This window comes from Calditrichota bacterium, from assembly GCA_013112635.1.
GTDB lineage: Bacteria > Calditrichota > Calditrichia > Calditrichales > J004 > JABFGF01.
Genome location: JABFGF010000006.1, coordinates 230,686 through 314,154, shown reverse-complemented (window position 1 = coordinate 314,154; position 83,469 = coordinate 230,686). Strand labels below are relative to the sequence as shown.

81 protein-coding genes and 1 pseudogene (1 of these 82 only partly in view) are annotated in these 83,469 nt (G+C 36.5%); 40 read left to right on the top strand and 42 right to left on the bottom strand.

Annotation, left to right across the window (positions count from 1 at the left end):
- Window positions 1-139, bottom strand: a 139-nt coding sequence (locus tag HND50_16675; protein NOG46879.1) for a hypothetical protein, incomplete at its 3' end; no start/stop codon positions are given.
- Between the two features lie 150 nt (window positions 140-289).
- Between HND50_16675 and HND50_16670 the strand changes: the two genes are divergently transcribed.
- The 6 genes from HND50_16670 (at window position 290) to HND50_16645 (ending at window position 8,167) form a co-directional block, all read left to right on the top strand.
- Entirely contained in the window at window positions 290-862 is a 573-nt protein-coding gene (locus HND50_16670; GenBank protein ID NOG46878.1) for a hypothetical protein, read from the top strand.
- A gap of 114 nt (window positions 863-976) precedes the next feature.
- Entirely contained in the window at window positions 977-1,870 is an 894-nt protein-coding gene (locus tag HND50_16665) for a T9SS type A sorting domain-containing protein (GenBank protein ID NOG46877.1), read from the top strand.
- A 155-nt stretch (window positions 1,871-2,025) separates the two neighbouring features.
- Window positions 2,026-2,376, top strand: coding sequence for a hypothetical protein (locus HND50_16660; protein ID NOG46876.1), 351 nt, complete (start codon window positions 2,026-2,028; stop codon window positions 2,374-2,376).
- A gap of 26 nt (window positions 2,377-2,402) precedes the next feature.
- Window positions 2,403-2,801, top strand: a complete 399-nt coding sequence (locus tag HND50_16655) for a hypothetical protein (GenBank protein ID NOG46875.1) — start codon at window positions 2,403-2,405, stop codon at window positions 2,799-2,801.
- 768 nt (window positions 2,802-3,569) lie between these two features.
- Window positions 3,570-5,855 (top strand): T9SS type A sorting domain-containing protein, encoded by a 2,286-nt coding sequence (locus HND50_16650; protein NOG46874.1) that lies wholly within the window; start codon window positions 3,570-3,572, stop codon window positions 5,853-5,855.
- 134 nt (window positions 5,856-5,989) lie between these two features.
- Window positions 5,990-8,167: a glycoside hydrolase family 3 protein gene (locus HND50_16645; GenBank protein ID NOG46873.1), complete on the top strand. Its 2,178-nt coding sequence runs from the start codon at window positions 5,990-5,992 to the stop codon at window positions 8,165-8,167.
- A gap of 52 nt (window positions 8,168-8,219) precedes the next feature.
- Here the strand turns inward: HND50_16645 and HND50_16640 are convergent, their stop codons facing one another.
- Window positions 8,220-8,828, bottom strand: coding sequence for a T9SS type A sorting domain-containing protein (locus tag HND50_16640; protein ID NOG46872.1), 609 nt, complete (start codon window positions 8,826-8,828; stop codon window positions 8,220-8,222).
- A gap of 17 nt (window positions 8,829-8,845) precedes the next feature.
- Window positions 8,846-9,763 (bottom strand): tail fiber domain-containing protein, encoded by a 918-nt coding sequence (locus HND50_16635; protein NOG46871.1) that lies wholly within the window; start codon window positions 9,761-9,763, stop codon window positions 8,846-8,848.
- Between the two features lie 444 nt (window positions 9,764-10,207).
- On the opposite strand from HND50_16635, the gene HND50_16630 reads away from it, so the two are divergent.
- Window positions 10,208-10,846: an N-acetyltransferase gene (locus tag HND50_16630; protein NOG46870.1), complete on the top strand. Its 639-nt coding sequence runs from the start codon at window positions 10,208-10,210 to the stop codon at window positions 10,844-10,846.
- 193 nt (window positions 10,847-11,039) lie between these two features.
- Here HND50_16630 and HND50_16625 read toward each other — a convergent pair whose 3' ends face one another.
- Both HND50_16625 and HND50_16620 read right to left on the bottom strand, forming a co-directional pair.
- On the bottom strand, window positions 11,040-11,912 hold the full coding sequence (locus HND50_16625; GenBank protein NOG46869.1) for an alpha/beta hydrolase: 873 nt from the start codon (window positions 11,910-11,912) through the stop codon (window positions 11,040-11,042).
- Between the two features lie 50 nt (window positions 11,913-11,962).
- A complete protein-coding gene (locus HND50_16620) occupies window positions 11,963-12,856 on the bottom strand; it encodes a helix-turn-helix transcriptional regulator (protein ID NOG46868.1) in 894 nt (297 codons plus the stop codon).
- 579 nt (window positions 12,857-13,435) lie between these two features.
- Here HND50_16620 and HND50_16615 point away from each other — a divergent pair.
- From HND50_16615 to HND50_16605, 3 genes are all read left to right on the top strand, one after another.
- Window positions 13,436-14,332, top strand: coding sequence for an AraC family transcriptional regulator (locus HND50_16615; protein ID NOG46867.1), 897 nt, complete (start codon window positions 13,436-13,438; stop codon window positions 14,330-14,332).
- 64 nt (window positions 14,333-14,396) lie between these two features.
- Complete coding sequence (locus tag HND50_16610) at window positions 14,397-16,238, top strand: serine hydrolase (protein NOG46866.1); 1,842 nt, start codon at window positions 14,397-14,399, stop codon at window positions 16,236-16,238.
- Between the two features lie 8 nt (window positions 16,239-16,246).
- Complete coding sequence (locus HND50_16605; protein ID NOG46865.1) at window positions 16,247-17,176, top strand: hypothetical protein; 930 nt, start codon at window positions 16,247-16,249, stop codon at window positions 17,174-17,176.
- Between the two features lie 80 nt (window positions 17,177-17,256).
- On the opposite strand, the gene HND50_16600 is transcribed toward HND50_16605, so the two are convergent.
- From HND50_16600 to HND50_16540, 13 genes are all read right to left on the bottom strand, one after another.
- Window positions 17,257-17,415 carry a hypothetical protein gene (locus HND50_16600; GenBank protein ID NOG46864.1) on the bottom strand — a complete coding sequence of 53 codons (159 nt, stop codon included), beginning with the start codon at window positions 17,413-17,415 and terminating at the stop codon, window positions 17,257-17,259.
- Between the two features lie 211 nt (window positions 17,416-17,626).
- Window positions 17,627-20,518: a T9SS type A sorting domain-containing protein gene (locus tag HND50_16595; GenBank protein NOG46863.1), complete on the bottom strand. Its 2,892-nt coding sequence runs from the start codon at window positions 20,516-20,518 to the stop codon at window positions 17,627-17,629.
- Window positions 20,519-20,735: 217 nt separating this feature from the next.
- A complete protein-coding gene (locus HND50_16590; protein NOG46862.1) occupies window positions 20,736-22,118 on the bottom strand; it encodes a CotH kinase family protein in 1,383 nt (460 codons plus the stop codon).
- A 176-nt stretch (window positions 22,119-22,294) separates the two neighbouring features.
- Window positions 22,295-22,969, bottom strand: coding sequence for a DUF4956 domain-containing protein (locus tag HND50_16585; GenBank protein NOG46861.1), 675 nt, complete (start codon window positions 22,967-22,969; stop codon window positions 22,295-22,297).
- The gene (locus HND50_16580; protein ID NOG46860.1) at window positions 22,962-23,741 is read right to left on the bottom strand and encodes a polyphosphate polymerase domain-containing protein; all 780 of its coding nucleotides are present in this window, start codon (window positions 23,739-23,741) and stop codon (window positions 22,962-22,964) included. The genes HND50_16585 and HND50_16580 overlap by 8 nt, the downstream gene beginning before the upstream one ends.
- An 8-nt stretch (window positions 23,742-23,749) precedes the next feature.
- Entirely contained in the window at window positions 23,750-24,811 is a 1,062-nt protein-coding gene (locus HND50_16575; protein NOG46859.1) for a hypothetical protein, read from the bottom strand.
- Window positions 24,812-25,003: 192 nt separating this feature from the next.
- Window positions 25,004-27,310: a T9SS type A sorting domain-containing protein gene (locus HND50_16570; GenBank protein NOG46858.1), complete on the bottom strand. Its 2,307-nt coding sequence runs from the start codon at window positions 27,308-27,310 to the stop codon at window positions 25,004-25,006.
- A gap of 94 nt (window positions 27,311-27,404) precedes the next feature.
- Window positions 27,405-28,625, bottom strand: a complete 1,221-nt coding sequence (locus HND50_16565; protein NOG46857.1) for an FtsX-like permease family protein — start codon at window positions 28,623-28,625, stop codon at window positions 27,405-27,407.
- A 20-nt stretch (window positions 28,626-28,645) separates the two neighbouring features.
- The gene (locus HND50_16560) at window positions 28,646-29,404 is read right to left on the bottom strand and encodes an ABC transporter ATP-binding protein (GenBank protein NOG46856.1); all 759 of its coding nucleotides are present in this window, start codon (window positions 29,402-29,404) and stop codon (window positions 28,646-28,648) included.
- Window positions 29,405-29,479: 75 nt separating this feature from the next.
- Entirely contained in the window at window positions 29,480-30,751 is a 1,272-nt protein-coding gene (locus HND50_16555) for an efflux RND transporter periplasmic adaptor subunit (GenBank protein ID NOG46855.1), read from the bottom strand.
- Between the two features lie 147 nt (window positions 30,752-30,898).
- A complete protein-coding gene (locus HND50_16550) occupies window positions 30,899-31,426 on the bottom strand; it encodes a periplasmic heavy metal sensor (GenBank protein ID NOG46854.1) in 528 nt (175 codons plus the stop codon).
- A 9-nt stretch (window positions 31,427-31,435) separates the two neighbouring features.
- The gene (locus HND50_16545; protein ID NOG46853.1) at window positions 31,436-31,762 is read right to left on the bottom strand and encodes a hypothetical protein; all 327 of its coding nucleotides are present in this window, start codon (window positions 31,760-31,762) and stop codon (window positions 31,436-31,438) included.
- A 49-nt stretch (window positions 31,763-31,811) separates the two neighbouring features.
- Window positions 31,812-32,357, bottom strand: coding sequence for an RNA polymerase sigma factor (locus tag HND50_16540; protein ID NOG46852.1), 546 nt, complete (start codon window positions 32,355-32,357; stop codon window positions 31,812-31,814).
- Window positions 32,358-32,549: 192 nt separating this feature from the next.
- On the opposite strand from HND50_16540, the gene HND50_16535 reads away from it, so the two are divergent.
- Window positions 32,550-33,227: a phosphoadenylyl-sulfate reductase gene (locus HND50_16535; protein ID NOG46851.1), complete on the top strand. Its 678-nt coding sequence runs from the start codon at window positions 32,550-32,552 to the stop codon at window positions 33,225-33,227.
- A 23-nt stretch (window positions 33,228-33,250) separates the two neighbouring features.
- On the opposite strand, the gene HND50_16530 is transcribed toward HND50_16535, so the two are convergent.
- The 7 genes from HND50_16530 to HND50_16500 form a co-directional block, all read right to left on the bottom strand.
- Window positions 33,251-33,430, bottom strand: a complete 180-nt coding sequence (locus tag HND50_16530) for a hypothetical protein (protein ID NOG46850.1) — start codon at window positions 33,428-33,430, stop codon at window positions 33,251-33,253.
- A gap of 71 nt (window positions 33,431-33,501) precedes the next feature.
- On the bottom strand, window positions 33,502-33,852 hold the full coding sequence (locus HND50_16525; protein NOG46849.1) for a hypothetical protein: 351 nt from the start codon (window positions 33,850-33,852) through the stop codon (window positions 33,502-33,504).
- A 3-nt stretch (window positions 33,853-33,855) separates the two neighbouring features.
- Entirely contained in the window at window positions 33,856-34,716 is an 861-nt protein-coding gene (locus HND50_16520; GenBank protein ID NOG46848.1) for a phosphotransferase, read from the bottom strand.
- A gap of 51 nt (window positions 34,717-34,767) precedes the next feature.
- Window positions 34,768-35,223: a low molecular weight phosphotyrosine protein phosphatase gene (locus HND50_16515; protein NOG46847.1), complete on the bottom strand. Its 456-nt coding sequence runs from the start codon at window positions 35,221-35,223 to the stop codon at window positions 34,768-34,770.
- Between the two features lie 39 nt (window positions 35,224-35,262).
- Window positions 35,263-35,595 carry a hypothetical protein gene (locus tag HND50_16510; GenBank protein ID NOG46846.1) on the bottom strand — a complete coding sequence of 111 codons (333 nt, stop codon included), beginning with the start codon at window positions 35,593-35,595 and terminating at the stop codon, window positions 35,263-35,265.
- Window positions 35,596-35,624: 29 nt separating this feature from the next.
- The gene (locus HND50_16505) at window positions 35,625-35,957 is read right to left on the bottom strand and encodes a hypothetical protein (GenBank protein ID NOG46845.1); all 333 of its coding nucleotides are present in this window, start codon (window positions 35,955-35,957) and stop codon (window positions 35,625-35,627) included.
- A gap of 94 nt (window positions 35,958-36,051) precedes the next feature.
- The gene (locus HND50_16500; GenBank protein ID NOG46844.1) at window positions 36,052-36,699 is read right to left on the bottom strand and encodes a metal-dependent transcriptional regulator; all 648 of its coding nucleotides are present in this window, start codon (window positions 36,697-36,699) and stop codon (window positions 36,052-36,054) included.
- A gap of 237 nt (window positions 36,700-36,936) precedes the next feature.
- On the opposite strand from HND50_16500, the gene HND50_16495 reads away from it, so the two are divergent.
- The 9 genes from HND50_16495 (at window position 36,937) to HND50_16455 (ending at window position 45,138) form a co-directional block, all read left to right on the top strand.
- Window positions 36,937-38,133 carry an HD domain-containing protein gene (locus tag HND50_16495; protein ID NOG46843.1) on the top strand — a complete coding sequence of 399 codons (1,197 nt, stop codon included), beginning with the start codon at window positions 36,937-36,939 and terminating at the stop codon, window positions 38,131-38,133.
- A gap of 153 nt (window positions 38,134-38,286) precedes the next feature.
- Complete coding sequence (locus HND50_16490) at window positions 38,287-38,886, top strand: hypothetical protein (GenBank protein ID NOG46842.1); 600 nt, start codon at window positions 38,287-38,289, stop codon at window positions 38,884-38,886.
- 35 nt (window positions 38,887-38,921) lie between these two features.
- Window positions 38,922-39,221 carry a hypothetical protein gene (locus HND50_16485; GenBank protein ID NOG46841.1) on the top strand — a complete coding sequence of 100 codons (300 nt, stop codon included), beginning with the start codon at window positions 38,922-38,924 and terminating at the stop codon, window positions 39,219-39,221.
- A 35-nt stretch (window positions 39,222-39,256) separates the two neighbouring features.
- Window positions 39,257-39,787: a DUF4287 domain-containing protein gene (locus tag HND50_16480; protein ID NOG46840.1), complete on the top strand. Its 531-nt coding sequence runs from the start codon at window positions 39,257-39,259 to the stop codon at window positions 39,785-39,787.
- Between the two features lies 1 nt (window position 39,788).
- Window positions 39,789-40,310: a hypothetical protein gene (locus HND50_16475; GenBank protein ID NOG46839.1), complete on the top strand. Its 522-nt coding sequence runs from the start codon at window positions 39,789-39,791 to the stop codon at window positions 40,308-40,310.
- Between the two features lies 1 nt (window position 40,311).
- A complete protein-coding gene (locus HND50_16470; protein NOG46838.1) occupies window positions 40,312-41,325 on the top strand; it encodes a pirin family protein in 1,014 nt (337 codons plus the stop codon).
- A gap of 84 nt (window positions 41,326-41,409) precedes the next feature.
- Complete coding sequence (locus HND50_16465; protein NOG46837.1) at window positions 41,410-43,020, top strand: Rieske 2Fe-2S domain-containing protein; 1,611 nt, start codon at window positions 41,410-41,412, stop codon at window positions 43,018-43,020.
- Between the two features lie 313 nt (window positions 43,021-43,333).
- Window positions 43,334-43,768 carry a hypothetical protein gene (locus tag HND50_16460; GenBank protein ID NOG46836.1) on the top strand — a complete coding sequence of 145 codons (435 nt, stop codon included), beginning with the start codon at window positions 43,334-43,336 and terminating at the stop codon, window positions 43,766-43,768.
- The gene (locus HND50_16455; GenBank protein ID NOG46835.1) at window positions 43,765-45,138 is read left to right on the top strand and encodes a hypothetical protein; all 1,374 of its coding nucleotides are present in this window, start codon (window positions 43,765-43,767) and stop codon (window positions 45,136-45,138) included. The genes HND50_16460 and HND50_16455 overlap by 4 nt, the downstream gene beginning before the upstream one ends.
- 10 nt (window positions 45,139-45,148) lie before the next feature.
- Here the strand turns inward: HND50_16455 and HND50_16450 are convergent, their stop codons facing one another.
- Entirely contained in the window at window positions 45,149-45,460 is a 312-nt protein-coding gene (locus HND50_16450; GenBank protein NOG46834.1) for a GYD domain-containing protein, read from the bottom strand.
- A gap of 437 nt (window positions 45,461-45,897) precedes the next feature.
- Here HND50_16450 and HND50_16445 point away from each other — a divergent pair, with 437 nt between their 5' ends.
- The 14 genes and pseudogenes from HND50_16445 (at window position 45,898) to HND50_16380 (ending at window position 56,629) form a co-directional block, all read left to right on the top strand.
- Window positions 45,898-46,719: a hypothetical protein gene (locus HND50_16445; protein NOG46833.1), complete on the top strand. Its 822-nt coding sequence runs from the start codon at window positions 45,898-45,900 to the stop codon at window positions 46,717-46,719.
- 22 nt (window positions 46,720-46,741) lie between these two features.
- Window positions 46,742-48,286 carry a hypothetical protein gene (locus HND50_16440; GenBank protein NOG46832.1) on the top strand — a complete coding sequence of 515 codons (1,545 nt, stop codon included), beginning with the start codon at window positions 46,742-46,744 and terminating at the stop codon, window positions 48,284-48,286.
- Between the two features lie 212 nt (window positions 48,287-48,498).
- Complete coding sequence (locus HND50_16435) at window positions 48,499-48,927, top strand: glyoxalase (GenBank protein NOG46831.1); 429 nt, start codon at window positions 48,499-48,501, stop codon at window positions 48,925-48,927.
- Between the two features lie 147 nt (window positions 48,928-49,074).
- Complete coding sequence (locus HND50_16430; protein ID NOG46830.1) at window positions 49,075-49,356, top strand: type II toxin-antitoxin system Phd/YefM family antitoxin; 282 nt, start codon at window positions 49,075-49,077, stop codon at window positions 49,354-49,356.
- A gap of 286 nt (window positions 49,357-49,642) precedes the next feature.
- On the top strand, window positions 49,643-50,101 hold the full coding sequence (locus tag HND50_16425) for a DUF4442 domain-containing protein (protein NOG46829.1): 459 nt from the start codon (window positions 49,643-49,645) through the stop codon (window positions 50,099-50,101).
- 185 nt (window positions 50,102-50,286) lie between these two features.
- Window positions 50,287-50,535: a hypothetical protein gene (locus tag HND50_16420; protein ID NOG46828.1), complete on the top strand. Its 249-nt coding sequence runs from the start codon at window positions 50,287-50,289 to the stop codon at window positions 50,533-50,535.
- A gap of 69 nt (window positions 50,536-50,604) precedes the next feature.
- Window positions 50,605-51,465 carry a hypothetical protein gene (locus HND50_16415; GenBank protein NOG46827.1) on the top strand — a complete coding sequence of 287 codons (861 nt, stop codon included), beginning with the start codon at window positions 50,605-50,607 and terminating at the stop codon, window positions 51,463-51,465.
- A 35-nt stretch (window positions 51,466-51,500) separates the two neighbouring features.
- Window positions 51,501-52,988, top strand: coding sequence for a D-alanyl-D-alanine carboxypeptidase/D-alanyl-D-alanine-endopeptidase (dacB, locus tag HND50_16410; GenBank protein ID NOG46826.1), 1,488 nt, complete (start codon window positions 51,501-51,503; stop codon window positions 52,986-52,988).
- A 147-nt stretch (window positions 52,989-53,135) separates the two neighbouring features.
- Window positions 53,136-53,339: a helix-turn-helix transcriptional regulator gene (locus tag HND50_16405; protein ID NOG46825.1), complete on the top strand. Its 204-nt coding sequence runs from the start codon at window positions 53,136-53,138 to the stop codon at window positions 53,337-53,339.
- A gap of 34 nt (window positions 53,340-53,373) precedes the next feature.
- A complete protein-coding gene (locus HND50_16400) occupies window positions 53,374-53,703 on the top strand; it encodes a hypothetical protein (GenBank protein ID NOG46824.1) in 330 nt (109 codons plus the stop codon).
- 131 nt (window positions 53,704-53,834) lie between these two features.
- The gene (locus HND50_16395) at window positions 53,835-54,530 is read left to right on the top strand and encodes an NAD(P)H-binding protein (GenBank protein ID NOG46823.1); all 696 of its coding nucleotides are present in this window, start codon (window positions 53,835-53,837) and stop codon (window positions 54,528-54,530) included.
- Between the two features lie 172 nt (window positions 54,531-54,702).
- Entirely contained in the window at window positions 54,703-55,398 is a 696-nt protein-coding gene (locus tag HND50_16390; GenBank protein ID NOG46822.1) for a hypothetical protein, read from the top strand.
- 186 nt (window positions 55,399-55,584) lie between these two features.
- Window positions 55,585-55,956: pseudogene (locus HND50_16385) on the top strand (ADP-ribosylglycohydrolase family protein).
- A 370-nt stretch (window positions 55,957-56,326) separates the two neighbouring features.
- Window positions 56,327-56,629: a SemiSWEET transporter gene (locus HND50_16380; protein NOG46821.1), complete on the top strand. Its 303-nt coding sequence runs from the start codon at window positions 56,327-56,329 to the stop codon at window positions 56,627-56,629.
- Window positions 56,630-56,637: 8 nt separating this feature from the next.
- Here HND50_16380 and HND50_16375 read toward each other — a convergent pair whose 3' ends face one another.
- The 6 genes from HND50_16375 to HND50_16350 form a co-directional block, all read right to left on the bottom strand.
- The gene (locus HND50_16375; protein NOG46820.1) at window positions 56,638-59,271 is read right to left on the bottom strand and encodes a BamA/TamA family outer membrane protein; all 2,634 of its coding nucleotides are present in this window, start codon (window positions 59,269-59,271) and stop codon (window positions 56,638-56,640) included.
- Window positions 59,272-59,419: 148 nt separating this feature from the next.
- Window positions 59,420-60,466: a signal peptidase I gene (gene lepB / locus HND50_16370; GenBank protein ID NOG46819.1), complete on the bottom strand. Its 1,047-nt coding sequence runs from the start codon at window positions 60,464-60,466 to the stop codon at window positions 59,420-59,422.
- A gap of 36 nt (window positions 60,467-60,502) precedes the next feature.
- A complete protein-coding gene (locus HND50_16365) occupies window positions 60,503-61,342 on the bottom strand; it encodes a hypothetical protein (GenBank protein ID NOG46818.1) in 840 nt (279 codons plus the stop codon).
- A gap of 97 nt (window positions 61,343-61,439) precedes the next feature.
- Window positions 61,440-62,972, bottom strand: a complete 1,533-nt coding sequence (locus tag HND50_16360; GenBank protein NOG46817.1) for an aldehyde dehydrogenase family protein — start codon at window positions 62,970-62,972, stop codon at window positions 61,440-61,442.
- 41 nt (window positions 62,973-63,013) lie between these two features.
- Window positions 63,014-63,430 (bottom strand): Rrf2 family transcriptional regulator, encoded by a 417-nt coding sequence (locus HND50_16355; GenBank protein NOG46816.1) that lies wholly within the window; start codon window positions 63,428-63,430, stop codon window positions 63,014-63,016.
- Window positions 63,431-63,533: 103 nt separating this feature from the next.
- Entirely contained in the window at window positions 63,534-65,741 is a 2,208-nt protein-coding gene (locus tag HND50_16350; GenBank protein ID NOG46815.1) for a carbohydrate binding family 9 domain-containing protein, read from the bottom strand.
- Window positions 65,742-65,920: 179 nt separating this feature from the next.
- On the opposite strand from HND50_16350, the gene HND50_16345 reads away from it, so the two are divergent.
- From HND50_16345 to HND50_16335, 3 genes are read left to right on the top strand one after another with little or no spacing between them, the layout of a single operon-like run.
- Window positions 65,921-67,105: a hypothetical protein gene (locus HND50_16345; GenBank protein NOG46814.1), complete on the top strand. Its 1,185-nt coding sequence runs from the start codon at window positions 65,921-65,923 to the stop codon at window positions 67,103-67,105.
- Window positions 67,098-67,868 carry a hypothetical protein gene (locus HND50_16340; protein NOG46813.1) on the top strand — a complete coding sequence of 257 codons (771 nt, stop codon included), beginning with the start codon at window positions 67,098-67,100 and terminating at the stop codon, window positions 67,866-67,868. Before HND50_16345 ends, HND50_16340 begins: the two co-directional genes overlap by 8 nt.
- The gene (locus HND50_16335; protein NOG46812.1) at window positions 67,865-68,620 is read left to right on the top strand and encodes a class I SAM-dependent methyltransferase; all 756 of its coding nucleotides are present in this window, start codon (window positions 67,865-67,867) and stop codon (window positions 68,618-68,620) included. The genes HND50_16340 and HND50_16335 overlap by 4 nt, the downstream gene beginning before the upstream one ends.
- Window positions 68,621-68,639: 19 nt before the next feature.
- Here the strand turns inward: HND50_16335 and HND50_16330 are convergent, their stop codons facing one another.
- Complete coding sequence (locus tag HND50_16330; protein ID NOG46811.1) at window positions 68,640-70,976, bottom strand: HEAT repeat domain-containing protein; 2,337 nt, start codon at window positions 70,974-70,976, stop codon at window positions 68,640-68,642.
- Between the two features lie 215 nt (window positions 70,977-71,191).
- A complete protein-coding gene (gene pruA, locus HND50_16325) occupies window positions 71,192-72,823 on the bottom strand; it encodes an L-glutamate gamma-semialdehyde dehydrogenase (protein NOG46810.1) in 1,632 nt (543 codons plus the stop codon).
- 460 nt (window positions 72,824-73,283) lie between these two features.
- On the opposite strand from pruA, the gene HND50_16320 reads away from it, so the two are divergent.
- Together HND50_16320 and HND50_16315 are read left to right on the top strand one after the other, a co-directional pair.
- The gene (locus tag HND50_16320) at window positions 73,284-73,709 is read left to right on the top strand and encodes a hypothetical protein (GenBank protein ID NOG46809.1); all 426 of its coding nucleotides are present in this window, start codon (window positions 73,284-73,286) and stop codon (window positions 73,707-73,709) included.
- A gap of 337 nt (window positions 73,710-74,046) precedes the next feature.
- The gene (locus HND50_16315) at window positions 74,047-74,289 is read left to right on the top strand and encodes a hypothetical protein (protein ID NOG46808.1); all 243 of its coding nucleotides are present in this window, start codon (window positions 74,047-74,049) and stop codon (window positions 74,287-74,289) included.
- 61 nt (window positions 74,290-74,350) lie between these two features.
- Here HND50_16315 and HND50_16310 read toward each other — a convergent pair whose 3' ends face one another.
- Window positions 74,351-74,563 carry a hypothetical protein gene (locus HND50_16310; GenBank protein NOG46807.1) on the bottom strand — a complete coding sequence of 71 codons (213 nt, stop codon included), beginning with the start codon at window positions 74,561-74,563 and terminating at the stop codon, window positions 74,351-74,353.
- Window positions 74,564-74,712: 149 nt separating this feature from the next.
- Between HND50_16310 and HND50_16305 the strand changes: the two genes are divergently transcribed.
- The gene (locus tag HND50_16305) at window positions 74,713-75,087 is read left to right on the top strand and encodes a hypothetical protein (protein NOG46806.1); all 375 of its coding nucleotides are present in this window, start codon (window positions 74,713-74,715) and stop codon (window positions 75,085-75,087) included.
- A 477-nt stretch (window positions 75,088-75,564) separates the two neighbouring features.
- Here the strand turns inward: HND50_16305 and HND50_16300 are convergent, their stop codons facing one another.
- From HND50_16300 to HND50_16270, 7 genes are all read right to left on the bottom strand, one after another.
- The gene (locus tag HND50_16300) at window positions 75,565-77,286 is read right to left on the bottom strand and encodes a hypothetical protein (GenBank protein ID NOG46805.1); all 1,722 of its coding nucleotides are present in this window, start codon (window positions 77,284-77,286) and stop codon (window positions 75,565-75,567) included.
- A 114-nt stretch (window positions 77,287-77,400) separates the two neighbouring features.
- Window positions 77,401-78,033, bottom strand: a complete 633-nt coding sequence (locus HND50_16295) for a chloramphenicol acetyltransferase (GenBank protein ID NOG46804.1) — start codon at window positions 78,031-78,033, stop codon at window positions 77,401-77,403.
- Window positions 78,034-78,061: 28 nt separating this feature from the next.
- The gene (locus HND50_16290; GenBank protein ID NOG46803.1) at window positions 78,062-78,757 is read right to left on the bottom strand and encodes a CPBP family intramembrane metalloprotease; all 696 of its coding nucleotides are present in this window, start codon (window positions 78,755-78,757) and stop codon (window positions 78,062-78,064) included.
- 13 nt (window positions 78,758-78,770) lie between these two features.
- The gene (locus tag HND50_16285; protein NOG46802.1) at window positions 78,771-79,313 is read right to left on the bottom strand and encodes a GNAT family N-acetyltransferase; all 543 of its coding nucleotides are present in this window, start codon (window positions 79,311-79,313) and stop codon (window positions 78,771-78,773) included.
- A 97-nt stretch (window positions 79,314-79,410) separates the two neighbouring features.
- Complete coding sequence (locus tag HND50_16280) at window positions 79,411-80,172, bottom strand: NYN domain-containing protein (GenBank protein NOG46801.1); 762 nt, start codon at window positions 80,170-80,172, stop codon at window positions 79,411-79,413.
- A gap of 156 nt (window positions 80,173-80,328) precedes the next feature.
- Window positions 80,329-81,363: a glycoside hydrolase family 5 protein gene (locus tag HND50_16275; protein ID NOG46800.1), complete on the bottom strand. Its 1,035-nt coding sequence runs from the start codon at window positions 81,361-81,363 to the stop codon at window positions 80,329-80,331.
- A 40-nt stretch (window positions 81,364-81,403) separates the two neighbouring features.
- Window positions 81,404-83,469 carry the 3' portion of a T9SS type A sorting domain-containing protein gene (locus tag HND50_16270; protein NOG46799.1) on the bottom strand. It continues 130 nt past the right edge of the window, so 2,066 of the gene's 2,196 nt are visible here — the last part of the coding sequence; the start codon falls outside the window, past its right edge; the stop codon is at window positions 81,404-81,406.

Sequence of the window (83,469 nt, the reverse complement as noted above, 5' to 3'; positions counted from 1 at the left end):
TAAAGGGCTTGCCTAAAACGATCCCCTTGCTATTTGTAACAGCTGCCTGGTGCCGGGCTTTGGCAGGGTCAATACCGACCACATATTTATCGGCAATATACTGCCTTTTTATCTGCAGGGCTTTGAACTTAGTATTCATAGCTTTTCCTTTCTCTTAAATTTTGGTTTTAAGAAAAGTGCAATAAAAAGGCAGGTTTCTCAACCTGGTTAGTCAGTTTTAATCAATATAGAAATCGTTATGCTTTTACAATGCACCAAGTTAATTATTTACATTAAATAGGAAGTACCAATGAAATTTATTAGTAAATTGAATTTTATTTTATGTACTAGTCTTGTCATATTAATACCAATTACTCTTAAAGCTCAAGTAGAATTTATTCCTAATCCTACTATGAATATTTTCACTCAAATAATGGATCAATCAAGTCTTCATAACCATTTCCATTTACAAGAAAGCTTTTTTGACAAATCCGAGCATTTTTCAAATAGAACCTCCTTAATTGTCAATAAATTAAAATTATCAGAAGATGTAGTGGACAGCGTTATTTACATTCAATATGGAAATAAATATAAAAATTCTCTCCACTATGATAACAAAATTAATATTCTTATTTCATTATTAGAAAATTGGGATAATAACAAAGGTATATGGATAAATAATCAACGCTCAACAAATACTTATGATGACAACAAAAATGTCTTAATTTCAGTAAGTGAGAGTTGGGATACAACTTCTACAATTTGGGTAAACAATTCACGCAGAACAAATTCATATGATGTAAATGGAAATAGCAAAGGCTTTTTAACAGAAATCTGGGATAACAATTCTGGAATCTGGACAAATAATCAACGCTCGGCATAAACAAATGATGCTAATGGAAATAGACTAAACATATTATCAGAAAACTGGGATAGTAATACTAAGACATGGATAAATTCTATTCATATAAATAACTCTTACAATGAGAACGGAAATATGATTACTTCTATATTTGCAATATGGGATTCAAATTTTGAGACATGGGTAAATTATGCCCGTAATATTAATTCATTTGATGAAAACGAAAATAAACTTATCGAGCTATATGAGAACTGGAATATTGATGATAATACTTGGATATATGATTACCGTTATACATTTACCTATTTCCAAGATGGGAATAGAAAAAACTATTTATTAGAATTCTGGGACAATAATTCCGGAATTTGGGTAAACAATTCACGGTGGTCTTACACCTATGACGGTTTTGCAAACAGATTAACTGCATTCAATGAAGACTGGGATAGCAATAATGGAATATGGGTAAATGATTTCCGTCAAACTTACACTTATGACAGTTTCGGAAATGTGTTAATTACATTGTCTGAAGTTTGGGATAATAATGTTGAGACTTGGTTAAATGAATGGCATAGAAACTATACTTACGATGAGAATAATAATTTAGTTCTTTTTGAAAATGAATTTTGGTCCGGGGATAATTGGTATGCATATATTGGACAATGTTACTTTATCAATAATGATAATGAATTTATATATTTAACCGAAGAGCTTTCAGCATATTATAGTACAGTTACATCTATTGATGTTCCTGTAAATGATTTAACATATAATTTTTCATTATCGCAAAACTATCCCAACCCATTTAATCCATCAACAACTATAAATTATCAGTTAAAAACTAAAAGTTATGTCCAGCTCACAGTTTATGATATTTCAGGTCGTCAGATAAAAAAGATTGTCGACCAACATCAAAACATAGGACATTACTCAGTCACTTTTGATGCTTCCAATTTGACAAGCGGAATTTATGTGTACAGGCTTAAATCAGGGTTATATGAACAAAGTCGGAAAATGATATTAATACATTAAGAGGATATCGCATTAAACAAAGCATAACCATGCGTTGTAGCGGACGCTATTAGTGCGAGCATGATTCGGGAATTGGATTGGTTTTTCGTAAATTGCCGTGCGCCGCTAAGCACCATCCGTTATTTTTCAAAGTACTAATTTAAAGGGAGTAAGAAATGTCAGAAATGAATTATGAGCTATTTATTAGAAAAGCGTTTGCCTTTAACCTTGGTGAAAATGTTTCAAGAAGTGGCGATCCAGCTTCTTTAGCGGACGCTGACCACGTGAGACATAATAATATAACCGGTTTTAAGGTTGGCACCGCTTATTCAATGGAAATATTCATTGATCATTTAATAAATGATAAAGCGTTTGATGGCGATGAAAATGATAGGATTGAGGCCTTTCCAACAAGAGTTCTTGCTGTAAATACAATGGACGAAATAATCAACCTAATTGATGAATTTGAATCAACTATTTTGCCAGTATATTTCGAAACTCAAGATGGTGAGTATAAACTCAAATAAAATTTCAAACTATATATGGAGATTTTATGCAATATTCGAATATAAATTTCAGTCCTGACAAGTTTAAGTGTTTTGTTAGATACCTAATTCAAGCAGCAAAAGATAAACGATGCGTTACATATAAAGAACTCGAAAACCTATTTGGACTTAGCCATAAACAAGCAGGACATTATGCAGGTAAATTAGGTGATTATTGCTTAGAAAGTGATTTACCAGCATTAAATGGATTAATAATCAGTAGCACACAATGTGTTCCAAGCGAAGGATTTAATTGGTATCAAGAACAATTTGGAATGTCTTGGGGAGAATTAGTTAGTAAATGTTGGAAGTATTTTCATGTTACTTCAACAAGAGAAAAACAAGTTCAAGATTTTTCTGGTTTAGATTCTGATATAAGTAATTTTCTCGGCAACGGTAAAAAATAACAAAGTGTAGTACAAGGAATTTTACACACGGAGCATGATTTCGATTTGGGAAATCGTGCAGTGTAAAACCCTGTAAATAAATGGCGTTAAAAGGGCGGTTGGTTTTCAGGCCGCTTTGTCCGCCGGATTCAAAACTGTCAAAAACTGTTTTATCACAAAAGATGTTCTTTCCCGCCAGTGGGCGGACAGGCTAAATTTTGTAGTTCTGCCCTGCTCCAAAATTTTTTAGTGCGTGGGTTTTCCAAGGTGGCAAAACGCAAATTGTTTTATGTTCGCTAAGAGTTTTATTAAATATCTCGGTTTGAGCGCGAGGTTCGTTTCCGGCCTTAGCTCACCCCACATTTCAACTAAGCAACTTACCTTCCAGCTAAATAATCCTGCATCGCATAGAGGTCGAGAATCAAACCGGCGTTATAACCGTTCCAGCTTTCGTATATAGTAAGTAACCTGGTTGTGGCAGTATTTCAGTTTCAAGGAGCTCAATGCATGTAGTTTACCCTAAAATAAATTTGAAATAGTAGGTCAGATTGTTAGCTTTATGAAAAGAAAGAACTTAACCGCTCAGTACGATAAGTTCAAAAAAACCATACTGAATTTGAGCTTATTTAAGAGCTGTGAATAATGCTTTTCCTTTTTGTTTGGTGTTCGAACTTAACTTAAAGAAATAAGCCTTGGATTTAACAATAATTCAAAATAATTTTCGCTAGCATAAAAAAAAATATAGATATCTTTTAATTGTTATTTTTAAATAAGTATTGAAGGAAAGAAATGAAATTCTCTATTCAAATATTCATATTAGTACTATTTGCAACAAGTGTTAGCTTTGCATCTGATCCTCCGAAAGTTATTTGGACAAAAAAATACACTATTGGCCATGAAGAATGGGCAGAGAAAATTATTAGAACGAGTGACAACAATCTTATTATAGCTGGAAGAACAGATTCACCAAAAATTGGGAGCAGTAGCTGGAGGCAAGATTTACTCCTGATGAAAATAAACTATGAAGGCGATACTCTTTGGACAAATGCTTATGGTGATTTTAATCTTTATGAATATGGGCATGATGTTATTGAGACAGATGACAGGGGATTTATTATTGTTGGCGGCGGTGTTTTCAATACTTTGCTAATTGTTAAAACTGATAGTATAGGCAATAAAGAATGGAGCATCTCAAATAACGAAATTGGAAATCATTTTTATGCCGGGAAATCAATCTTTGAAATAGATACAAATCAATACATGGTCGTTGCAACAGATTATCTGATAAAAATTAATGGTCAAGGCGATACATTGTGGACAAAAGACATCCATTTAAAATCAGAAAGATCTGAACTGACCAATGACGGGGCATTAATTATTGCAGGAAGCTATTCGGCCAATGCGCAATCAAGTAATGCGGGATTAATTAAAATTAAGTTTAATGGAGATTATTTCTGGAGCCGGTCTTGGCACACAAATGTTGATTATGGCCTTTCAGTTACAGAAACACAAAACTCAAATTATTTATTTAGTGCATCCACAGTTAGCCACGGAAAAGAAGAACCTACAATCATTATGATCAATTCTAATGGAGAAACAGTATGGGAAAAGGTATATAGTATCCCACCACAAAAATCAGGATATGGTCATTTTTACAAATTGTTCGAACTGGAAAACTCAAGATTTATCCTTGCTGGAAATGACTACCGGCATAAAGGATGGATAAAAAAAATTAATGAGACAGGAATTACAATCTGGGACTATTATTACGATAAAAAGTCTGTCTTTTATGATCTTATTTCATTGGAAGACGGTGGGTATATTGTGGTTGGTTACTATGATGATGATGACCATAATTCGGATGCGGATGTTTTAATCATGCGCATAGCACCAGAGACAATTGCTGCAGATTATATTGCCGATAAAACTTATGGTTCAGCGCCATTAACCGTTAAGTTTAATGACTTAACACATAATAGTTTGGAAGAACAAATAACATCATGGGAGTGGGATTTTGAGAATGATGGTGTTATTGATTCATATGTCCAAAATCCAGAATACACTTACTTCAAAGCTGATAGTTATTCAGTTAAACTGATTGTTTCAAATGGTGTTTCGGCTGATACTTTAATAAAAGAAAATTATATTATTACTTTTCAGGATACATTCCCAAAAATCTATTCAATACAAGATATTCCAAATGACCAAGGTGGCTGGCTAAAAGTACAGTTTGCCCGAAGTGTTTTTGATACTGACTCCTTAATTTTTCCCAAAACAAACTCAACAGAATTATATACAGTCGAACTTGATGACGGCTCCGGTTGGACTGCTGCTGCTTCGACAGCCGCCTATGGCCAGTCTCTTTATTCTGTTTTGATTCCCACAACAAAAGATTCAACCTCTGAATCTGATGGATTTATATATTTTAGGGTTATCGCCGGAATGGAAGAAGGGAATTATGTAAGTAATATTGATTCGGGATATTCCGTTGATAATTTGAAACCTGCTGTCCCGAAGGGGTTATTAGCTTCATTATTAACTGGTTCTAAAGTTAAGTTAAAATGGCTACCTAATACTGAAAACGATTTTAAATACTACACAATTTATAAGAACAATAATTCCAAATTTGAAAGCATCCACCAAACTATAGATACTGTTTTTACTGACTTGACGGTACAAGTTGAGCAAAGTTATTCTTATGCTATTACCGCCACGGATCACAATGGAAATGAAAGTAGCTTATCAGAAGCCGTTGAGATAGTTGTTACAAGTTTAAATGAAGAATCTGTAATTCCGAGTAAATATTACTTAGCTCAAAACTACCCCAACCCTTTTAATCCAGAAACCACCATCATGTATGGACTTAAAAATGGTGGGTATGTCGAGATTGTTATTTATGATGTACTTGGAAACAAGATCAAGGATTTAGTAAGTGGTTACAAAACAGCTGGGCATCACCAAATTACATGGGTAGGTGAAAACGATTTAAATGAAAAAGTGAGTTCTGGAGTTTTCTTTTATCAAATCATTACAAATGATTTCAAACAACACAAAAAAATGTTGCTCCTCAAATAGACCCAGCTATCAACCAATTAAGGTGAATTCGCCACAGGGAGTGTCATTCAGGTTTGTGAGGTTTTACAGTGGCAAATCGTTTTAACCTCTGTCGTCAGGCACAATTTTAAAATAATTTAGAAATAAGGTAAGTTATGAATAAACAATTGGTAATTTTGATTTTCACTATTTTTGGAGTATCAATTTTGAATGCACAATCCAAATATCTTGATCCTGATGTTGACCTGGAAATTAGAGTAAATGATTTGATCAACAGGCTTACCCTTGAGGAGAAGGTTGATCAGATGCTAATGAATACATCCGGTATTCCTCGCCTTAATATCCCTCCTTATGATTATTGGAATGAAGCTCTACATGGTGTTGGGCGTTCTGGAAAAGCGACTATTTTCCCGCAAGCAATAGGTTTAGCAGCTACTTTCGACAAATATCTAATATTTAGGGTTTCATCTGCGATCTCTGATGAAGCGCGCGCTATTTATAATGCTGCTCAGGCTGCTGGAAATTATAAGAGATATGCCGGATTAACCTTCTGGACTCCTAATGTTAACATATTTAGGGACCCTCGTTGGGGACGTGGACAGGAAACCTACGGAGAGGATCCTTATTTAACAGGTTTATTAGGAGTCGCTTTTGTAAATGGTTTACAAGGGAGTAATCCTAATTATCTTAAAACAGCTGCATGTGCAAAACATTTTGCTGTTCACAGTGGTCCCGAAAAATTAAGACATGAATTTAATGCTGTGGTAAGCCAAAAAGATATGAATGAAACTTATCTGCCTGCATTTGAAGCTCTTGTTAATGCAGGAGTGGAATCCATTATGTGTGCTTATAACAGAACAAATGGTGAACCTTGTTGCGCAAGTAATTTTCTTCTTACAAAGGTGCTTTTTGATAAATGGGGGTTTAAAGGACATGTTGTAAGTGATTGTTGGGCTTTAGTTGATTTCTATTCAGATATTGGTCATGGTACAGTTTCTAATGTAGTTGATGCTGCTGTATTGGCTTTGGAAAGTGGGGTAAATGTTAACTGTGGAAATACCTATAAAGCATTAGTGGAAGCGGTACAGAAAGGTTTAGTAGATGAATCACTTATAGATGAAAGACTGAAACCTCTGTTAAAAACAAGATTTAAGCTTGGTATGTTTGATCCACAAAATCTTAATCCATATAACTCAATTTCATATGATGTTGTTGATGGCGATGAAAACAGAGCTCTTGCACGTGAAGTGGCAGCCAGGTCCGTTGTTTTGCTTAAAAACAACGGGGTACTTCCTCTGAAAAATGATCTTAACAGATATTATGTAGTGGGACCTAATGCAGCCTCTATTGATGCTCTTTTGGGAAACTATTTTGGCGTTAATTCAAATATTGTCACTTTTTTGGAAGGAATTACAGCTGGAGTTGCTCCAGGTAGTCAGGTTCAATATAGTCCTGGAACTACTCTGGATAGAAAGAATGCTAATCCAGTGGATTGGTCAACAGGAGAAGCTGCTGAATCAGATGTTACCATTGTTGGGATGGGATTAACCAGACATCTTGAGGGGGAAGAAGGAGAATCTATTTCATCTCCCTATTTTGGAGATCGTTTAGACTATAATATTCCGGAAAATCAATTAGATTATCTTAAAAAAATTAAAAGTCATGGCAAACCCGTAATTGCAATTATTACAGGCGGCTGCCCTATGAACCTTTCAGAAGTTCATGAGATAGCTGATGCCGTATTGTTAGCATGGTATCCGGGAGAAGAGGGAGGGAATGCAATAGCTGATATATTATTCGGAAAGGTTTCTCCATCAGGAAGGCTGCCCATTACATTCCCAAAATCACTTGATCAACTTCCTCCATACGAAGATTACACTATGAAAGGCAGAACCTATCGTTATATGATAAAGGAACCTATGTATCCATTTGGATTTGGATTAAGTTATAGTTCATTCTCATATAGTGATCTAAAACAATCGGCTTCAATAATTAAAGAAGGAGAAGTTGTTGAGATAAGTTGCAATATTACCAATGTTGGTGAGTATCCATCAATTGAAACAGTGCAACTTTATATAACTGATGATGAAGCTAGTTTTGAGGTACCATTGTTTTCTTTAAAAGGAATTACATCTATCAGTTTAAAACCAGGTGAAAGTCAAACCGTAGCTTTCAACATTACATCAGATATGCTCAAGTTGATAAACAATCAAGGTGATGCGATTCTGGAAAAGGGTGAATTTACGCTTGCCCTATCTGGTAGTTTACCAACCGAAAGATCAATTGAACTAGGTGCATCTAAACCGCTAAGAACAAAGTTAAAATTGAATTGAATTGTCAGCTTAGACCATTTTAAACTTTAGAAAAATCATCAGGCAACTCATGTTATTTTATTAAATTCATTTTCCCTACATGCGTATGTGAGTCTGTTCGTAAATAATAAACATATTCTCCAGAAGCCAACAGCGTTGCATCAAAATTAAATTTATGCGTCCCGGCCTCATAAGTGCCTTTAGCCAGAACAGCCACTTTTTGTCCCAAAATATTATAAACCCCTAATTCAATAATAGATATTTTAGGTATATCAAATTTTATGGTTGTATTGGGATTAAAAGGGTTGGGGAAATTTTGATACAATACAAACTTGTCTGGTACGTGTGGACCTTCCTTGACAATACTCACCGGTTGAGCGCCGGATATGACCTGAAGTTTGCCACCCTGGATTACGAATAAACTTGGGACCAAGGCAACATTTTCAGCATTTAAAATTACATCACCAGTACTGGCAATTGTAAAATTAGGACCCGCAACAATCGAATCCTCTAAGAAGGTGGCATTATCAATAATTGTTGTATCCTGCAAAACCAATTCCTGGGCGTTAACCAACTGTAATTGAACAACCATGCAGAAAATTATTATCCAAAACAGGCGTTGCAGTCCAGTTTTTAAGAACGTATTCCGGAAGTTTATCCGATGAAAGATTTCTGTAAACATATTCTATCTCCAATTTATCATTGACCTGCATTTAGCCGTGCTTCTAGTTCTTCAATTTTCTGCTGTTGTTGTTGGACGACTTTGGTTAAAACGGCAACGATATCCATTGGGCTCAGGCTTTTTCTGTCTTGCGTGGCAACAAGATTAGGAACATCTTCGGCGATAAATCCAATATACTCTTCATCATTTTGGGTCTTATAATTATACTTAACCGGGTTCAAATCAGCCAAAGCTGAAAGTGCCTCTTCACTTGATAAGTTTGAAATATTCTCTTTATACTCTCTTGAGCTGGCGTTTGTCCACACGCCACCCGATGTTACATGGGCGCCACTTGCCATTTCCAGAGGAAAGTCAGGTGAAACAGTTCCAACACCGATATTCCCATTTTCGCGAATGTACATACGTGTTCCAAAATTTGTTACAAACGATAAATGCCCACCTGATTGAAGTGTCATTACTTTATCTTCTCTATTAATAAATTTTACATCACCGCCTGATTCTAAAGTTATTTCAAAACCATCAGCAAAAGGTTCTGTACCGGTAGCCAGATTATCAAATCTTAAGGTAACATCGCTCTGTGTTGGCGAATGCAGGTGTAGTTTTTTCGATGGATTTATTGTGCCTATACCAATATTTCCTGAATTTCTGATCACCATTTCACCAAACCCGCCACCATCTAAATCCAGAAAAAAATAATCATCAACATCATTTGTAAAACGGCCCAAATTAGCGAAACCACCGTTGGCGTTTTGTAAAGAAAAAAAGCTGTTACCGCTTGCATCAATAGTCTCAAAACGGGCGATCTCCTTTTGAACGGCCTTCACGTGCAGCGCTTTTTGTGGTGAGGTAATACCAATTCCTACCATACCATCTGGTGTGATTGTAAAGGTAGTATCTTGTGCAAAACCCAAACTGTTGGTTAATAATATTATCATAATTGCTTTACATATGAGTTGAATATGTTTCATCCTTTATTTTCTCCTTGATTATGTGCATGAATTATTCAAACGTAGTCTAACGTTTCTGCATGGTTTGTCCACTGTAACCAAACTAATGGGATTAAATTCCCGAACCAAATTAAAAATTCTATACAAATACCTTGCAGAGTTGTAATCAAAAACAATTAACGACCATCTATTGGAAAATTGATTTCAAAGACAGTAAATCTTTTGTATGTTTGTAGTAATTTATTGGCAATTTATTAATTATGAGTTATTGCCTCGGTTGTCTGGTTATCGCGGTTTGGTTCACAATAACAAAATGTTAAACGCGGAATTCCTTGCCCCGATAAATCTGGATTTGCAACCGGTAGGTTTTTGTGAGTTGCACATTTTATCAATATAGAAATCGTTATGTGCTTTTCTTAAGGGAGACAAATTGTGAACATAGTGATTAGGCCTGAAGAAGAGGCTGATTTTTTCAAAGTAGAAGAGTTAACCAGAGAAGCCTTCTGGAATTTATATAAACCCGGATGTGATGAACATTATACAGCCCACAAACTCAGGAACAGTTCCGATTTCTTAAAACACCTTGATTTTGTTGCAGAAATAAATGGGAATATTGTAGGCAATATTATGTATACAAAATCATATGTGGAAAATGAAAAAGCCGAAAGGATAGAAACAGCAACATTTGGACCTTTATGTGTTCATCCAAATTACCAAAGGCTTGGAATAGGACGCAGGCTAATTGAAGAAACAAAAAAAATTGCTATTAATGATGGGTATCCTGCGATTATCATATTAGGTGATCCACATAATTATTATAAGCATGGATTTAAAACAGGAAAAGATTTTAACATAAGTACAATGGATGGGAAATATCCCTCGGGTTTGCTTGTTTTAGAGTTGCAAAAAGGAGTGTTTAACAATCATAACTGGAAATTTAAGGAAAGCGACTCATTTGAAGTCGATATGGAAGAAGTGGACTTATTTGACAAGAAGTTCCCAATAAAGAAAAAAGAACATAAATCCAGTCAAGATTTGTTTTCAATAATGATAAGATCCTACATTGAATAACCAATTTGTTTTTTGTTGCAGACTATTGAAAAAAAAAATAAACTCATAACATGTGTTGGAGGGGACACGATACATCGCCCATTCTCCAACACTTTTTTGGTACAAGCTGTAATAACAATTACAAGTCGAACTATTCTCAAAACTTATACCTTTTGAAAACAAAGTATTGCATAATTGAGTTTTAGAATTGCTATTATTTGTATTCTTTCAATAGATAATCCGATATAATCTGGTTTGTTTTATAAGGTATTTCCAGCATAAAAAAATGACTCACATTTTTTACTTCATGGTATTCAACTTTTGGAAATGAATTTCTAAAACTAACTTCATAATCCGGTGGTAATTGGTAAGCCGGAGAATATATTGCCAGGCATGGAATATCCATAATTCGTTTTGTCCAGTATTTTTGATCAGTTTCTGCCGCTTCAATCATCGACCTTCCAATACTCAATGGTACTTCTCTACTGATTTCAAAAATTTCATCTTTTAATAGCTGTGGAGTATCAGGCAAAAAAAGTGCATTCATAAAATTTTCCCGGCCTTTTTCATTTTCCAAACTTTTAACAAACATTCGGTTATATTGAATCCATTCTTCTTTTGCTTTTGGATCTTCCGGTAGCTCAAAATGGGCTCCATCCACACTGATAATGCCTTTGCAAGTTTCAGGATATTTTACTGCAACTATTTCAGCGATAGCAAATCCCATGCTATGTCCAATAAAAAACGCCTCATTAATATTCTCTTTTTTTATTATTGCATTAATAGCATCTGCAAATAATTCCATAGTGTAATTTGTAGTGTCATTTTTACTGCTTTTTCCATTACCGGGTAGATCGATTGCAATAATTTTGTAACCAGGAAAGTTGTCCAGTTGGTACTTCCAAGCTTTTGTACTACCTGTCCATCCGTGTATAAAAAATAGTGCTTTTGATGCATTACCGCGTACTTCATAATAAACACTATGATCTTTGAACTGTAAATATCGTTCAATATCATCCTGTTTAGTGCATGATATTATTGTTAAAAATATAGTCAGAACTATCACCTTGAATTTAATCTGTATCATTTAATCACCTTTTTAATTTTCTCATTTATAATTATTTAAACTATCATGCATTATCTTTTCCCGGCAACTGTTACTGGCCTACCCTCGATGTATCCACGATAACCCTGCGGCTCCATTTGAAAACGTGGGGCATCCTGGTCCGCCCATTTAAATCCATATATTTCAGGATTATAAGTTTTCATTACTTCCCATAAATCAGAAATTGCATCTTCAAAATCCTCATCTTTAAAAGGTTGCCCTTGAAAGATCATTATTTTACATGGCTTTAGATCAAAACTATCAAATCCGTCTGGTATTTGTCCCGAATAATCAATCGGAACTTCTATCCCTTGCGCATATTGAGATGTATTCTCGGTTATCAGATTAGGCGGAAGCCATAATCCAACCGGTTCATAAAGTGCCTCTTTAATGCTTATGAGTACTCCCCAAACATCGCATCCAACCTCCTCACAATATTCAAAGTAGTCTTTAGCCTTAATTCCTCGTTTTAAGATCACCTTTCTTGGTGGTCTTTCAACCACCTGAACAAATACAGTTCTTGTGGCGTTATTTGATTTTTTTGACCTGTCTTTATGCATTTCTCTTTCCTCCTTTTGTTTATAACGGTAAGTATCTTCAATTTGAAAAGGGATAAACAGTTTTAAAGGGGGAGTCTGCTTTTTATAAGTTATAGGATTGATTCCGAATTGATTGGAAAAGGCCCTTGTAAAGCCTTCATGAGTATCAAAAACAAAATCAAAAGCCACATCAATTACCTTTACATCTTCATCTCTTAGTTTCAAAGCGGCTTTAGTAATTCTTAAAGCCCGAATGTATTCAAAAGGTGATTTCCCAATAAGCTCCTTAAAAACTCTTGATGCGTGCCAGGGAGAAAAACCACAAGTTTGTGCAAGATTGTAAAGTGTAATTGGTTTATTGATGTGAGAGTCTATATATTTTTGCATTTTTCCCACTGCTACAACATGTTTTTTTAACATCTATTTATCCTCCATTAGAAAGAAGATAGCTAACAACAAAAAGAATTTCTTGACTTCAATTGCTAAAACTAAAAAAGATGAATACTATAATAAATTGACTTCAATTTTGACCATATTTAGTAAACACTAACCGATTCAATTAACCATTGTTTACTTGCAATAATCTAATATGTAAATTCTTATAATAATAGTTTTAGTAGTGGAATGTAATAGTGGTTATAAATAAACCTCGGAAGCATTATTCAGGATTTGGAGTTTTGCACAGTTTAATCCTCTCATGCAAATAGTTAGCTGGAAATTTCAGCTAAATGTTTTTATGAAAAAACAGGATTTACTAAGACCAAACAACAAAGTGTTTTTGATAAAACTATTTGAATTAAACTTATCTAACAAAACCTCCGTACTTACCCAATGTCATTTTTACTCCTCATAACATCATACACAATTATTCAAAGTTTGCTTCTGGCGATAAGGTTCCTAATTCCCAAACATCGCACTTTTCGCGGACAAATTTTTGCATCCTTGTTGGTTCTGATCGCAATGGATATGGCAAACTCGCTGGTATTTTTCACCGATATAATGACCGAAATTCCCCATTTACTGAGAATTCAGACACCACTTACTTTTCTTTATGGTCCCCTACTCTATTTTATCATTTTATCGTATCATCAAAAAAACACCTTTATAAAAAAAGATGCCATCCACCTGCTGCCATTTCTAATTATTATCCTAAGTCTGATTCCTATCTACCTGATGTCGGGAAACGAAAAATATGGCTACTTGCAAACCATGATCAATTCCGGACATATAGATTCAATTATTTACGGATTATTGAGAAGGATGCATATACTTTTCTATCTGCTGATGTCGCTTGGAGTTATAAAAAATATCAAAACTAATCGTCAAACCGTTATTTATATCTGGATATCCTTTTTAGGGATTTGGCTCATTTCAATGTACCGTTTTATTTTTGACTTTGATTTAAGCTCAGTATACCTGGATATGATTTATATAAATTGTGTAGTAATATATCTTGCATTTGTTATCACCGCAGATGTTAAACCGAAACAATCACCAAAAGCTGAAGAGAAAAAAGAACTAAAAATCATTATGGAGAAAATCAATTCATATCTGATAGAGAATGAAGGTTTAAAAGATAATTTACTTTCCATTTCAACCCTGCAAAAAGAACTTAAAATTGCAGATTATAAAATCTCCCGCGCAATCAACTTCAATACAGGTAAACATTTTTTTGATTATATAAATCAAATTCGTGTAAATAAGGCCAAAGAGATACTTAAAGCCCGGCCAAAAATGCGAATTGAAGATATTGCTTTTGAAGTTGGCTATAACTCAATTTCTGTTTTCAATACAGCCTTTAAAAAAGTTGTTCATATGTCTCCAAGAGAATTCCGAAAACTATCGACTTCAGAAAATCGATAGAAAATGAAGAAACAAAATGTCAAACTCTTCTTAATATATCGCTGACATAAATGAAGAGGACATCGTGAAAATTATAAACATTATTTTATTTTTCTGTTCGATTGTAACGGCACAGCTTCCGGTAAATTCCGTAGTTCTGGATACTCTAATTGAGCGAATGTTTACAGATACTGAATATGTTGGCTTTTCTGTAATAATCTCAAATTCTGATTCAATTGTTTATGTAAACAATTCGGGTGTATCAGATATAAAATCCCAAAAACAAATAAATCATAAAAGCGATGTATTTCGGATAGCTTCTATTTCAAAACTGTTCACGACTATTGCGGTTTTGCAGCAGGTTGAAAAGGGGCTTTTAAATCTGGATGAGGATATTAACAAATATCTTGATTTTAGTATCCCAAACAAGATTGGAAGACCAATAACTTTAAAACACCTGCTAACACACACCGCCGGTTTTGAAGATAAAACGCGTGGGACCTATACCACCTCCATTGAACAGCTTCAGCCATTAAATTTATATTTAAAAGAAAAAATGCCGGATAAAATCTATCCTGCCGGCGAAATTACCCTTTACAGCAATTATAGTTTTGCCCTTGCCGGTTATATTGTCGAACGCGTCTCAAATGAAAAATTCTTTGACTACATAACAAAATTCATTCTGCAACCGCTTGGTATGAACGAATCATTTGTGTATGAAGAAGATACATTTCAAGATAGGATCATGCCCTCGTACACAAAGAAAGCAGACGGTAGTTTTGAAAAATTTAATACCATTTTGTATCGCAACCTTTCCCCTGCCGGAATGATTAATGCCACTCCTTATGATATGAGCCGCTTAATGCAGCTTTTGTTAAGAAATAAAGAACTTTTAAATCAAAACATTTTATCCACGAACTCAATTAAGAACCTGCTGACGATCCACCATCGTTATTCTCCACAAGTTCAGGGATATGGGTTATCTATGTATGAGAAAAAGATAGGTGATCTGAAATCAATGAATATTGGTGGGCAGCTTCCCTCTTTTTCAAGCCAGATGTCGATCATTAATGACTCCATTGGGATTTATGTTTGTGCCAATACATCAATGAACCGGCCACTTATTTCTCTAATTGATTCTCTAGCATTCAAACTAACAACTAATTCATTAACGGACACAATAGGCTACAAAAAGATCGCTAATCCTGAACGATATGCTGGCTCATACCGCTGGAACCGCTATAACAGGAAAGACCTCGACTATTTGCGCGGGCTGTATGCGAATACCAAAGTGCTTTACTATAATGACGATGGTTTTTTCAAATTTTATGGAAGCCCTGATAAATGGATATATCAGACTGAAAAACAATTCAGGGAAAAAAACTCGGGAAAATATATTTTGTTTGATATAAATCCTGATGGCAGTGTTAAAGGCATAAAAGGAAATTTGATTCTGGATATGCCGGTCTACCTGGAAAGATTCAAATTTATTGAAACAGGAAAAATTCTGGATAATACAATCGGCTATATGCTGATTATCTTTTTCGCTCTGCCAATATTATGGGGTATCGTGTTAATCATAAAAAAAATCCGGAAAACTGTGCATCGTTATGATAAAACCTTTGCAAGTAAAACCATATCCGTACTAATATCCGGGCTATTCTTTTTACATCTTTTATTGTTTAGAAATATCCTGGCAAATTATATAGATTTTGTTACAGACGAAACAAGTGCAACAATTATTATCTACCACCTTTCAATTATCATGTTAATTCTTTTATCCTTGCAATTTTATGTCATGATTAGAGATATGTTGAAAAAGAATATATCGTTATTTGACCGCATCACCTTTGGCATATTAATGTTCACCGGAATTACATATTACCTGTTAATGACTAAATATAACCTGTTTTGGTTTTCACTATAGGAGATATTATGAAAACTATTTTTCTGTTTTGTATTGTAAGCAGTCTATCTGCACAAACTTCATTTCCTGATGCTCAAAAATTTCATAATGAAGGCAAATATTCTCAAGCTCTCGAAATACTGGATGAACTGATCGACAATGAAGAAAAACCGGAATATTTTATTCTTGCTTCAAAATCTGCATTCGAGTTGAGTGAATACGATGATTCAGCGGATTATATCGAAGAAATCATAGAAAATAAAAAAGATGACTTAAAACTATTAAGATATTATTCGGAAGTCCTGGTAAAACAAAGTGAGGATGCAGGTGTCTTTACACAAATTTCGATGATTAAAAAAATGAAAAATAACTGGGAAAATATTCTGGTTCTTGATCCTTCTGATAGAGATGTTTTAAAATATTTAACCCGCTATTATCTTTTCGCTCCTTCTGTTTTCGGCAAAGATGAGCAAGAAGGATATGCTTATCTCGAGAGGCTAAATGCGGTCGATAAAACAGAAGCATTAAATATTAAAATTGAATATTTGCTTGAAGAAGAACAATTTAACATGGCTTTAAATGTATTGAACAATTCGGATATTGACTCTTCCTATTTCATTCTGAAGCATAAAATGGATATCTATCGTTTTTTGGATGATCAGGAAAACTTAAACAAAATTTTCCAAGAAATTGATAGCAAACATTTCGACTCTGAGAACATTGCAACCTTATATAACACCTATGGATATTACCTGCTTAATCTGGAGCGATTTGAAGATGCCATTTTCGTATTCAAACGAGCAGTTCAAAAATCACCTAAAAAAGCAAATCCGTATGATAGCCTTGGTGATGGCTACAAAGCTATGGGAAATATAATTGAAGCAAAGCGAAATTACCGTAAAGCACTTGAGGTTGATCCCGATTTTGAAGCAGCACGTATAAATCTTGAAGATCTCTAAATTAGAAATTTATATGGTTAAAACAATTCTTAATGTTCTCTGAGCCATTATTTGCTATAATCAGATATATGCCCTGCTTATTAAATTCCTGCATAAAAGACAGCAGCCTTGCAGATCCTGTAAAAATTATCTGTGGAAGTTTTCAAAATAGATCTTAGGCTGATTTTATCATCATTAAAAAGACCATCTGCATCAATCGAGTCATCTGTTGCTAAACTAAATTTGGCATACTCGTTCATCAAAGCGTGGCTACTTATCCAGGATATTAGTATTGAGATTGCTAAAAGTGTTTGTGAAATTTTAAAGTTTGATGTGTTTGGAAATGATTGAATCAGGATATGTTAAATTTGAAGAGGATATAGATTTAAAACTTAAAATGAAAGGTTGATAAAAAAAGGCCCTTTACCGTTTTGTAATAAAGAGCCTTTTCATGATAGTTTTTATTAACATTTATTTCAACAACAACATCCGTTTTGTCTGCGAGACTGCCCCGCTTTTAAGTGTATAAAAATAAATTCCACTCGACATTTCCTCCGCATTCCATTGAACCTGGAAAAGCCCTGCCGGTAATCGTCCATTTACAAGTGAAGCAATCTGCTGGCCGGCTATGTTGTAAATTCTAAGTGTTGTAAAGTTCGCCTTTGGCAATTCAAAAGAAATTGTTGTATTTGGATTAAACGGATTTGGGTAGTTTTGAGAAAGACTAAATTGCTGGACATATTTCTCGTTGTAAGAAAGATTGTTAACAATATCAACAGCATTAGGTCCAACATTTTCGGGTTTTAAAGGCGCCCGTGTAATCGGCAACGCAGAATACTCATCTGCACCAACATCATTCACACCGCTTCTTTGCTGTCCCTGCATATCATCAACGATATCAATATAATTATTAACGGATGCATTTATTGCAGGACTTTCAGCGCTGATAAGCCACAGACTATCACTAAAAGAGAGTAATGGGTCAACGATTTTAATTTCACTTTCAATTGCATCCAATCCAAGTTCAGCTGTTCCTTGTGGAAACATTATGTTTCCGCTCCATGTAAGGTTGGTTGGTTCTGTCATAATTTTGATTAGGTTATTCTCATCGCCAACAACCAAATTATCCGTCATTTTAACATTTCTTGGTTCTTTTTTCCATGATCCATCTGCTTTGGCATAGCCGATCTCAATATTTGAATAATTATTTACAAGCGTATTGTTTGCAACTATTAAATTATCAATGCGCCAGTGTGAACTTAATGAGCCTGTGTCTGTATCTCCATTGGTAAGCGTTATTGCCGCATCCCAGGTATGACCTCTAAGGCTTTCAAAATAGTTATTGTAAATTTTATGATTACGGGCATAAATTCGCACGCCGCCGGTTCCATCTTTTTCATCACCCAGAAAAAAATTATCATGAACCACCGAGCCATCACCATGCCTGAGAGATACAGTTCCCTGTGACCTTTTTATTGTATTGTATCTAACAGTATCCTTGCAGCTTTTTATAGAAATAATCTCAGGATCGCCATCGCACTCTTCAAATAAATTATACTCAATCACAGTAAAACCATCCGTCAACGACAGCGCACTCCAACCAACCCTGATAGCTTCCATTTCATTATCGTGCCTTGGACCAATATTGTAGAAATAATTATGATCGATTCTATCATGTTGCGAAACAACGTCACCTCCGTCTATAGTAATAAAGTTGCCTAACTGATGCTTATCTCTAAAAATATTATGATCAATTCTATTATGGTGACTAAGCAAAGATCCATCATCCCAATAGCCGCCAATCAAGATCCATTTTCCATTTTTGCCTTCGGATTCAGTAAGCTGAAAAGTATTGCGCGTAATACGAATGTTATTGCAAGCTTCTAGTTTTATAACCGTGTATGGATCTGAAGTAAAATGAAATCCCTCTAAAATGATATGGGCATTTTTTCTAAAAACAAAATAGCTGGAACCTGTTAGTTTGGCTTCTCCAACATTTATCGCACGGATAATTATTGGTTTAGATTTTGTCCCTGATGCTTCCATCGTTATCCCGCCGGTATTATAGGCCCCATTTTCGACTTCAATAATATCGCCGGGTTTAAGATCGCTCTCACACAGGTTATGTAGTTCTGAGGCAGTGGAAACGGTGTAAACAACTGGCGGTGTCGTATCTAGAACCACAGTAGCGCCAATTTCCATATTTTGATGAATTTCAAATTCCTTCTCTAATTCCGCCCCCGACAAATCTCCTGTCCAGCCTTCATTTATATAACCAATCGGTAGATCTAATAATGCTGTAACTGAAGTGAAATCATAATAAGTACCACCAGAAGGGCTGAGGGTTATTTCACCAAATTCAGGCTGATTTACTGTGACTGTATAAAGAGGCGGTGGGTTGGACGTATCAACTTCAACGGACGCACCAATATTCATGTTGTTATTAATAAAGAAATTTTTAATTAATTCTGTTCCGGAAAGATCACCTGTCCAACCGGCATTAGTATATCCTTCAGGAATATTTAGAGTGGCTGTTACGTGCGTGCTGTCTTCATATTCTTCTAAATCAGGATCAAGCGAAATATTACCAATATCCGGCTGATCAACTTCAATCACGTGAGTAATATCGGGTTCCGGGAAACTGACATCCGCTATTGGATTTGTGCTGACATAAATATCATCAACAGCCGCATTTACACTTCCTAAAGCCCCATTATATCCTAAATTAACTCGTAGTTCATGATACTCTTTTACCCCTGCCTGCCTTGTGCCACTGGCTGTAGGCGTATAGCTTTCGCGAAAGTTGGCCATCACGGCTTCAGATCCGTTAAAAATTACCTGGTAAACGTCATGGTCATAATCAACGCGCGCGCTAATTCTATTCCATTCTCCAAAATTATATGTCCCGATTTTTAGCTTTGATGATCCATTATAAATGCGAAAATCTCCGCTACTTCCTGAAGGTGTATCAAATTCCAATACAAATGCTCGTTTACTGCTGCCGCCAAAAAGATCATATCCGCTCAGAGCAAAATCTTTTTCAGCCATAGAATTGATTTTTACATAAACGTCAACATAAACAACTCCTGTTATGCCCGGCTCTGATCCACCATAAGTGGTGTTAGATACAACCAGGGTTTGACTTTGTGCTACAAAATTCAGGCTTTTGCTACCCGACTGGATATACTCTGTCGAATCTGTAATTATAGCATTTCCACTTTCTACTTCCCAGTCTTGCTGATTGTGAACATTGCCCAAAACATAGTCCTCAAAAGAAGTAATAAGAATATCAGTGTCTTGCGCATTTGCTGCCATTACCATCGCAACTAAAATAACAGCTGCTTTAGAGAATAAATATTTCATTTTGCTTATCCAGTTTTGACTTTTAATTTCCTGTAATTTTTGTTTTCAAAAATAGGTAAAAGATTACATGAAATCAATAATATATATGATGTAACATGTATTACAAATATACAATATTTTCAACATATTCTAACTCTGGGAATATTTATATGGGAATACCAAAAAAAGCCCTTCACTCCAGCTAATTTGAAGGGCTTTAGAAAATTTGGATCGAGCTCTATTTCACATAACTCATTACTGTGTTATAGCGGCTGCTAACATGAGAGATCAGATAATTCACCGCACTTCCAAAATCGCCATCAGATTCTAAAAAAGTGTATTTACTGTTTTCACCATTGGAACCAATCACATATTCAGAAATCAAATCCTGATAAAATTGATATTTGCTTGTCATTTTTGATGGCTCAAAGGCAGACTCAACTACCTGCCCCAAATAGGTTTTGTAAGTACTCAGATACTGGCTATCATTTAAAATATAACGAATTAATGGCCATGAAGTACCCACTTCACTGCATGAAACAGATAACGCGCCTCCTTGTTTGCCCGTTTGCAGCGCCTCATTATTATCCCACGGAATCCAGGTCAGGAGGTTGTTTTCCGGATTATTATACAGGTAATAATTGTGGGTCATCCGGCCATAGGTGTCCCAGTTTTGAACAGCAATATTTACCGCCAGCCATTTTAGAAATCCATCCACATTAAAAACTGATTCAAGAGAAGTTCGCCATGATGCAGCATCACTTGTTCTTTCTGAAGAATGCAAAACATTATATAACGCTTCTACGTCCGACCAGTCTGTATCTTCATTTGTCTTTTTCTCGAAATAAGACGTACTAAATGTGTTTTCTGCAAAGCTTGCTCCGCTGCCTTCCGGTTTGTACACATTTCCGCTATCATCTTCAAACTGCTCCTCAATGACAGTGTCATCAACAATTTCAATCATTGTATACAAACCAAAATATATTGGTCCATCGCCGTAATCGATATAAATTCGATAGAAAGCAGTTTGCGGCGCAGCCACGCCAAAATCCCTAAAAACTTCCGGTACAACTTTTTCACGCATTAGAGATTCATCATCATAATTACTGGATAGTGAAAGCTCTTTAAATCCATAAAAACGTTGATTCGTAATTTGTGGAATATCATCCTCAAAACGATCCAGGTTTAGCCGTAAAGGTAACTTCCAGATTCCATTGCCCCAGGATGTTTGTAAACTGGAGTTTCCTTTAAAGCGTATTCCGGCAGCATACCATTCAATATCATTAAAAAATATAGAACACGGAACATAAACCGGGTTATCGTTCGAATCATCTGCCGGACCCCGTGAACCAGATCCAAAGCTTCCATATTGTTGCTCCATATCATCCAGCATCACCTGCCAGTTATCTTGGTCAATAACAAAGTCCAAACGATTAACCTGGTCCTGCGGAAAAACTTTTTCATAATTGCGATCACCACCCTTACCATGTGTGGCCTCAGTCCAATCAGTAATTTCAAAATCTGAATTAATGACTGGTTCAATATCAGGATTTGTACCTGTATCATCGCATCCAATTAGAATTGAAATGATAAACATAAATGAAAATAGATTACTGTACATTTTTTTCTCCTTAATTAATTTTTTTATGAGTCCATTAAAATAATCTTATTCTGTCATTCTGAGGAATCCGTTAGTTGACTTTTGGCGAAGAATCTTGTACTACATTGGGATGCTTCGACAGGCTCAGCATGACAATAGTGGAAATTTTGTAAGTGTCTAAAATTTTTTAAAACATATTAAATCTGCTCTTCATCAAAAAAGAGGTTAATGTTTTTGACGCCATGTGTATTATCCAATGCACTTATAAATTCCGGGTTCTTTTCTTTGTTTTTTAACTTTACATAATAGGATAATTCCATTATACCGTGGTCTTCAACTGTCCGGGTATTGACCACATTAAAACGCCTGCAATACTTATTCAGGATTGGCATATAAGGCGGTGAATTATCTCCATTTGGTTGAAAAGAAAATTGCAGCAAATAATCATCCTGACGAAGAGCAGTTATATTTGATTTCACCAAAAGCAGCATGATTATTCCAACAAATGCCGATCCGAAAATGGCCAGTTTAAAATAGCCTACACCTGCCGCCATACCAATAGCCAGAGCAAAAAAGATAAACACAATATCCTGTGTATCTTTAACCGCTGTCCGAAAACGTATAATTGACATAGCTCCAACAAGCCCAAAAGCTCGGGCAAGATTATTACCAATAACCATTATTACAATAGCGGTAATCATGGATAAGAAAATCATCGAATTTACAAAAGCTGATGAATAACCGGCCCCGCGATATGATTTGCGATAGACCCAGGCGATAAAAAGGCCGCAACATAAGGCAACAAAAACATTGCTTATTATCTCAAATATTGAAACCGGAAATAAGTTTAAACTTTGCATTTCATTAAACATAACAGCACTCCCTGCTTTTTATCATATTCTGCCTGGTTAAACGCCGGTTGCTAAACTCTGAATGCGTTTCCAGTGACATGGTGTACTTGGACAACGCCTGACGTTTTAATTCATGTTTTGCTATTAACGATTTAATCCAGGCAGGCAGATTTCCAAAAAATTTCACTTCGAAAATGAAGTGGCTGGCGAAAGTATATTTTACCCTGTCTTCTTTATAAAGCTTCTCTAAATCAGGATAAATAACACTGCGTAGATTTTTATCAAATGTTAGCCGCAGCGATGGGTCCATTTTTCCAAGAAAAGCTTCCCGGTCGTAAATAACCAAAACGGCCGGACGTAAATTTTTTGTGTAATAATGATAAATAAATTTCCGGGCATCATTTTTCTCAACCCCGTTTCCACTAAATGATAATACATAATCATCTACGCGTCTTGAATTTAGTGTTTTGGCAACATTTGTATAATAAAGCGGCGCCCGGCTCTTTGATATACAATTTGTATTTTTGTGTTTTATTTCAAGAAAAGTAATACTTTTTTCAGAATGATTATCATAACCCCTAATCCGGTATTTATTTCGGATTTGAATACCATCATGTTTTTCTTTATAGCAGTCAAACTGCGGAGAATCATAATATATGCTTCTGACTGTGTATTGCCCGTTACTGTGTTTTTTTGCAAAACCATCAAGCTCCATATATGGTTTCAGCTCTGAGCGCAGCTTATCAACAAGCGTGTTTGGGACTAAATATTTATATTCATATCTGGAGGCCATCGTCAATCCTAATTTAAAAGGTTGCGTTTCAGGTAAACCGGAAGTGATACCGGATCACAGTTAATTTTTGCCGGTGTCAGCAGGCCGGAGACAAAATCATTTGATATTGCGTTGACCGTTGCCAAAACGGTGATGCATTGCTTCCCGTCAATAAGCTGCATAACCGGTTGGGTCATATGGACTTCACCTAACAATTGTGTTGCAAAAAAAGGCGAATCGTAAGATACTTTTCCGTTTGCAGGGATATTAGCGGCTTCTTCCAATGCAACAGGAATCCAGGCTACTCCCAAATCAAAATTTGATAAAACCAGAAGTGTATCATTTGAAAATGGTTTGTCAATCCTGCCACCAAAAGGGGTGATAATCAAATTCTGTGTATCAACTTCCCGACGCAAAAATGAAATTTCATTTTCAGTTGCTTTGATCTTTTCGTTTAACATATTTATTTCTTCATCTTTTTCACCACTCAAGCTTGATTCCAATTCAGCCTGCCGGACATTTACTGCTTTTTTCAAAATACTTAATTCATCTGCTGCTGTTTGGTATTCTTCCCGGGATATAATCTCATTTTTATGTAGTTCATTTAAGCGGTTAACAATTTTTGTCTGCTTTTCTACTTCCGATGTTGCTACAGCGAGTCTATGCTCTGCTTCACGTACTTCTGTCTTTTTAACGCCGCTCATACTTGCCTTAAGTGACGCATTTAAAACCCGCAACTCACCATTCAATTGCAAAAGATATTCTTGCTGACTACTTGAATAAATGACACCAAGTGTATCCCCTTTTGATACTACATCACCATTGTTTAGCTCAGGATTCAGGTTCAAAATGATTGATTCGCCTCTTTCAAAAGAGGTAAGTTGATATGAATTATTTTCTCCGCTTATATGATTTACCGTGCTTGTTAATACTTCACCATCATTTCCACGTGATAAAACCCATTGTTGTGCCGGTAATATTTTCGCAACGCTATCTATTGAGTATGGAATTTTGAACGGCAAAACGAAAATGGCCAAAGCGGCGAGAATTATGATAATAATAATCAGAATTCGATAATTTTTTTTCAACATTGTTAGTCCTTTTTTCATTTTGTAATGAAACTTCGACATGTTTTTATGTTGTTCTTATACTTAAGACGCTGTTCCCGGAAAAAACTTGTGGGAGGTTTTTATTTTTTTGGAATAATTGCTGGATGGAAAATAAAAAAGCCCTTCATCAATTTGATAAAGGGCTATCTTTTAACCTCTCGCATATACCCGTCATTATTTCAATAAAATCATCCGTTTTGTTTCAGAATGTGTACCACTTGTCAGCCGGTAAAAATAAATTCCGCTGCTCATATTTTCAGCTTCCCATTGCATTATATATATTCCTGCAGATAATTGTTTATCAATTAGCGTAGCCACCACCTGCCCTGTGATGTTGTAAATTTTTAAGGAGGTTACATTCGGATTAGCCAACTTAAATGAAATATTAGTTGTTGGATTGAATGGATTAGGATAATTCTGACTCAGCTCAAACCTGCCGGGTAGTTCTATCTGAAGATCGTCATCAATACTGGTAATATTATCATAGTTCTCAGCAGAAAAAGTGGGATTCATTTGCACAAAAGCTCCCGTTCCATTTGGATAACGCCCGGTTGATATATCTGCGGTTTGTTCACCGTAAGATACTTCACCAACAATTGCAGTGTCACTATTAACCAAATAAATTGTCTCACCCGATCCGGATAGTTTAAAGTTTGCATGCAACCCTTCCTGCTCATCATCTTTGTCAGCCCAAACAATCAGATAACCTTTTGCGGTGATAAATGTATCGGGAAATGCCCACTGGGTAATTTCATCACCATCATCAGATAAGTAATACCCAGCTAAAGATATATCAGCATCCGTATTATTATAAAGTTCAATCCAGTCATCATACTCACCATCCTGATCGGCTTTTGAGGAATCATTGCTGGCTAAAAATTCATTAATCACCAAATCCCCGGAAATTGCCATTGTAAAAAATTCATATGCAGCACGCGCCGGCAAAAAGGAGGCCGCATCGTCATTTTCTGCGTAAATATAATATTGAAACCCGTTTGTTCCTGTGGAGATGGAAGCGCCATAAATACCATCACCGGCTACTCCATCATTGCTATTGCCATCATCAAGCATTTCTTTTTTTTCAAATGCAGCGGTAAGGCTGCTACGGTAAGCTAATTGAACGGAAGTCGCAGTGGCCACATCTACCGTTATCCACACATCCGTATTAGCTGCAGGATTGGTTGGATTGTTTTCAATGTTAGATATTTCCGGGCTGCTTGCCGTGAAATCAGAAAGTGAATTTAAATAAGTAATTCTGGCATCCATAAGCTCTGTTATTCCAATAATAGACTCATTCCCGGGACCCGGACGACCGCTTCCTATGCCATCATCAATATTATCAATAAAATTTGAATAGGTGTAAAACTTATTAGGATCATCCTGTACCTCGGCATCAATTATTGATTGAATCTCCAAAGCCCGTGTTTTATACAAACCATTTTCGAAATAATCAGCCATTATTGTTTTCATATGGGCGACATACATTTTTTTGTAAGTTGGATCGCTTAAAATTTTGTTAATAATTGGATAATTATCATTTGATAAATACAAATATGGATTAAGCTGCTGCAGGCCTGCAGTAGATAATGACCCTTCATCAAGAAGCCTTGAAAAAACACCAAAATTCTCATTCAAATCCCAAATAATTGGATTAAACCTTCCGGCATCATCTTTATATAAATAATAATTATGTGCAAAATTAATTGGTGCATCCAGGTTCACAAGGAGGTTATCAAATGCAAGCATCCATAAATGACGATCCACATTTAAAACACTCTCAATCGATTCTGGTTTGTTGTTAAACTTATCGAGGAAATTAATCAAATCAGACCATCCACTATCTGATTCGATTTCATAATAATTCTTATAGCTTGCCGAGTCTTCTCCAAAATACCCCCAGATTTTCACGACGCTTTGTGGGCTTCCACCTACTATCTCGCCCTTAAAAAATGAATTATCATCGTCATAATAATTGCTTCGTAAAAAATGTTTATCAACATCCTGCACACTGGAATAAAGCCCCAAATAACTACCATTTATATAGACCTTTACAAAATTTGACAGACTTGCCGGCATATATTTTCTGGCTATTTCATAGGTCAAAGCTTCGCGGATAAAACTTGGATCCTTATATACATTGGCAAGTTTTAAGGTGCCATAATCCTCATGTTCCTGGTCCTTAATAACATAATCAAGTTTGATGTTTAGGGGGTTTTTAATTTGGTTAGCATTGTAACTGCTGTTTCCTTTATATCTTACACCCACACTATCATAACTTATTCCATTAACCACGGCTGTTCCAAGTAAACGAGCTTCATAGCCTTCCGAAACTAACTGATCTAATAAATAATCCCAATTGGATTCTTCAAAGGTTATCTCGATAGTATTAATAGTGTTGATATCGTAAAAATCCTGGCTGAAAACTTTTACGGTTAGTAGAGCTAAAAAGGATAAAATGGCCAGTGTATTAATTTTTCTCATAATCTTTTCCCAACTTTAAATAATTGAACTTTACAGATATGACGTCGTCTGTTCAAAAAACATGCGTTAGTTATTAAAAAAATCTTTTATCCGTTTACTCATGCCTGAGCGCATCAATGGGATCCAGGGCTGCGGCTTTGCGCGCCGGGTACCAGCCAAAGAACACGCCGATAAACGAGCAAAACAGAAACGACAATAATATGGATTGCATTGTAATCAGCACCGGCCAGGACATGATATTTTCAACCGTGTTTGAAGCCAGTATACCCATAATCACACCAATAATGCCGCCGGTTACACTCAATAAAACGGCTTCAAGCAAAAACTGCATCAATATATCTTTGCCCTTGCCGCCGATGGCCAGCCTTAAGCCTATTTCGCGAGTACGCTCGGTAACCGAAACATACATGATATTCATAATGCCAATACCACCCACAACTAAAGAAATCGCAGCAATTGATCCAAGCAGCACCAGCATCATTTCGGAGATGGAGCCAAATGTACTGATCAGTTCAGCCTGCGTCCGTATTTCAAAATCATTGTCTTCGCTGTCTTTTAATTGATGCGACAGACGCATGTTTTCTTCAATCTGTTTGGTTGCGTCATCGATGTACTCTTCAGAGACAGCGGATGTAACAATCGCCCGCAAATAAGTCTGCCGTGTAATTCTTTTCATAACGGTGGTGTAGGGCGCCAGAATAATATCGTCTTGGTCCTGGCCGAAGGTATTTTCACCTTTTTCTGCCAGTACCCCGATCACTTTAAACGGTATTTTTTCAAAGCGAATGGTTTGCCCAATCGGATCAACATCATCGTCAAATAAATTTTCAACAACCGTCTGTCCAATCAGGACAACCTTTACGGCGCCTTTTATATCCTGTGCTGAGAATGAGCGTCCGTTGGCAATATCATACTTTTTGATATAGGTATATTCTTCATTTCCACCAAAGATTTGCGTTGGCCAGTTATTGGTTCCAAAGATAACCTGGCCGGAACTTCCCACTTCAGGGGATACAGCTTCCAGCAGGTCGCTGTTTTCGCGGAGAAAGTCCACATCTTTCAAGACCAGGGTTTGCGACATAGTGCGTCCCTGCTGAACACCGCCCCGGTCCCTGCTTGCCGGCATTACATTAATAAGATTTATACCCATGGAAGATATTTTCTCCTGGATGCTGGCGTTGGATCCTTCGCCGATAGCAAGCATGGCAATTACCGATGCCACACCAATGATGATTCCCAACATGGTAAGGAAGGAGCGTATTTTGTTTCTTTTTACAGCGGCGATGGCGATTTTAATTACGTTTAATATATTCATTTTTAATTCTCGTTTTTGGGTTAGCTTGCGTTCATTAATAAATCAAAAACGGTATCTTCTTCCTTTAGGTTTTCGAGCGCCAATTGTGCACTCGTGATAGTATTTACCTCAAAATCCTTTATAATGCGCCCATCGCGGAAGATAACATTCCTTTTTGTAAACGCCGCGATATCGGGCTCATGCGTTACAAAAGCGATGGTTATTCCGTTTTCATTTAACTGCTGGAACAACGCTATAATCTCGTATGATGTCCTGGTATCCAGGTTGCCAGTCGCTTCATCAGCCAAAATCAGAACAGGATCGTTGACCAGTGAACGGGCAATGGCTACACGCTGCTGCTGACCACCGGACATTTGATTTGAAAGATGGTTCATGCGATCTGCCAGGCCAACGGCTTGCAGGGCGAACTCTGCTTTTTCGCGGCGTATTTTTGCGCTAACCCCAGGATTATACAACAAGGGCAGCTCGACATTTTCCAGGGCTGTGGTTCGTGGCAACAAGTTATAGGATTGAAACACAAAGCCCAGTTTTTGATTACGCACATCCGCGAGTTGGTTTTTGGATAGGGATTTTACGTTGGTCCCATCCAAGCGGTAGTCGCCGGCCGTTGGACTGTCCAGGCAGCCGAGAATATTGAGCAGGGTCGATTTACCCGATCCGCTGGTGCCCATAATGGCCACAAACTCGCCGGCATTGATTGTAAGGTTTACAGCCTGCAACGCCTTTACTGTTTCTGCACCCACGTGGTAATCTTTTTGAAGATTTTCGATCTCGATTATTTTATTGTTTTTCATTTTCTGCAATTCTCAATTTTTGTCAGGTTAATGTTTACGCATTCTTTATTTGCCGACACTTTACCTGCCTGGGCGTCCCGGGCGTTCCTGGACAAAAGGGCTTTGAGTTTCTTCGCTCTTAGCAACAGTTTCATCTGTCCCGCCGCCCCGCTCCATAGAAGTAATAACTTCATCGCCCTGGGCCAATCCAGATATTATCTCAACATTCATGCCATCTGTAACACCAGTTTCTACTTCAACAGGTTTGATAAGTGAACCATCTTTTACCCAAACCCGTTTGATGTTTTCAGAGATATCTTTGTTTGGCGCCTGCGCTTGTCCCGCTCCCTGCTGAGTTCCACGGGGTGGCCGCTGCGGACGTTCGCTTTCCGGAAGGCTGTCGAAATAGCCCGCCATTTGTTCACGATCCGGTGTAAAACGCAAGGCTTTTCCCGCTACAACCAGCGCGTCTGTTACCTCTTCGATATAAACGGTTATGCTGGCCGTCATGCCCGGTTTTAATTTTAATTCGGGGTTCTGTGCTGAAACGATCACAGTATATGTTATAACATTTGAGCTTTCAGTTGGTTGTAACCTTACTTCTGTAATTTTACCGGTAAAGGTTTCATCCGGAAAAGCATCTACCGTAAACTCTACCTTTTGTCCTTCCGCAACCATGCCAATATCTGCTTCATCGATATCCGCTTCTACCTGCATTTCAGAAAGATCATTTGTGATAGTAAACAGCTCGGGCGTGCTCATGCTGGCTGTAACCGTTTGTCCTTCTTCAACCGCACGATTAAGCACAAGTCCATCGATAGGAGAATATATGGTAGCATAAGCCAAATTTAGTTGTGCCTTATTTAAATTAGCATTGGCCGATTTTAAACCGGCCTGGCTCTTTTTATAATTATATTTGGCCAGGTCATAATCGCTTTGCGACAACAAATCTTTTTTTAAAAATTCTTCATTCCGTTCAAAGCCGGCTTTTTGATATTCCAGTTCCGCCTGCGCATCAAACAAATCCGCTTCGGCATTTTCCAGGCTGGATTGAAGGGTTGATTTATCTAGCTCAGCTATCAATTGTCCTTTTTTTACTTTTGAATTAAAATCCACATAAATCTTTTCAATCACACCCGATACCTGTGTTCCCACAACAACAGTGTTGGTTGCTTCCAAAGTACCGGTGGCAGTAATCGTGTTGCTTACCGTTCCTTTCTCTGCGATTGTTGTTTCGAAAACATAATCGGTTGTATTGATGCCTTCATAGAAAAAGGCAAAAGCGTATGTGGCTAAAAGAACGACAGCCATAACCACAATGATTCTTTTGTGCTTTAGTATTTTATTTTTCATGTTAATCAGCTCCTTTATAGTTTAATTAAGCTATTTAAAGGATTAGACGTGGGTTCTTGAAAAAACTTGCGGGTGGTTAAAAGATGTTATAAACAAAAAAGCCCTTCATTTGATGAAAGGCTTCATACCAAAAATCTATGATCCGGATTATGGGCGGGGTGGCGGTGGCCCGGGTCTTTCTGCGTCCGGTCGTCTTTGTGCAGGACCCTGCCGGAAAACCTGGCGCATCAATAATTTAAGTTTATCTTGTTGATCCGGTTTACACAATCTTTTTAAATCCAAAAAATGCTGAAAAGTAATTTGCTCAATTTGGGCCTGTTTTTCCTGAGCCAGGGCCAACAGCGAATCAGACAACTCATTTTGATGATTATCATGTAATACTTCGTCAAACATTTGTTTTTTTATTTGCCGGATTTCACGTTCTAATAGCCGCATTTGATCTTGGTGTTGCTGGCGTAGTTTCAAATATTGTTTTGTCTGTTTTTCATCAAAGCCAAGTTCCTTCTCCAACAATTCTTTCGTTCGGTTTTGTTTATCTAAACGGTTATATGGACCTCTGTTCGGCCTTGGTCCTTCTGGTCTGCCGACCCATAAAAGTGTTAGTGCAGCAAAATTCATAATTAACAGAACAATTACTGTGATCCACAAATAGCGGTTTTGCTTAAAAATATCCATTTTGTTTTCCTATTTAAAATCGAGGAAGTTACTTTGATTATTGTCCACATTTAAATCGCTTCCCAGCAATTCAATTAATTCTTCACGAGTATCAACCTGATTAAGCTGATCATCAGCGTTCATATACCAGAAAGCCGTACTCAGGTTAATCACAACTAAAGTAGTGAACAAAGCCGGCTTCAGGATTGCAGCGAAAACGGTTCTCTTATTCTTTCGCTCATCGATGTGCGCTTGAACGCGTGTGTAAAAATAAGGATTTGGTGGAAGCTGTTCAGCATTGTCAAACTGATCCAGCGTCTTATTTATTTGTTGTTCGATTTTTTCTTTTTTATTCATTTTTTTTGCCTTCAATTACTTGGACGTCATTCTTTATTTGAAACATGCGCTATCTAATATTTTTTTCAAAATGATTGAATAACAACTTCTGTAAATTCTTTTTAGCACGGTGCATTAGTGCCTCAACGGCCGAAATGGACATAGCCATAATCTCAGCAATTTCTTTATTACTAAAGCCTTCGTATTTGCTTAGAGTGATTGCAGTTCTTTGATTCTCTGGTAATTGTTCTAAGGCCGAATCTAAAACCAGTTTACGTTCTTTCTGCTCTATGTCCTGTTGTGGGTTATCATCTGCCGGAAGGATAATTTCCTCATTATCCTCATTAAACCCAAAAAGTGAAGTAAGCTGCGCAAAACGTTTTTTACGTTTCTTCTTGCGGATAAAATCCAACGACTTATTTACAGCAATACGATATATCCAGGTTGATAATTCAGCCTCCTCACGAAAATGAGTAAGGGACTCATATACCTGGATAAAAACTTCCTGTGCAACATCATCCGCATCTTCTTTGTTTTTTACAAAACGAAAGCAGGTATTACGAACCTTTTCCTGATGCGCTTCAACTATTGATCTGAAATCAATCGATTGATTCATTAAATAAGAATGTATAATTCTGACTGTTGTGATTTTATTGGTTTGACGCCAATTTAAAAATAAAATTTCGTGAATAATACAATCTACAGAAAAGAAAATTAATCTTATAAAAATTTTGAATTTGTTAAAACAGAATAATATATTTAAACCTTCTAAAGCATCGCCAAGCATTTGTGAATACAGGAAAATCCCATGCCCATTCAACACTGCAACGACACGCTAAACGACCTTTCGATATCTGAGCGAATAAGATATATTTTTACCTGTTATTCACCGGAAGAAATTTTGATCACATCATCATTCGGGATTAGTTCTGCCTATCTTCTTTATCATATCAGTCGTTTTGAAAAAAAGCCGGATATTCATTTTATTAATACAGGTTTCCATTTTAGCAGCACTTTGAAATACAGGGATGACCTGGCAGATATTTTCGGTTTGAATATTGTTGAAATAGCTCCTGAATTTGAAGACCACTCTTTTACAGAATATGAAAAACTCTGGAAAACAGATCCGGATTCCTGCTGTTTTATAAACAAAGTAAAACCCATGGATAATTTAAAAAGCCAGTTTAAAGTATGGGTAACCGGACTGATGGCGAATCAATCAGCTGAACGAAAAAAAACTGCAATTGTTGAAGTAGATAAACCTATACTGAAATTTAATCCTCTTTTTGACGAAAACCCGAATGTTATTTCGGAAAAATTAAAGAAGTTAAAAATCCCGCTTCATCCACTGCACGAAAAAGACTATAATTCTGTCGGGTGTTTACAATGTACGGATCGTGGCGAGGGGCGTTCTGGCCGTTGGCAAGGTTTAGGTAAAACTGAGTGTGGATTGCATAACAATATTAATAAAAAATATATACCTTAATTTAAATGACCACTTCTGGCCTTTTAGCCTTCCTTTAGTTGATCACGAATTTTTGCGGTTACATCTTCAATAATTCTATCCATAATATCGCTTGCACAAACCACATTATCACGGTATTTATTAAAAACATCTTTTACAATTTTCTCAAAAGGTTCACGCTGGATATTTGGATTTTTGGTCTGCTTTCTTTTTTTTAATTCCATATTCTACCTCTCATCATTAAATCATTTTCCAAAACAATTTTTTCATACCTCAACAGTGGCTTTGTTGGTAATTATCCCGATATGTATCTGCCTTTACCACTGTTTATTATTCTTTCAATTTCAAGTAAATAAATTCTGGCTGTTGCAATCATTTCTTCCTGAGGAAGTGAATAATCAAATTCTTGAAGAAGCATTTTAATATTGGCCTCTTTAAGTGCCAAAGCCGGTATTGATCTTTTTTCTACCAAATTGAAAAACCACCTGCGCCCCGCCTCCGTTTCTTTAGCTTCATCATAAGCCACATTCACAATCTCAGTTAAGGAGGCTATTAAAGAAGCCAATAAAGGTTGAGCTTTGGTTTTTTCTCCTTCAAGGGATTTTAATAACTTTTTTGCATCCTCAAGTATTTTCAATTCATTCATTAATTACAAATAGCTCCACAACAAATCCACTGCCTGTCGCTGATAGCCCAATCCAAACAAATTCAAATGGTTTAAAACATGATAAAGTTTGTAAATATTTTCGCGATACTCAAATCCTGCCTCAAGAGGATATGTTTCATTGTATGCCCGGTAAAAAGAACTGGAAAACCCACCAAAAAGCTTTGTCATAGCAAGATCGGCTTCACGGTGACCATAGTAAACTGCCGGGTCAATTATTACAGGATTGCCTTTTTCATCAGCCAGATAATTCCCACTCCACAAATCTCCATGTAACAAACATGGCGGCTCATTTCTTCCCACTAAAATTGATTCAATCTTATTTTCCAGCAACTGAAAACCATCATTGAGTTTTGAAGATGTTAGATTTTGCTGTTCAGCAAGTTTAAATTGGAATAACAGACGTTTTTCATAATAGAAAGTTACCCAATCTTTGGCCTGGTTTTCGTTCGGAATATTTTCCTGAGGTGTATGGCCAATGAAGTTGTTTTCCTTAAAACCAAATTGCTTCCCTTTAACCCTATGAAGCCGCGCAAATTGACGTCCAAAATCTTCAAAGAAACGGCTTACTTTTGGGCCCGCCTGGATAAATTCAATTAACAAGAAATCCTCATCAGCTAAAAAAACATGAGGTATACGAATGACCGCTGCACGTTCCAGTTCCATTAAGCCATTTGCCTCGGCAGGAAACATACCCGGATTTTGGGCCCCTGTCTTTAAAAAATATTCCTTACCGGATTCTGTTTTTATCTTTTTGGAATCCGCAATGGAGCCACCACCGATAGATTCATGGGAAATAATTTTCTCCTGAGCCCAATCCTCAATTTTATGAATTACATTTTTCATTTTAAAAGATTATTAGATTTGTAAAATCAATTGCGGCTTTATGATATCTGATCATTCTTCACTATTATTTTTTATATGTTCCAACAATCCATCACAAGCATCATCCAAAATGTCCAGGACAGTTTCAAATCCCGATGAGCCGCCGTAATATGGATCTGGAACAACCTCCGCTGGGATGGATTGACAGAAACCGGTCATTAAAAATATTTTATTTTTATACTTTTGGTCAGGATCCATTCCACGTAAATCACGCATGTTTTCATGATCCATGCCAATTATATAATCAAATTTGTCAAAGTCAATTTCCGGATTAAATTGCCTGGAAATACTGGTTAAGTCATATCCCCTTTTTATTGCATGGCTTTTCATTCTATGGTCCGCTGGCTCACCGGAATGCCAACCAATAATGCCGGCAGAATCTGTAATAATTTTATCTTGCAAATTTGCTGCTTTTAATTTTGCATTCATAACCGCTTCTGCGCTGGGTGATCTGCAAATATTACCCAAACAGATGAATAGTACCTTTTTCAAAAATAACTCCGTTTATTAGTTTGTGTCCTTATCTTCTGCACTTTTTTGGATCCCTTTGGATATCACATATGTTCCACCGCTGATGCCAAGTAAAATGAATATCTCAGATGGTATTGATTCCGGAAAACCAGGTGGATTTTGGCTTACTACAATTATCAGCAAACTGGCAGCAATTACAAAGGTAAATATTAAAAACTGAAAACGTGAAAGACTGGCCGATCCATCTTTTTCGCTAATTAATTTAGTCAGGTCTATTTTTCCTTTTATTACATAAACAAGGATGATTATCCCCAAAACGCCAATAAAAACAGCAATAATCCAACCAACAATCAATGCTAAACTTTCCATATTTCCTCCCGGATTTAGGACAATGACTTTTATCTAAAATATTTTTTTACCAACCAACCTATGGAACGGGCTTTCCCACCTAAGTAAACAAAACCACTACCGGCAAGCAGATATAAATATGTTTGTTCTATTTCAGGGAAAGCCGATGGGTTTTTAAACGTGAGATATAAATAGTGCAGAGAGATTATCAATGTAAAAAAGAGCTGTTGCATCCGTCCTGAGCTTAACTTCCTGGATTTTTTATCGCGCAACAAACTTTGCAGATTTATTCGGCCATTAAATACCTGGAAAATAATAACCACTATAAAGCCAATTAAAATCAGCAATATTTCATATTTAATAAACTGCACTAAGGAGGACATGACACTCTCTTTAAATACAACCTCCTGAATCCATTCAGAATTTTGATTTTCCACTAAGTGTAAAAATTATAAGATGCTATTTCAACGAGCAAATTTATTTTCGGATAGTTACGAGTATTTTTTGGGCCGTTGCTTCGGGAATTGCCAGAAATTTTTTGCCGTTGGCGAGCAAATAACAGCCTTTACCAGGCGGTATTTCATCCAGTGTCCAAATAGACCCCGGAACTAAACCCGGTTTTTTGTAATACTTTTTCTCAACTGAAGTAAAATCATTTTGATGAATTGTAAATGATTCATTTAGTTTCACTTCATTAAGTTTTATGTGTTGCACAACTTTATCCCAGGATGGAATAGGCGATCCATGCGGATCTTTATCCGGGAAACCAAGATAAGCATCGATGCGGTACATTAATTGATCCGAAATGACATGTTCCAGTTTTTCAGCCTCTTCGTGGATATGTTGGTCATCCATCTCCAGCACTGTTTCTAAAAAAGTCTCAACGAGCCGGTGTTTACGAACAAGCTTGCGGGCAATCTCTTCGCCTTTAACTGATAATAATGCCCCATCTGATTTATTATAAGTTATTAGATTGCATTTTTCCAACTGCCGGAACATGGATAAAACCGTAGGCGGTTTAACACTCAATTTGTCCGCAACCAATTTGGCATTAGCCTTTATAGTTTGTTGTTGCAGATGCCAGATTATTTTAAGATAATCTTCCTGGCTGCGTGTAATTTTCATTTAACACTCCAGAAATTCAAAAATAAAGATCTTAACAAAATCACTAAGAGTGTAAAAATACGAGAGAAACTGAATTGATGAAATATTTATTATGAAATATACTGCTTATAATTGAAAATAATGACGAAAGTTAAATTGAACAGAAAAAGAAACATTTTTGAAATAACAGCTTAAGAATCCTTTGCACACATTAATCAAAATAACTACTTTGTTTTATCTCATTAAGCAGCCAGGGAAATGATGAATAATATTATTGAAGAGACCCGTGTTTTTGTTACGGATCTGTTAATCGAAAAATTAACAGAAGATTTTTATTTCCATAGTTTAAAGCATACTCAGCAAACCGTAAATGCTGTTCTAGAAATATGCGAATATTCAAGTCTTGAAGAAAAAGAAAAAGAAGTGTTAACTATTGCTGCCTGGTTCCATGATACTGGGTACACTGTGGACTATAAAAATCATGAACAAAAAAGTATTGAAATTGCTGAAGAATTTTTAACAAGTAAAAATTACCCTCCTGAAGATATTCAAACTATAAAACAACTCATTCTAAAAACCACATTAGGCGAAATCCCTGAAACGAATCTTGAGAAAATTTTAAAAGATGCTGATCTTGCACATCTGGCAAAAAAATCTGGTTTAAAACGCGGAGAATTGTTTCGAAAAGAAATAAACGCTATCTGTAAAAAATCATTTAGCGATAAAGAATGGCTGGAAATAGACAAGAATTTTTATGAAAAAGCACAATATTTTTCTGATTATGCCAAAGAAAACTGGCAACCCAAAATTGCATCTAACTTGAAAAGGATAAACAAAAAGCTTGATGAATTAGAGAGTGGAGTGGCTCCTAAAAAACAAAAGGAGTCTGCATTATCTCCAAAGGATTTGAAGAAACTCGACCGCATAAAATCATCTGAGCGTGGTGTTGAAACAGTTTTTAGAACAACATCGCGGAACCATCTCAGTTTAAGTTCCATGGCCGATTCAAAGGCTAATACATTAATCAGCATTAGCGCCCTGATTATTTCAATCATCCTTTCATTTTTAATTGAAAATTTAGATGTTCAGCGTTTCCTACTAGTTCCGGTAGGTATTCTTTTATTAGTTTGTGTCCTCACAATAGTTTTTGCAACACTATCCACTAGACCCAAGGTTACAAAACTTGGCCTCACCAGAAGTGACATCGAAAACCGGCGCGGTAACCTGCTCTTTTTTGGAAATTTTTACACTATGCCACTTGAAGATTATGAATTTGGCATGAAAGAGCTTATGGAAGACCGGGATTATTTATACAGCAACCTTATCCGTGATATTTATTTTCTTGGATTGGTATTAAACAAAAAATACCGCTTTCTCAGTGTTGCGTATAATGTGTTTATGTTTGGAATTATCATTTCCGTTTTAGCGTTCTTGGTAACAATGTATTTAAATTAACACCTGCTATTACAATTCAAATAATACATTCATTTCAATACTGTTAATCTCGTTCTCGTTTTCGAATGCTTGCTGTTTTGCAGAGATATCTTTGTTCGTTTATGGCTATGTTATCAGCGATTCGAATATGAGCTTTTAGTTTGCTAATCCATTATGAAAAAATGTTTACACTGCCTATCATTATTTTTAATACTTCATGTGATCGTCTATGCCCAAACCAGCGCGACTCCTAATAAGTTTGTCGGGCATTCAGAGACGATTATAGGAATTACACAATCGCCGGATGGCAAATATATTTTATCGGGAAGTGATGATGACAAAGCAATTTTGTGGGATAACAGCGGAAATATAATCTTAAAAATCACTGACCATAAAAGAAGTGTCAACGACTTGGTGTTCTCACCCGATAGCAAAAGATTTATTACTGCGGGGAGTGACGAGACTTTTATTATTTGGGATATTGAAGGCACAAAAATTAAGACCGTTAAGGCCGATGCAATATATGTAAAATCCGTTACCTACTCGAATGATGGAAAATACATTTTAAGTGGTGGAGGTGATAATAGCGCAAAGTTGTGGACTTCCGAAGGTGAATTTATCAGAGAGTTTAAAGGACATTCCTGCACAATTTACCAGGCATCATTTTCACCAGATAACAGCTCTATTGTCCTTGGTAGTTGTGACAAAACTGTTTCTATCTGGGATATCAACGGCAACAAAAAGAAAACAATAAACATCATACCAGCGGTGTAGTTTCTGCTTCTTTTTCACCAGATGGAAAAAGAATAATGACTGCAAGTTTTGATAAGACCCTGGCGTTGTGGACAACAGACGGTGAATTAATTTCCTCCTTTGCAGCACATTCAGGAGAAATAGCTAAGGCGGAGTTTTCAAAAGACGGGCAATACATTTTAACGGCAAGTGAAGATGCGACCGTAAAAATATGGAAAAGCAACGGAACATTGATTAAAACAATTGGTGAAATTGGCAAAGTTGTTTATAAAGCGGCGACTTTTTCTCAAGATGGAAACTCTGTTTTAACTTCATCAAACAACAACACAATAAAAATAATTAGATTTCGTCATTAATTGGTGATAACAAAACTTTAAATTGAGGATCTATTATGGAAAAAGGATTATTAGAAAAAACAGGGAAATCGCTCGATCATTGGGTTAAGATTGTTAAAGATTCCAAACTTGAGAAACACAAAGCCATCATGGATTTTTTAAAAGCGGAGCATGGCTTTACACATGGATTCGCTAATTTCGTTGCTCATAAATCAAACAAATCTGACGCCGGGTCTTTTGATGATTCTGACCTGCTTGCAAATCAATACAAAGGAAAAGAGCATTTAAAGCCGATCTACGATAAGCTTTTATCAGAGATACAGAAATTTGGAGATGATATTACTGTTACCCCAAAGAAAGACAGTGTTAGTTTTATCCGCAAAAAACAGTTTACATTGGTAAAGCCGGCAACAAAAAGCAGAATAGATTTGGGATTAAAATTAAAAGATAAGCCAACAACCGATCGCCTTGGAAACTCCGGACCGTTTGGCGCAATGTGTACACATAGAGTGCAGCTAACAGAGTTAACCCAGGTTGATGAACAGTTATTGGACTGGATAAAAGAAGCATACTTAAAAGCAGAATAACATGATTGATTTTTCTCAAAAAAACAAAAAGCACCTTAACCTTCTGCTAACAGGTCTATTTATATCTTTGATCGTTTTTAACTGTTCAGAAAAATCATCCCAGCTTAGCGAAGAACCCATTTCCACTTCAGATATAATGCAAATAAATCAAATCAACAGAAATTATTCTCAGGGATGGCTGGAAAATGATTCTGCTAAAGTTCTCGGATTATTCAGCGATTCAGCAACCATTATCCCAAGCGGCTTAATGCCAATAACCGGAAGGAGATCGATAAAGGAATTTTGGTTTCCTGATGATGGATCTAAAACCTTAATTCTAAAGTATGATCTTGAAATTTTAGAAATTCACGGATCAGCTAACCTGGCTTATTCTTATGAGCATGGAAACTTATCCTTCACTTATGAAAAAGGTGATTTTAAAATGCAACGTGATAGCGAATCATATGCTATCACGGTTTACAAAAAAAATAACTTAGGTAATTGGAAAATTGTTAAACGAATTTGGAGTGATTTAAAACCATAGCATGAGTAATAAAATAATAAAAAACATCAAACCGCTTGGGATGCAATGGGAAACATTGGATCCTTTTCTTTTTTGCGCTCATCATCTTGATTTATACCCCGCAGGAAATGATCAACTTGGGCCGGCAGTTCCGTTGGATGGTCGTAATATTGGTCAGGATTTTGCAGGAAAAGATGGCTGGAATATGTACCATGGCAACATTGTACCCGGTTTTCCTGCTCACCCGCATCGAGGTTTTGAGACAGTGACTATTGTTACCAAAGGCTTGGTAGATCATTCTGATTCGCTGGGCGCGACCGGCCGTTTTGGTAATGGCGATGTGCAATGGCTGACATCCGGCAGAGGTGTACAACATTCTGAAATGTTTCCGCTTTTAAATAAAGATTCTAACCATTTTGAGCTTTTTCAACTATGGCTGAACTTGCCCGGAAAAAGTAAAATGGCTGAACCGCATTATAAAATGCTATGGCGGGATGAAATTCCAAAAATCATCAAAAACGATTCTTCCGGAAACAAAACAACCATTGACCTGATTGCCGGGTTTTACGAAGATCAAAAATCTTTGGAGCCGACCCCGGATTCATGGGCAGCAGATGCGGAAAATGAAGTCCAAATCTGGTTGTTAAAAATGGATGGAAATGCACAATTTGAAATACCTGTTGCGAAAGACGGCGTTAACCGCGCTTTATATTTCTATGACGGAGAATCACTCACAATTTCTGGGACAGAGATTAAAAGTAAACAGATGATTGAGTTAAATCCACAAAATGAAATTATTATAAAAAACAGCTCAAAACCCGCCTCAATAATGTTTCTTCAAGGCCGCCCAATTAATGAACCTGTTGTTCAGTATGGGCCATTCGTTATGAATAGCCAGGAAGAAATTCAACAAACAATGCGTGACTACCAGTCTACACAATTTGGTGGCTGGCCCTGGCCAAGAGCCGATCATGTACATGAAAAAGACAAAGGCCGTTTTGCCATACATGCCAATGGTAAGGAAGAAATAAAATAGTTCGACACGCATTCTGACAAGTTCGTCAGGCGCGTCCACCATCAATCAATTTTTAATCGACATCAATTAATTTTGAAAGGAACCATAATGAAAATCAAACTCTGTTCACTCAGGACAATTAAGGAAAAGACGCCGACTCATAAAATGGTAAACGGGTTGGACTTGGTTGTTATAAAATATGATAGAAAAGTATCTGTTTTATATGGGCGTTGTTTGCATCGGGGTGCGCTTATGGCTGATGGACACATTGATGGGCATAACCTGATTTGCGGTGTGCATGGCTGGGATTACCGCTATGATACCGGAGTGAGCGAATATAATAATAATGAAGTGCTTCATAAATTTAGCACAGAGATAAAAGAAGGATACATTTATCTGGATGAAGACGAAATCAAGGAGTTCCAGGCTAAACATCCTCAACCTTTTAACCGTGACAGCTATTTGGGACAATATGCCGATACACATCCCGAAGAAACGGAGCCTTATACTTTATACATAAAAGAACTGGCCCAAAATGGTTTAAAAAATTACGGACATCACGGTCCATCGGCAGCAATGGGTGTGGATAGAAACAGTTTGCCCAAATGGGAAAATATCCAATTTTTACCTGCACAGCTTGCAACACGGCCTTTGCTGGATGAAGAAGAAGTTAAAACAAAAGTTGTAATTGGGCCCAAAGCTAAAAAACCCTTAACACTGGATATCCCGATTTTTGTATCTGATATGAGTTTTGGCGCCCTATCCCGTGAAGCAAAAATCGCTCTTTCAAAAGGAGCAGAAATGGCCGGCACCGGTATTTGCAGTGGTGAAGGCGGGATGCTGCCACAAGAGCAGGAAAATAATTCGCGATATTTTTATGAACTGGCTTCCGGCCAATTTGGTTTTTCCTGGGACAAAGTACAAAAGGCCCAGGCCTTCCATTTTAAAGGCGGGCAAGGTGCCAAAACAGGAACCGGTGGCCATTTGCCGGGTAATAAAGTAACCAAAGAAATTGCTGAAGTTCGCGGTTTAGAAGAAGGTGAAACGGCGATCTCTCCTGCGGCATTTCCAGATTTGGTTAAAGCAAAAGACTTTAAAAAATTCGCGGAAAAGGTGCGTAAAAAAACAGGCGGAATCCCAATTGGGTTTAAAATAGCTGCCAGCCATATTGAAGCGGATATTGATTTTGCGCTGGAAATTGGCGTTGATTATATCATTCTGGATGGCCGTGGTGGAGGAACAGGTTCTGCTCCAACAATTCTGCGGGATAATATAAATGTCCCGACAATCCCTGCCTTAGCCAGAGCCAGAAAACATCTTGATAAAGTGGGTGCAAAAAAAGTAACTCTCATAATAACCGGCGGATTACGCATTGCAGAAGATTTTGCAAAAGCTATGATGATGGGGGCCGACGCCATTGCTGTTTCCAACTCTGCATTACAGGCGATTGGTTGTTTGGGTATGCGTGCCTGTAGCAGCAATAACTGCCCAGTGGGAATAGCAACCCAAAAAGAAAACCTGAGAAAGCGCATCATCATAGATACATCGGCAAAACAATTATTTAACTTTTTTACTGCCAGTAATGACCTGATAAAAGTTGTGGCACGTTCCTGTGGCTATAATGATATCCGTAAATTTAAACGTAAATCCTTAAGTACGTTTGATTGGAATATCCATAAATTAACAGGCATCCCTTATGCCGGTGTAAATCCTTAATTCAAATATGGAAAACAAAATCAGGAATTAATACTTGCCGCATTTTGTAATTGATTGTTCTGAAAAGTATTAAAAATCAAACCAGCTGAAGAAATTTTGCAAGCCGCGTTTGATACTTATAAAAAGCAAATGGTTATTGCATTTTCGCACCGTTCTTGAACCCTCAGAAAACTTATCGATTATATAACATAGTTTTGCTATTTCTGTTAATTTGAAAATCCAGCTTTAAACCTGACAACAACAACATTTCCCATTTGTGTTTGCAATTTAGGCAGACTATATTGAACAAAATGTTTATCTAAATATGCAAATCATGAGTACTCAAAACGCCACCCCAATAGACTCCTTTGAAAAAAAAGTAATCCTCTTTTGGAAAATTTCACTTATTTCACTGGCCTCAATTGGATTATCAACAGGGGGTTTTAGAATTGGAGGTTTTTGGTCAAGCTACATGCTGGATATTACCGGCCCCGCCTGGGGTTATATACTTATCCGGTCTCAATATAAATCAAAGGATGCAACATTCTTGTCGTTTAGACTTTCCCAAGAACATTCTGCCCTGCTAATTATTGTAACCTGCTTTATCGTTGAAACGAGCCAATATTTGGAGTTATATGATTCATACTTTGACCCATACGATTATTTAGCTTATATATCCGCAGTTATTCCCTTATTTATAATTGATAAAATGATTTCCGCAAAAATCAGGAATTTGAATTCGTTGCTCCAAGAAAGTGAGATAAAATGAAATCGATTTTAATATGTTCTATAATGGTAATTTTAATATCCTTTTCATCCTGTAAAAAACGAGGACATAATTCTAGCCCTACCGCACCGGATTTTGAAGTCCCAAAAATCGTAGCATCCGGAAACGAACAATATTTAAAACTGGACTCCGAATATATATTTGATCAAAATAGGTTAGCCACGTTTGAACTGAAAATCCCCGGCTCTGCACTGGAAGAAATCGATTCCGATCCGGCAGCTGAAGAATATGTTGAAGGCATGCTCATTTTTGAGGGCGATACAATTAGTCCGGTAGGCATCCGTTATAAAGGATCTGTCGGGGCATTTGTAAATTGTGTTTCAGGTTCAGACTGGGCAAATCCTTCCGGCTATAAAACCTGCACAAAACTATCAATGAAAATTAAAATAAACTGGAAAGGTCGGCAGGAAAAATTCTATAAATTAAAAAAACTTCAATTCCATTCACAAAATCTGGATCCTTCTCAAATGCATGAGCGTTTGGGTTACTGGCTGTTCCGTGAAATGGGTGTTCCTGCGCCCCGCTCTGTCCATGCCCGGCTAATGATTAACGGAGAATATTCCGGACTGTATGCGTTGACCGAGCAAGTTGACGGCCGTTTTACACGTTATAATTTTGATGATGGCAAAGGTAATTTATATAAAGAAATCTGGCCCTTGCATACAAATGGCACCCGACGCAGCAGCCGCAGTTTTCTCAATGCGCTAAAAACCAACGAAGATGATAATCCATCTGTGGAGATTATAAAAAGTTTTGCCCAGCAGCTACAGGATGCAGAGGAAGCTGATGTTCAAAAAGTGATTGAGCAATTTATGGATATTGAGAAGATAGTATCATTTATTGTGGTGGATAGGATGATACGCAACGATGATGGTCCTTTCCACTGGTATTGCCACGATGGTGGTTGCGGCAACCATAATTATTACTGGTACGAGGAGCCGGCTGCCAAAAAGCTGCATCTTATTCCCTGGGATATGGATAATGCCTTTGAAAATATTATTCATAATGAGAACCCGGTTACACCGATTGCCGGGAAATTTGGGGACCGCATAAACGACTGCCGCCCTTTTAAATATGGTGATTTAGGAATCTACCAATGGGCATCGGGTTGTGATAAATTAACCGCGGGTTGGGCCAGCTATACAAAAGAGTTTGAGCAGCTTAAGAAAAAATTTATTAATGGCCCCTTCTCTGAAGCGCAGGTAAATGCTTTACTAATCGCATGGACAGAGCAAATCCGTGAAGCCACTCTTGAAGCCAGCGACACACATGATGATGCCCTTTCAGTTTCCCGCTGGGAAAGAGAGCTTGATCGACTTAAACGGCAGTTGGAATTCGCGCGGAATAAATAGAAATCATATACTATAATTTTACTTTTTTGGGAACTAACGCAGAGATTATACTTCGGAATTCTTCTTCCGGAAAAGAGCGTAATGTGACCGTACGAATTTTTCCTTGCGATCCAATCATTAAAGCTAATTTAGCAATGGTTTCAGCATCCGGCGCTTTGGAAATAACCACAGCATCATATTCCCCCAAAGTCAGGTAAAAATCTACTACTTCAGCCTTCATTTTTTTAAAGACATGTTTAATCTCGTGCAAGCGGGCATCACTTTTTTGTATGCTTGCCACGCCCTGGTCGGTAAATTTAAGCAGCGTAATATATGTTTCCATCTTATCACCTTTTATGATTTTTTTTAGATATCGGCAGATATATTGATACTAAAAATTTTCAGCTAATATTTTTATTCTCGAAGTAAACCATTTATATAATTAAGCTGACTAAAGCACTCGAAGCCTAAGATACCAATAATGACGATCGTTTCGTTTCCCGCTATGTGTTGTAGCCTGACAGCATAAAAAGTAACACGTGTGCCGGACGGATTGTAGTTGTCATGTCAGGTTTGATTCGTTATATTGCAAACCATGTTTGTTCATATTTTATGCAACAAACCATGATTGAAACATGCTAATACTATGTTATGCTTTTAAACACTGGTTCAAATTCTCGCAAAAAATAATTTCATTTAAATGTGTCGAAGGTCATTTTGAAGTTTCTGGGAAATATTGTATGATTATCCAACCACTTTGATTATACCAGGGAGAAAACTATGCAGCCATCAACTGTATTTGTTAGAATGTTTCTAATTCTTTCTATTTCATTTCTCATTTTTAATTCTTTTCTTTCAGCCCAAGATAATCCTAAAATACCACAGGTTGCTGTGCTTACTTTCGATGGCCGTGGATTAACAAGTATTGAAACCTGGCCTTTAACAGATCGGTTTCGTGGTGAACTTGTTAAGACAAGGGCTTTTGTGGTTCTTGAACGACAGTTAATGGAATCTATTTTAAAAGAGCAAGGCTTTCAACAAACAGGATGTACTTCCACAGAGTGCGCAATTCAGGCCGGAAAAATTTTAAACGTTCAAAAAATGATAGCGGGAAGTATCGGAAAAGTAGGCAGTACCTGGACAGTTGATGTTTCCCTAATAGATGTTGAGACCAGCAGGATTGAACAATCTTTTAATAGGAATTTTAAAGGTGCAGTTGACGGACTACTTCCTATCCTAAAAGAAATTGCCATTGAAATGATGCCTGCTGTGGAAGGGATATCTGAAACACCGCTCTATATTTCAGGATTTGCGGCCTTGGCCTCAGTTGGTGTGGGTACTTTTTCATTTTTCAAAGCTGAAGATTCTTATGATAAATACAAAGCCGCTACTACAGCCAATAAAGCAAACGGCTTTAAGGAAGACACGAAAAGTTTCGACCAGATTACCACTATAAGCACTATTGTTGTTGGCACATCAGCTCTTTTTTATTTTATATATAAGAAATTCTATGACGACTCAAAAATTCCTCCAGGCTATATGGCTTCTCCATATATTAAAAAAGGTGATACAATTGGTTTGGCTGTTACAATACAGTTTTAATTGTAATAAGGGAGCGATAAAAATGAAATATTTAACATTGATTTTTACTGCATTAATATTTCTTGGCTGTAGCCGGGAATGGGACAATCCAGTTAATAGCGATGATGATCTAAAAAACACACCCAACATTGTTGCAATTGAATTCGATTCTGAAAAAGGAATTGTATTAACCCTGAATCATGCTTATAGCAGCTCCGATATTATTATCCTTGAGCGTAAATCGGCTGTCGCTTATGAAACGATTGGATTCAAGATGCTATCTCAGGCAACCTTGGCCGACACATTATTTGATCCGGAAATTAACGGTATCTATACGTACCGGATCAGAATTGAAAAGGGTAAATACAAAACGGATTACTCTCCCGAAAAAGAATATGTTTTTAACTCTACCGGTTTAGAAAAACCACTGGATGTTTTACTGGTCTCAGTTGAATTGCAGGGAATCCGCCTTGAATGGAAAGATAAAAGCAACCATGAAGACGGTTATAAAATTGAGAAAGATGAAGGGAGTGGCTTTACACAAATTGCAGATATTTCTGCTGATTTAGAATCATATTTTGATGCAATAACGGGCCAACCTGCGACACCTCTAAATCTGTCATATCGTATTAAAGCTTACAACACATCTTTTGAATCTGATTGGGTTACACTTACTACTGAATATTCAGGATTGGGTAGTCCAACTAATTTAAAAATAGTCCACCCATATTCAAACTCTTTTGAAATTGAATGGCAGGATAACAGCACTATTGAAACAGAATACATAGTTGAAAGAAAAAAAGATTTAGAAAATTTCATCAAAATTGTCCAACTGAGTGAAAATTCTTTTCAATATTCTGATCAAATTATTGAAATGGGTAATTATCAATATCGGGTTAAAGCGGTACAAAATAGCATTTCTTCTGTATATTCAAATATAATATCCTATAGTTTTAAAACTCCTGTTCATGGCTTATTAGCTTATTATCCTTTTAATGGTAATTCTATTGATGCTTCTGGAAATGAAAATAATTGTATGGTTAATGGGCCTATACTTACACAAGATAGGTTCGGTAATTCCATATCAGCATACGAGTTTGATGGTGTCGATGATAATATTACTGTCCAAAATGTCAATCAAGACATAAATAATCTTTCGATGCAAACTACACTTAGCAGTTGGATTTATATTCATTCTTTTAATGGTTCATACCCAAGAATTATTGATTATCATGAAGGGGTAGCTGATCGTTTAATTTTGGCGATAAACAGTAACACCTCAAACATCCAATTTAATATTAATGATATTCAAGTCTTGAGTGATACACTTCCTTTAAATTTTTGGCTACATGCATTAGCAACTTATGATGGTGTAAATATGAAAATCTATATCAACGGAGTATTGGAAAATATAAAAAGTACTGATACTGAGATTAATATAAACAATAATAAACCAATTATAATTGGAAACTCCTCTGGTGGTATACGACCATTTGACGGCGCAATTGATGATATACGAATTTATAATCGTGCCTTAACAGAAGATGAAATCCAAACACTTTATCATGAAGGTGGTTGGGATGAATAAAATTTTACTAATAGGTAATATACCTCTATTCAAATCGGTTTTATTTAACATTTGAGTATATTGAAATATTTTATAGCAGGAAGCGCAGGCATTCAGCAATTGGTTATATCAGTCTAATGGAATTTGAGAAGGCTTGTGCATAATTAACAAATAATGTGTCTACTTTTCGTGGGCAAGACTGAGAATTCTGTAAGTAAAAAAAAAGGGAAAACATGTCAGAAAACATGAACTTTGCAACAATAATTCCCACCATGCGATACAACGATGCTTCATCTGCTATCGAATGGCTCTGTAAGGTTTTTGGCTTCAAGAAACACCTTGTAGTACCTGGTGATGAAGGCAAAATCATACATGCCCAACTTACTTTCGGAAATGGAATGATTATGCTCGGCTCAGCGGCTGAAGATGAATATGGAGCACTTGTACAACCACCGGCAAACGAGAGCAGTCCGTGCACACAAAGCTCCTATATTATTGTTGATGACATAGATGCTTTATATGAAAAAACAAAAAGCGCCGGTGGGAAAATCGAGATTCAACTCAAAGAAGAAGATTATGGGGGTAAGGTTTTTTCGTGTCGAGATCCGCAAGGGCAGCTCTGGAATTTTGGGAGCTACAATCCCTGGCTTGATGATCAATAGGTAAATACAACCACCACGCGGTTGGTACTCATTTGGCGACAGCCTTCATTCACATGGTACATATATTTTTGTTCTTTTTCTTGCAAAACTGTTTTTAAAATTGTACACTTTAAAGAACGATAAAAAGGATATTTTAAAAGGAGTTTTATGGGACAAATAAATCTTGAGCAAGATATAAAACCGTTGTCTGAGTTCCGTGCAAATACAGCGGCTTTGGTAAAACAAGTAAAAGAAACACAGCGCCCTTTAATAATAACACAACATGGAAAAAGTTCTGCTGTTCTGTTGGATGTAAAAAAATATCAATCATTACTTGATAAAATTGAAATTCTTCAAGATGTGCAACTTGCCGAAAAACAGCTTGATGAAGGAAAAGGAATTGGGCATTTAGAGGCAAGAAAAAGAATACATGAAAGATATTCCGGATGAAAATTATCTGGTCTCCCCTTTCATTAGTACGAATCTCTGAGATTGCTGATTATATTTCTCAAGACAAACCATCTGCAGTGTTAAAATAGATTGATTCAATTTTTGAATCAGTTGACAAAGTTTCGGGGTTTCCAAAAACAGGTCGTATAGTTCCTTAGTCTTAACAGTTCGCCACGGAAAACAACTATTGTCTAAAGAAGATTTATAAAAGTAGCCAAATAATCCTGAAACATGCCAACAATATTGATTATGCCCAAAAAAACAAACCGATCCGGATTTTATTTAAATGAATGTTTCGTCCAAACTTTTTAAACATATTATCAATTTATATCCGCCCTATCTTGGAGCAGGTGTAAAAGTTGAGTATATCGCTGAAGATTGGAAAGAGCTACACGTCTCAATGGTCTGTCGCTGGTATAACCGCAATGCTGTTGGCACACACTTTGGCGGCAGCCTTTACTCCATGGTTGATCCACATTTAATGCTTCTTTTAATGCGATTGCTTGGAAAGGAGTACCTGGTTTGGGATAAATCGGCCAGCATCAAATTTATTAAAGCCACCCAAAAAAAAGTATCGTCTGTCATAAAAATCTCTAATGAAAATCTTCAGGAAATCAAAGACAATACAAAAAACGGCGAGAAATATCTTCCAAAATTTTTGTTAGAAATAAAAGATACAGATAATGATATCGTGGCAATCGTAGAGAAAGAAATTTATATCCGAAAAAAGCTGCCCAAAAAATAAATTTACACAAAACCACTCTTCCAAATCTTCTTAGTTTTACAATTATATTTTTTACATCCCTGATAACAAAATCCCTTCTCAACCGTAAAGGTAGATTAGGATTTTATCTTCAAATAATACAAATTATGAGCCATACGAATACCCCATAATAAAAACCGGAATTGAGACTTTAAAGGAGTTATACATTGGCAGAATACGATTTATCGGATCCTTATGATTTAGACATGATGCACCATCTTTTTGACCAGCTTTCCGAAGAAGAATGGGGTGATTATATTGAGCGCGCCACTGAAAAAAAGATGGGTTATAAAAATATAAATATATTAAAAACGGCCCAAAGAAAAGCCCGCTTATCAAAATATCTTAGTGACAAAGTGATTCGTTGGATCCTCTCTGTAGTTGAAGAACTGGATGCAGAGAATGAAGACAAATAGAATAAAAAAATCAGTAATCTCATTGAAACTTTAATACATACCTTTGTTTTCCAATAAAGGATTAATGAAATGAAGAATATTTTAACCGTTTTCCTAATAATTATTTCTTTCTATTTTACCTGTTTTGCTCAAAACGGGTCAGAAAGTTTGATGCAAAATTATTCCTGTAACTATATGGGAGAAAAACCACCTCAACAAGATCCAATCAAATTTGGCGCCGGCTCAATTTCAACAAGTGAAGATGAATTCAATTTCGAGATATCCCCTTCCGGAAAGGAAATGCTTTTTGCCAGGCATGGTAATATCATGTTGGTTAAACAGTCTAAAAATGGCGAATGGAGCAAGCCTTATATAGCTCCTTTTTCAAGTTCATTTGTTGAGGGCGAACCTTGCTTTTCTCCAGACGGACAAAAGATTTATTTTAGTTCTATGCGGCCATTAAAAGGTTCATCTCTACCTTCAAACATGTGGGTTTCTGAGAGACAAGATGGAAACTGGGGAAAGCCAAAACCCTTTACAGAGATAGCATCAAAAAAAGCAATTCACGCAATAACATTTGCAAGTAACGGAAATGCCTATGATTCAGGACTCATTCAATATAAATTTCAAAATGATTTATATACGAAATCAAAAAGACTAAATCCGCATACTAAAGGCTCACATCCATTTGTATACCCAAATGATAGTTTAATGATTTTTGCTGCACGGCCCCCAAAAAGCTATAAAAAAGATTTATATGTTATATTTAAAAAACAGGATGGCAGCTGGACTGTTCCACAAAATATTGGAAATAAGATTAACACAAAAAAGAATGAAACAAGTCCCTTTATTACTCCTGATGGGAAATATCTTTTCTTTGGCAGAGATCATGATTTCTACTGGGTAAAAGCTGATTTTATCAATGATATTAGAAGTAAATTGTTTAAATAGTAAAAGCACAACCCTTTCTTTAAGGAAAACTGAAAATGAAAAACACCCTGCTCTTTCTCATAATAGCACTAATTTTCAACGCCTGTACAAGCACATCCAAGTTTTATTCCTATGAAGAGACGCAAAGTCTGATTGACGAGAAATTTCAGGATTCTTTGTTTGCCCATGCCCATTGGGGCGTCTTAATCCAATCTCTGGATGATGACCAAATCTGGTATCAGCAAAATGCCGACAAAATGTTTATGCCTGCTTCCAATGAAAAAATCCCAACATCGGCTGCAGCTCTTATCACCCTTGGGCCGGATTTCATGTTTGAGAGTGGGCTTTATTATAAAGGTGAAATTGAAGACTCTGTTTTAAAAGGCGATTTGATCGTAAAAGGAAATGGGGATCCTACTTTTTACACTCGTTTTTTTGATGATTCGCGTACGCCTTTTTTTAACTGGGCCGATACTTTGCTGCAAATTGGCATCACTAAAATTGAGGGTAATATCATCGGCGATGACAATGCTTTTGATGATTACGGTTATGGCATGGGCTGGACGCACAGTGGTTTGGACAGCTGGTATTCCGCGGAATCGGGTGCGTTGCAGTTTAATGAAAATTATGTGGATTTATACATTGTGCAACCGGCAACTGTGCAGGATTCGGTAGAAATAATCCCCAATGTACCCAGCAGTTATTTTTCAATTATCAACAAAACTACCGCCACTGATTCCGGCAGAACACGCATAAGTGTAAACCGGCCTTTTGGCACAAATGATTTAATCATCTCAGGATTAGTGCACATCGGCAACGATACATTAGAGCGCTCTCCATCCATATTTAATCCGACACTTTTTTATACAACTGTTTTGAAAGAAACTTTGCAAGATAAAGGGATTCTTGTAAGCGGCAAAGCATTGGATTGTGACGATATTGAGGGCTTTGAGGCAGATTCAACACAGCTACAGCTTTTGGCAATACACAAGTCGCCGCCCTTAAAAGAAATATTAAAAGGTCTGATGAAGCGCAGCCAAAATATGTATGCCGAGACTATGGTTAAAACTATGGGCTGGCAACAAAGCGGCTTGGGCTCTTTCGGCAACGGCAAAGAAGTGGTTGAAAAAGTATTAGAAGATTTTGGCATTGAACCAAAAACATACGCCTATCGTGATGGCTCTGGATTATCCCGCTATAATTTTATAAGCCCGCGCCAGATCGTCAAAATTCTAAAAGGAATGCGAAACAGCCAACACTGGGAAACCTGGAAAGAAATCCAACCGATTGCCGGTGTAGACGGCACACTTAAACGGCGCATGCGAGGCACAAAAGCAGAAGGCAATGTGCGGGCCAAAACCGGCACAATCTCAAATGTCCGCGGACTTTCCGGTTATGTTACAACAGACGCCGGCGAGGAAATAGTTTTTTCATTCTTAATCAATGGCCATCTGCGTAGTAGCCGTGAAACCGAATTAATCACCGACAAAGTTTTGGATTTAATTGCGGAATACCCAAAGAAAGCAATTTTGGAAAATAAATAAAACAGCCTTCCTCCTTCTTATTAAACGATCATCTTAAATTATCCATTTTTTGCACAATATTGCATTATTATGTCAAACCTACTTAACATATAGTAAAACATAAGCTACATTATGTCGTGTTTAATTGAAACCGATGGAAATATGAAAATAAAAAATAGTCTAAAAATATGGCGCGCAAAAAAGGATATTACTCAGCAACAGCTTTCCGATGCGGTCGAGCTAAGCCGGCAGACAATCAATTCTATTGAAAAAGGAAAATTTGTACCATCAGTAATGACGGCGCTCAAATTGGCCCGCTATTTTGAAACAACCGTGGATGAGATATTTGTTCTTGATGAGGACACTCAATAACCAATTTTACTATTCACCCAACCAAGAGGTAATTATGAAAATTCGAGGAAATTATATTTTATTTTTTAGCATCGAAATTATCACAGCCGTTTTGCTGTTCACTCTTTGCTGGTTTTTTGGTGATATGGGGCTGTGGGCACTCTCTTTATTTTTTGTAGGTATGGCTATCACAATGAGCCCAAAAGTGGATGAGAGAGAAATGCAGCTAATGTATAAAGCCGGCTCACTCGAATCCATCGCAATGGGTGCCGTGATGGCACTGCTTTATTTTTCCTTGCCGCAACTTAACTGGTTTCACACGCTTCTTTCAACCGCCTTACTCTCCAGGGGTGCATTCGGCATTTTCGTCTTTTTAAAAGAGTAGGCTACATTCAATCCACTTCATTTGATTATGGTCTGACTAATAATCAGACCATTTTTTTTCCTCAAAGAATTTTTATACCTTACGTTTTACATTCCGCTTTCATAATTATTTCATAAAAACCTGGCAAAGCAATGAGTATAAAAAAAGTTTGTATCGTTGGAGCATCCGGCAAGCTTGGGCAATACATGGTGCAACACGCGCTTGAAAAGGGTTATGAAGTTGTTGGCGTTTGCCGTGAAAAAAGTGTTAATAAGCTGGATAAGTTTAAAGGTCGTATCACCATAATTCCCGGAGCAACGAATGACCGCGACGTTATCAAAAAAGCTGTTTCCGGATGTGATGGTGTGCTCGTGGTGTTGATACCTTGGGGCGTTCAGCAATATTCTTCCGGAACAGCCCAGGCCGTTCTTGATTTTGCACAACCCGGGGCGCGTTTAATATTCTCCTGTGGTTGGCATATCACCATGGATGGCAAGGATATTTACTCATGGAGTTTCAAATCCTTATTAAAAGTCTTTGGTGTATTCGGGCGTTTTTTTCGCCTAGTAGAACTTGATGATCAGGTCGAAGCTTTCAAGCGTATTTTTGCCAGTAAAACACGCTGGACTGCAGTACGTGGCAGCAGTCTTGAAGAAGGTGAAAGTGAGGGTTTACCCATGTGGAGCCGGCACATTGGCGACCCTATTTTAAAAAGTGATATTACCCGCCGTATAGATTTTGCCCTGTTTATGGTATCCGCTCTGGAAAATGACACGCTTATTCATGAAGCTCCGGCAATTGTCAGTTGTAAGGCGCATTCTGCACTTGAAAACAAAGTTGAGAAATAATAAAAAGTTGCTTTTGAACTAATCTTGCAAAAATTTAAAACTGTCCTTTTTCTTTCACGGAAAGTGTAAAGGAAAAGCTTTTTTTTACGACTATTATTCAGTGAATGATTAACCATTCTTAAAATGAATTTTTTTGATTTTTATAAGCAACACAAACATAAGGAGCGGATTAATGAATACGATTAGGTTGCAGATAGTTAAACTAGTATTAGTATTATCAAGTGTCTTGTTTATTACAAATTGCAGCAGTTCATCAAGTGGTGGTGGTGATCCTATTTTGGGTGGTGATGACTTAACAGACGATATTGCTAACTTTGTCCCGGATTCCATTTTAGCAAAAATATCAGAATTAGGCATGCCTATTCATAAAGGTACAAATCCACCCATTTTTGAAGGAACATTTTTGGCATCCCCTTTTGTAATGGTAAGTACAAACAGGATAAATGATAATTATGCTGTGGGAGACACAATTGCCGATTACTTTATCCGGTTTTACGAACAAAATAACGATAGTCTGAAAGTAAGTATTGATTATCAAAACGGTCCGGAAACAGGTACAGGCATTGGTGGTTATATTGTAGGCAACTCAAATGAGTTTACTGTTTTTGCAGAGTTAGATATAAGCGCTCAAGGATATGCAGCAAAATCTTTGGTAGTTTACTCTGGAAGAATGTCATCTACAGGCATTCTTAATTATTACAGTGCGCTTTTAATGTTGGACAATTTTGGTAACCCTGGTGGTATTTGGATTGGCAATGGAGACGGACGTCTATTCTATGATGAAGACGGAACCTCTCCAACAATTTCTGGTTTCCCAAAGTCATCAATTCAGAATAGTGCTAAGTCAATTAGTACAGTCAACCAATAATTTATTTATATGGAGGCGGTCAAAAAAGCTATCGCCTCCTTTTAGTCATATAAAACTGCTCAAATTTCCTCACTAATAAATCTAAATTCTTCACCAACAAATTAAATTCTCTCCTATTTATTGATTATTTTGGTAACTTTCTTCTGCGCTACCATTAACATTTATTCACAAATAAAAGTAAAATTAATGATAAACACATTCCTTTTAGCAGTTATTTTCTCAATTTCTACATCATTAACCTTAAATGGTAATGAGAAAAAAAGAAAGACATTGTTTGACTCAAATCTGGAATATAAAGATTACACGCCACAATCAACTGATATCGTTATATCAAGATTTGATTACCACAATAAACTACATGGATTTTGGTTAGGACAATTAATTGCAAATTGGACCGGTTTAGTTACAGAAATGGATAAAATTGGAAATATCGGCGAGATTAAAACCGGAAAATTTTACACACGGGCCGATTGGGGAAAACCGGATTTACCCAGTATTTGGGGAGAAGGCAATCCAAGCAATTTATCAAAAACAATTGATTTTGTTTTTAAAAATGAATTCAGGTTATTAGCTGTCGATCCTTCAACCCGTGGACAGGGAATCGGCAAACTGCTTACGCTGGAATGTATCGCCAAAGCAAGACAGGATGGAAATAAACATGTAATTATTCATACAACAAAATCTATGCAGATCGCCTGGAAAATGTATGAGACTTTGGGGTTTAAACGAGCAAAAGATTTAGATTTCATGCAAGAAGAACTTCCTGTTTTTGGATTTAGATTAGTACTTTAATTAAGAGATTTCCGAACACACTGACGATGTTCACAACAGCAGTATAGTCACAATGGTGAATGGATTGTAACTGCCAGTGCAGATAATACAGTGAAATTATTTTCAATTCGCAAAATAGATCAATACAAAGAATAATATGATTACAATACTTGGGTTAGTCGCAGCAGGTTTAACTACCATCTCTTTTTTACCGCAAGCAATAAAAACCATCCAGACAAAAAACACCAATGATTTATCACTGGGAATGTATTCAGTTTTAGTAAGCGGTGTTATTCTATGGCTAATTTACGGGCTTATAATTGGAAATTTGCCCATAATCTTTTCAAACGGTGTAACTTTGATTTTTACTTCAACGATACTCTTTCTCATTATCAAATATAAAAATCGTAGTTCCCAACTAAAAAAGGATAGAAATACAAAAACCGATCCAGCTACATAAAAGAAAAACTAAAGCATAAATCCAGTTGTTAGATAAATATGTTTTGTTTCTTTTGAAGCGGAGAAAGTAAAATTTAAAATTAAACTTTCCTGAAGATAAGACACCCACACGCCACTACCCGCTGCCGGGTGCCATTTATCCGAAGAATTTTCTTTGGAATAAAATACCCTGCCAGTCTCAGCATGTGCAGAAAAACCTAATACACCCGGGATTATTATATTTAGTTTGGCAACAGGCATTTTTATTTCTGCCCCCGCCATAATTGCAGCATCGCCGGAGAAACGTTCGCGGGAGAAGCCACGTAAAATATTCGTTCCACCTAAAATTGCAGCATCATAAATATCATAATCACCCCAGATATTTTCCGCATAAACTCTCTGGGCAAAAGTTATTGGAAAATTCTCAGGTGTAAAGTAAAAGCGGCCATCAAACTTAAGTTTTGTAAATTTATTTTTGTTATCAACATAATCTGGTGCATAGCTTGCCAGCGTCCTTATAAAAAAACCATCTTTGGCAAAGTTTTCACTGTCACGGGAATCATAATTCAATCCCAAAGCAAATGACATCTGGCGTGTTCCCTCTTCACCATTAAAATCATCAGTTTCAAGTATCGATTTTTCCCCGCTTAATTCATTTGTTTTCCTGAAGGAGGTTTTAATTTCCAAATTGAAATTATGGTTTAAATCATGTTGCATTGATAGACCAAAGTGTAAAAATTCAGCACCTATTCGATAAAAATTACTTTCCGGGTCGTATTCCAGTTTTCGCTCATTCCCTAAACCATAAAATCGTGAATAAGCTAACTCATTCTTACCCACATTAAATGAGACCAGCCAGTTTTTTATCAGTTCAGTAAATTTAGCATCATATTCGATTCTTGATTTTTGTGTTTTTGTTGCATAGCCTGCTTTTAAAGACATTCTCCAAACATATGGATCTGCTCTAAAACCATGCCGAAATAAAACGGGACCACCTCCAAGAACAAGCCCATCATCGCGATTTAAATCAAACCAGATTGATGGTTTCCAGTCATGCCCCCAATCACGAACAGGAGGCTCATATTTTTCATTAAACCTATCACCTTTTACATATTTTTTTAATGGTTTTGGTTTGTCTCTGTTTATTGTTGTACCATCATTTAATATGAAATTTGTATTATCATCATCGTCATAGAAAAATGTTTTATTTTCAGCATCAGAAAAAGGCAAAACATAAAGAGAATAACCCTCAACAAGTGATGAATCAATTAATTCATCTTTTCCACTTCCACCAATTACTTTTACTTCAATACTTTCATCAACCGTGCCTGAAACAACTGCTTTATCATCGCCACCTTGCAGATAAATCCTAATATCTGCTGTCTCATCGCTGTGGAAAACACGATCATAAAAAGGTTTTCCTTTTTTGTTTCCAGTTTTTTTGCTGCGCTTATAAATAGCCACATGAACACGCTGATCATCCAGCCGTTTTACAGAAGCAAATTCATTTTTATTACTTGTTTTTATTTGGACATATTTACTAATTAATTTATAAAACTCAAGGGATGCTTCATTAAGTTTATCACGCCTTTTTTTCAGGGCATTTATTAAAAATTCCCCCTGTTTTTTAAACCATGATTCTGGAATTGTTTTAACAGCTCCCTCAATTAATTCATCCGTCAAACGGGACTGTACAAAAGTCGTCACAGAATCCCACACCGTTTTGTTAACGGACATCAGAATACGGCGGTCTAAAAACCTTCCGGCCCAGGTTAAATCATTCATCTGGTTATAATCCTCATCAAAGCCTTCTATTTGCCCCACGGCCAAAGTTGCTATCCAGGGGAAAAAACCATCATAGCGGGCAAAAGCCTGGTCGCGATCACGAGGAATTGGTTGCCAGATTTTCTTTTTACCTTTTTTATAACGCGCCCATTTCCATTGCCCAAAATGCCTGTCCCAATCACCAAGAAAAATATCCATTAAACGTGCTTTTAAAAATTCAGCATTATTTACCTGGTTATCATTATCCTCATCCAGCTTCTCAAAAATTTTGTACAGCTTTACAACTTTATCCGCGCCGGCAAATATCATCTCCGGATCCGTTTCATCTTTTGGGTTTTCGGCGATTGTGCCCAGTAAGTTTTTATAATCATCCCGGAATTCTTTTAAATCTGGCGAATCGGGAAGTACAATAATTGAAGGGGTTGCATTTAGCACACCAACTGCATTTAATAATGGAGCTACTATCTTTCCCGAAATTGGATGTGATGTGCTGATTTGATCCTGAACTATATCTGCGGCGAAAGTGTCTCTTAAGTCACGAGGAAGAACTTTTTGGGGGTCTTTGTTTATGGACCGGAATTTATAAAATTTGCCATCAGCCCCTTTAAAATGAAGTGACTTTGTCTGGAAACCTCCACCGGTTTTTATCGGTGTTAATCCTCCGGCAAACTTTTGCAAATCAATAACCGGAACCCTGATTGAGGTTGTCCATAATTCACGCCAATGATCTCCAAAGAAAATTCTAAAAACAGGGCCTGCAGCATACTCCTCTCCGGGAATAACACTTTCATACCTTATGGCCGGGATTTTATTTTCAGCTTGTTGGGCAATTAATTTTTCACCATTATGAAAGGCGAAAATCAAAAGCAGTTTTACCACTAATTTGATATTTCTTTTTCTTGAAAAAAGGGACATATAAAAATATTGTTTTTGAATGATGTGTGAGGCTAATCTAAAATATTATTGGTTAATTTGCCTTCTTTGTCATCTTTTTATTGCAGTTGAACTGTTTGTATTTGCCCATCTGCTACTTTAAAAGTATTCCAATTCTTTCCCATCGAATTGAATAATCATAATCCCATGAGAAGTAAATGATTCCGGCTTTTCCCTCTATTTCTTCCTGGCTGACAAATCCCCAATAACGACTATCCAAGCTATTATCACGGTTATCACCCATCATAAAATAATGATTTTCTGGAACTGTTAGCGGGCCAAAATTATCACGGCTGCCCATATTCTGAAAAATATGAGCGTAACTTAATTTTGCTGTTTTTGGCATGGTTTTTTTATCAACAAATTTAGTGAAATCCTCATCGGGAAATGGTTGGCCATCAATAAAAACTTTTTTATTTCTTATTTCTATGGTCTGCCCACCTGTTGCTATGCATCTTTTTATATATGAATAATGATTATCTACAGGATACTTAAAAACAACAACATCACCTGGCTTTGGAATATATTTGTCGCCTGCAACCTGATCTACAAAAATAAAGTCACCAACTTGCACCGTATTAGCCATAGAGCCTGTTGGTATGGTATAGGCTTCAATATAATTTTCAAGCAAAAACGTATTTAAATAATTTATGGTAAAAGTAGTAATGAGAATTAAAAAATACTTTCCTACAGATCTGTTTTTTCGTTCACTATCAACCACATAAGTTTTTGTAATTATATCATGGACCGTCTGATTCCTTTTTGAGAAAAAACTAAATAAATGCCCAATACTAAGGAAAATTGAATCCACAAATATAAAAATCGATCTTCTGAAGCTCGTTCGCAAGGAAATGCTTTTAAAGTCTTTATCTACAACATTAAGTCCAAGATATCTTTTACCAAAACTTTGCCTGCCCTCAGCATTAAACCATGCAAAATATAAAATGCCAACAAGAATTGAGGTTGGCAGAAAAATAAAAAGTGTGATTTGTAAGAAAAGCTCCGATGAAACAAACTGGCGCGTAATTATTGACAATAAAATTAATCCCAAAGTTGTGGGTATTGATATTACAACACTATCTATGGAGGTACTTAACACCCTAATCCAAAATCCGGAATAGTTCTTAACAACCTGATTCACATCTATCCTATCCTGCTAAAAAGATATTGAATTAATTTAATCCAATTTATACATAGTTAACTTCCCTCGCCTTTTTCCTTCATCGCTGATATACAGTGTCTTTTCATCAAGAAAAGAAATTCCTTCTGGTTGGTAATGCGCTCTCCCATCAAGTTGTGAAACACTAACCACAAAACCCTGTTTGTTTAGCTCAACTATAATATTTCCCTTTGATGCGATCACAAAGAAATTTCCTGTTTCAGGATTACGGGCTATTCCTGAAGGAGCGAAATCATTTTCTTTTGAGTATTTTTTTAATGCTTTTTTGTCGAGGATAAAGCGGGGATTTTTATCAAGTTCTTTTGTTTTTAGAGAAAAACTATAAATGGCTTTTTTATCTTTACCGAATCCATTTCCAGGATTTCCTTTAAGTGCCAGTAAAAGCGAGTTAGTTTGAGGATCATAACACAAACCTTCTACATCATTACCTGTGGATAAATGGGTTGGAAAAGGAGTATAATCAACTTGTTGACCATCATCCCCATCTTCAAAACGATAAATAATGCCATTGGCAGTCACCATATAAAAATCATTCCCAACAATTGCAATATCCTCAAAGTCTCCTCTTTTAACCAGCATTCCAAAATAAAATGCTTTTATTACATTACCATTTTGTGGATTGATTTGGTAAATAACCGCGCGTTCATCGTCGTGGGCAAATAATCGTCCATCTGCTGAAAAGGCAATGCCGGAAACTTCTTTAAGCTTTTTGGGGAGTTCCATTTGCCGGGCATTATTTTTATCGATAATGGACTTGTTTAATTTATTTTGCCCATTGCAAAATGTAAAAAAAAGAAAAATTGATAAAAGTGCAGAGATAAAAAGTAGTTTAAGCATGGTACTAATCTAAAAAAAAGATGTTTTAGAGAAAACCATAAAAAAAGCCTTTCAGATTTTGAATAATCCGAAAGGCTTATCTTAATTCTGTTTCTTGTTAAATATCGAACTTAATACCTTGCGCTAATGGCAAAGTAGCGCCATAGTTTATGGTGTTTGTCTGACGCCGCATATAAGTTTTCCATGCATCAGAACCAGATTCACGTCCACCACCGGTTTCTTTTTCACCACCAAATGCTCCACCAATTTCAGCACCGGAAGTACCGATATTGACGTTGGCTATACCACAATCACTGCCCCATGGAGAAAGGAAAGTTTCAGCTTCCTGCATATTATTTGTAAAAACAGAAGAAGACAATCCTTGAACAACACCATTTTGTAATGCAATGGCATCATTGATATCGCCGCTGTATTTTATCAAGTATAATACGGGAGCAAAAGTTTCTTCCTGAACGATTTCATAGTGGTTTTCAGCTTCTACTATTGCCGGGTTAACATAACTACCGGATTCATAGCCTTCGCCTTCAAGAACTTCGCCACCAATAAGAATAGTGCCGCCCTCTTCTTTAGCTTTTCTCAACGCAGCCTGCATATCCTCAACAGCCCATTTATCAATCAATGGTCCAACATGGTTATTTTCATCCAATGGATTTCCAATTTTTAGTCCACCATAAGCTTTAACCAATGAATCTTTTACTTTATCATAAATCGATTCGTGGATAATTACACGGCGTGTTGATGTACAACGTTGTCCACAAGTTCCAACCGCGCCAAAAACTATCGATGGTAAGGCCATTTCAAGATTCGCTTCCGGTGACATTATAATTGCATTGTTACCACCAAGTTCAAGAATATATTTGCCGAGGCGACCACCAATAACTTCACCGGCATGTTTACCAATTGGTGTTGATCCGGTAAGCGAAACCAAAGGAATGCGTTTATCATGTAAAATTTTCTCACCAATTGTAGAGCCTTTACCAATTATCAGGCTGAACACTCCTTCAGGAATATCGTTTTCTACTAATACATCTTTGATAATATTCTGGCAGGCAATGGCTGTCAAAGGCACTTTAGAAGCTGGTTTCCAAATATTTGTATCACCACAAACTGCAGCAATCATAGCATTCCAGGCCCAAACTGCAACCGGAAAATTGAAAGCAGAAATAGTAACAACCGGACCAAGTGGCTGATATTGATCATACATTCTATGGCTTGGTCTTTCTGATTGCATTGTAAAACCATACAACTGCCGTGACTGGCCAACTGCGAAATCACAAATGTCAATCATTTCCTGCACTTCACCCCAACCTTCTTGTAAAGATTTGCCCATTTCATAAGAAACAAGGCGACCCAACGGATCTTTAAATTCGCGCAATTTATTTCCAATCTGGCGAACTATTTCACCGCGCTGAGGTGCTGGAACTGTTCTCCAGTGTTTAAAGGCTTCCTGAGATGTTTTTACTACTTCTTCATAATCAGCCTCTGAAGCCTGGTAAACAGAAGCAATATATTCACCCGTGGCCGGAGAGCTAATTTTTAACTCACCCTGATCAGCTGTATCACGCCATTTAAGGCCTGTTGAACAGCCAAAATTTTTATCCTGGATACCCAGTGTTTTAAGAAAATCCATATGTGTTCCTTTTTTAGTTGATAATTGAAATTTTTTAATTGTTAATTGTCAATTTTTTCTACAACATCTTTTAAACTAATCTGGCTCATTTTATTTTCAATCGCTACCTGAACATCGGCAAACAAATCATAAAAAAAATTATTCATTTTTGATGATGAGCTATTGCAATCTTCATGATCATGTACATCCAAATAAAATGCTTTATTTTCTTCAACGGAGCAGTATATTTCCTGCAAACTAATTGTGTCCGGCACTCGTTTTAGAACAAACCCACCACTTGTTCCCTGAGTACTTTCCACAAGATTACTTTTTACAAGCAGGGAAAGTATGCGGCGTAATTTTGACGGATTAACACCAAGTTCAGATGCAATCTGATTGCTGGAGAGAGGTTCATTTAGATGTCTCTCGATTACATAAAGCGCTTTAACTGCAAGTGATAATTTTTTTGATGCTGCCATTTAACTCCCATCTGTTACATTAAGGGTAACAATTTACGAAATCAAAATAGAAAGGTAAAGAGAAAAGTAAACTATTTTTCATTTATTTGGATTTATTTGAAAATCAGTTTACAAATGTATAAGTGTATTTTAATAAAAGTGTCCGGTTATTAAAACGAGGTAAATAAGGTAATTCGCGGCGACGTTTACTATTAAAATCTTCGTTATAAACAATGTACAAGTCGTTCCCTTCAGCAGGATTATAACGCAAACGGGCATTTGTTATGGAAAGGTTTGCAGCGCTGTTATACTGTACAAACCCACTTAAAGAGAGAGATGTCGATAAAGAAAGTGATGAGCGTAACCTTAATATATGAGCTGTAAAATCCTGGTTCCGCTTTGAAAAATCCAATTTATTAAACTCATAGCCCAACCCAAGAGAAAAATCGGCAGAGATATTCCATCGTGGCTCAATACCAAAAGAGAGCTGGGTTCCATCATAAAAACGACCAATAGTAAATCCCGTATTTGCTCCAATCAACTCTCCGCTTGGTGATTCAAGTCCGGCGGAAAAATTATAGAAATCATAACTCCCGGGTATTATCTCTGCATCATCAGAAAACTCCAGAGTATCTGTAATATCTTCATAGTTCATTTGCACCGAAAAAGATCCATTAAAACCATTTTTCCAAATTATATTCCATTCCAATTCGGATTCAGCTGTTTCAATAGATTTATCGCTATTCCGCTGATAAGCTGCATAGTTTACAGAGACATTATGTCTTTGCAACCAGCTTTTTTCATCCATAATCCAGCCATATCCTAAATCACCACCAATCCTGGAATAATCTTCCCTGGTGCTGAATCCCATGCCGGGACGATAATTTTCCCCCTCAAAACTATATGAAAGTTCATAATTAAATCCATCAAACCTGCGTTTTTCCCAGAAAGTAAGAAAGCGCATTTGATCCAATGTTCCAATTTCATTACCTGCATCAGTCTCATATGTATGTGCCATTGAAACACTAAAGTAATCATCCTCAGAAACTCTAAATATGCCGTCGATACCAACTGCGGAATTTAAGTCTCCATTTTTCCCGTAGCGGTTTGTGAGCAATGCTCCAACAAAAGAATTGTCATTAATAACCTGCCGCCGCAAGCGCAAAACACCAAAATTCTCCGATGGCAGCGAATCCGATTTTGATGTCTGCATATCCAGGAATCCTAAATCCCATTGGCCAATACGGCCTATCAACCTTGCCCCTCCGATTATTGGGACTTGTATACCCTCATCGTCCAAACCAATCCTTCTGCTATAAAACAAACGATTGGGACCGCCAAATTGGAAATCAAAAATGGCAGCCCGTTCCTGAAAAAACAATCTTTTCTCAGGAAAAAAGAGAGAAAAACGGGTTAGGTTAATTTGTTGATCATCAGCTTCAACCTGTGCAAAATCTGTATTTATGGTTAAATCCATCGTCAGGTTACTTGTAATTCCATATTTTATATCAAGACCTATATCCGATTTAAAATTGTTATCGCGAACATATTTGGTTTCAGCATCATTTAAATCATTGTCGTTAGATAAACCGCCGGAAATATATGGTGCTATGTACAATGGATTTTTACTTTGAACTCCCTCTAAAACAATTTCCTTAGCCTGTGAAGGTTTTATTTGGCTCCACCAACCCCACTTATTTGGTATTGCCGGATAGATTGAAGATTCATTTTTGCGGGCAATCCAACGCCAGGGAATAATGCCCATGGTAACCTTGCCTTCATTTTCATTAAAACGCAAGCTGTTTAAAGGTATACGCATTTCAACATTCCAACCGTTTTCATCAATTGAAGATTCAACCTCCCAAAAAGTATTCCACGAAATATTGACAGGAAATCCGCCACTTGCATCATTATAAACGGTAAAATCCCAACGGCTGCCGGCAGGATTTGTATAAAAGCAAAGCCCATTTTCTTTATCATTAAAAGTATCAATCATAATCCCAAAAATATCATTGCTTAAATTCCAGGCATCGCGTTTATTAGAAGTAATTTGAATCTTATCCGGCGATTGATCATTAAGGTTTGCTGCGACATATAGAAATTCATCATCATAAACGAGTCGTACTTCAGTTTGCTCAGTCGGGGCTTGGTTAAATGTCGGTAAAAACATTACCATTTTAACAGGCTTAACATTCAGCCATTCTTGCTCGTTGATTTTCCCATCAATATTAACCGGGCTATTTATGCGAGTAATTTTTAAATGGTTATCTGTTTGGCTAAAAGAAATATTGAAAATTAAAAGCGAGAAAATTATCAGTTTAGATATATGCATGTTTGAAGTTTCCGGTTTTCTCAAAGTTGTTAAAAGGAGGTAAATCTAATCTTGATCACATAAAAAGCAAATCTGGCAAGAAGAACATTAGTGGCTTTTACTTTATTCCCCAAATAAATATTTATTTGGTAAACTAAAAACACATATTTTTAAAACAGAAATCTTAATTAAAATCTTTTATGTCCACTAATCTTTTAAAACAATTTTCTCGATTAAAAACTATATCAAGCTACGGATTAAATCAGCTTATTACTCCGCTTAGTCAGATTATTATTTCACTTATTGTTATACGCTATCATGATGTGGAATTATGGGGAAGCTATGTTCAAATTCTGGTTTTGGCCGGCCTGATACTTATCTTCACATCTTTCGGCAGCCGAGATTATTTAATTAAAAGTTTCAGTCTCAATCCGGGCCAGATTTATCAACAATGGATTTCAAATGTTTTGAGCCGCCTGGTTTTATTAGCTCCAACGCTGTTACTTATTTTCTTTTTCCCCTTTGATAGCAAAGTTCAGATTATTTTTGTTTTCTGGCTAATTGCTAATTTCATTGTTAACTCTTTTCAAGTTTTAATTCTGTATAACCGCGATTTTAAAACGGCGATTTTAATTGATTCAATTAGTTCGCTGATTTTTATTGCTTCCGTTTTCATTTATAGAAATTCTTTAACCCTCTATCTACTTTTGGCTTTTTCTACTATTTCCATTTTATTAAAAGCAAGCTGCTACACAGCTTTTTATTCCAAAAGATTAAGAGGCCTGAGTTTTGAGATAAGTTTTAACATCCTTTTTTTATCCATTCCGTTTTTTATCCCGGCTCTATCAGGCACATTACGTTCAAAAATTGATCTCTACTTTGCTGCGCTCTTTTTAGGAAAAATCGAATTAGGAAAGTACCACATATTAATCGGAACACTAGCCCTGGCACCCTTAACTGCAACTTTTTTAATAAACCCATATCTAAAAAACCTATTTCGAATTAGTGACAGAACCAGACGAAAAATAGAAAGAAAATCTTTTTTATATGGATTTGCTTTTGCTGTCTTTATAATTGTAGCGGTCTATTTGTTTATTTCCATTATTTATGGAATTGATTTTCCAGAGATTTATTATTTTATTGGGTTTACTGCAATTCAACCGGTTTTTATTCACATTTTATTAATTAATGATTTTTATAAAAATAATCGGCAGCAGATTGTTGCAAAATTTGCATTGTCAGTCTTGATGGTTCAATTGTTTGCAGGGTATTTTTTAATTGCAGAACTTGGTGTTTTAGGAGCTTTACTTATTAAAAGCGCCGGGATTTGGCTTCTTATCATTTTATTTTGGCAATATAGAAAAACTATTTCAAAAAATGAGTGAATCAATTAAAAACATTATTATTGTCGGTTATCCTAAAAGTGGTACAACCTGGCTTACACGGCTCGTTGCGGATTTGCTACAATGCCCAATCAAAGGAAATTGGGGATTTGATGATCCTGACCAACCTATAATCGAGGGCGCTGACAGAGAATCGGAATTTGCATGTTACAAATCCCATCATATTTATGATGAACTCAATCAGGTTTCTACCGGGAGTATTTTCAAAATAATCTATTTAATCCGCGATCCTCGGGACGTAGTAGTTTCCGGGACCAACTTTTTCGCACATGATTACAACCTACGGGGAATAAAAGCAATCCTAAGTAAGATGTACAATCTTGTAAAAGGTACAAAAACTGTAAAAGAACAAATGGTTCAAGCAGTATTGAAGGGAAATGAATCGTTAGATAAATGGTGCAAAGTTTCATGGCAAAAACATTATCTGCCTTATCATTCAAATAAGGCTTTGTTTGTTCAATTTGAGAAGTTAGTGGCTGATCCAATCGATGAATGCAGCGCGATTTTGAATTATTTATCTCTAAACAAAACAGATATGGAAATCCAGGAAACAATCAACCGCCAATCTTTCAAGAATAAAAAAAATCAGGCAAGCATTACTAATGACCGTTTTGAAAACCACTTGTTAAGAAAAGGCCGTTATGGCTATTGGCGCAAAGAATTTAATCGCAAGCAGAAACAATTATTTTTAGATTATCTGAAAAACGATTTACTTTTTAAAAAATTATATCTGGACGGCGCTTGAAGAATATTATAAAAAAAATCCTGCAAAGTGGAAAAAATACAAATCTTGAGTTGGATGAGTTTACTCAGAGGATTTTGTGTACCGTTCCAGGTATGCTGGAAACGGGGAACCTGGAAAGTTTTGAATATGTTGCCAAACATCTTTCATCTAAAAAGCCGGTTTTAGAGATTGGTTCTTTTTGCGGTCTTAGTTTTATCCTTCTTCGTTATTTTCTCGATAAAAATAATAAGCCTAATAAAATTTTTACCTGCGATGATTGGAGTTATGAAGGTTTTTTTGATAAGAATCCATCAGGAATTCAAGATGGCGATCTTGAGGCATATATGGAAATTGTTGGAGGGAACAAAAATATCAGACGTGAAAATTACGTCCGTTTTACAAAAAGCCAATTTAAAAACAATGCCTTGTTCTTCAGCTCTCATAATATGCCGGCGAGCTTTCATTTATCATCAAACCTGTTTTTTAGTTATTGGAAAGAAGGTTCGGCAATGCGCGATATTTTTGGCAATGAGAGCCGCTTAGGTGGGCCATTGTCATTTGTTTATATCGATGGTGATCATAGCTATGAACAATGCCGGAAAGATTTTCAAAATGCTGATATATTTCTTGGACACGGTGGTTTTTTACTATTAGATGATTCAGCTGATGGAGGTATTTTTGGAAGTTCGCAAGTTGCAAAAGAAGTTGAGGCGCACTCTGATTATGAATTAATTATGAAAAACCCAAACTACCTTTTTAAAAAAGTTAAATAAAAACATGGGCTATTGAGAGTTATGCTACACTGACCTCTTCATCTTTTGTTTTCGCTGTTAAACGAACATTACAAAATGGGCAATAATCACCCTGATTTAAACTTTTATGAACCGGTTTACCACAGCTTTGGCAACGCCGGTTTGAATTTATCGCATCCATTTTTTCGAGGGCTTTAACTGCTGCCTGCCTAACAAACTGACGGTTGTCTTTCAAAACATACTCTAAAGGTTGCACAGCCCGCTTATCCCCGATATTTGCCAAAGTAGCTGTAATACTTTCAAATGCATTTTTATTGCCCGTCAACATTGCATTTATTAACGGCTCCACAGCTTTGCGCCCCATTTTTACAAGTGATCGCATTGAGGCTTCGCGGACATTCCAATATTTATCACTCAATGTCTGGATCAGGTAGTCAACTGCTTTATCATCTTTTAGTTTACCGAGATTTTCCGCAGCAGCTTTTCGGTGCCACATTTCATCCGTTGTAAGAACATCAATCAACGGTTCTACAGCCTGTTCACCAATCTCAACGCTTTTATCCCATTCCTGTTTGGCAATCCAATATGCAGCGCCCTGTTCATCTTTTGCCGGTTTCCAGTCAATCAAATCCAATACTTTTACAACCGTACTACGAACTTGGGTATTATCATGGCGCAAAGAGTTTAAAAGCGGTTTTATCGATTCACTCTTCATATCTTTAAGGGCTAAAATAGCATATTGATTTTTCTTACGTCCAATAAGGTATGATAATAATCCGGAAACAGCAGGAGCTCCAATGTTCGCTAAAGCTTTAGATGCAGCCAACGCAACTTCATCCCTGCCATCTTCCAGCATACTTAACAAAGCAGTTAAAGCCCGTTTATCATCCAGTTCACCCAAAGCCGCAACTACTGCCCGGCGAACAACCCAGTTGTTGTTGCTTAATTGGGCAATTAACGGTGGTACTGCTCTTATGTCTTTTATAAGTCCAAGTGTTGTAGCAGCATATCTTTTTGTGATTGTATTTGAGGTTTCCAATGCATCAACCAGTGCATCAAACGCGCTGCTGCCAACAATAAGCAAGGCTTTAACTACTTCCTGAGAAACTACAGGAACAGGGTCGCCTAGCATTGGGATAAAAAGCTCCAGAGCCCGCGGATCATTAAAATGGCTTACATAACGGATGGCTGTCTTTCTGACATTGGCATCATCATCCTTTAAAGCCATAATTATCGGATTAATACACTCCTCATCTTCGATCTTACCCAAGGATTCTACAGCTGCCCGGCGGACCCTTGCATCCACATCGCTCAAGCACTTGCTTAAAGCAGGTATTGCATTTCTTTCATACAATTTCCCAAGTGCCGCTGCAGCTTGTAAACGGCTCTCGGCATGTTTGTCATTTAGGGATTCTATTAAGATGTCGCTGCCTTTTTGCCCCACACGCGCAATGGTTTCAAGAGCAGCATTTCGGATAGTATCATCCTTATCATCTATAACCTTCCCAAGTGGGGTTATCGAAACCGGACCTAAATCAACCAGCTTTGGCCATTGTTGTTTGGCAATTAAATACCAAACGCCTATTTCATTTTTCCTGGGTCGCCAACCGGATTTATCCAGGCCATTTGCACACATCATTCTAATACGAGCATTGGAACTTTGCATATTTTCAATAAAGAACTCCCGGCACCGTTTATCTCCAATCTGACTGAGAATAACCAACATTAATTGCAGGTCACTATCGGGATGCATAGCCGTTTCTAAAAGTTTTGGCACTGCTGCTTCGCCAAGATCTACAAGATGCTGGGCAGCAGCTTTTTGCATATCATATTCCGGGTCGGTATTTAAAATATCTAATAAAATATCAATCGATTCCTTATCCCCGATTTTTGCAAAAACTTTGAGCAATGTGGGACGGTTTTCTGTTTTATGATCGAACAGTTTTAATTTGATTGATTTGCGAGCTGATTCACCCAATTCAATAATGGCATTTATTACATGCTCCTGCATTTTTCCTTCAGATTCATTTAGCAACTCAATCAAAGGTTGAATGGCATCAAATCCAATCTCACCAAGGGCAAAAATTATTGTCTTTTTTAAACGTGGATTTTTTTCTTTAAGGGCATAAATAAGAGGTTTTATGGCTTTTTCTTTACCAATTTTCCCCAATGCTTCAGCGGCTGCAATCTGTACATCATCGTTCCAATCCGTTAATGCAACAAGCAGAGCATCCACGGCCGTTTTTACATATAGGTCACCTAAAGCACGCGCCGCTTTAATCTGGACTTCTGTAGATTTACTTTCCAGTGCTTTGATTAAAGCTTTAGAATTGCGCTTTGCTTTTAGCTTTTCAACATTTGGCTCAAATAAACCCATTACACCGCAATATAATTTAAACTGAATAATATTATCTTCGGCAATCAGGCTTAAGAATAGAATTTATGCGGGATAATGGAAAAGAGATGGTCAGATTGGTGATAGTGTTAGGAGAGTCACTATTTTGTAATTTTAAAACACTTGTGCCCTCCAAATAGCTCGAAAACCAAAAAAGGGAGCCGATATTGACTCCCTTACTTAATAATCTTAATTATTTACTTTTCGCCCATAAATGGGTATGTCCAATCCTTTGGCGGCGCGAAAGTTTCTTTCATTGTTCTTACAGACATCCAACGCAAAAGGTTCATCGCGCTTCCCGCTTTGTCATTTGTCCCGGATGCACGCCCACCACCAAAAGGTTGTTGACCAACAACAGCACCGGTTGGCTTATCGTTATAATAAAAGTTACCTGCTGCATTTTTCAGCTTATTGGCCATATGAACAAGCTTGGCTCGATCCTGAGCAAAAATCGCTCCGGTTAAAGCATACATAGAAGTTGTATCGCATAAATCCAAAGTTTTATCAAAATCTTCATCATCGTAAACAAACATAGTCATAACCGGACCAAAGATTTCTTCAACCATTGTTTTAAATTTTGGATTAGTTGTAACGATTGTAGTTGGTTCAATAAAATAACCTTTTGAATCGTCATATTTACCACCGGTAATAAACTCTGCATCACTGGCTTCACGGGCATAATCAATATATCCGGTAATATCCCTGAATGCCGATTTATCTATAACAGCACCCATAAAGTTTGTAAAGTCAGAGACATCACCCATTTTTATCTTAGCTACTTCGGCCACATATTTGTCTTTAAATTCACCCCAAATTGATTTGGGGATATACATCCGAGATGCCGCTGAGCATTTTTGTCCCTGGTACTCAAAGGCACCACGCAAGGCTGCAACAACCAAAGCATCAACATCAGATGAGTTGTGGGCAAAGATAAAATCCTTCCCACCTGTTTCGCCCACGATGCGTGGATAGTACTTCATATTGGAGATGTTTTCACCTACAGTTTTCCACATTCCCTGAAAAACCGCTGTTGATCCTGTAAAATGAATTCCAGCTAAATCCGGACTGGCCATAACCGGGTTGCCAACTTGACCACCGGAACCAGGTACAAAATTGATCACACCCTTAGGCACACCTGCTTCTTCAAGTAATTTCATTAAATAATAGGCAGAATAAACAGCGCTGGATGCTGGCTTCCATAATGCCACATTTCCAATCATAGCAGGCGCAGTTGGTAGGTTGCCGGCAATTGAGGAAAAATTGAAAGGAGTAACTGCAAAAATAAATCCCTCTAAAGGACGATATTCTACGCGGTTCCAGACTCCGGGCGAAGACATTGGCTGGTCAGCCATCAGTTCGGCCATATAATGTACATTGAATTTCCAGAAATCAATCAACTCACACGCAGAATCAATTTCCGCCTGAAAGGCTGTTTTAGATTGTCCTAACATTGTTGCGGCATTTATTGTTGAACGCCATGGTCCAGCCAGTAATTCAGCAGCATTTAAAAAGATTGCAGCGCGATGTTCCCAAGGCATATCCGCCCATTCCTGGCGTGCTTTTAATGCTGCTTCAATTGCCATATTTACTTCTTTTTCACCCGCTTTATGATAAACACCCAAAACATGTCCATGATCATGAGGGATCAGCATTTCTGCTGTATTACCTGTTTTTATTTCTTCCCCGCCAATAGTAAGCGGCACTTCAATTTTTTGTGCGGCCATTTCGGCCATTTTAGCTTTTAACTCTGCTTTTTCCGGGCTGCCCGGCGCATACCCAAGGATCGGCTCATTTGCCGGTTCGGGAACTAAGAAATATGCGTTTGACATTTTGCTCTCCTAAAAAAATAAATCTATTAATATTGATTTGTTTCAATTTGTAAAAGAAACAACCTGAAATTAAATAACTGTATAATATAAGAAATAAAAAACCTCGAATCATAACTTTTTAGCAACAATCACAAACCATAATACACATCGCAGAAATGGAAACGTCGCGCTAGTAGATAAACTCCTTTGGATTATAGTAAATGTTTTCCAAAACACTTAAGTTAAAAAATAATGCAAATATGAAGACTGCCGATTGAATTTGCATATATCATAATACTACCTTACATTGCCATTATCGATTTATACTATTACTTATTATAGTATAAATAATAGTTATTATAATAGCTATTATTCCTTTCAAATCAGAAGACTTATATAGATGAGCCGAGCGCTTACTGAAACTCAATCTGAAACGCTAATAGCATTTGTCCGTTTACATCATGAGCTGTTGCGTTCACCATTGGTCAAAGAGATTGCCACCGAATTAAAAATCGGAGAACCAGCTGCACAACAAAGGGTAGTCAAACTAAGCAAAAAAGATGATATTATCTTTAAACATGGGAGACATTATTCCTGTAATTTTGAAATGCTTATTACAGAAGAAATAAATGCAAAAGCCATTTTAATGGCCTACACCTTTAGAGACAAAAAAAAAGGTACAATACCTCGCGATTATTTTTACCAAAAAATTATCCAAAATAAAATATATGAAAATTCCGAAGAATTCGATCCTGTTTTACAAAATTTTATTGATAGCGGTTATTTAAAAACAATAAAAGGACAAATGAACACCCTACGCCTTACTTCAAAGGTTTTGGATCAACACATATATTTAAAAAAGCTTTCAAAAAACTTTGAAGACGAAATTCATGCGGAAACATTATAGTCCCTGAATACTTGAAATGAAGTTTATTTAGCATTAAAAGAAAACATATCGAATAGTTAGTTTAAGAGATTTGATGAAAATCATACAATTGTGTAACATTATTTTACAAATATGAAAATAATGTTATTCTTTGAATATTATCGATCTATATTTTGTCCACAACTTAAATAATTGGCATGTTTTTTGTTTTAAAAATATAAGATTTAGGTAGATAATTCTAAGAAAAGCCACTACTATTGGAAAATAATAGTTTTTTAAAGAATAAATCAGTCATTTTTGAAAACACTTTAGGTTTTTGTGCGTTTTTACAATAGACCAAAGTTTGGGAGATATTATAATGAATGTAGATAGTGAAATAGGAGAAGTAATTATGGATACAAAGTCCAAGGAGGGACAAAAATTAGATTTAGAATTAGCTTTATCCCAGTTAACCACACACTACGTTCATGAAGTTGATAGGCTTAACAAACAGTTCGTAAAGTCAAGTGGAAAAGAAGTAATTGTAAAAAGTGTTTGTGAATATTACGATAAATTTAAAGCCAACTTTTCTACCCTAGCAGGTAGATGCCATTCTATTTAAACCCTTCCTTATTTTAACTTTTTTTAACCCGTTATTGGACGGGTTATTTTTTTTACTTATATTACGTTATGGATTCAGAATTTTTAAGAATGTCACTAGCGGCATTCCTCGCATTAGAAGCAATTTTATTTACTGTTTTCGGAATAATGTACTCTGTATTTGTAAAAAGTGCAGATTTAATCGAAAACGGTTTTCCTCCTTTGAGCAGGTATGCAAAAGGATTATGCTTTCGAATCATACTATTAATATGTTTTAATCTTTTTTTTGTTTTCATTTCTTTACTCTTAGAACTAGGCGCTCTTCAAATTAACCATATTTATTTCGACTATAAATACGTTCTGGGATTAGGTCTTTTAGTTTCATCTACAGGTATTGCTTATATAGGAATTAAAATTTATAAAGGAATTAGTGGGGGTAATTAAAATGAGTCCTCTTGAATTGTCAGAACTTCGACAGGAAGGTCTTCAAGAATACTGTGACAACAAATTCCACGCTGAACTCATGGACTTTGCATATCTTGAATTTGTAACTCAACTACGCGTTTTAGTAAAAAAGTATATTGCTTGCCTTAATAATGGAACAACTTTTTCTTTTCCAATCATTACAAAAAAAGACTGCCATAAAAATTTTTCTGATATTATTTTATCCTCATCATTATTTTATGAAATTGCCTCCAAAAAAAATATTCTTTATAAACCTAATAAACAATTAAAATTTAGCCGCTTAATGGCTACTTATTTTTTAGAAAAAAATTGGAATGTCATTATAAAAAAAGCTATTTATGCTAAAAATTATTGAAATTAATTGAACAATTGCCTTGGGTTAGAAGCATCTTCTGCACTGCATCTATCAAAAGATCAAATCTGGAAGAATCAGAGAATTGACAATCTGCTAAATCCACAACGCCATTGACAAATTTTAAATATCTACATATTCATTATGAGCTTCACTCGTGGCTGGGTCATATATTACCTCAGAAAATGTTATTTCGGAACGCAACAGCATGAATAGTTTGATAAGAAATGTTTCAAATGAACTCAAAGTAAAGTAAAAATAAAACACTGTATCCAAAGCCCCAATAAGAAAGAAACTACCTTAGGTGATTATATTATTAACCCTTAAACCATAAACAAATGCTTTTTATGAATCTCTTTCCATTAGTTTTGCAAACATCAAGATTCCTAAAAACATGATGACCATCTGCCAGGTTATGATTAATTTTGAATGAAAATGTGCATATTTTTTTTATTCTCCCACTCAAATATTTTACCAAATTTACAACTTTTTAGCAACAACCACCGTTTCTTTCAATTCTTTTATTACACCTTCCCAGTCATTAAGAATTTGCACAAAAATAACATAAATACCCATCCTTACTTTTCTACCCGAGTCGTCTTTTCCATTCCAAACAAGTGATGTATTTTGAGCACTGAAAATATTATCACGCAGGGTACGAATCTTTCGACCCAGTATATCAAAAACTTCAACTTTTATTCGCGCCGTATTTTCAGGAGCATCAACTGTTATAACAACATGATCATCCTTGCCATCGCTGTCTGGGGAAAAAGGATTTGGTGATATTTGCAGTTTGGATTTTAATTCTTTTTCCGGCGCAACATAAATTGAGTTTACCTTTCCCGGTGTAGCATTCTTTTCTGCTACAGATGGCCCCCAGTTTTTCTGCTGTTGTGCGTTAAGTGTGCTGTTAATTCTTTCAAGAGAAGGGTTGCGGTAATCCTCTCCTTCCAGCCAATCCTCAGAGTAAGGCACCTGTTCAAGCCAACCGCCAAGAGGATTAATTAAATAGATCACATCCGAAGCATTATTAAGATTTGGCAATTTTGGCAAAACAGCGATTAGCGAGTCTTCCAAATCGAAGAGCGTATCTAACCCCGCATCTGCCGCAAAAATTTTATACTGACCCGGATATATGAAAATAGAAGAATCTATAGATACAGTATCCTTTTCGTCTGCAATACTCCAGCCCGTCAGCAAAACAGCCTCGTCTCCAGAGTTATAAAGTTCAATCCATTCCGGTTCATTTTGACCTGTTAAAAATTTAATTTCATTAATATGCAATGTTGTGCTGTTATCCAAAATATATAGAGAGGCAAAAGCAAAGTTATTTTGGAGATTGGTATCAAAACTGCTTTCTATTTTTGCAACGAGATTGTAGGTGATGGCGTTTGTAAACTGATGATTAAACTCGATTATTATTTCTTCTGTAGCAGGAATTTGAATTGCAGCTGTATTTTCAAAAACAATTTCTTCTCCGCTTGAATAAGTGGAATCCTTTTCAGAATCAATAAAGACCTGAATTGTCAATGGACCGTCAAACATGTTTAATCCTGTATTTAAGATTGCAAGACTAAAATGAATTGTCTGATCCTTGGTAACATTGAAAGATGGTGACCAACTAAGTGCATTTTTATCCAAACCAAGATCTGTTTTAAAAGGATTGACTGAATTTCGCTGACCGGGAGTGCCGCCTTCAATTAAAGCTTCTTCCCAATTGGATGGATCATTTCCAGAATCAATAATAATTTTCTCATCGGAATGGCCCGATTTATGTCCGGTAGCATAACGATATGAATCTATTTTTGATCCAGATGAATCAATCAAAGAAATCAATTTTGAGCTTGTATTTGTGAGTCCAAAACTATTGCCATCAATTTTAATTATTAATGCTGAATCAGGAATGACATCCTCGTAAGTCGTTGAATTTCCAAAATAGCTGCCATCCAGAATTACAGCGTATTGTTTAGGCTGGAGAAGTATTCCATTACCGGCATCAATCAACTCAATAAATCTTGAAGAATCTGAAAACTGCCAACCCGTTAAATCAACTAGGTCATTTGATAAATTATAGATTTCTATATATTCATCATGCGCTTCACTTGTAGCGGGATCATACATTACTTCGGTCAAAGTTATTTGAGAATACAAAGGGCTAAACAGAAATATCAGGAATAATAATTTGTATACATTAGGTTTCAAATTGAGCTCCGGGAAAATTAAAAATGGAATCCAATCTACAAAACCCTAACATCAAAAGAAACTCCGCAGGCAGGCAAAACTAAACGTAAACTTAAATAGATTAAAATATGTGCTTTAAAATCCCTTATCCATCAGCTCCTGAAATACTTCTAAATGTTTGCAAACGTGATAACCATCTGCCAATCCATGATGTGCATAAATCGCAACAGGCAAGATTTTTTTATTTTCCCTTGTAAACATTTTACCAAAAGTAATCTTTGGGGAACTGTCATCCGTATTAAAATTTCGGGCATGGGTAAGCCCGGTAAAGCTACTCCATGGTAATGAAGAATAATGAACTACATCTTTTCTTTCGGCACCACCAACAAACCTTAATCCAGATGAGGCTTGAACCTTTTTTATTTCTTTCTTTAAATCAGAATCAAATTGCCTAAAATCCAGGTTATGCTCAACAAAAGAAAAGGCAAAAGTCCCGTCGTCCCTTCCAATTGTTGAAGACGCATGGATGGCATCGTAAATGACAACACTATCCTCTTTAATTCTGTAACGAAGTTCTTCAATTTTATTTACGGCCATTAACGAATTATGTAGATAGTAAGAAAAAAATGAAATCTTTTTTTCCCTGGAAAAAGCATGCCCTCTGGTACAATCAATTTCTGCAGTAATACCAAAAAAGGGTTCATCAAATTTTGAGAAAAAATCGAAATGTTCTCTCCGGTTCCAATTGTCTTTGTTCACAAGTTTCATTTACCAACTTTCAAGCTTGATTATTTTTTTAAATTAGCCCCAGGGAAATGGCAATAAAACTGGGACCGTTTATTCCACCATGCATAATTACCCCGGTCCAGGAATTTTGTGTTTTTTGAACAACGTACGATTGAATAAAAATGAGCGGGAGCAATGTAATTAACAGCTGCCAACCAAAAGCAATGTGAAATACCCACCAGCCTAAACCATGCAATAACCAGGCATATTTGCCAAATGATATTTCCTGCCGGGGAAGCATAACACCCCGCCAAAGGATTTCTTCGCCCATAATATTTAAAAACCAATACGGAACCCAAACAGCAAGAATCCAATACCTTCCTGACGACAAAGGTTCAAAAGACATAAATGGAGGCGAATGATCAAAACTGCCAATAACCCATTCTAAACCTTTCATCACCAATCCACTTAAAATCATAACAATCAGTATGCTGCCGAACGTCCACAATAAATCATTCCGTGTCAGCTTTCTAAAGCGTAGCCTCTCGCTCCATGTTTCTTTTGTAAATGCCAAGCCTTCTTTTTTAAGAATGATGGCGGCAAGAATGAGCAATGGAAGAAAAACCCCAATTCCGGAACAAATAAACCAAAAGAGTATTGGCTCCTGGCCGCTAAAATCTGATAAAAAGGGTATTAAATAATTTGTAATTAAAAACAATAAAAGAGCAAAAAAGATATATATCGAATACGAAAACACAAATCCCATTTTTTTCAAAGGTCTATTCATATGTTCCTCTTATTACATATAAAACATGCCTTTTTAACTGACTTTTATTATCAAGGTTTGGATGGTCAAATTCCCCGATTTTTTGCATCCCAATTTTCTGCATAACTCTTTCCGATGCTTTATTAACTGTTGAAGTAAAAGAATAAATTTCTGAAAAGCCCAACTCTTTAAATCCAAACTCCAAACATCTTTCAGCACCTTCGGTGGCAAACCCATTGTTCCATTCTTCCTTTGAAAGTCTCCAGCCAATTTCAGTACACGGTGTAAAAAAGGATTCAAAACTTGGTTTCATAAATCCGATATATCCTATAAATTTATTGCTCTCGAGAATATCAACTGCATGCAAACCAAATCCATTAATATCAAAATGCTGTTTTATCTTTTCGATTAGATTCCCGCTTTCCGCAAATGTTAAAATTTTTGGATAATATTTCATTATCTCAGCGTCAGCAGTCATATCTGCAAAGGGTTTTAAATCACTATCTTTCCAATACCGAAATCCTAAACGTTCTGATTTAAAGATATATTTTTCCATGATCTAAATTTGATGCTTTTCTCTTTTCAATATTTTTAAATAAAAAAGGGATTCAAATTTATGAATCCCTCAACTTAAAACAAACAAGTGCTTTGTATTATTTTTTAACTCTGGATCTGCGCTTTTCTTTTATTCTCACATAAATTAGTTTAAAACGCCCTTTAGGACTATCTCGTTGTTCTACTTCAAAATCTTTAATGGATTTAATCAGTGGAGTCAGTTTTTGAAAACCATAATTTCTGGAATCAAAATTGGGTTTCTTCTTCTGCATCAAACTTCCAACATCACCCAGAAAAGCCCAGCCATCATCATCGGCCACATCGGAAATTGTCGCCGAGATTAACCGTATAACTTTTGGAGTAATTTTATCAACATTTTCTTTTACCGCCGTTTTGCTCTCAGCAAGTTCTGACTCTCCTTCTTCCGACTGATTTTTAAGGATTTCTATATAAATAAATTTGTCGCAGGCAACTATAAACGGGTTGGGTGTTTTCTTTTCCCCAATTCCAAAAACCTGCATTCCTGCTTCACGGAGCCGGGTGGCCAATCTCGTAAAATCACTATCGCTGGAAACCAGGCAAAAACCGTTGACTTTTACTGAATATAAAATATCCATTGCATCAATAATCATGGCAGAATCGGTCGCATTTTTTCCGGTAGTGTAACCATATTGCTGGATAGGTGTGATGGCATTTTCAAGGAGGATACTTTTCCATTTGGATAGATGTGGTTTTGTCCAGTCACCATAAATTCTTTTTATTGTGGGATTTCCATACTTGGCAATTTCTTCCATCATTTCTTTGATGTGTGCAGATGGGATATTATCACCGTCAATTAAAACAGCTAATTTTAAGTCCATAATTTCTCGTTTTTGTTTTTTTCCAATTTGGTGATAGGATACTTACTAATCAATTACGATTTAATTAATTCATCAAAAGTAAGGCTAAATATGGCGGGGAATGATTTTAAAGGAGCAATATATTCAAATGAAAGCTTTTTCCCTCTGAGGGTATAATTATTCATTCTCCAATAACTCAAAAATAGCTGCGTTCCGTTCTAAAATAAGGCTCTTAACATATGTACCGGCCTCAGTTAAATCAGCTTCACTCCAGTTCCCGGTCGGGCTTGAGCCTGGCTTGACGATGGAAGTTGTTTCTTCTTTGTCATTAACAGACCAGGTACACCAGCTAAGATTGTTTTGATCAGCAAAATATAACCAACGCTGGGTTTCTTCATAATCAATATTTCCTAAAGCATTCGCTTGGGATACACCCCACTCAGTAACAAATATCGGTAAGTTTTTATCCAGCATTTTTTGGGCTTTATTCCTTAATTCCTGGCGATGTGTGCCGGTGTAATAATGCAACGAATACGCCACATTCACATCATCAATCGGATCGAGCGCGGCAACGTCAACATCCTGCGACCAATTGGGCGTTCCTACAATTATTAAGTTGTCAGGATCTTCGGATCTGATTTCTGCAATAACCGCTTCTGAGTAAGGTTTCAGGACCTGGCTCCAGGAAATGTTTAAAGGCTCATTATATATTTCATAAATTACATTGGGATAACCGCCATATTTTTGTGCCATTTGTTTGAAAAATGCTTTGGCAACTTCCGGTTGTTGTTCAGCATGGTGGTTATGCCAATCTATAATCACATAAATACCCAAATCAATACAAGCCTCAACCACCGTTTCAATTTTCGCCAATTCTTCCTGTGGATTTTCCAGGTACCCACCTTCTTCTACAGCAAGTGCGGCCCGGATTATTGTACATTTCCAATCGTTGTACAACCATTGGATACAATCTTTGTTATAAAACTTTGGTGCCCATTGGCTCCAAAACATACTCATACCGTGCAAAGCGATTGGGTCACCATTTTTATCAACAATCTGGTTCCCCTGAGTTTGCAGTTTTCCCAAAAGCTCCACAACCGTTTTCGGATTGTCACTTTCCGGTGAATTGCTGCTATCGTTAGAACAAAAAGTTATTGATAAACTTATGAGTATAAAAGAGAGAGCTTTGATTAAAAATTTAAATTGAGTCATTTTAACTTTATTTTATTGAGATTAATGATTTTCGTCAGTCTTACTTTAGCAGGAGCATTTTCCTGTTTTTTTCAATTGATCCTGATTTTAACCTATAGAAATACACTCCGCTAGCAAGATCTGCAGTATTCAGTTTTACAGAGTGATCTCCAGCAGGCAACGCCTTTAATATCGTTTTTATAGTTCTACCCTGAGTATCATAAATGGTAATAAGAATATTACTTTTTGAACCAAGTGAAAAACGGATTGTGGTTTGGGCGTTAAAAGGATTAGGATAGTTTTGAAAAAGCTCAAATGACTGTAATTCACGTCGGTCATCTAAATCCAAACTTGTCGGGTCATACTCGAGTTGATCATCCATCCAAACCAAACGCCCTGCAATAAAATCCTTTAGATAATTTACCTCTTCCTGCCAGGTTGTTGGACCACCACTTGTTGGGGAATCATAGCCAAAACTCCCTGATTCGGGAAAACCAGGATTAGGCCAAATATACTTTCCAAGGATATTATAATATTCAAAGTTCCTTTTTTGCGATTCATCTAATAATTCTACCCATTCATCAATCATTGAAATAATATTAGATTCTGCAAATTGCCCTTTTCTAATCTCGGCCCATCGTGTTTTGCATGAATCATAAAAGGCAGGATCCTGTAAAAGCTGAATCCACCAATTTTTATCCCAGCTACTGATAATAGGATAGTACCAACCGATTGGTGCCCAGCCATCATTATAATCTGCATTACCAAGAGATAAGTTATAATCCCAAACGGGTGAGGCAATAATTTTACCATTTCTGTCTTTATGAAAATATGTACTTAAACGCAGACCATCGATATTTTTTGTAAACTCTACTATCAAAAAATTATCTACAAACGATTGAACATTTATATATTCTGTATAGTCACCATTTCCGTATAATACATTTTCAAAACTGTTTAAATAGTTAAGCAGCCAGGTAGTTTGCTCAGGTACAATATTATCATTTTTAGGCTCAGTAATTATTAATTCCAAGCCTCGTGTTAACGATATAATATTGTCACCTTCATTTACTTTATCTTTTTTGAATATATAGCCACCGGTTACTTCGGGCTCATTTATATCTTGTGGCAACATTTTTGTAACGTTTACCCTGTCATCATCCCGTTTTATTTTTTCAGTAAAAACATAAACCCCACGGTATGTATCATTTAAAACTACCTCGCAAAACTGCACCCGAGGTGCGTAGTGGCCAAGCCCTGCTGCTAAAGAATAGGTTAAGGCATTTCTCATTAGCGATTTATCAGAATAAGGTCCGTGAAGTACCCAATCATTTTCTTTGGGCATTCCCAGCAAAGACACATTTAGGTTTTCGCCAAGCGAATCCCTCGTTTCGAGTCCATAAGATTTTTTTTCAAATCCCAGTGAACTTTGTCCTCTAACTTCTATTCCAATATGACCATCGTACTCATTATAAAAATCTGTCACATAATTTCGGTTTCCGGATCCATTATTTACAATCCCCATTTGAGCATCAATCTTGGGTTCATAAGGAATGCTTTCACCACCTGTGTTAATTATAATGATTGGCAAATTGGAAGAATCAAAATTAAAGGGTGGCTTAAACCAGGATGGTACATTTCTGTAAGTGAAGGAATCGTCTTTGATCCCAACTGAAAAAAAAGGGATTGCGGACATGTCAGACGAAGTTATGCTCTCATTGTGAATTTGAATAGCAAGTATGTTGTTTCCGGTCTTTAATAACTCGCTGGTTTTTTGACCTGAAAGATAGGAATAATCCGGCTCTCCTCCATAGTACATCTGTGCTTCATGAAGGCCATTGGAAGTTTGATTGTAAGCAGGTACATCGCCTGTTTCACCAATGTTAGATCTGGCTATTTCCATACCATTGAGATATGCAACAAAAGCATCATCATAATCAATATTGAAAATGGAGTTTGATATTTTATCAGCATCTTCAATAACAAATTTGATGCGCATATACAGAGAAATTGTCGGGTCTATTTCGGTTTCATCATCATCATCACCATATCCAATACCAGCTGCACCTTTTGCCCAGGATGAGTCATTAAAACTTAAAGAATTCCAATCTGACGCCGGTTCTGATA

Bases quoted from the DNA above. Each gene is read 5' to 3' on its own strand.
- HND50_16670 (NOG46878.1), top strand. From the start codon at position 290: ATGAAATTTATTAGTAAATTGAATTTTATTTTATGTACTAGTCTTGTC.
- HND50_16665 (NOG46877.1), top strand. From the start codon at position 977: ATGATTACTTCTATATTTGCAATATGGGATTCAAATTTTGAGACATGG.
- HND50_16660 (NOG46876.1), top strand. From the start codon at position 2,026: ATGTCAGAAATGAATTATGAGCTATTTATTAGAAAAGCGTTTGCCTTT.
- HND50_16655 (NOG46875.1), top strand. From the start codon at position 2,403: ATGCAATATTCGAATATAAATTTCAGTCCTGACAAGTTTAAGTGTTTT.
- HND50_16650 (NOG46874.1), top strand. From the start codon at position 3,570: ATGAAATTCTCTATTCAAATATTCATATTAGTACTATTTGCAACAAGT.
- HND50_16645 (NOG46873.1), top strand. From the start codon at position 5,990: ATGAATAAACAATTGGTAATTTTGATTTTCACTATTTTTGGAGTATCA.
- HND50_16640 (NOG46872.1), bottom strand. From the start codon at position 8,828: ATGTTTACAGAAATCTTTCATCGGATAAACTTCCGGAATACGTTCTTA.
- HND50_16635 (NOG46871.1), bottom strand. From the start codon at position 9,763: ATGATAATATTATTAACCAACAGTTTGGGTTTTGCACAAGATACTACC.
- HND50_16625 (NOG46869.1), bottom strand. From the start codon at position 11,912: ATGATACAGATTAAATTCAAGGTGATAGTTCTGACTATATTTTTAACA.
- HND50_16620 (NOG46868.1), bottom strand. From the start codon at position 12,856: ATGCAAAAATATATAGACTCTCACATCAATAAACCAATTACACTTTAC.
- HND50_16615 (NOG46867.1), top strand. From the start codon at position 13,436: ATGGCAAACTCGCTGGTATTTTTCACCGATATAATGACCGAAATTCCC.
- HND50_16605 (NOG46865.1), top strand. From the start codon at position 16,247: ATGAAAACTATTTTTCTGTTTTGTATTGTAAGCAGTCTATCTGCACAA.
- HND50_16600 (NOG46864.1), bottom strand. From the start codon at position 17,415: ATGAACGAGTATGCCAAATTTAGTTTAGCAACAGATGACTCGATTGAT.
- HND50_16595 (NOG46863.1), bottom strand. From the start codon at position 20,518: ATGAAATATTTATTCTCTAAAGCAGCTGTTATTTTAGTTGCGATGGTA.
- HND50_16590 (NOG46862.1), bottom strand. From the start codon at position 22,118: ATGTACAGTAATCTATTTTCATTTATGTTTATCATTTCAATTCTAATT.
- HND50_16585 (NOG46861.1), bottom strand. From the start codon at position 22,969: ATGTTTAATGAAATGCAAAGTTTAAACTTATTTCCGGTTTCAATATTT.
- HND50_16580 (NOG46860.1), bottom strand. From the start codon at position 23,741: ATGGCCTCCAGATATGAATATAAATATTTAGTCCCAAACACGCTTGTT.
- HND50_16575 (NOG46859.1), bottom strand. From the start codon at position 24,811: ATGTTGAAAAAAAATTATCGAATTCTGATTATTATTATCATAATTCTC.
- HND50_16570 (NOG46858.1), bottom strand. From the start codon at position 27,310: ATGAGAAAAATTAATACACTGGCCATTTTATCCTTTTTAGCTCTACTA.
- HND50_16565 (NOG46857.1), bottom strand. From the start codon at position 28,625: ATGAATATATTAAACGTAATTAAAATCGCCATCGCCGCTGTAAAAAGA.
- HND50_16555 (NOG46855.1), bottom strand. From the start codon at position 30,751: ATGAAAAATAAAATACTAAAGCACAAAAGAATCATTGTGGTTATGGCT.
- HND50_16550 (NOG46854.1), bottom strand. From the start codon at position 31,426: ATGGATATTTTTAAGCAAAACCGCTATTTGTGGATCACAGTAATTGTT.
- HND50_16545 (NOG46853.1), bottom strand. From the start codon at position 31,762: ATGAATAAAAAAGAAAAAATCGAACAACAAATAAATAAGACGCTGGAT.
- HND50_16540 (NOG46852.1), bottom strand. From the start codon at position 32,357: ATGAATCAATCGATTGATTTCAGATCAATAGTTGAAGCGCATCAGGAA.
- HND50_16535 (NOG46851.1), top strand. From the start codon at position 32,550: ATGCCCATTCAACACTGCAACGACACGCTAAACGACCTTTCGATATCT.
- HND50_16530 (NOG46850.1), bottom strand. From the start codon at position 33,430: ATGGAATTAAAAAAAAGAAAGCAGACCAAAAATCCAAATATCCAGCGT.
- HND50_16525 (NOG46849.1), bottom strand. From the start codon at position 33,852: ATGAATGAATTGAAAATACTTGAGGATGCAAAAAAGTTATTAAAATCC.
- HND50_16520 (NOG46848.1), bottom strand. From the start codon at position 34,716: ATGAAAAATGTAATTCATAAAATTGAGGATTGGGCTCAGGAGAAAATT.
- HND50_16510 (NOG46846.1), bottom strand. From the start codon at position 35,595: ATGGAAAGTTTAGCATTGATTGTTGGTTGGATTATTGCTGTTTTTATT.
- HND50_16505 (NOG46845.1), bottom strand. From the start codon at position 35,957: ATGTCCTCCTTAGTGCAGTTTATTAAATATGAAATATTGCTGATTTTA.
- HND50_16500 (NOG46844.1), bottom strand. From the start codon at position 36,699: ATGAAAATTACACGCAGCCAGGAAGATTATCTTAAAATAATCTGGCAT.
- HND50_16495 (NOG46843.1), top strand. From the start codon at position 36,937: ATGATGAATAATATTATTGAAGAGACCCGTGTTTTTGTTACGGATCTG.
- HND50_16490 (NOG46842.1), top strand. From the start codon at position 38,287: ATGAAAAAATGTTTACACTGCCTATCATTATTTTTAATACTTCATGTG.
- HND50_16485 (NOG46841.1), top strand. From the start codon at position 38,922: ATGACTGCAAGTTTTGATAAGACCCTGGCGTTGTGGACAACAGACGGT.
- HND50_16480 (NOG46840.1), top strand. From the start codon at position 39,257: ATGGAAAAAGGATTATTAGAAAAAACAGGGAAATCGCTCGATCATTGG.
- HND50_16475 (NOG46839.1), top strand. From the start codon at position 39,789: ATGATTGATTTTTCTCAAAAAAACAAAAAGCACCTTAACCTTCTGCTA.
- HND50_16470 (NOG46838.1), top strand. From the start codon at position 40,312: ATGAGTAATAAAATAATAAAAAACATCAAACCGCTTGGGATGCAATGG.
- HND50_16460 (NOG46836.1), top strand. From the start codon at position 43,334: ATGAGTACTCAAAACGCCACCCCAATAGACTCCTTTGAAAAAAAAGTA.
- HND50_16455 (NOG46835.1), top strand. From the start codon at position 43,765: ATGAAATCGATTTTAATATGTTCTATAATGGTAATTTTAATATCCTTT.
- HND50_16450 (NOG46834.1), bottom strand. From the start codon at position 45,460: ATGGAAACATATATTACGCTGCTTAAATTTACCGACCAGGGCGTGGCA.
- HND50_16445 (NOG46833.1), top strand. From the start codon at position 45,898: ATGCAGCCATCAACTGTATTTGTTAGAATGTTTCTAATTCTTTCTATT.
- HND50_16440 (NOG46832.1), top strand. From the start codon at position 46,742: ATGAAATATTTAACATTGATTTTTACTGCATTAATATTTCTTGGCTGT.
- HND50_16435 (NOG46831.1), top strand. From the start codon at position 48,499: ATGTCAGAAAACATGAACTTTGCAACAATAATTCCCACCATGCGATAC.
- HND50_16430 (NOG46830.1), top strand. From the start codon at position 49,075: ATGGGACAAATAAATCTTGAGCAAGATATAAAACCGTTGTCTGAGTTC.
- HND50_16425 (NOG46829.1), top strand. From the start codon at position 49,643: ATGAATGTTTCGTCCAAACTTTTTAAACATATTATCAATTTATATCCG.
- HND50_16415 (NOG46827.1), top strand. From the start codon at position 50,605: ATGAAGAATATTTTAACCGTTTTCCTAATAATTATTTCTTTCTATTTT.
- dacB (NOG46826.1), top strand. From the start codon at position 51,501: ATGAAAAACACCCTGCTCTTTCTCATAATAGCACTAATTTTCAACGCC.
- HND50_16400 (NOG46824.1), top strand. From the start codon at position 53,374: ATGAAAATTCGAGGAAATTATATTTTATTTTTTAGCATCGAAATTATC.
- HND50_16395 (NOG46823.1), top strand. From the start codon at position 53,835: ATGAGTATAAAAAAAGTTTGTATCGTTGGAGCATCCGGCAAGCTTGGG.
- HND50_16390 (NOG46822.1), top strand. From the start codon at position 54,703: ATGAATACGATTAGGTTGCAGATAGTTAAACTAGTATTAGTATTATCA.
- HND50_16380 (NOG46821.1), top strand. From the start codon at position 56,327: ATGATTACAATACTTGGGTTAGTCGCAGCAGGTTTAACTACCATCTCT.
- HND50_16365 (NOG46818.1), bottom strand. From the start codon at position 61,342: ATGCTTAAACTACTTTTTATCTCTGCACTTTTATCAATTTTTCTTTTT.
- HND50_16360 (NOG46817.1), bottom strand. From the start codon at position 62,972: ATGGATTTTCTTAAAACACTGGGTATCCAGGATAAAAATTTTGGCTGT.
- HND50_16355 (NOG46816.1), bottom strand. From the start codon at position 63,430: ATGGCAGCATCAAAAAAATTATCACTTGCAGTTAAAGCGCTTTATGTA.
- HND50_16350 (NOG46815.1), bottom strand. From the start codon at position 65,741: ATGCATATATCTAAACTGATAATTTTCTCGCTTTTAATTTTCAATATT.
- HND50_16345 (NOG46814.1), top strand. From the start codon at position 65,921: ATGTCCACTAATCTTTTAAAACAATTTTCTCGATTAAAAACTATATCA.
- HND50_16340 (NOG46813.1), top strand. From the start codon at position 67,098: ATGAGTGAATCAATTAAAAACATTATTATTGTCGGTTATCCTAAAAGT.
- HND50_16330 (NOG46811.1), bottom strand. From the start codon at position 70,976: ATGGGTTTATTTGAGCCAAATGTTGAAAAGCTAAAAGCAAAGCGCAAT.
- pruA (NOG46810.1), bottom strand. From the start codon at position 72,823: ATGTCAAACGCATATTTCTTAGTTCCCGAACCGGCAAATGAGCCGATC.
- HND50_16315 (NOG46808.1), top strand. From the start codon at position 74,047: ATGAATGTAGATAGTGAAATAGGAGAAGTAATTATGGATACAAAGTCC.
- HND50_16310 (NOG46807.1), bottom strand. From the start codon at position 74,563: ATGAAAACAAAAAAAAGATTAAAACATATTAATAGTATGATTCGAAAG.
- HND50_16305 (NOG46806.1), top strand. From the start codon at position 74,713: ATGAGTCCTCTTGAATTGTCAGAACTTCGACAGGAAGGTCTTCAAGAA.
- HND50_16295 (NOG46804.1), bottom strand. From the start codon at position 78,033: ATGAAACTTGTGAACAAAGACAATTGGAACCGGAGAGAACATTTCGAT.
- HND50_16290 (NOG46803.1), bottom strand. From the start codon at position 78,757: ATGGGATTTGTGTTTTCGTATTCGATATATATCTTTTTTGCTCTTTTA.
- HND50_16285 (NOG46802.1), bottom strand. From the start codon at position 79,313: ATGGAAAAATATATCTTTAAATCAGAACGTTTAGGATTTCGGTATTGG.
- HND50_16280 (NOG46801.1), bottom strand. From the start codon at position 80,172: ATGGACTTAAAATTAGCTGTTTTAATTGACGGTGATAATATCCCATCT.
- HND50_16275 (NOG46800.1), bottom strand. From the start codon at position 81,363: ATGACTCAATTTAAATTTTTAATCAAAGCTCTCTCTTTTATACTCATA.